A 114,188-nucleotide genomic window follows, 5' to 3' on the forward strand; every position below is an offset into this window, starting at 1 on the left:
GGTAACAAAAAAAAGCCCGGCAATTCCGGGCTTTTTTGTGCCTGCTCAATCGATTCGATGCAAACGTTAAATCGATTTTTGCTGCTTTTTCGCCTTTGCCGCCTTCTCAGCGCGCAGCCGACGCACCTCTTTTGGGTCAGCGAGCAACGGTCGATAGATTTCGACCCGCTCCCCCGCCTCCAAAACGCGCCCCTGAGGATTGCCGATGACCTTGCCGAACACGCCCAGCGGGCACTGCGCCAGATCCACTCCTACCAATCTGTGCGCAATACCCGACGCCTCAACCGCCGCCGAGGCCGTAGTCCCCACCGGCACTTCAACAGCAATCAACAGCTGAGACTCGGGCGTGGCATACACCACTTCGACTCGAATCATCGACTCAGCCATACAACTCTTTGGCACGCTGGCAAAACGCATCAACCAGCGTGTTCGCCGCCTGATTGAACAACGGCCCCAAGGTTGCACGCACGATTGAGCCTGAGTAATCGAACGACAGATCCAGACTGATCTTGCAGGCTTTCTCGTTCAGCGCCTTGAACGTCCAGACGCCGTGCAGTTGGCTGAACGGCCCTTCTTCAAGATTCATCTCGATGATCTGCCCGGGCGTCAGTGTGTTACGTGTCACGAAGTGCTGGCTCAACCCGCCCTTGGCGACCTCGACACGCGCGCGCATGCTGGTTTCACTGTGTTCAAGCACCGTCGTACCCGAGCACCACGGCAGAAATTCGGAGTACCGAGCCACATCGTTGACCAGGTCATACAGCGCCTTGGCCGGGTAGGGCAGCAGGGCCGAACGTTGAATATGCGTAGTCATGTCAGCGTTATTTCCAAAGCTGAGCGGCAAAGACAATCAGAATGCCGATCGGCGCCACGTAGCGCATCAAAAAGAACGTCAGAGCGAACAGGGCCGGACTGCGTACGGACAGCTCGTCACGCACCGCCTCACGCCCCATCACCCAACCTGCGAAAATCACAAAACACAATCCACCCAGCGGCAGCATGATCCGTGACGTGAAGAAATCGATCACGCCAAAGAAATCCAGCCCTGCCGTCGCACCCCATTGGTAGAGGTGGAACGCGCCGCCTTCGTTCACGAAAAACTTGGCCTGCTTCCAGATGTTGAACGAGAACACCGTTCCCAACCCAACGAACCAGCAGATGAACGACAGCCAGAATGTCACCCAGCCACGGCGCACCTTCGTGCGCTCTACCAGGTACGCAACCATCGGTTCCAGCAGCGAGATGGCTGAACTCCAGGCCGCCACCGCGACCAGAATGAAGAACACCACACCCATGACCGTGCCGAACGCCACGTTACCAAATGCGTAAGGCAAGGTGACAAACATCAGCCCTGGCCCCTCGCTCGGATTGAGACCTGCAGCGAACACAATCGGAAACAATGCCAGACCTGCCAGCAGCGAAACAAAGGTGTCCAGCAGCGCAACACCCACAACCGTGGCGCTGATCGAGGCCTCCTTGGTCATGTACGCGCCATAAATCATGATCGAGCCGACGCCGACGCTCAGCGAGAAGAAGGCATGCCCCATCGCGGGCAACAAGCCGTCCATGATCTGCTCGGGCTTGAAGTCGAACATGAAATGCAGGCCTTCCATGAAGTGCCCGGTGGTCAGGCTGTAACCCAGCAGAATCACCATCAACACGAACAACAGCGGCATCAGGATGCGCAGACTGCGTTCAAGGCCCGCGTTCACGCCCTTGGCAATGGTGATCGCCGACAGCAGCATGAAGAACGTATGCCAGCCCACCATGCGCCAAGGATCCGCGATCATCTCGCCGAAGAATGCACCGACACCATCCGGGGTCACCGCTTTGAAATCGCCTTTGCCGACATCAAGGATGTACTCCAGCGACCAACCGCCCACGACGCTATAAAAAGAAAGGATCAGCAGCGCGGTGATCATCCCCGCGAAGGCGCCCCAGGACCATTTCCCGGAGTGCCCCGCCTCGCGCGCCAGCACCTTGAGGGCATTGGCCGGACTCTGCCGCGCACGGCGGCCGATCAGTGTTTCGGCCATCATCACCGGAATGCCGATCAGCGCGATGCACGCCAGAAACACCAGAACGAAGGCACCGCCGCCGTACACGCCGACCATGTAAGGGAATTTCCATATACTGCCCAACCCCACGGCCGAGCCCGTGGCAGCCAGGATGAATACCCAGCGGCTAGCCCAGCTACCGTGAACCGAAACCTTGTCCGTCGACATCGTTGACACGCTCAACACCCAAAAAAGAGCGCGCATTGTCCGGGATTCACCCTGCGTGCTCAAGCACACAGGTCACGTCCTCTCCCCATAGCCGAGAGCACCATTGATCCCTATAATGCGTCGCCTATGGCCAAGCTCAAGAAACATCCCACAGGGACCATCGCGCAAAACAAAAAGGCGCGACACGATTACTTCATCGAACACAAGTTCGAGGCCGGTCTGGTCCTGTCCGGCTGGGAAGTAAAAAGCCTGCGTGCCAACAAGGTGCAGCTGGTGGACAGTTATGTGCTGCTCAAGGACGGTGAGGCCTGGCTCATGGGCAGCCATATCACACCGCTCACGACTGCCAGCACACACGTCATCGCTGACCCGACACGCACCCGTAAACTGCTGCTCAACAAGCGCGAGCTGGACAGGCTCAACGCATCGGTTGCGCAAAAAGGCTACACCGCTGTCGCCCTTTCCCTGTACTGGAAGGCGCACTTGATCAAGTGCGAAATCGCGTTGGGTAAAGGCAAGAAGGAATACGACAAGCGTGACACCGAGCGGGCGCGTGATTCCGATCGCGAACTGCAACGGGCCGTGCGTAACAAGGGTAAGGAAGACTGACGTCCTTCGAGCTCCTGGCGCGGCTTGCCTGACCAATGCGAGACACCTGTGGGAGCGAATTCATTCGCGATGCGGTTGTACATCCGACAGATATCCATCGGATATAACGCCCAATCGTCGGATCGCCGCCCGGAATGAATTCGCTCCCACAGTGGGTTCCAGCAAATCCTCTAAATCCCGTTGCGCCGCTCGGCGCGTGCCGTGCGCTGCACCTGCTGACGCACCTCTTCCAGCACTTCCTGCACATAGAGCAAATGACGGCTCGACACTTCTCGCGCATCGTCCGCCCGCCCCTCAATGATCGCCAGATACAACTCCCGATGCTGATTGATCAGCATGTCGCGGGTTTCTGCGCGCTGTTTGTACATCCCGCCAATGTTGGTCACGACGTTGCGCTTGAGCAGATCAAACAGGCCGCGAATGGTGTGCAGCAACACGGCGTTATGGCTGGCCTCGGCGATGGCGAGGTGGAAGTTCGCGTCCGCGGCGCCCTCTTCAGCACGGCTCACTTCGTCGACCCGGCTGTAGCAATCCTGCAACGCATCGAACGCTTCGCGCAGCCTTGTCCGGTCAACATCCGTTGCGCGGATGGCTGCGTAATAGGCGCATGAGGCTTCCAGCGTGTGCCGAAACTCCAACAAATCCCGTTGTGCTTCAGAGCTGCTTTCCAAAAGGTGAAGCAACGGGTCGCTGAACGTCGACCCCAGGTTTTCGACAACGTAATTGCCCCCGCCCTGACGGCTGACCAACAGCCCCTTGGCGGTCAGTTTTTGAATGGCTTCACGCAACGAAGGGCGCGACACGCCGAATTGCTCGGCAAGCGCGCGCTCGGCAGGCAGGCGCCCACCGGCTCGTAGCGTGCCTTCGAGAATCATTCGTTCGAGCTGCTCGACAATATCGTCAGACAAGCGGCGCTGACGCACCTGATCAAAGCCCATACCACATCACTCCACATCCCCTGCTGCCCACGCCTGACATAACAGCGGGGGCGCATATTCTCGCTGATTGTGATCAGACATTCACCCAGCAGATGTAGGACAAATCATCGTTTCAGGAAAAAACCGGGATAACTGCTACAAAAGTTTTAGAGTCACAAATTGACACACCAACACCAAGGCTTTTAACCTAGCGCCAAGACATTGTAAATTGGTATTACCAATTTAGCGATGCCGGTGATCCGTGGCTATCCCCACGACGCACCGCAAGCGCTTCGCGACGGCGGAACGTTTGAGCTGGTGAGCTGTGCGATTCGTTCGTCAGCGCCGGCAGGACGACAGACAAGCAGTTGTCGCTTGCAGGAGCCGCGCACGTAAGACATGGACACCGGGCCTAACCAAAAACAACTAGGGGCCTCCTACATGCAAACCTGGCAACAGTTCTACACACCCCTCGGCAGCCTGGGCCTTTCGGCGCTGGTTGCAGTCATTCCCATCGTGTTCTTTTTCGTGGCATTGGCCGTCTTCCGGCTGAAAGGACATGTTGCGGGGACCATTACCCTGTTGCTTGCCGTGCTGATCGCGATTTTCGCCTTCAACATGCCAGCGGACATGGCCATCGCCTCGGCGATTTACGGCTTCCTGTACGGCCTGTGGCCCATCGCGTGGATCATCATTGCGGCGGTCTTCCTCTACAAACTCACCGTCAAGAGCGGCCAGTTCGAGATCATCCGCAGCTCGGTCATGTCGATCACCGATGACCAGCGCTTGCAGGTGTTGCTGATCGGCTTCTGCTTCGGGGCATTCCTGGAAGGTGCGGCCGGCTTCGGTGCCCCTGTGGCCATTACTGCGGCGCTGCTGGTAGGCCTCGGGCTGAACCCGCTCTATGCAGCAGGCCTGTGCCTGATCGCCAACACCGCTCCGGTCGCATTCGGCGCACTGGGGATTCCGATCATCGTCGCGGGCCAGGTCTCGGGCATCGACGCGTTCAAGATCGGCGCCATGGCAGGGCGTCAATTGCCGGTTCTGTCGGTGTTCGTGCCGTTCTGGCTGATGTTCATGATGGACGGCGTGAAAGGCGTGAAGGAAACCTGGCCAGCGGCGCTGGTCGCAGGCGGCAGCTTCGCGATCACCCAGTACCTGACTTCCAACTTCATCGGCCCGGAATTGCCTGACATCACGTCAGCACTCGTCAGCCTCGTGGCCCTGACCTTCTTCCTGAAAGTCTGGCAGCCAGCGCGCGCGACCGACATGCAAGTCGCCAGCGCAGGCGGCGGTGCAGTGGTGATGGGCGGTGGGCCTGGCGGATTTGGTCAGCAGCGCACCACTCAGAAATCGCCGTACTCCACCGGCACCATCATCAAGGCCTGGTCGCCGTTCCTGATCCTGACCGTGATCGTGACGATCTGGACCCTGAAGCCCTTCAAGGCACTGTTTGCGGCAGGCGGGCCGCTGCAGGCGCTGACCATGAACTTCCCGGTTCCACACCTGGATCAACTGGTGATGAAAGCTGCTCCGATCGTCGCCAACCCGACTGCGATGCCAGCCGTTTACAAGTTTGACCTGCTGGCCGCTTCGGGCAGCGCCATTCTGGTCTCGGCCATTCTGGCGATGATCGTCCTGCGCATCGGCGTCAAAACTGGTCTGACCACTTTTAAAGAAACGCTGATCGAGTTGCGCTGGGCCATCGTCTCCATCGGTATGGTGCTGGCCTTTGCCTTCGTCATGAACTACTCGGGCATGTCCACCACCCTGGCGCTGGTACTGGCAGGGACGGGTGCAGCGTTCCCGTTCTTCTCGCCATTCCTCGGGTGGCTGGGCGTGTTCCTGACCGGTTCCGACACCTCGTCCAACGCGCTGTTCGGCTCGCTGCAAGCGACCACCGCGCACCAGGTCGGCGTGAGTGACGTGTTGATGGTGGCCGCCAACTCCAGCGGCGGTGTAACCGGCAAGATGATTTCCCCGCAATCGATCGCCGTTGCCTGCGCAGCGACCGGTCTGGTCGGCAAGGAATCGGACCTGTTCCGCTTCACCCTCAAGCACAGCATCTTCTTCGCCGCCATCGTCGGCTGCATCACCTACGCTCAGGCGTACTGGTTCACTGGCATGTTGGTTCACTAAAGAGACGAGCGCCGGGCGCCCTTGATGCGCGCCCGGTCGCTGATTCTGTTCTCCCAATACAGCAGCGAGACTCCATGATCATTTCCGCCTCCACCGACTACCGCGCTGCAGCGCAACGCAAGCTGCCGCCGTTCCTGTTCCATTATGCCGACGGCGGCGCTTACGCCGAACACACATTGCGTCACAACGTCTCGGACCTCGCCGGGATCGCCCTGCGCCAGCGGGTGCTGAAGAACATGTCCGAACTGAGCCTGCAAACCACGCTGTTCAACGAGACCCTGAGCATGCCCGTCGCGCTGGCCCCGGTCGGCTTGTGCGGCATGTACGCCCGCCGTGGCGAAGTGCAAGCCGCACGTGCAGCGGCTGCCAAAGGCATTCCGTTCACCCTGTCCACTGTTTCCGTTTGTTCCATCGAAGAAGTGGCCCCGGCCATCGACCGCCCGATGTGGTTCCAGCTTTATGTGCTAAAGGATCGCGGCTTCATGCGTAACGCCCTTGAGCGGGCCAAAGCCGCTGGGGTCAAGACGCTGGTGTTCACGGTCGACATGCCAGTGCCTGGCGCCCGCTACCGTGACCTGCACTCCGGCATGAGCGGCGCTAACGGTCCGACCCGCCGCGTGCTGCAAGCCATGACCCACCCACAATGGGCGTGGGACGTGGGCGTCAACGGTCGCCCTCACGATCTGGGCAATATCTCCGCTTACCGTGGCAACCCGACCGGCCTTGCCGATTACATTGGCTGGCTGGGCAACAACTTCGATCCGTCGATTTCTTGGAAGGATCTGGAGTGGATTCGCGACTTCTGGGACGGCCCGATGCTGATCAAAGGCATCCTCGACGCTGACGACGCCCGCGACGCCGTGAAATTCGGCGCCGACGGCATCGTTGTCTCCAACCATGGCGGCCGCCAGCTCGATGGCGTCCTGTCCAGCGCCCGTGCCCTGCCCGCCATCGCTGACGCCGTGAAAGGCGAGCTGAAAATTCTCGCCGACTCCGGCATTCGCAGCGGCCTGGACGTGGTGCGCATGATCGCCCTTGGCGCCGACACCGTGCTGATCGGCCGCGCCTTCATCTATGCCCTCGCCACCCACGGCGAAGCGGGCGTGAAGCACCTGCTCGACCTGTTCGAAAAAGAAATGCGCGTGGCGATGGTGCTGACCGGCGCCAAGTCCATCAGCGAGATCACCCGCGACTCGCTCGTCCGTGAATCGCTGATCCCGTAACACGCCTTTAACCATGCACGCGGCACGTCAGATGCCGCGGCAGATGAGGAACACCGCATGAGCCTCCCCGCCTCCTTTCTGGACGATGTGAAGCGCCTGATCCCCCCCGAACGGCGCTTCGACGACCCGCTGTCGACCCTGGCCTTCGGCACCGACGCCAGCTTTTATCGGCTGATTCCCAAACTGGTCATCCGCGTTGAATCCGAAGACGAAGTGGTCACGCTGCTCAAACTGGCTCAGGTCGATAAAGTGCCCGTGACCTTCCGTGCAGCGGGCACCAGCCTGTCGGGGCAGGCCATCAGCGACTCTGTTTTGCTGGTGCTCGGCGATAACTGGAATGGCCGCGAGATTCGCCGCGATGGCGAGCAGATCCGTCTGCAACCAGGGGTCATCGGCGCACAGGCCAATGCCTGGCTGGTGCCGTTCGGGCGCAAGATCGGACCTGACCCGGCCTCGATCAACGCCGCAAAAATCGGCGGCATCGTCGCCAACAACTCCAGCGGCATGTGCTGCGGCACGGCGCAGAACACCTATCACACGCTGGCAGGCATGCGCCTTGTACTGGCTGACGGCACGCGTCTGGACACCGAAGACGACGCCAGTGTCGCAGCCTTTCGCGCCAGCCACGGCAAGCTGCTTGAGCGTCTGGCTGAACTGGGCCGGGAAACCCGCGCGAACACCGAGCTGGCGGCAAGGATTCGCCACAAGTATCGACTGAAAAACACCACCGGCCTTTCGCTCAACGCCTTGGTGGACTTTGACGACCCCTTCGACATCCTCACCCATTTGCTGGTCGGCTCCGAGGGCACGCTGGGCTTCATCAGCGCAGTGACCTACGACACTGTCCCCGACCACCCGAACAAAGCCTCGGCGTTGATCGTCTTCCCTGACGTGGAAACTTGCTGCAACGCCGTCACCGTGCTCAAAACCCAGCCCGTTTCCGCCGTCGAACTGCTTGATCGCCGCAGCATGCGCTCGGTGCAAAACAAACCGGGTATGCCCGCGTTCGTCAAAGAACTCTCGGAAAGCGCCTGCGCGCTGCTGATCGAAACACGTGCGGCGACAAAAGCGTTGTTGCACGAACAACTGGCGCAAATCATGGCCTCGATCGCGCATTTCCCGGTGGAGAAACAGGTCGACTTCACCGAAGACCCCGGCGAAAACGCACGCCTTTGGGCCATCCGCAAAGACACCTTCCCCGCCGTTGGCGCCGTGCGTGAAACCGGCACCACGGTGATCATCGAAGACGTCACCTTTCCCGTCGAACAACTGGCCATTGGCGTGCGCCGCCTGATCGAGCTGTTCGACAAACACCACTACGACGAGGCGATCCTGTTTGGCCATGCGCTGGAGGGCAATCTGCATTTCGTCTTTACCCAGGGCTTCAACGACCCGCAGGAAATCGCTCGCTATTCGGCATTCATGGATGACGTCACGCAACTGGTGGCCGTGGAGTTCGGCGGCTCTCTCAAGGCCGAGCACGGCACCGGTCGCAACATGGCGCCCTTCGTCGAGCTGGAATGGGGCAGCGATGCCTATCAATTGATGTGGACGCTCAAGCGGCTGCTCGACCCCAACGGCATCCTCAACCCGAACGTGGTGCTGAGCGAAGACCCGGACATTCACCTCAAACACCTTAAGCCCATGCCCGCAGCCGACACGATTGTCGACAAATGCATCGAATGCGGCTTCTGCGAGCCGGTTTGCCCGTCAAAAGGCCTGACCCTCAGCCCGCGCCAGCGCATCGTCATGTGGCGTGACATTCAAGCGAAGAAGCGCGCAGGCACCGATACCACCGAGCTGGAGCGCGACTACCACTATCAAGGCATCGACACCTGCGCCGCGACCGGCCTTTGCGCGCAACGTTGCCCGGTGGGCATCAACACGGGCGAGTTGGTCAAAAAGCTCCGCGCCGAGCACGCCACTCACGGCAAAACAGCAGGCTGGTTGGCGCAGCATTTCACTGCCGCCTTGAAAGGCGCTCGCTTCACGTTGCATGCCGCCAACGGCGCACGCATGCTGCTCGGCGCGCCAAGGCTGGCGAAGCTTTCGGCGGCGCTGACCAAGGCATCATCAGGCCGCGTCCCACAGTGGACCCCGGCGATGCCACAGCCTGAAAATCCGATCCGCTTCACCCCGCCGGTCGAGGACCAACGCCCACGCGTCGTTTACCTCGCCGCCTGCGTGTCCCGGGTCATGGGGCCTGCGGCAGCCGATCACGAACAAATGTCGCTGATGGACAAAACCCGTGGCCTGCTAGAAAAAGCAGGCTATCAGGTGGTGTTCCCTGAAGATCAGGACAGCCTCTGCTGCGGCCAGCCCTTCGCCTCAAAAGGTTATGCGGAACACGCTGAAGAGAAGCGCCAACAGTTGCTGGCTGCACTGACCAAAGCCAGCCGCGGCGGCCTCGACCCGATCTACTGCGACACCAGCCCCTGCACCCTGCGCCTTGTTCAAGACCTCAAGGAAACGCGTCTCGACCTCTACGACCCCGTGCGCTTCATTCGCACCCATCTGCTGGACAAACTGGTCTTCACCCCACAACAAGAAGCCATCGCCGTTCACGTCACGTGCAGCACCCAACATCTGGGGGAAAGCCAGGCGCTGATCGAACTTGCCCGACTGTGCAGCGTCAACGTGGTCATCCCCGAAGGCATTCATTGCTGCGGGTTTGCCGGCGACAAAGGCTTTACCACCCCGGAACTCAACGCGCACTCGCTGCGCACCCTCAAAGACGCCGTGCAATATTGCAGCGAGGGCATCTCCACCAGCCGCACCTGTGAAATCGGCCTCACCCGCCACGGCGGCATTGACTACCACGGGCTGGTCTATCTCGTGGATCGCGTCACTCGCGCCAAAACCGTGTGATGCACACAAATGGGGCAACTTTCGCCCCATTTCTCTGTTACATCCTGCAATATGGCTTTTTCCCACCAGTTGCAAAATAAATAGAACCCCCGCGTTGACCCACAGTCCATCTCTTTAAGCGCCACACACGACTGGCGCTTATACCTCCATCTCGGAGAACGGCCCCGATTGAGCGGCCCTACCGAGTCAACAGGCTCAAGGAGATACACATGAAGCACACAGCACTGACTGGTCTGTTTCTTACCGCTGCACTGTTGGGTTCCCCGGTATTCGCTGCCGATGACCTGTGTGGCGCTAACCTGCAAACACTGAAGGATGCTCACACCTCGACGAGCACCAACTTGAGCGCAGACACTAAAGACGAACTGGAAAAAACTCTGACTGCAGCCACCGCTGCGCAAAAAGCCGGCGATGACAAGAAGTGCATCGAGCTCACCACCAAAGAGATCACCACTCTCAAAACGGGCGGCGACGGCTCTGACGGCGGTAACGCCAAGTAACTCGCTGCGGGCACTGCGGCCAGCCTTCGGGCTGGCCAAGCGACGCGGCTTGAGGCTTGGAGTCGACGTATCCCATTGATTCGGGTACACTCCGCCGCCTGACTGCCTGGAGCAGCAGAATTGGGGCCGATTAGGATTCGACGCCGGTGATGAAACTCTAGGGGCATGCCGACTTGGTAACAGAAGTCGTAAATCCACTGTTGCAACTTTCTATAGTTGCCAATGACGAAACCTACGGGGAACAAGCTCTCGCTGCGTAAGCGGCGCTAGCCTTCCTTCTGGTAGCTTCGGCTCCAGCAATCATCAGGGGATGCCTGTAAACCCGAAATGATTGTCATACAGAACAGGATCGCCGTGCAGTACGCTGTGGACGAATCGGCTAAAACTTACACAGCTCGCCCAAAGCACCCTGCCCGTCGGGTCGCTGAGGGTTAACTTAATAGACACGGCTAAGCATGTAGGCCCGAAAGCGGAGTACTGGCGGACGGGGGTTCAAATCCCCCCGGCTCCACCAAATGATCAAAAAAGACGTCCACGGACGTCTTTTTTTGTGCCCAACCAAACCCTCAAACCGGCGCAGGCGCATTCCCCGCGATCAATCCTGCCTCACGCAAGGAAGTCCAAAACGCCGCCGGAATCACCGCCCGCAACGCAGCCACATCCTCCGCAATCCTCCCGGGCCGACTCGCCCCCGGAATCACTGCCGCGACAGCCGGATTCGCCAGCGCAAACTGCAACGCTGCCGCTTTGACATCCACGCCATGCTCCTGAGCAATGCGCTTGATCCGCTGCACCTTGGCAACGATCTCCGGGCTCGCCTTCTGATATTCGAAATGTTCACCACCCGCCAGAATCCCGGAGCTGTACGGGCCGCCGACGACGATGTCGGTGTTGTGGGCTTTGGCTTCGGCCATCAACCGTTGCAGCGCGCGTTCGTGGTCGAGCAGGGTGTAGCGGCCTGCGAGGAGGAAACCGTCGGGTTTGGCTTCGTCGAGGCCAAGGGTGAGTTCGATGGGTTCGACGCGGTTGACGCCCAGGCCCCAGGCTTTGATCACGCCTTCGTCGCGCAGGCGGGTCAGGGCTTTGAAGGCGCCGGTGCGAGCCTGTTCGAAGTAGTGCAGCCATTGGTCGCCGTAAAAGTCTTGGGCGATGTCGTGAATCCAGACGATGTCGAGGCGGTCGGTTTTCAGGCGTTTGAGGCTGTCTTCGATGGAACGCAAAGTGGCGTCGGCGCTGTAGTCGTTGACGATTTTGTTGCGCAGGCCGTGTTCGAAGACGCCGCTTTTTTCGCCCAGGTCGCGGGCACTGTTGTCCAGTTCGTCCAGAATCACGCGACCGACCTTGGTGCTAAGGACGTAGGCGTCGCGGTTGTATGCTTGCAGCGCGTCGCCGAGGCGAATTTCTGAAAGGCCCGCGCCGTAGAAAGGTGCGGTGTCGAAGTAGCGAACGCCTGCGGCCCACGCTGCATGGACGGTTGCCGCCGCTTCATCCTCGGGGATATCGCGGAACATGTTGCCCAATGGGGCCGTGCCAAAGCCCAGGGTGCCGGGGAGTTTGTCTTTCAAGCTCATGGTGGTTTCTCCAGTTCGTCTGTGGGTCGTTGTTGCGACCGTTGAGCCGATTCTGGATTGCCACGCCGAGACCGTCCAAGACACAATAAGCAACACTTGAGACCTGAAGAGCATCGCCATGTTGGATCTGCGCCAGCTTCGCTATTTCGTTGTCGTCGCCGAGGAAGAACACGTCGGGCGTGCGGCTGAACGTCTGCACATTTCTCAGTCGCCGTTGAGTCGGCAGATCGCACAACTGGAAGAACGCCTTGGGCTGGTGCTGTTCGAGCGCAGCCAGCAGCGGATTCGTCTGACCACCGACGGTCGTACCTTTCTCACCGAAGCCCGTGCGCTGCTGACCCACGCCAATCGGTTGGAGTCATTGGGCAAGCGGCTTGGACGGGGTGAGGAAGGCGGGTTGTGCATCGGTTACATCGAGAACGCGATGCACGCCAACGTGCTGCCCAAAGCGTTGAGCGAGGTGCGGGCGATCAGGCCGGGTGTGCATGTTGCGCTGTACAACCTGAGTTCGGCGGATCAGTTGGAGGGCTTGCGTCAGCGCAGCCTGGACGTGGCGCTGGTCAGCGAGCCGCCCGCCGATGATGACCCGGATTTGACGTATCGGCAATTGCTGGAAGACCCGATGTTGCTGGCGCTGCCTGCGAATCATCCGTTGGTGAACCTTAAGCGGCTGACTCCGGCTGAATTGGAGGATCTGGACTGGATCGGCGTGAAATCCAGTCAGGGTCAGAATCATCACGATGATTTTGTCGCGGCGTGCATTCGGGCGGGATTTACGCCCCAGATTCGTCTGGAAGCTGCCGAACCCTACACGGCATTGGGACTGGTCGCGGCAGGATTGGGGATCGCGATGACTCAGAAAAGTCTCAATCAGGCCGCGCATCCGGGTGTGGTGTTTCGCGAACTGCCTTGGCTGACGTTCACCCTGCCGTTGTGGGCCGCGTGGCATCGCGTGACATTGAGGCCGCTGGTTGAAACGTTCCGGCTGATTCTCACAGGGCACGACACGGCGCTGTACACAGGCGCTTCCTCCAACGCACCGCAGACCCCAACAGCGCTTACCAACTGACTCTGACACCCAGAGTGCCGGTCAGGCTTTCGAGCGATTCGCTGTCCAGATTGGCGTCATAGCCCAGCGACAGGTACACGCCGACGCTGGGAGAGAGCCTGGCCATCAGGCCTGCGTCAACGTTCATCGATGAAGTCCGGTGTTCACTCTTGATCCGGTCGACGCCGTTGTAGGTCACGGTGTCCCGACCGCCAAAGGTGTGCCAGGCGTTGACGCGCACGTAGGGTTCCAGCGGGGTATCGCCGAACAGGTAGCGCCCGTTGAGCCTGACGCCCGCTCGCGCGGTCCAGTAGGGTTGGGCGTCGAACGCAACGTCTGAGATGCCGTCGTTCTGTTTATCGAGGTCGATGCGTTGGTGAATCACCTGAACCTGCGGCTCGACGCTCCAATGCTCGCTGACCGGCAAGGGATAGCCCCCTTCCAGCGACAGCGTGATCGCCCGCCCCTCGGTGTCGAGTTTGACGCCACGGTCCGAGCGATTGCTGCCGTTGAGACGAGTGCCCATGACGATGGCGTCGATGTAAGCGCCCTGTGAACCGATCAGCGTCCAGTAGCCACCCAAATGATCGCCTTCAAGCTTGAGGTGGCCGGAGTCTCGATGCTGAAAGCCCTCGGCGAAACCATCGACATCGCCTCGCAAACGGCTCTGTCCGACAAACAGGCCGATCCGTTGCGAGCCACCGAAATCGGTCGGTGCCGCGTAAAGGTCCTGGCCGATCTGGTAGCCCCGACTTGAACCCTCGAAGCGTGGCGACACCGTACCCGCCCAGCTTTTTCTCAAATCGCCGCCGTACACACGCGCCCATCCAGCAGGTATTCCACCGCCGTCCATCAACAGGCTCTGCTCACCTTGACGGTCGTGAAACGTCCCTAGCGCAGACTGGGTCATTCGTTGCGCAGCCGGAGTGATGACCGAGTACACCGGGACTTCAAGGCGATACAGCGGAATCGGCTCGGCCCCCGGTGTGGCGTCCGGCAGTGCGGGAGTCGTGGCGGCAGGTTCAGGGGAGTTGGCGGCCAACGCGGTTGATTGAACGGCCACAGGTGTCGCAGGCGCGACTGGCGTTGCGGTGGGCGGCTCCACGGGCGGCTCATCTGCGCTGATCACCGGAGCGGGCGCCGGTATTGGGGCCGGTGTGGCAGGCACCACGGGAGCAGGTACAGACAAGGGAACCGCCAACGCCCTTACCGCCACCACGGACGAGCGTAGATACCAGTTGTTCTCGGTCCCGGCGGTCACGCCGCCTTTGAACAGGTAATACTGATACGCGCCCGCCGAGACCGAGCCGTTGAGGGCGAACGCATCATTGCTGCTGGTCGCACCATTGAGCGCCTGAACCACTTCAATGCCGTTGGCCACCGTCAAGCCGCCGAGGCCACCCAGATTGCTCACGCTCAACTGTGTGCTGCCGCTGATCGTGCCTTGCGAAACGATCAGCCGATCACTTGAAGAGTTGTCATCTCCCAACACCGTTTGCAGCCGTAACTGGCCGTTGGCGCCCACGTAATTGCCATACACACTCAACGTATCGCCCGCTACGGTGCTGCCGGTGGTCATATCGATCACGCCCGCGTTGTTCAGGGTCGTCAACTGACCTGCGGAAAAAGGTCGGATCGAACCCTGGGTCGGTGCCAGCGTGCTGCTGTTGTCGATGTTGAACGTGCCCGTGCCACTGACAGCGTCGCCGAGGAAGAGATCGCCAGGCAGATCGAAATCGGATTGAGCGGTGAGGTCGACACGCTCCCAGCCAATGTATCGGCTGGGGGTTGAAGTGGTGGTGTTGACGAACGAGAGCGTGTCATTGCCCAATCCGCCGTCAAGTCTCGGAGTGGGGGTCAATAGCGTTTCGGTCAGGTGGGTCAGCCTCGCGGTGTCATCACCGTCCCCCATCAAGACCTGCGAGCGTAGTTGTCCACCGTTCGTCCAGTTGAAAACGTCGTTGCCCAGGCTCATCCGGATTTCACCGGAGACAACACCGCCGCTGAGGCTGAAGCTGTCGTTGCCGCCGCTGACGCTGATGTTGCCGCCGACACTGCCACCCGACATCGTAATGGTGTCCAGCCCCAACCCTGTCACCAGATTGCCAATGATCTGACCGCCCGACAGGTTGAAGACGTTGTTGTCCAGTTTCATATCGACGCGGCCGATGCTGCCTCCGGTCATGGTGGCAATGTCGCCGTCTTCGAAAGCGCCGACGATGGTTCCGCCGCTCATCGTGAACAGATCCCGTGAATCGCCCTGAGACAGCGACTGGATGGAGCCGCCTGTCATGCTGAACCGGTCAGGGCCACTGCCCTGCAATACTTGGCCTGTGACAGTGCCCGCCCCTATGATGATGACGTTATCGCCATCGCCCAGATCGACACCGCCCGCGATCGTGCCCGAGTTCATCAGTAACTGATTCGACCCCGCCCCCATGACGATATTGCCGGTGACAACGCCTGTTCCACCTGCCGGAAAAGTCAGCGTGTTATTCCCCAGCAAATCCGTCAAACCGGGGCTGGTCCCGCTGTCGCAGACATAGCTGTCATTGCCCGCACCTGCGATAAGCGTGCAAGCGGCCTTAATCTCCGTGACTGGCAATAACGACATGAATACGCAAGACGAACAGAGAATATTGCTGACGCTAGCCCGATTGGGCCGTTTCATCAGAAATACTCCTGCGGGTATTACCCGAAGCAGTGACTTCCCTTTTGTATACCGCTGCCAGTTCGAGCTTCTGACAACGAGTTTTTATTCCCTTTACTTTTTTCAGATAAGTTCACGCGCACTCATGCGTCAAGTTATCGTTGCCTGACAGACAGTTACTGTCGTCACGGCGGTCTCGTCAGGCCGCTGGGCGATTTTGACGCAGGGCACTGCCGTTGTGACAACGTTAACAAGGGCGTAGACTGCGCCTCATCTGGCTGTACCTTCCCATACTCATAATAGTTTGCTGACCGCATCCCGCCCGGGCGTCGAGCCTTGTGCGGTTTTTGTGCTGGTTGGCGTTTCGTATGGATGGCCGACCGCCACCGAATTCGTTTTCCCTTGAGGCTGATGTGTCCTTCATGAACACCCCCGATGCTCGCACTGGCAGTTGGCTCAGCGTGATCGCGCTGGCTCTCGCAGCCTTCATTTTCAACACCACTGAGTTCGTGCCAGTGGGGCTGCTCAGTGCCATTGGACACAGCTTCGACATGACCACTGCGCAAGTCGGCCTGATGCTGACGGTGTATGCGTGGATTGTGTCGCTGACCTCACTGCCGATGATGCTGATGACCCGCAACATCGAGCGGCGCAAGTTGCTGATGTTCGTGTTCATTCTGTTCGTCGCCAGCCACGTGATGTCGAGCATGGCATCCAGCTTCGGCATGTTGCTGGTCAGCCGCGTCGGTATCGCGCTGGCCCACGCGGTGTTCTGGTCGATTACCGCTTCCCTCGCCGTACGCGTCGCGCCTGCGGGCAAACAGGTCCAGGCCCTTGGACTGCTGGCCACCGGTACGTCGCTGGCGATGGTATTGGGCATCCCGCTGGGCCGCGTGCTCGGTGAAGCGCTGGGCTGGCGCATGACATTTCTGGCCATTGCGGGCACGGCGAGTGCCACCGTTTTGGTACTGATGAAATCGCTGCCGTTGTTGCCGAGCCAAAACTCCGGCTCGTTGCGCAGCCTGCCCATCCTGTTCAAACGCCCGGCACTGGTCTCGCTGTATGTGCTGACCGCTCTGGTGATTACCGCACAGTTCACGGCTTACAGCTACATCGAGCCTTTCGCACAGGCCGTAGGGAAAATGAGCGGTGACATGATCACCATTATCCTGTTGCTGTTTGGCGGTTCAGGCATCCTGGGCTCCATCGTGTTCAGTCGTTACAACAACCGTTACCCGCGCGGGCTGCTGATCGCTGCTATCGGCGCGCTGGCATTGTGTCTGGTGTTGTTGCTACCACTGTCGGGCAAGGCGTCGTGGATCGCGACGCTGAGCATCGTATGGGGCATGGCGATCATGTGCTTTGGCCTGGTCATGCAGGCCAAGGTGCTGGCCATGGCGCCGGATGCCACGGATGTCGCAATGTCGCTGCACTCGGGCATCTACAACATCGGCATCGGCGGCGGCGCATTGCTGGGCAGCATGGTGATCAGCCAGTTGGGCATCGCCAACGTGGGGCTGGTGGGCGGGCTGGTGGCGCTCAGTGGCTTGGCGCTGGCGTGCGTGGCGACGTATCGGTATGGAGAGTCCATCCGCGCCTGAGCCAAACCACCTATTCGACGCCAAGCCTGTGGGAGACGGCCGGGCGTCTCCCACAGTTTCTGCGTCGGACATGAGATTTAGGCTCGGTGCGATCCTTGGTGGCGAAAGCTGTTGATCAGGCAACATAGAATCTCCCACAACGCTCCTTCGTGGGTGAGTTCCGTGCCCCACCATCATTCATATCGATAGCCAACATTCCTGCGATTGCCTTCCGCTCACATTTCATGAGCGTACTATCGCTCTCACACCCAAACACGAACGAGGGCAGGAAAAATGGTTATTCATCTTCTGACTTGCTTGACGCTCGCAGCGCTCACCAGCTACGTCGTTGCCCTCAAACTGTTCGCGCTGGAACCCGTGGCTGCCACGGCGGACGAACAGGCTAATCGTGTGATGGCACGGACTCATTAAGTCCAAGTAGCTGACACTTATCAGCACCAAGTAACGTTCAACTTTCTGTTTAATGCGGAGCACTCGACATGACCCGAGACGTCACCCTGCACGTTAGTTTTCCCAACTTTGGTAATAACTACTACTCACAACATGTCGTCGTGCGCAAAAACCGTCACAGCCTGATCGAAGACAAACGTTTCGATGCCTTCATGATGCCGTCGGCGGAAAACCACTTCAGTAATGAGGTTGTGGGCTTCAACGATCAGTTCCGTTTTCTGACGGATGTGTTGGCCATGCATTTACTGGAAGTTGACGCTGCGCGACCTGCCCGCCAAGCGCGTCCTTCGGGGCAGTCGCGCGCTGTTTAACTCAATTTTTTTGAACTGAAGCTGCATTTTTTCGAATTTGCTTCACCGCTTCTTCCGCTTCACACTCCCTGTGCTTTGAGTTCGACGGGAGGTCGCCGCAACGACCTCCCTTTCGTCGTTCTGCCCTTTGAAAACTTCTGGCACTTGCCCCATTTGTGCGGGAGCTCGGCGGCCACCGGCGAGCTCCTTTTTTCACCCTGGAATTCTCGCGTGAAATCGCTTCTTCGCAGCTTCATCCCTCACTCACTCAACACGCATCCGGCTGAATGGTCGCGTTCTGCACTTGGCGCCTGCCTGGGCATTTTCGTCAGTGCGCTGTTGAGCCAGCAATGCTTTGGCCTGAATGTGACGCTACATTTGCTCGGTCCCATCGGTGCGTCGGCGGTGCTGCTGTTCGCGGTGTCGACTGGCGCTCTGGCGCAGCCGTGGCCGATCATCGGCAGTTATCTGATCTCTGCACTCGTGGCGCTGCTGTGCATCGAAGTCTTCGGCAATACCATCGCGGCGGCGGGCGTCGCGGTCTGCTCGGCAATGGTGATCATGTGCGTCTGCCGCTGCCTGCATCCGCCGGGTGCGGCCGTGGCGATCAGCATTATTACGTCGAAACATGAGTTGTCTGCGCTCGGTTTACAGGTACTGCTGCCGGTGATGCTCAACGCATCGGCGCTGCTGATCACGGCCCTGATCTACAACAACCTGACACAGATGCGCTACCCGCGCGCGCAGGCACCTTCTGCGCCGCCTCTAACGCCCATAGAAAGAGGCTTCAACAGTGCGGATCTGGACAAGGCGCTGGACGACGTCGGCGCGTTCATCGACGTGTCTCGCGAGGACCTGGAAATGATCCTGCTGCTGGCCGAAGCCAACGCCCAGCAGCGCATCCAGGCCTAGATCAGTGGGTCCCAGCGCTGCGACCAATCGCCATTTTCCCGAGCGATCTCACGCAACAACTCGAAGGCGTGTTGCAGGGTCGCTGAGGGATTGTCCCGCGAATAGACCAGATAGGTCGGATAGCTGAACTCGGGCGCCAATGGCACGCGCTCCATGATGCCGCGATCCAGGTAGGACTGAACCACTCGCGTACGAAAGTAACCGGCGCCGCCATTGTCCAGAATGTACTGCAAGGCGAACGGCCCGAGGTTGAAGGCTACAGCCGCCTTGGACTTTTCCGGCATCGCCGCGTCGTGCTGCTCACGAAATGCCGGTCCCCAATCGATATACACGTAGGGTTCGGGGTTGCCGACCACGCGCACCAGAATCAGCTTCTCTTCCAGCACCTCCTCCACCTGCAACGCGGGCCAGTACGCAGGCTGGTAGACGAGCGCCGCATCCAGAGCGCCGCGCTCGACATCCTTCATCAACACCCCGCCATCCTTGACCTCCGAATGCAGCGCGTAGTCGGGAATGGTGCTGCGGATTTCACGCACCCAACTGAGCATCAACGGGTTGCACAGACTCATTTCCGCGCCGATGCGCAGTACATGACGATAGCCGTCAGGCAAGGGCAACTCGCGGCGCGCTGCGTCCCAGGTCTGCACCAGTTGATTGGCGTACACCACGAACGCCTCGCCATCGGAGGTCAGCCTGGCTCCCGTGCGATTGCGGATGAACAGTGTGCAGTTCAGATGACTTTCCAGTTTCTGTACGCGAGCGGTGATCGCCGTCTGGGTGACGTGCAGCTTTTCAGCGGCGGCCATCAGGCTGCCCAGGCGGACGATTTCAAGAAAGGTTCGGGCGAGGTCAATGTCCATCGGTACGGCTCGGCTACAGGCGCGGGGATCGCCGCGCCATGGTAGCGCAGTGGCCTGCCGTTCAGCGGGAAAGCCTATGGGTTTTGAATTTATAGGTGGCGTCGCTCTGGCAGAAATCCGAAATCCGCTGTCTCATGCAGCAGGTTCGCACAGACCGTGAACCCCTTACCTACCTTCTGCGGAAAACAACATGAAACACGCCCTGCTCACCGGCCTGCTCCTGACTGCCTTCGCCCTGCCCTTCGCGGCGTCGGCCAACGATGACAACAGCCAGTGCCAGATGAATTTGAGCAAAGTTCGAGACGCCAAAGTCGCCAAACCTGACCTCAGCGATGCCGTCAAAAGCGACGTCGACACCACCGTCCACCGCGCCGAATCCGCGCTGGCGCGGCACAACGATGACGGTGCACGCGAGTGCGTGGCGTTGACGCAGCAGGCGTTGCAGAAGATTCAGAGCAACTGACGTAATCCGCAACACTGAAAGTTCACTGTGGAGCCGCCTTGGTGGCGAATGCGACGAGTCAGCCAGCACATCCTTAGCCGACACAACGCTTTCGCCACCAAGGCGGCTCCCACAATGATTGTGCACAGACTTACTTCAACACCAACAACCGATAAACCCCCGCCTCGCTTTCGATCCCGTGGGTGTCATGGGTGAACCCCGGGAATGACCGATCGAAGCTCTCCAGCGCCTTGAGATACGCCAGCAACGGCCCATCCGACGGCCCCGCATTTTCACCTGGCATCAACAGCGGAATCCCCGGCGGATAGGGTACGATCCCGGTCGCGGCAATGCGCCCCGCCGCCTCCTCCAAAGTCACCGATTCGACCTCGTTCTTGACCAGCTTTTCATACGCCTCAACCGGGCTGAATTCGGCCTTGGGCAGCGTGCCGAATGCCTGAGCCATGGCCGCCGTGGTTTTGGTTTTTTTCATGGCAGCGAAGATGTCCTGCGCCAGATCCTTCAACCCCATCCCCGCGTAGCGCTGCTGATTGGCCGTCAACAGATCAGGCAGGCACAGTTCCAGTTCGAGGTTGGTGTCGTAATCACGTTTGAAGTCCAGCAGCGCGTTGACCAACGTGCCCCACTTGCCCTTGGTAATGCCAATGGAAAACAGGAACAGGATGGTGAAGTCGGTGGTTTTCTCGACGACGATCCCCTGCCGCCCCAGGTACGCACTGAGCACGCACGCTGGAATGCCGAAGTCGAGCAGATTGCCGTCGTCGCCCATGCCGGGGCTGAGGATCGACACCTTGATCGGGTCGAGCATGCAATAGCCGTCTTCAATGTCGCCGAATCCGTGCCACACCTCGTTGGGGTGCAAGACCCAGCAATTGGGGTCGGATTTGAGCTTGGCGGGATCGACTTCATGGAACGGAATCGACGTTGCTCCCACCGGCACGGAGGGCGGCTGCCAGCACGAGAAAAACCAGTCGTCATGGCTGAGCATGTCGCTCTGCATGCGTGAAATGACCTGGCGAAACGCAATGGCCTCTTCGATGGATTCGTTGGTCAAGATGTGCCCGCTGGGGGCCTCCATCATCGCCGAGCTGACATCGCACGAGGCCATGATCGCGTAGTTGGGCGAGGTCGAGGCGTGCATCATGAACGACTCGTTGAAGCGCCCGTGAGGAATCGCATTGCGACCATTTCGCACATGAATCATCGAGGCCTGCGACAGCGCCGCGAGCAGCTTGTGGGTCGACTGCGTGGCGAACACGGTGGGCTTGGACGCGTCGTGATCGTCCGGGCTGCCGTGCATCGCGAAGCGGTCCTTGTACAACGGATTGAAGCGAGCGTAGCCGTACCAGGCTTCGTCGAAGTGCAGGCGATCGACACTCTGGCCGAGCAGCTCTTCGACCCGTGTCACGTTGTACGTCAGGCCATCGTAGGTCGAGTTGGTGACGATGGCGTGCACGGGCGTCGGGTCGATGTGGCTTTTGACCAGCGGGTTGTTGGCGATGGCGACTTTCACGCCTTCGGCACTCAGCGTCTGCGGCAGAATCGGGCCAATGATGCCGTAGCGGTTGCGGGTCGGCACCAGGTAGGTCGGAATCGCGCCCGAGAGCGTCATCGCATGCTCGGCGGACTTGTGGCAGTTACGGTCACACAGGGCGATCTGATCACGGGTCACGCTGGCCATCAGAATCACCCGGTTGGACATCGACGAGCCGTTGGTCACGTAATACGTGCGATGGGCGCCAAACACCTTCGCCGCGTAACGCTCGCCCTGCCCGATCGGACCGCTATGATCGAGCAGCGAACCCAGTTCACCCACCGAAATCGACAAATCCGAACGCAGCAGGTTTTCGCCGAAGAACTCATAGAAAGCGCGGCCCGCAGTGCTCTTCAGAAACGCAGTGCCTCCCGCGTGCCCCGGTGTATGCCATGAGTATTCATAGCTGCGGGCAAACTTGAGCAGCGCGCCGAACATGGGCGGCAACACGGCCTGACGATAACGCTCGATGGCCGCCATGATCCGCCCGCTGAGAAAACGGCTGGTGTCTTCGGGCAGCCAGATGAAGTCGTCAGCGTGCTGCATGACGATCAGCGGCACACTGGACGCGGTGCTGCGGTCGCTGATCAGGAACACCGGCACGCGGGTGTTGCGTTCACGTAAAGCCGTCAGCAGGTCGATGCATTCCTGATGGTCGGCGCTGTCGTCCATTTCCCAACTGAGCAGCACACACTGGATGGCCGGGTCGGTGCTCAGGATCGACTTGGCGTCGCTCAGGCTCTCGGACGTCAGCACGCTGATGGAACGCTCTTCGACATCGCTGATCAACTGGATCAACGCGCGACCGAACACGCTGCGTTTGTCGGGCTGCTTGCAGACCAGCAGTGCCAGCATGCCGAGCAGGTGTCTGTATTCCGTCATGATTGGATCTCCAGTGTGGCCGTCTTCAGGTTGTTCACAGGAACGGGTTCGCCCACGATGTGCTGCGCCGAAACGGTCTGGGTCGGCACGCTGTTATTCAGCGCTTCCAGTTTGATCAGACGTGTGTTCACGAAGCCGAACAGCGTGTAGCCGACGATGGTTGCCACACCGCCGAGCATCAGCGCCTGCGCGCCCGAGCTGTATAGCGCCAGGTAGCTGTAGGCCGCCGCGATCCACGCGACGATGTTGGTAAGGAGTGCCTTGTTGGGTGGGACGTTCGATACTTTTTGCAGCGTCATTAACGTGGCCATGGACAGGATGTACGGCACCAGATTGGTGACGACCGCGAGATTCACCAGCGTGTCGAACTGCTTGGCAAGGTCAGGGCTGATAGTCAGCAAGGCCATGGCAGTCTGCATCGCCAGCAGGATCAGCATGCTGATGATGGGCACGCCGTGCTTGTTGGCCTTGGCGAAAATCGGTAGGAAATACCCGGTGTCCGCCGAACTCTTGAACACCTGCGCCACCGTGAACTGCCAGCCCAGCAACGAGCCGATGCAGGCCAGCACCATCAGCCCCATGACAATGCTGCCGATCATGGGGTTGAACATTTTGGCAAAGACCAGACCGAACGGCGCAGTGGACGCGACCAATTCGGCGTTATCGACGATCCCGGCGATGACGTTGGTCGAGACGATGTAAATCACTGCCGCGCCCAGTGTTCCGCCGAGCACCGCAATCGGCACGTTCTTCTCGGGGTTTTCCACTGCATCGCCGTTGGCGCACGCCGACTCAAGTCCCAGAAACGCCCACAACGTGATCGCCACCGATGCGCCCGCGGCGTTGTACCAAGGCATGTCGTGCGGGTTCCAGCCTGCGGCGTAAACGCTGCTGTCGAACCAGAACCAGCCAATGGTCGACACCAGCACCACTGGCGCAATCACACCCCACACCGTCACCGAGCCGATTTTGCCGGTGATGCTTGCGCCACCGAAGTTGGCGAATGTGGTGATCCACAATAACGCGATGGTCGCCAGACCGACTTGCAACGACCCCAGTTTTATGTCGAACAACGTCTGGATATAACCCACGGCGGTAATACTGATCGCCACATTGGCAATCAATAACGACAGGCCGTAGGTGTAGTTGGTGATGTAGTTTCCGGATTTGCCAAAGGTGTATTCAGCATATCCACCCATACCACCGGTCTTGCGACTGAGCATGCCGCAGCGGGCGAACGCATAGGCCAGTGCCAGAGAGCCTGTGGCCGTGATCAACCAGGAAAGGATGGAAATACCGCCGACTTCGGCGAGTTTGGTAGGCAATAACACAATGCCGGATCCCAACATGTTGACGGCCGTCAACATAGTGAGTTGTCCCACGCTCATTTTCTTTGCGACTGACATTCCGTTGCCTCATGGGAAGAAATGAGAGGCTTTTAGCTATAGCAAAAGTTTCTCACTAAGCAAGAAAGTCAGACTTTATTAGTGAGTAGCCAAGAGCCACTTCTCTATTCAATCAGAATCGATTGAGTGGCTCAGATCGTTGTAATTGGAGGGCTACAGGGATGTGCTCATTAGTCGGCCAGGTTGTTTTTCAAACGCGCCATGACGTCCAGATCCGTACGTTCAAACCGCAGCGGCGTGGCGGAGATCCCGCCATGGGTCACCACCCACGTCTCACTGTCATCGAAATCCGGGCGCTCATGGCGGTCGATGTTCAGCCAGTAATAACCCTGCTCACGCATGTCGGTGCGCTGGGTGATGTTCAGGCCGTCCATGCGACCGATCCCCTGCCGAGTGATTTGCAGTGGCCCAGCGTCCTCTGGCTCGACGTCCGGAAAGTTGACGTTCAGACACACGTCACCCGCCCATTCCATCGTGATCAACCGACGAATCACGTCAGGTGCCAATGCCCGCGCGGTACCCCATTTCACCGCATCGCGGCGGGTGAAAAACTGGCTCAAGGCAATCGACGGAACGCCCAACAACAGGCCCGCCATCGCGGCACCCACCGTGCCGGAAAACATGGTCTCGACGCCCAGATTGGCGCCCTTGTTCACGCCAGACAGCAGCAGTTGGGGCGGCTTGTCCATCAACTGACGCACGCCCACGGCCACACAATCGGCCGGGGTGCCCGAAACGGAAAAGCGACGCTCGCCATATGACTTCACACGCAATGGATGATGCAGGCTCAGTGCATGGGAAATCCCGCTCTGGTCCTGGGCAGGCACGACGATCCAGACTTCATCGGCCAACTCCCGCGCGACAGCTTCCAGGACTTCCAGCCCCGGGGCATCGATGCCGTCGTCGTTGGTGATCAGGATCCTCTCGATTCGCGGGTTCGACATGCAGCTCTCCTTTTGGCAGGTGATAAAACTCAGAGGGAACACAGCCTCAAGTGCAGAGACGATTTCCATGTGGGAGGTTCTATGGTGGCTGGCCAGCCTTTTTCGCCACCAAGGCGGCTCCCACAGTGATTGCGTCGAATCCATATTTTTCGTTCAACGCCGAACCTGTGGGAGCTTGCTGGCGAAGACGGTTGGTCGGCCACCATAGAATCGGCTCTGGGAACCGAGGGCCTACGTACCCACGCAAAGTGTTTGGACACCAACTCAACTCAAACCAACAACGTAAACAGCGCAAACCCGGCATACCAGACGATCGCCGAACGAATCAGCAATTCCCACAGCACGTCCAGACTGTTCACACCTTCGGCGCCCACAACCGGCGCAGGCACTTCTCCTGCGACGCAACCGACACGGGTAATCAAATCCGAGGCACTGATGTTCCAGTTGAGCAGTTCACTGAGCATCACGCGGCTGACGGCCACAAAATTGCCCACCAGCGCGAAGCTCGCCGCCAGCAGCCGTACCGGCACCCAATCAAAGGCGTGACGCAGTTGCGTCGCGCGCTCGACCAGCGCTGGAGTCTTGCCCCGCTCGGCGGCCAGGGCGAGCAAACGATAAGCCAGCGCCGCCACCGGCCCGAGCACGAAATACCAGAAGATCACCGCGAAGAAGCCCTGATAGACCTGCCACAGCAAATACGTCTGCGCGCCGCCCAGCAACTGTTCTTCATTCTTAGCACGCACGCCCAGATCGCGTTCGGCTACCAGCGCAGCGGCTTCCTGATCGCCACGACGGCAAGCGTCACGGAACGACCCGAGATTGGCTTTGATGTCGCCACGGCCCAGGCTGTACATCAGCACCAAAAGGTGAATCGGCAATGCCAGCCAGCCGTAGGCCACCGACCCGACGATCACCAGAACCAGCGCCAGCACCAACAAGGGCAACAGCACGGTCAGGGTCAGAATCCACCATGGCCGCCTGGCCGTACGCGGGTTGGACTCAAGACGGCTCAGTTGCGCCAGCCACGGCCCGTCACGCTGAACTCGATGGCGCAGCGCAGAAAACTTTTCGATCCATACCGCCAACAACAACACCAGAAAACTCATTACCCACTCCTGGATTCAAACCTGTAACGCCGAACGAAAACGCGACCAGTCGAAGCATGGACCCGGATCGGTCTTGCGTCCTGGCGCAATATCGCTGTGCCCGCAAATGCGTTGCGTGGTGATCGCAGGCCATGCCGACTGTAGCTGGCGGGTCAAGGCAATCAGCGCGTCATATTGCGCGTCGGTAAACGGCTGATCGTCAGTGCCTTCCAGCTCGATGCCAATGGAAAAATCGTTGCACGTCTCTCGGCCTTCAAACCGCGATACGCCCGCATGCCAGGCGCGATCCAGACAAGAGACGAACTGCGTCAGCTCGCCATCGCGCTCGATCAGAAAATGCGCGGACACGCGCAACTCGGCGATGCCTTCAAAATAGGGATGTTCTGTGACGTCCAGCCGGTTCTGAAAGAACTGCTGAACCTTGCCAGTCTTGAATTGCGCGGGCGGCAGGCTGATGTTGTGAATCACCAGCAGAGAGATTTCCGCGTCGGGACGGGCATTGAAATTGGGTGAAGGGCAATGATGCGCACCGTGGCACCAGCCGGTGGCGGGGTCCAACTGCATGAAGGGTCCTTAAAACCGGGATCGACAGCGAGCAGTATGCCCGCGATGGGAAGGGATGTGGGCACAAATCCAAACGTTGGCCGCTCCCAAGGGGGGGTATCAGTGCAGGGGCGAACGCAGGGTTTTCACCCCTTGAGCTTGCGCAGGTTACCCAGCACCGACTCCAGCGCACGATCAAACAGCAGCGAATCATCCAGAACGCGAATCGTCCCGCGACGGAATTCGACGGCCAGGCCCATCCGGGTTTTCTCCAGCACTTTCATGCCGGTGCGATTGACGAACACGTAACGCCCGCTTGGCTCAACAATCGCCGCCAGCTTGCAACGCAGCTTGTGATCTTCGTCTTCCTGAATTTCGACCCAACTGCCCAGACGCAGCTTGTCGACCTGCAACAGACCTTCATCGTTCTCGGGCAGGTGCAGCGCAGGCTCGCTGAACACTTGCTCACCCGGCGCCACCAGCACGATCTCCTCGACCACCACGGTCATCGGCGGGCCATCGATCGGTTCCTCGGCGATGGGCCCCTGTTCCTCCGGTGTACGGGCAGCATGATTGAAGGCCTGCACATGCAACGCTTCGAGCTGGCTGAAAAACTCACTGGTGGCAAACGGATCGAACGCTGCGCTGCTCAGACCATCGCGCAACGACTTGAGCAGCCCTGGCACCAGCTCCAACAGACGCTGACGCGCCTCAGGCTCGTCGTGCGGTTCAACGCTCCAGATCAGGTCGTCCATCGCCTGCAAGCCGGCCGCCCACTCGCCGGACTGCTCGCCATGCTTGAGGCACGTCAACAGCAGCACCTTGCTCCAGGCTTCCTGCAACAGACGCACGACCACTTCGGGCAACGTCTTGCCACGCAAGCGATCGTTCAGTGCCTGTTGCACACGCTGACGCGCCAGCTCGGCCAGCGCCCGCCCCTCTTCCGCATCGCGCGTACGCTGTTCGAGCAATTCGCTGCGGCGGCGCTCCTCACCCGTGAATGCAAGAAAATCCACCAACAGTTCGGTGAAAATCGCCGGATCGTCGACGAAATCATGCAGCAGCCGCTGCACGATCTGATCGATACGGGTGTAAAGCGAATCACGCTGGCTGTCATCGCGCCCGCCCCACCCCAGCGCAGCGGACGCAATTTCATTGAGCAGCCGGCGCGCGGGATGACTGCCACGGCTGAAAAAGCTCTTATCGATGACCGCGACTTTCAGCATCGGAATCTGTAAACGACCGATCAGCGCCCGCAGCGAGTCCGGCAGGTTGCGATCGTCGAGAATGAACTCAAAGAGCATCGAAACCAGATTGATCACGTCTTCGTCCATCGTACCCACGGTGCGGAATTTTCCGCTGCGGGCGCTTACGCGACTGATCAGTTGTTCAAGTTGAGCGCGCAGGTCGAAATCTTCGGGCGTTTCCGCGCGAGGAACGTATTGCTGAAGATGGGAGAGCAAGCGCAGCAAATCCTGGCTGGAAATCGGCCGGGATTCGGTAGCGTTGTCAGGACGAGGCGTCAGGTTGCCCCGCACGAAGACCAGCAATTCCTGCAACGCCGAGAACACTTCCTGCACGCTTTTGTCGAGCTTCTCCGCCGCCTGCACCAACGCCGCACTTTCGGCGCGTTGGGCCTCTGTTGGCGGCACAGAGCTGGACAAGCGATCCGTCGAACGGCGCGAGGGTAGCACTTTCAAATCCGGCAACACTCCCGCCGCTATCAGCAGCAGGTTGGCCTCTTCATACAGATGGTCCGCATTGGTCAGCGCGTACTTTTCGAAAAGTTTGAGAATGATTAGCTTGACCTTGATCTCCACCCCCAGATTACGACCAGCCTGCAGAAAGAAATCACACAGCAAGGTCGGACCGAGAGGGTTGGTCTCGTCAGTCAAGGGTTGAGGAATCAGCTGATTGAGGCGCGCCGTCAGTTGGCCCAATGCAACGCCATCGCGGTTCATCACCTTGGTGACCATGGTGTCCACGGCCACAGTGCGCTCAAGGTCGTCATTGTGGACCAGCGAGAGTTTGTCGAAGGAAACGGGTTCAGAAAGGATCGGCTCGGCGAGCTCGTACTGGCCGAGGCGCAAAAAGGCCTCGAAGAATTTGTCCAGGAAGTTGCGTTCGATGCTCTTTCGCTTCAGACGCAAATCGCGCATGGCTTCGAAAAAGACGTTTTGCTCGGCGTTGTTTCGCGCCCGATCCGCCATTTCGAAGAGCGTGTCGTCGGCGTTGTCGAATAGGGTCTGAAGGCTTTCCTTGAGTTGCTGTGCAGCTTTGTCACGCACTTGAAGCAGAACGACCGGCAGCCGAGCGACAGGCGAGGACCCCGGCTGATCCGGCCCCGTCTTGCTCAAAGGCACCACTTTACTGTCGTTCTGCATCAAGGACTCCTTTCTTCAACCAACTCACGCAACAGCCACAGCTTAATGACAAACGCAGGCGGCGCCTGGGTTTGACCGGATTTTGAAGTTTTGTCCCTGGGGTATACGGCGATAACGTCAAGGCTATGACGTCAAATACAAGGCGCAGTATCTTGCAAATCCCGTCCGCCCGCCAGCAGACTCTTCGCCTTGATTGAAATAATAGAAGTGGGCGAAGCGGCACGTGCAGCGATAGACCGCGAAAATCCCGATCTGTCGCATCAAAGGCGAAAAAACCGACCAAGTGCAGCTGATTGCACCCGTTTGAATGAAAAGAGGCAGGTGGGTTGGTACAGGCGACTGCCTTATACTCCGGCCACTTAGTATGTGGAGTCCGATATGCCGAACCTACGTCTTGCCGCTCTGACCGCCGAAATCGAAGCCAACGTACGCCGTGCGTTGCTTGAAGACGTGGGCAGTGGCGACATCACTGCGCAACTGATCCCAGCCGAGCGTCTGGCCAAGGCCACCGTGATCTCCCGCGATGCTGCGGTGATAGCCGGGACTGCCTGGGTCGACAGCGTTTTTCGTCAACTGGACCAGCGCGTCGCAGTGCATTGGCAAGTCGCGGACGGCGACCGGGTCCAGCCCAATCAAGTGCTGTTCCACCTCGAAGGCCCGGCCCGCTCCCTGCTCACAGGTGAACGCAGCGCGCTTAACTTCCTGCAGATGCTTTCCGGCGTCGCCACCCGCTCACAGCACTACGCGGACATGGTCGCCGATACCCAGGTCAAACTGCTCGACACCCGCAAGACCCTCCCCGGCCTGCGACTGGCACAGAAATACGCGGTCACCTGCGGCGGCTGCCATAACCACCGTATCGGCCTGTACGACGCCTTTCTCATCAAGGAAAACCACATCGCAGCCTGCGGCGGCATCGCCGAAGCCATCACCGCCGCCCACAAAATCGCGCCCGGCAAACCGGTGGAAGTCGAAGTCGAGAGCCTCGATGAGCTCAAACAAGCCCTCGACGGCGGCGCTGACATCATCATGCTCGACGAACTGAGCCTCGACGACATGCGCGAAGCCGTCCGCCTCACCGCAGGCCGCGCCAAACTCGAAGCCAGTGGTGGTGTGACCGATGCGACATTACGCACGATTGCCGAAACTGGGGTGGATTACATCTCGATCGGCACGCTGACCAAGGATGTGAAGGCGGTGGATTTGTCGATGCGGCTGAGTATCTGAGCGTTCATTTGAGTGAGAAAAAGCCCGACTCATTTACAAGATCGGGCTTTTTACTTTCCTGCACCACTCAAACGAATAGCGAAATTAGACTCACTCATTTTTAAGCTCAATTCGCGCCATTCACCGGTAATCGCCGCTGATCGGACAATCGCCAGGCTGGATCCAAAACGTGAACCAGCGCACATTTTGATGTTTGTAGGATTTTTCTTACGAAAGATACACTCGCGGGCGCCGAGTCACCTGCATTGCATGGCGACTCTCGACACTTCATCAATTGTAGGGACACAACCATGAAAATCAGACTCCTTTGCCTGCTCGCCGTCACGCTCCTCGCCGGTTGCAGCACCATGGGAGGCGAAGACAAGTTCAGCGCCACCTACGTCAAGAACCACATCACCCCGCATCAAACGACTCAGAGCCAGGTTCAGGCAATCTACGGCGTTCCGGATGGCCAACACACTCACTCGGACGGTACTTACACTTGGACTTATGACAAATCCGGCAACCTGAGCGATGCATCCAGCCTGGCAGGCTACATCCCCGGCGCGGGCGCCGTTTCCAGTGCGCTCAACATGACCAGCTACGCCAACGGCGCCTCGAACGCTGCGTCCACCGCGTCCGGCAAGATGAACGGTGACACCGAGCACCACGGCAACAGTCTGACCATTTACTTCAACAAGAACAAAGTGGTGAACGACTGGAGCCTTTGAGGCCAGTTGGGCGACCTCTTTTAACGAAAAAGCCCGGTCGTGATGACCGGGCTTTTTGTTGTGCGTGGTGCCGAAAACAGGAATCGAACCTGCGACCTTCGCGTTACGAGTGCGCTGCTCTACCCATGAAGGAATGTAGCCCTGCCTAGCACCACGCTTGCGGCTCGATGCGCTTTACGCAAACACTTCCCGCCTCAGCCCGCAGGTCAAAACTGCGCAAAGGACCACTTCAGTCAAAATAGTCGCCCACGCAGCCCCTTCTACGCCAATGACCGGAATCAGGTAAAAATTCAGGATCACGTTAACCGTAAGCGCCAGTAAGAAGCTGATAGCAAGCAGCCGCTCATGCTGCGTGGCAATCGCATTCTGCTCCAAGACGTAATTTGGTAACGCGAAGACCAACGCCAGAAACAGCAACTGAATCAGCTTATGGGCGCCTTCGGCATAGACATTCCCAAAAAGTATTCCAACGACCCAAGGTCCAAAGTTCCACCCAACCACCGCCAGGGCGACGCCGATGAGCACGGCACCAAACACGGCGTTTCGGCTAAAACGGTTACCCGCTCTTGGCTGCATCGCCAACACTCTCATACGTCGAAACAACATCAACACAACCGGTGTCGCCAGCAGCATCAATCCGTCTTGGATACGCGTTGCAACGGCATAGTGACCAATCGCTGGAATTTCCCCCAAAAGGTTTCTCAAAATGATGATGTCGATCTGGTGATATAGGGCAGAGGCGAGACCCACTGCAAAAAAGCTCAATGAGCTGCGGTAGGCCCACACAGGGAATTTCCACTCGATGCTCACCAGCGTCGGAAAGTGCTTGTGATGCAACGCCAACGTCAGTAGCAAGCCTGCGCTCCAGGCAAGGAATACCACTGGTGGCGAGGGGCCGATCGTGAGTACCGCAACCAAAACAAACAGTGCACTGACAGTACGACTGCAAAAAAGAAACGCCGCATCACGCTCAAACTTTCCCGCCCCCTTGAACCACGATGACTGCCATTGCATCAACGTAATCGTCGCAAAACACAAGATGCCGGACATCAGCGACGGAGCGTCGACCCAGTTGTAAAAGACACCTGCGACAGCGGCAAACAGAACCGTTGTTAGAAGCAGGTGCAACAGCGCCACGGTAGGAAGCTGATCGCAATGCGATTGCAGATTTGCAGAAGGCGCAGCGCGCTCGCGCAGCAGTAGCGTATTGAAGCCGACATCCTGAGCCAGGACGAGAACGCTGGCCAGCACGTAGATGTAAGTGTAATGACCGAACGCGCTAGACCCCATGCTCCGCGCAAACAGCACGGAAAGCCCTAAAGAAACGGCCGCCGAGTACCCTGTCACACCCCACTGCATCATCAACGGCATAAAGCGCTTGAGCAGCGTCTGACGCTGCACCAGATCCATTACGGTTGGACCTGACGGGTGAAAAATTCGGGGACGGTCTGTACGCAGCTCAACGATGGCAGAAACATCAACCTAGAGAAAAAATCCACTCGACCTTCTTTTTTAACGGCTGAAAAAGATCGCAAGACCCTGGTGAACGAACGCGAGGACTTCACGCTTTCCGAGCTGAGAATTGCCGTCCATCGCGCTGGAGGAGAGATGGTGCCGAAAACAGGAATCGAACCTGCGACCTTCGCGTTACGAGTGCGCTGCTCTACCGACTGAGCTATTTCGGCGTTGGAACAGCAAGCTATCAGGACTGTCATTTTGCGGCAACTGCTACTGCGGCTTGGTGGCGATGACGCCCTGCTGCCAGAAGCGAGGTTGGTAATTACCACCAAAATCCCGACCGAACTGTTCGTTACGCGCCTCCAGATTCGGGAAGTCGCGAATCGCAACGTACCCCAAAAATCCAATGGCAAGGGCCATCGCGGTGCCCCACAGTTGCCGCCTCCATAGACCAAACGATGGCCGACCGATAGGCCACTCATGAATGCCCATGAGCCACCCGACTACAATGGACAGCCAGAGCTGAGAGTACGGCATGACGATCACGCCATCGACCATCGACTGCGTAAGCGCACCGACTAGGCTGGCAAACAGGCAGATGCGCAAAAGATCCACTCGCTCACTGGATGCGCTTTTTGTTCGAATGTGCCGAAAGACCGCCCACACACCGCGCAGCACTAGCCAGCCGACCAAAATGGTCGAAGGCAGGCCCCACTCGCTAGCCCACTGCAGGATTGCCTGATGCGGGTGAGCGGCGATCGGGTTGTGGATATTGGCGAAGTGCATCGGACCGAAGCCCAGAAGAGGCTTGGCCCTGATCATTTCCCACGCCTGAGACCAGAGCACGTCACGAGCGGACAGCGTGGTAGTTAAGCGCCCGGACGCGGAGTTGACGAGTTCGATCCCGAGAAAATCTGCCAGCACACTGAACAGTACCCAGTACAACACCAGTCCTGCAAAAGCAGCGATTACCTGCCAACGCAACCATCGAACGCCTTGCGGACCACACGCAAGCATCACAGCGCCCGCCACAGCCATCCCCAACCATGTGCCGCGCGTCCCGCCCACAATCGCAATCAGCCACCAGATACCCAGCAACGCAAGCACCCAGGCTTTGGTCGAACGGCGCAATCCCGGCAATAACAGGGGAACGGCCAGCAATGGGAGAGTGAATGTCTGAAACTGGCCGTAGAAACGTCGATTGGAGAAGCCTTCAACCAAAAGAGCGAGATCCAGCGTGCCATTGGAGGTCACAAACCCGGCCAATGTGGAAATCAAAAACTGCAACGTCTTGATCAGGCAAATGGCAAAAATGAAAGTGATCAAACCACCATCCAGAAAGACGCCATCCCCTCTTCTGAATTCCGCGACACTGCAACTAATCGCACAGCATGCAAGGGCCAGTGACACTTCGCACAGCGCCCAATCAGGCTTGTCGGAATAAAAGCTGGAAAAACCAGCAAGCATGACGATCAGACCGAACGCCCACGTGAACGTCCGAGAGAATGCAAGTCCCCCTGACTTGAACATCAGGCGACATAAGAAAATGACCGCAAGCCCTGCCACAGCGATCTGGTCTACTCGTTGCCAGTTATGCCCGTAGAAATACGGAACAACCACCGGTACCGCGGTGAGCAAAGCCAGGAACATCAATCCTGCGGATCTGGACGTTAATACCATCATGGAATATCTAAGCAATTGTGAAAAAAGGCGCTTGAAGCGCCTTTTTTCAAGAGAGATATGTGAATCAGGAACCGGTGCAAGCACTAGGTGCCGCGGCGGCAGGCGAGACGGTACATGCCCAAGTGATGCTCTGGCCGGTCGAGGTCGCCGTTGCAGTTGGAACGGATGGAGCTAGGGTAACACTAACGGTAGGGTTACTGCGGGTTGCGACCAATGTACCGCTCGTGCACGTTTGCCCAGTCCCCAGCGTCATGTTGTTGCAAAGTGCGGTACCCGTAAGTCCATTCGAAAAGTTCTCCGCCACACCCAATTTCGCCGAATCCAGCCCTGCCAGAAGTGCAGAGGCCTGCGCGCGCAAGGTGTAGTTTTGGTAAGCCGGAATGGCGACAGCGGCGAGAATACCGATGATCGCGACCACGATCATCAGTTCGATAAGGGTGAAGCCTTTTTGTGATTGCATAACGTACATCTCCGATCGTCAATTTGGTGCTGCTCGGTGAGCATAGACGCACACGCCGTGCCAATGTCGATGTGAGCAATTACAAGCCCGCTTGCAGATAAATGGCGTCGCAACGGCGTCAGCACACAGCAGAAAGTGACAAATATTGTCACTCGCTACCCGTTCATTTGGCAGCAAAGCCCGACTGCGCTATAAACCACACACTGTCTGTGTTCGGTGGTTTTGATGACTGATGTCGTGCTTACAGGTTTGGCCAAACAATTGGTGGTTGCCGAACTTTTGAATGAAAAAGCTGCTCAGCAGGCCCATCAACAGGCCCGTCGTGACAAGATTTCGCTGGTCAGTTATCTGGTGCAGAACAAGCTGGTCAAAAGCCTGACACTGGCTGAAATGGCCTCTGACCAGTTCGGACTCCCTTTTCTTGACCTCAACACACTGGACAAAGAAAGTCAGCCTAAAGGGCTGGTCAGCGAAAAGCTCGTTCGCCAACACTCGGCACTGCCGTTATGGCGTCGTGGCAACAAGCTGTTCATCGGGATATCTGATCCCACCAACCATCAGGCAATCACGGACATTCAGTTCAGCACCGGCCTCAACACCGAGGCGATTCTGGTTGAAGACGACAAACTGACGCTCGCCATCGACAAGCTGTTCGACGCTCACAGTGGCATGGGTGAGTTGGCAGACGTCGACCTTGGTCTTGAAATCGAAACGGTCGACGAGAGCAAAGAGACGTCCATTGGCGGGCAAGATGCCGACGATGCTCCCGTGGTCCGCTTCGTCAACAAGATGCTGATGGATGCCATTCGTCTGGGCTCCTCGGACTTGCACTTCGAACCCTATGAAAAAGTGTTTCGCGTGCGTCTGCGCACTGACGGCATTCTTCACGAAGTGGCCAAACCGCCCACTCAGTTGGCAGGGCGCATCGCCGCGCGGTTGAAGGTCATGTCCGGCCTGGACATCTCCGAACGCCGTAAACCTCAGGATGGCCGAATTAAACTTCGCATTTCCAAAAGCCGTGCTATCGACTTCCGGATCAACACGCTACCCACGCTGTGGGGCGAAAAGATCGTGATGCGGATTCTCGACCCGACCAGTGCCCAGATGGGCATTGACGCGCTGGGTTATGAGCCGGACCAGAAAGCCTTGTATCTGGACGCCTTGAGCAAGCCGCAAGGCATGATTCTGGTCACTGGTCCCACAGGCTCGGGTAAAACGGTGTCGCTGTACACGGGCCTGAATATTCTCAACACGCCGGACATCAATATTTCCACGGCGGAAGACCCGGTCGAAATCAACCTGGAGGGCATCAACCAGGTCAACGTCAACCCACGCCAGGGAATGGACTTCTCGCAGGCCTTGCGCGCGTTCCTGCGTCAGGACCCGGACGTCATCATGGTGGGTGAGATTCGAGACCTTGAAACCGCCGAAATTGCGATCAAGGCGTCACAGACCGGTCACATGGTGCTTTCAACACTGCATACCAACAGCGCGGCAGAAACCCTAACCCGACTCCACCACATGGGCGTCGCCGCCTTCAACATCGCGACGGCGATCAACCTGATCATTGCTCAGCGACTGGCTCGCAAGTTGTGCCCGCACTGCAAGAAAGAAGTCGACATTCCGAAAGAAACATTGATTGCCGAAGGTTTCCCGGAGTCGAAAATCGGCTCGTTCAAGCTTTACTCTGCTGTGGGATGCGATCAGTGCAACGCAGGCTATAAAGGCCGTGTGGGGATTTACGAGGTCGTAAAAAGTACGCCCGCGCTGGAGCGCGTCATTATGGAAGAAGGCAATTCCATCGAAATTTCCGAGCAAATGCGCAAGGACGGTTTCAACGACCTGCGCACCTCTGGCCTGCTCAAGGCCATGCAAGGCGTGACCAGCCTTGAGGAAATCAATCGGGTGACCAAGGATTAAGCATGGCGACCAAAGCAGTAAAAGTCAGCGTGTACGTTTGGGAGGGACTGGATAGAAAGGGCGCCAAGCAGACGGGAGAAATCAACGGTCACAACCCTGCTCTGGTGAAGGCGCAATTGCGCAAGCAAGGGATCAACCCGACCAAGGTCCGAAAAAAAGCCGTATCGATATTCGGCTCGGGCAAAAAAATCAAACCGCTGGATATTGCGTTTTTCAGCCGTCAGATGGCGACGATGATGAAAGCCGGGGTGCCACTCCTGCAGTCCTTCGACATCATCAGCGAAGGCTCCGCCAACCCGAACATGCGCAAACTGGTGGATGACATCAAGCAAGAGGTCGCTGCGGGCCACAGCTTTGCAACCGCTCTACGCCAGAAACCTCAATATTTCGACGACTTGTTCTGCAACCTCGTCGATGCCGGTGAACAAGCGGGTGCACTGGAGTCGCTGCTTGATCGCGTTGCGACTTACAAGGAAAAGACAGAGTCCTTGAAGTCGAAAATCAAGAAAGCCATGACCTACCCCATCGCAGTCGTGATCGTTGCGTTCATCGTAACGGGCATTTTGCTGATCAAGGTTGTCCCCCAGTTTCAGTCGGTATTTGCCGGCTTTGGCGCAAAACTCCCCGCATTCACGCTGATGGTGATTGGTCTTTCCGAGGCGGTGCAAAGTTATTGGTATATGTTTCTGCTAGCCGTCATTGCGGCGTTCTTCTCATTCCGGCGAGCCTATAAAAACTCAGCGAAGTTTCGTGATCAGGTAGACCGAGGGATGTTGAAGATTCCCGTTATTGGCCCTCTGCTCTACAAATCGGCTGTTGCCCGATATGCACGGACCCTCGCCACCACCTTCGCTGCGGGTGTGCCACTCGTCGATGCACTGGATTCAGTGGCAGGCGCGACCGGCAACGTCGTGTTCAGAAACGCGGTGCAAAAAGTCAAACAAGACGTCTCCACAGGCATGCAACTCAACTTCTCCATGCGCAGCACCGGCGTATTCCCGATGCTCGCCGTGCAAATGACCGCAATTGGCGAGGAGTCCGGTGCGCTCGATTCCATGCTCGACAAAGTGGCCACCTATTACGAAGAGGAAGTCGACAACATGGTCGACAGTCTCACATCGCTGATGGAACCCATGATCATGGCAGTCCTCGGCGTCATCGTCGGCGGTCTCGTCATCGCGATGTACCTCCCCATCTTCCAGCTCGGAAACGTCGTTTAACATGTCCCTCCCCGACTTCCTGGCCAGCTCCCCGCTGGCCTTCGTTTTCTGCGCCCTCGTTTTAGGCCTGCTCGTCGGCAGTTTCCTCAACGTGGTGATTCACCGTCTCCCGAAAATGATGCTGCGCGACTGGAAGATCCAGGCCCGAGAAGTGCTGGAACTCCCTCCCGAGCCGCAACCCGAAACCTTCAACCTGATCCTCCCCCACTCTCGCTGCCCGCACTGCTCCCATCAGATCCGTGCGTGGGAGAACATTCCGGTCATCAGTTACCTCGCGCTCAAAGGCAAGTGCTCAAGCTGCCAAGCCCCGATCCGCAAGCGTTACCCACTGGTCGAGCTGTCGTGTGGTCTGTTGTCGGCCTTCGTGGCCTGGCATTTCGGTTTCGGTTGGCAGGCAGGTGCGGTGTTGGTGTTGAGTTGGGGTCTGTTGTCGATGAGTCTGATCGACGCCGATCACCAGTTGTTGCCGGACGCAATCGTGTTGCCGCTGTTGTGGCTGGGGTTGATCGTCAATTCTTTCGGTCTGTTCGCGTCCTTGAGCGATGCCTTGTGGGGGGCGGTGGCGGGTTATCTGGTGCTGTGGTGTGTGTTTTGGCTGTTCAAGCTGATCACCGGCAAGGAAGGCATGGGGTATGGCGATTTCAAGCTGCTGGCGATGCTGGGGGCTTGGGGGGGCTGGCAGATTTTGCCGTTGACGATTTTGTTGTCGTCGATTGTCGGCGCGGTGTTGGGGCTGATTCTGTTGCGTTTGCGCAATGTGCAAACCAGCACGCCGATTCCGTTCGGGCCTTATCTGGCCATTGCGGGGTGGATCGCGTTGCTCTGGGGTGATCAAATAACGTCTTCGTATTTGCAGATCGCCGGTTTCCGATGACATCTTCCGTAACACAACCTTGGATTCTTGGCCTGACAGGCGGCATTGGCAGCGGCAAGAGTGCCGCCGCGCAGTGCTTCGTCGATTTGGGTATTCACCTGGTGGACGCCGATCAGGCGGCGCGTTGGGTGGTGGAGCCGGGACGCCCGGCGTTGGCCCAGATTGCCGAACACTTTGGTGACGAGGTGTTGCAGGCCGACGGGACGCTGAATCGTGCGGCATTGCGGGAGCTGATTTTCAAGGATCCGCAACAGCGGGTCTGGCTTGAAGGTCTGTTGCATCCGCTGATTCGCGAGGAGATCCGTCAATATCTGGCCCGCGCCGAATCGCCTTACGCGATTCTGGTTTCGCCGCTGTTGCTGGAGACGTCCCAGCATCAAATGGTGCAGCGTGTGCTGGTGATTGACGTGCCGGAAGCATTGCAAATCGAACGCACCGTGCTGCGTGACAAGACCAACGAGGAACAGGTCCGGGCGATTCTGAAAGCCCAGGCCAGCCGTGAGGAACGCGTGAGCCGTGCTGACGATGTGATCGTCAACGACCGCGATCCGGCCTGGCTGAAAAGCGAGGTCGAGCGGCTGCATCACTTTTATCTAACTTTGCGTGGAGGCCGATGATGAGCCAACCAGTGACCGTCAATTGCCCAACCTGCCAAGCCCCTGTGGAATGGACGCCTGAGAGCAGGTTTCGACCGTTCTGTTCGGACCGTTGCAAGCTGATCGATCTGGGCGCCTGGGCGTCGGAAGAACATGCGATTCCCGTCGCGCCGGATGCGGAGGATGAGTTGTTTTCAGGTGATTTCGAGCCGCGGCAGCATTGAGATTAGACGCGGAGCGTCGGCGGATGCGTTCCCACACGGAGCGTGGGAACGATCATCGACAAATCGAAAGTCACGTATCCCCATCATCCACCCAGGCATCGGACAGGTATCGCGCACGGTTGAAGGTGTCGAGCCATTCGGGGCAGAACACCACCAGCGCCGTGACGACCACGCCGTTGATAAACGCCTCGGGAAACATGATCAGCCAGAGGTAGCCGACGAAATCACCCAGCCATTCGGGCATGGCGAACAAGCCGTCGACCCACAGCAAGCTCATTGCCAATAGCAGACACGCCAGCGCCGTCAGCGCGGCCGCGAAAAAACCTGAGCAGAAGATGTAAGTGAAAGGGCTTCGCGGTTGAGCGCGTTCGACCAGCAGAAAACAACTTTCAGTCACCAGCACCGGCAACCCCACGAGCAGCAGGCCGTTGATGCCAAAGGGCGCGAGGTCCTGATGCCCCACGACCATCATCCCGATTTGAGCCAACAAGCCGCCAATGATCGCCAGCGGCCAGTTCAGCAGAAGGGTCACGGCGGTCATGCCGAGAAAGTGATAGGAAACGCCAGTGTCGAAATCCCGCCGCAACAGCCAGAGCAGGAACAACGCGAACACCGTGCCGAACAGCAGGTGCTGACGTCGGGTATCGGTGATCAATTCCAGCCAGGGGCTACGCCACAACGCCCAAAGAATCACGGGCACATAGATGAGCCAGCCAAGGGTCATGGTTTCAGGTGTGAGTACTTGTGCTCCTATCATGGCAGCGACCTCCTCCGTATCCGGATCAAGAGCAGCCTACACCTTCTGAAACAGTCTGCGCGTCGAACGCTATAACACCCGAAGGCGTGATTTTATTCACGCCTTCGGGTGTAAGAATGTGTGTCGTTGATGGAGGGATCAGCTCAGTTTGCGCTGTGGGGCACCGTGCACCATGGTGTAAGCGTAATCGACACCCATGCCATACGCGCCGCTGTGTTCCAGCACCAGTTGCATGACCGCTTCGTAGGTTTCCTTGTGCGCCCAGTCGCGCTGGAATTCGAGCAGCACTTGTTGCCAGGTCACAGGTACGGCACCGGCCTGAATCATGCGTTGGACCGACATGTCGTGAGCTTCTTTGGATGTGCCGCCCGAAGCGTCGGTGACGATGTACACCTCGTAGCCTTCAGCCAGTGCGTCCAGCGTCGGGAAGTTCAGGCAGACTTCAGTCCAGAGGGCCGCAATGATCAGCTTCTTGCGCCCGGTGGCTTTGACGGCCTCGACCAGTTTCTTGTCTTCCCAAGAGTTCATCGAGGTGCGCTCGATGGGCTGTTGATCCGGGTGCACGGCCAGCAATTCAGGCCAGATGTAACCACTGAAGCTTTCGGTTTCGACCGAGGTGTAGATGGTCGGCACGTTGAAGATTTTGGCGGCTTTGGCCAGACCCACGGTGTTGTTTTTCAGTGTCTGCCGATCGATCGATTGCACGCCGAAAGCCATCTGTGGCTGGTGATCGATCAGGATCAGAGCGGAGTTGGTTGGGTTCAGCAGTTCGCGGATAGACATGGCATGTTCCTTTTCGATTCGATAATGGTCGGTAATGGTTGGCCGCTCTAGCTCGGTGGTCTTGACCGGTTGAGCTGTTTGCTTGCTGGCTTGGGAGTAAATTTACGGACTAGGCGATCACGGAACAATCCCATAGAATCGAGACTCATTGTTTCCATATTAGGGACGTTAATGGACCGTATCGATTGCATGCGCGCATTTGTGGCCACTGTGGGGGCCAATGGCTTCGCCGCAGCGGCTCGCGCCCTCGATGTACCGCGCTCGAAAGTGAGCAAACAGATTCAGGCGCTGGAAGAGGCCATCGGCGTGCAATTGCTGCAACGCACCACGCGCAGCCTGCACCTGACCGAAGCGGGCGCCGAGTACTACGACGCCTGTCGTGATGTCATCGCCTCGCTGGATGAGGCCGAGCAACGCGCACGAACCGGGATGGGCGAGATTCGTGGCGTACTGCGGGTCAACGCCCCCATGTCGTTTGGCTTGAGTCGCCTGGGACCGCTGTTGCCGCTGTTCAACCAGCGGCACCCCAACGTCGAGTTGCAGGTGGTGCTCAGCGACCAGCAGGTCGACCCGGTCAAAGGCGGTTTTGACGTGACCATTCGTATCGCCAGCCTGCCAGACTCCTCGATGGTCGCCCGCTCGCTGGCTCCGGCGCCGCGCATCATGGTCGCCTCGCCCGAGTACCTGGCCAAACATGGCGTGCCCCAGTCCCCAAAAGATCTGTCGAACCACCAATTCCTCAGCTACGGCTACTTGCAGAGCGGTATCAGCCTGCAACTGTGCAACGGTAAGGAAACCCAGCGCGTGACGGTGAGCGGGCCACTGCACGCGAACAACGGCGACATTCTTGCGCAGGCCGCCGTATCGGGAATGGGCATCGCGCTGCTGCCCAATTTCATCATCGAACGCGCCGTTGCCGATGGCCGACTGGTGCCGGTGTTGTGCGAGTGGCAAGCGCCTGCGATTTCGGTGAACGCGGTGTATCCGTCGGCCCGTCGGGTGCCGTTGAAGACCCGCGCGTTCATTGATTTTCTGGTGGAAGAGCTGGCGTTGGGGTCGGCGGGGTTTTGACCCAGAGCTTGGCGGGACACAGTCTTGATTCCGGGTGAGGCCCGTAGGAGCGCGGCTTGTCCCGCGATCTGCCGGGAACCGGCAGCAAACGCGGCTGACGCGGTGTACCTGAGACGACGAATACGCCTGATTTTTCCGCCGCTGCGCGCTAGATCGCGGGAGAAGCCGCGCTCCTACGGACTTCGCCCAGAATCAAAAGCGAATCGAAGGCTTACGCCACCGCGCCCACCGGCTCACGCCCCTCCAGCACGGCCGCCAGACTCGCCAGCACCATTTCGCCCATACGCGTGCGGGTCTGTACGGTGGCGCTGGCGCGATGAGGCTGGAGCACCACGGTTTCCAGATCGAACAACTCAGCGGGCGCCCGCGGCTCATCGACGAACACATCCAGCCCGGCCCCCGCAATAGCACCTGATTGCAGCGCTGCGATCAGATCCGGCTCATTCACCAGGCTGCCCCGTGCCACGTTGATCAGATAGCCCTCTTGGCCCAGCGCTTCGAGCACTTGGGCGTTGATGATGCCCTTGGCCTTGTCGGCAGCGGCCGCGACGATCAATGCATCGCTCTGGCGAGCCAGCTCCACCAGATCGCTGACGAAGGTGTAGGGCACGTCGCTCATGGCGCTGAGGTCGGTGTAGCTGATCGGGCAACCGAACGCCGCTGCCCGCGTCGCCACAGCGCGCCCTACTCGGCCCAGACCGACGATGCCCACGCGCATGCCGCTGAACTGGCGAGCCAGAGGCAGCGGTGCCAGCGGCGTCGGGCTGGTCGCCCACTGCCCGGAGCGCACGAAGCGGTCGCCCGTGTTCAGCCCACGGCACGCCGAAATCAGCAAACCGATGGCCAGGTCAGCAACGTCTTCGGTCAACGCGCCAATCGTCGCCGTGACGCGAATGCCACGATCCCGGGCGTAGGCCAAGTCCACAGCATCGGTGCCGACACCATTGACCGCGATCACTTCAACGTTCGGCAATTGCTCCATCACTGCGCGAGTGATGCCGGTGTGCCCACCCGTCACCACACCACGAATGTTCGCGCCATGTTCAGCCAGATAAGCCGCTTTGTCGGCCTGCAAATAGTAGGGACGCACGGTGTAGCGCTCGTTGAGTTTGGCGCTGATTTCCGGGATCAGAATCGGGTTCAGTTGCAGGATTTCAGGTTTCATAAAAGTCTCGCTCGCATCGAATGCCCAAAGGGATCAACCACGGCCCACGAAAGGCATGTTGGTGGCCATGACGGTCATGTTCAGCACGTTGGCCGACAGCGGCAGCGCGGCGATGTAACGCACGGCATCGGCGATGTGTTTGACGTCGATCATCGGCTCCACCGCAATCGAGCCATTGGCCTGACGCACGCCTCGGGTCATGCGCTCCGAGAGCTCGGTCAGCGCGTTGCCGATGTCGATCTGGCTGCACGCGATATTGAACTCGCGACCGTCCAGCGCCAGGCTTTTGGTCAGCCCCAGAACGGCGTGTTTGCTGGCGGTGTACGGCGCGGTGAACGGGCGCGGCACGTGGGCAGAAATCGAGCCGTTGTTGATGATGCGGCCACCCTGTGGCGACTGTTTGCGCATCAGGCCAAACGCGCCACGGCTGCACAGAAAAACCCCGGTCACGTTGGTGTCGATGACTTTCAACCAGGTGTCGACAGGCAGCTCATCCATCGGCACGGCAGGCGCATTGACGCCTGCGTTGTTGAACACCACGTCGAGGCGGCCATACACCTCTTCGATGGTCGCGAACAGCCTGTCGACGCTGGCCGGATCGCGCACATCAGTTGAAACGGCCAAGGCTTCATGCCCCTGCTCCCGAGCTTGCGCGACGAACTCTTCAAGTGGCTCGATACGGCGACCGGTCACCACGACGTTGTAGCCGTCTTCCAGCAGGCCCAGTGCAACAGAGCGACCGATGCCGCTTCCTGCTCCGGTCACCAAGGCAATTTTCGAAGGGGTTTGCGTTGTCATTGTTGTTCTCCTGTGATGCGTTTCGAGGTGTCAGTCAGCGCGACGGCTGCCGACCCGGACTTCAAATTCGCCAATGCCGCTGATGCCGCCGTTGATCACGTCGCCTTCCTGCAAGGCGGCCACGCCGGGCGGTGTGCCGGTCATGATCAGATCGCCCGCCCGCAGGCTGACGGAATGAGAGAGCTGGCTGATCACTTCGCTGACTGACCAGATCTGGCTTTCCAGATCCGAACGCTGCCGTTCCACACCATTGACGCTGAGCCAGATCGCGCCCTGATTCGGATGCTTGCCAGCACTCGCAGGTTGAATCGGCGTGATCGGCGCCGAGCCGTCGAACGCTTTGGCAGGCTCCCAGGGATTGCCCACGGCCTTGGCGGCCATTTGCAGGTCGCGGCGAGTCAGATCCAGGCCTGCGGCATACCCCCAAACGTGCTCCAGCGCCTGTTCTTCGCTGATCTGGAAGCCGCCTTTGCCGATGGCGACTACCAGTTCGATCTCGTGGCAGAACTGCTCGGTCTGGGTCGGGAAGTCCAGTTCGCCTTGGGCATCGATCACCGAGGTCGCTGGCTTCATGAAGAACGCAGGCACTTCGCGCACACCGCTCTGCGGATCGCCCCAGTGGTAATTGCGCCCCAGACAAAACACGCGAGCGACGGGAAAACGCCCCTCGCTGCCACTGACCGGCAGGCTGGCAATACGGGTCGGTTCAAATACGAAGTTGCTCATGGATATTCCTTATGGCCCGGTCCGGATGGTTGTCTGCGGGCGATTGACCCTGAGACTACGGGATCAACACGCCACAAAGTTGGACAAAACCGTGTTCGCGCTGGACTAAAAAACTCAATGTGCGGGCAGAAAAAAGGCGCACTCACGTACGCCTTTGCCCACGACGGCAGAAGGTCACACACACATTCGAAACGCTTACTTGGCCTTGAGCTGAATGCGGTAAATGCGGCCCAGCAACAGCGAGTAAGACAGGGAGCCCATGCACGCCAGGCCACCAATGAACCAGAACGCCCACGCGAAACCACCTGATACGTGGAGGATCTGACCGATGACAATCGGCGTCACAATGCCGCCGATATTCGCGGCCAGACTGGTGATCCCGCCGGTCAGACCAATCAGCTCTTTCGGGGCGATTTCCGACACGGCCGCCCACGAAGCCGAAGCGATGCCTTGAGCGAAAAAGGCGATGGTCAGCAAGACGATGCACAGGGTGTTGGAGTCGGTGAAGTTCACCAGCATGATCGACATGCCCAAGGCTGATCCTACGACCAGCGGCAACTTGCGAGCGAACGACAGCGAGACGCCGCGACGAATCAGCCAGTCCGAAACAACGCCAGCCAGCAATACGCCCACCGTTGCACCAATGAACGGCAAGATCGCGAAAATGCCGACCTTTACCATGGTCAGGTGACGCTCTTCGATCAGGTACGTCGGAAACCAGGTCAGGAAGAAATACAGCACCGAGGTGTTGGCAAATTTGCCAATGCAGATGGCCCAGACCTGACGGTATTGGAACAACTCCGCGACTTGCGACCACTTGAACTTGTTCTTGTCCTGACTGTTTTTGACCAGACCGCCGCCAGCCTCAATGTACTCAAGCTCCTGCTTGCTCACCTTCTTGCAGCTCAGCGGATCGCGGTACAGATACAGCCAGGCGATGCCGAACACGATGCCGACGATGCCCGTGCTGTAGAACACGTGGCGCCAGTCATACGTGGTCGCCAGCCAAAGCAGCAAACCGGTGAACAAAGCGGTGCCCAGATACTGGCCGCATACGTAAATACTGCTGGCCAGGCCACGTTCCCGGGCAGGGAACCAGACCGTGACCGCTCGGCTGTTGGCCGGAAACGCAGGCGCTTCCATAGCACCGATGGCCAGACGCATGCCGAACAGCGAGGCGAACCCGCCGGCCAATCCTTGGCATACAGTGACCGCCGACCATGAGATCAGCGAAACGCCGTACGTCAGACGCGAACCCAAACGATCGGCGAGAAATCCGGCAGGCACCAGCGCAAAGGCGTAGGTCCAGGCGAATGCGGAAAAGATCAGGCCCATCTGGACTTTATCCAGACCCAGATCCTTGGCCATGAAGGGCGCGGCGATGGAGATGTTGACCCGATCCACATAGTTGATGATCGTCGCGATCAGCAACAGCGAAAGCATGAACCAGCGTCGATGAGACACGGGACGGGCGGGTGCAGCAGCCATGGGGGCGACCACAGCAGCCTGAATATCAGGATTGCTCGACATGAGAATTCCTCGTTGTTTTTATTGGAATCGAGTAATGAAGCGCACCTAAAAGTTATCGTACGACAGGTTTTAAACAAGACGCTGCTTAGAACGTTTTTGGATTTCAGGCCCTTGGCGTCAGTCTTTGTCCAAAAAATTCCTACGGCCGCCGAATGCCATAAAAAACCAAAAACATGCCCAAAATGCCTGATGTAGAGCGGTTAATTTTTCAACGCGACTGATCGTTTTTTTGGACAAAACAACTGGCATCGTCGAACAGAAAGGTTTTGAATCAAGTCATAGGACGACCGACAATAAAAACCAGACGAATGAGGATATTCACGATGGACTCTGCCACTCGCATTCCCACCTATGGCATGCAGCAACGCAGTGAGCGGCCGGATTTCTATATCCGTGGCAAGACCGAAGGGAAGCCTGAAACCGCGCCCCATCGTCATGAATATTTTCAGATCCAGATCAACTTGGGCGGCGACACCGTGCAGCACATCGGCGGCGTGGTGCGGCCCTTTCCGCGCAACACGCTGGCGTTCATTCTGCCGCACAAACTGCACCTGATCCCTCACCCGCCGGAAGGCAATTTCCTGCTGATCAACTTCGAACAAACGTTCCTGTTACCGCAGTTGCAATGCGACCCGCTTGACCTGGAAGACGTGCCTATTGCCCTGGCGCCGGAGCTGTCGCCATTCCGCTTTCAGGAGCATCTGGACTTCACCTTGAACGCACAGGATTTCGCCGAAATTCAGCGGTTGCTGGACCGCATGCGCACGCTGGATCAGAACCGCCAGTTCGGCACGCGGGAAATCCTCAAGGGGTGTTTGCTGCAATTGATCGGCATGATCTGTGAGCTGTATGCCGAGCCAATCAAGCTGATGGCCGATGACAACGCCGCCGAACGCAGCCGTCGGGATGCGTTGGCGCGGATGTCCGAATACGTGCGCAAGAACCTCAGCGACCCGGACCTGAGCCTGAAAAAAGCGGCGTCTGCGGCGTTTCTGTCGCCTAATTACCTGACCCATTGGCTGCGAAAGGAAGTGGGTAAAACCTTCAGTGAATTGGTGCTGGAAAGACGCATGCATTTGGCTCGCACGCTGCTGCTCAATGGCAACAAGCCTGTGGGAGAAGTGGCGAGGCTGTGTGGGTTTGCGGACGAAGCCTACTTCTCCAGACGCTTCCGCCACGCCCACGGCATGCCACCGGGGCAGTTCAGGAAGCAGCGGGATTTGTAGGCTGCTCTTTGTCGGAGTGAGCTTGCTCGCGATTGCGTCAATTCAGAAACGCATAAGGTGAATGACACGGCGCAATCGCGAGCAAGCTCACTCCTACAGGAATCCGTCTTCAACTTTATGTCCCGCCAGACGCCTCATCTTCACACCAGAGCGCTAAGCTCTCCCTCATGGATGATTCCGACTACCTGCGTCTGCTGACGATCCAGGCCGAGCAAGCCAATACGTTTCTGTCCAATGCGCGTAAATGGGAACGTGAGCGCTGGGTGTGCCAGCGCTTGCTGCAAGGCCTGAACATTTCGCATCGCACCGACGATTTCCTGCCCGCCGGGCAAGAGCCGCCGGACGTACTGTTTCGCGATGCGTGTTTTGAGGTGTTCTTCGTGCTCGACGAAGGCCGGCGCCTCAACGATGAGTGGCGCGAAGAATTGCAGCGCCGCCGCAGTGCGTTTTCCCTGAGTCAGTTGGTACGGCGCGAAGCCAAACCCAAGCGGATTCCCGCGTCTGAGCTATTGCGCCGCCTGGCACCGACGTTGCGCAAAAAGGCCCACAACTACAAGGAACGCGGGCTGGATTTGAGCGAGCTGGACATCATCGCGTTCGCCAGCCTCAAGCGCGAAGTGCTGGATCTGAACAGCCACTTCCCTCCCCCCACGGAATACCTGCGACAAGGCTGGCGTTCACTTTCATTGGTCGGGCCGACGTTCGCTCGCGTGCTGTTCGCACACCCCGATGCGCCGGATTTTCTACGCACCAACCTGGGCCGCAGTGTGGTCTTCGATGTCGGCATCAGCCTGTGATGGCGCAATTTCCGCGCGAATGTTACAAAGCGGCATTGTTCGTTGAAATCCGGTGTAACCCATGGCCGGAGTCTGTCGTCAACGAGGTTAACGCATCGCCGATCGCCGTCCGCTGACGTCGATCAATGTTCATGACGAGGCTTATATGACCAGCCGCCTGAACCCTGACGACCAGAAGCGTGTCGAAGAATACCTTCGCGCGCCCCAGCACCAAGTCGAGCGTCGGCCTTTTCGGCCCTGGCTGCTCCTTGTGCTGGTGTTGGGCGTGGTCATTGGACTGGGCCTGTTGAGCCGTTTACTGAGCTATCTGACGCTATGAGCTGCCTGGCGCTCGCTCGGATAGAGCCAAAAGAGAATTCCTTAAGCCTTATGAGATATCCCCATGACTCATCGTATCGTGATCGTCGGCGGAGGCGCTGGTGGTCTGGAGCTGGCTACCCGCCTGGGTAAAACCCTGGGCATGAAAGGCACGGCCAGCATCACGCTGGTAGACGCCAATCTGACCCACATCTGGAAACCGCTGCTGCACGAGGTGGCCGCCGGTTCGCTCAATTCCTATGAGGACGAGCTGAATTACGTGGCGCAGGCCAAGTGGAATCATTTCCAGTTCCAGTTGGGGCGCATGACCGGCCTTGATCGCGAAACCAGGCGCATCCAACTGGCCGCGACCTACGACGAACAAGGCACTGAGCTGGTCCCGGCGCGTACGCTGGATTACGACTCGCTGGTGATTTCCGTTGGCAGTACCACCAACGATTTCGGCACCAAGGGCGCAGCCGAGCACTGTCTGTTCCTCGACACCCGCAAGCAGGCCGAGCGCTTCCACCAGCAACTGCTCAATCGCTACCTGCGCGCCCACGCCAGTGAGTTAGCGGCCAATGAACAGATCAATGTGGCCATTGTTGGGGCGGGTGCAACGGGCGTCGAATTGGCAGCCGAGCTGCACAACGCGGCCCACGAACTGGCCGCTTACGGCCTGGGCCAGATCAAACCGGAAAACCTGCGCATCACGGTGATCGAAGCAGGCCCTCGCGTCTTGCCTGCCTTGCCTGAGCGCATCGGTGGGCCGGTACACACCACACTGGAAAAGCTCGGCGTGACCGTGCTGACCAACGCCGCCGTGAGCGAAGTGACCGCCGATGCGCTGGTGACGGCAGCCGGTCAGGTGATTCCGGCAACGCTGAAAGTCTGGGCCGCAGGCATTCGTGCTCCGGCGTTTCTGGACAACATCGACGGTCTGGAAACCAACCGCATCAATCAACTGCAAGTGCGCCCGACGCTGCAGACCACTCGCGATGACAACATCTTTGCTTTTGGCGACTGCGCCGCCTGCCCGCAAAAAGGCACTGACCGCAACGTCCCGCCTCGTGCTCAAGCGGCACACCAACAGGCCTCGCTGCTGGTCAAATCGCTGAAGCTACGTATCGAAGGCGGCGATCTGCCGGAGTACCAGTACAAGGATTACGGCTCGCTGATCTCGCTGTCGAAGTTCTCGGCAGTGGGCAACCTGATGGGTAACTTGACGGGCAGCGTGATGCTGGAAGGCTGGCTGGCGCGGATGTTCTACATCTCGCTGTACCGCATGCATCAGATGGCGCTGTACGGCACGTTCCGCACGTTGATGCTGATGCTGGGCAGCCGAATCGGGCGCGGGACAGAGCCTCGGATGAAGTTGCATTGATGGGATGATCCGCGTCAGTTTTCATCCTGACGCGATCATTGTGGGAGCCGGCTTGCTGGCGAAAGCAGTGTGCCATTCGACAATTCAATGAATGACACACCGCTTTCGCCAGCAAGCCGGCTCCTACGGCCTACGGCCAGAATCAAAAGCGATCGCCCGCTACGGCATCACCCGCCCTTTCCCCAAATGCTTGGCCTTGTACATCCAGCGGTCGGCCTCGCGCATCAACTCGTCTGACGCTTTGCCGGAGCCAGGCTCGTACATTGAAAACCCCACACTGGCATTGGTACGGATCACATCGCCCTTGATGATGATCGGCTCGGCAATGGCCGCCAGCAGTTTCTTCGCCACTTCCCGCGCCTCATCGGCGCCCGGAATGATGCCTTCCAGAATCACGATGAATTCGTCTCCCGCCAGCCGGACCAGGCTATCGGTACGACGCACACTGCTCTGTAACCGGGCAGAAATGCTACGCAACAGATCATCACCTGCGTCATGGCCGTAGGTATCGTTAATTCCTTTGAAACCATCCAGATCAATGAACATCAGCGCCATTTGCAGCGTGGAACGGTCAGCTCGCGCCTGCGCCATAGGCAGCAACGAATCCAGTGAACGCCGGTTGTAGAGGCCGGTCAGCGCATCGTGACGGGCCTCCTGCTCCAGTTCCTTGCGCGCCTGAATGTTCTGGATGATGGAGATGAAATACTCCAGATGCCCCTCTTCCGAAAGTTTTTTAGTGACACTCAAGTTGACCCAGACGGACTTGCCATCCTTGCGCACATACCGTTTTTCCATCTGATACCGGTCGATCCGGTTGTCGATCAATTGCTGCAGCAGTTCCATGTCGCTGTTCAGGTCATCGGGGTGGGTAATGTCCTGGAACGTCAGATGTTTCAACTCATCCGGCGTGTAATCGAGGATTTCGCACAACGCGGTATTAACGCTGATCCAGCCGCCGTCAGGCGCAACCAGCGCGATGCCCACAGAAGCCAGCTCGAACATCGAGCGATAACCCGCTTCACTGGCCTTGAACAACGCTTCTGAACGATTGCGCTGAAGCCGGGCCAGCATCAGGTTTTCACGCAATTGCACTTCGCGGCTGACGACATCGGCCAGATCGCGCAGGGTGTCGATCTCTTCCTGGGTCAACTGACGAGGACGTTCGTCGATGGCACACAGCGTGCCGACGGCGAAGCCTTTGCTGGTTCGAATGGGTACGCCTGCGTAAAAGCGAATGTGGGGCGCGCCCGTGACAAGCTGGTTATCACGAAAACGCTCGTCCTCAGCAGCGTCAGGCACCACCAGCGGAGAGGTTTGCAGGATGGCATGTGCGCAGAAGGCCATTTCTCTGGGCGTCTCGCTCGCCTCAAAGCCTGCCTTGGATTTGAACCACTGCCGGTCTTCATCGACCAATGAAACCAGCGCAATCGGTACGTCCAGCACCCGAGCCACCAGACGGGTGATCCGGTCGAGGGCGATTTCGGGGGGCGTGTCCAGAATGTCGAGCCCATGCAGCGCCTTCAGGCGCTCTTCTTCATACAACGGAATTGGCGCTTTCATATCTCGGCCGATCCTGAAAAGACCCTCTGGAGTCTATACCGGGTGTTGCGAATTCGCACAGCGCGAGGTCAACCCCCGATGGACGTCTGCTCCGCCGCCCGCTGGCGCAACAACGCAATGAATTGCGTGCGCTCGCGACTGGCGGACTCCCCACGCCTCGTCAATAAACCGAACGGCGCCATGCGTTCTTCGATCTTCACTGGCAACGCCTTGACCAGCCCCATTTTCAAGTAATCGCGCAAAGCCGATTCGGACAGCACCATGATCGCGTCGGTCAGTTGCACCAATTGCTGCATCGAATACACCGAGCTGCATTCGATGACGTCGGCAGGCGCAGGCAAAGAGCGCCGCTCCAGCGCCTGATCGAAAGCGATGCGGGCGGGGCTGCTTTCCGGTTGCAGAATCCACGGCCATTCGCTGACCAGCTCGGCCCAGTCCAGCGTACGCCGCGACGCCAGCGGATGGCCTTGATGAACCACCACCATCAATTGCTCGTTGCCCAAGGGTTCGAATGCGTAGTGCTCGTGATCAGTCGTAGCATTGCGCCGTGCGATGGCCAAGTCGATCCGGCCTTGCTCCAGCAACTGAATGATCTGATCGCTGGTGTCGCCCATGATGCGAAGGCGCAATTGCGGATTGAGGGCCTTGATCTCGGCGACGGCATTCATCACCAGATCAGGCGCAGCCCCCATGATCGTGCCGATCGCCAGATAGCCATAACCGCCTTGCTGACGCGCCTGTAAGTCGGCCGCACAACGATCCAGCCCGCTGAGGGCCGATTCAGCGAAGCGCAGCAACTCACGGCCCAATGCGGTGGGCCGCATCCCGCGTGGCAGGCGCTCGAACAACTCGCAACCGAACATGTCTTCGATCTCATGCAGCATGCGCGTCGCGGCAGGTTGCGACATGTGCATGTTCAGCGAGGCGCGATGCAGGTTCTGGCTGGAGCCGAGCACCACCAGCATTTGCAAATGCTTGTAACGCAGGCGGCTGAACAAGTGTTGAGGCGAGTGATCAGGCATGGCGAACGTCCGCATAACGATACCGTGAAGGTATCGATCCTAAGCTAAAAACGATTGGTCGCGCATCGCTCTGCGGCCTAGAGTCAGTGCCGTACGCAGTCAAATAATTCCAAAAAGGACACTGTCGTGAACACACTCCCTGCTGCCTTGCTGGCCAAGGTCTCTTGGCGTCTGCTGCCCTTCCTGCTGCTGATGTACATCATGGCGTTCCTGGATCGCGCCAACGTCGGCTTCGCCAGACAGGCGTTTCAAGTCGACACCGGCATCAGCGACGCGGCGTTCGCATTCGGCGCGGGCGTGTTCTTCGCCGGTTATGCGCTGCTGGAGGTGCCCAGCAACCTGATCATGCACCGCGTCGGCGCCAAGCTGTGGATGTGCCGGATCATGGTGACCTGGGGCCTGGTGTCCGCCGCCATGGTCTTTGCCCACAACGAAACCACCTTCTACGTGTTGCGCTTCTTGCTGGGCGTGGCCGAAGCCGGATTCTTCCCCGGCGTGATTCTCTACCTCACCTACTGGTTTCCCCACGCTGCGCGGGGCAAAGCCATGGGCTTTTTCTACTTCGGCGCGCCGCTGGCATTCATTTTCGGCAGCCCATTGTCGGGGCTGTTGCTGGAACTGGACGGCGTGCTCGGCAGCCACGGCTGGCAATGGCTGTTCGCTGTCGAAGGCTTGATGGCAAGCGTCGTGGGCATCTGGGCGTATTTCTATCTCGACAATCGCCCTGCCGATGCCCAATGGCTGAGCAGCGACGAACGCAAACAGTTGCAAGCCGTGCTCGATGCCGAGGACAGCCAGAAACAGGCTCACGGCAGTGTGCTCAAGGCCATGTGCCAACCGGCCGTGCTCTACCTGTGCGTGATTTACCTGCTGATTCAAGCCAGCGTCTATGGCGTGGTGTTTTACCTGCCGAGCCAGGTCGCGGGGTTGATGGGCAGCAAAGTGGGTTTCATGGTCGGGCTGGTCAGCGCCATCCCTTGGGTCTGCGCATTGCTCGCGGCTTGGCGCGTACCTGCGATTGCCGACCGCACCGGGCAGCGTCGCCTGGTGGCGGCGTTCACGCTGGTGGTGTCCGGCCTGGGCATTGCCGCTTCCGTCGCCTTCACCAGCCCGCTGCTGGCCATTCTCGCGCTGTGCTTCGCGGCCTCCGGGTTCATCGCCGTGCAACCGGTGTTCTGGACGTTCCCCGGCAGCTTCCTCGCAGGCAGCGCTGCGGCAGGGGCCATCGCGCTGATCAACTCGTTCGGCGCACTGGGCGGGTTCATCGCGCCGATTATCAAGAACTGGGCTGAAGGCGCCTTCCAGACGCCCACCGCCGGGCTGTATCTGCTCTCGGTGACGACGTTGATTGCCGCTGCTCTGATCATGGGCATCCGCGCGCCCAATCCGAGTGAAGCGAACAAGCTCGCCACGTTTCAACACTGATCCTCATTCATCGCAAATACAGGAGTCCTCCATGAGCACGCCAACCATCAAGCACGTCCGCGCTTTCGTTCTGCGGGGCGGCGGCGCCGATTATCACGATCAGGGCGACGGCCACTGGATCGACGACCACATCGCGACCCCCATGAGCAAATACCCCGAATACCGCCAGAGCCGCCGTAGCTTCGGCATCAACGTGCTCGGCACGCTGGTGGTGGAGATCGAGGACTCGGCAGGTAACGTCGGCTTTGCGGTAACCACCGGCGGCGAACCTGCCGCTTACATCGTCGAAAAGCATCTGGCGCGTTTTCTGGAAGGCGCGAAGGTCACCGACATCGAAAAAATCTGGGATCAGATGTACCTCTCGTCCCAGTATTACGGGCGCAAGGGCTTGGTCATCAACACGATTTCCGGCATCGACCTGGCGCTCTGGGATTTGCTCGGCAAGGTGCGCCAGGAGCCTGTTCATCAACTGCTGGGCGGTGCCGTGCGTGACGAATTGCAGTTCTATGCGACCGGCGCCCGCCCCGATCTGGCACAAAAAATGGGCTTCATTGGCGGCAAGCTGCCGCTGCATCACGGCCCGGCCGAAGGCGAAGAAGGTCTGCGCAAAAACCTCGAAGAACTGGCCGTGATGCGCGAGCGAGTGGGCAAGGATTTCTGGCTAATGCTCGATTGCTGGATGAGCCTGGACCTGAACTACGCCACCAAACTGGCCCATGGTGCCCAGGAGTTCGGCTTGAAATGGATCGAAGAGGCGCTCTCCCCCGATGACTACTGGGGCTACGCCGAGCTGCGCAAAAACTTGCCCAAAGGCATGCTGGTCACCACTGGCGAACACGAGGCCACGCGCTGGGGCTTTCGCATGCTGCTGGAAATGGGCTGCTGCGACATCATCCAGCCAGACGTGGGCTGGTGCGGCGGTATCACCGAACTGATCAAGATTTCCGCATTGGCCGATGCGCACAACGCGCTGGTCGTGCCCCATGGCTCGTCGGTCTACAGTTACCACTTCGTCGCCACGCGCACCAACAGCCCGTTCGCTGAATTCCTGATGATGGCGCCGAGAGCCGATGAGGTGGTGCCCATGTTCCACCCGCAATTGCTGGGTGAGCCGGTGCCAGAGAACGGCCGCATGCGTTTGTCTCGCCTGGATAAAGCGGGCTTTGGCGTGACGCTCAACCCCGAGTGCCAGTTGCATCGTCCGTACACGCATTGACAAGGAGCCCCTCATGAAAATGCCGCACAACGCCTTCAAGGCAGCACTGGCCAAGAACGAGCCGCAATACGGCATCTGGGCTGGCTTTGCTACAGGCTACGCCTCGGAAATCGTCGCAGGGCTGGGCTACGACTGGATGCTGATCGACGGCGAACATGCACCCAACACCGTGCCGAGCATTCTTGCGCAGCTTCAAGCGGTGATGCCCTACCCGACGGCCCCCATCGTCCGCGCGGTGACGGGTGACGCGGTGTTGATCAAGCAATTACTGGACATCGGTGTACAGACCTTGATGGTGCCGATGGTGGAAACCGCCGAACAGGCCCGCGCTCTCGTTCAGGCCATGCGTTACCCGCCCCGTGGGATTCGTGGCGTCGGTGGCGGGCTGACTCGCGCGACTCGCTGGGATGCCGTGCCGAATTACCTCAACACTGCGCACGACGAACTGTGCCTGATCGTTCAGGTGGAATCACGCCTGGGTGTGGAGAACGTCGAAGCCATTGCAGCCGTTGAAGGCGTCGATGCCGTGTTCATTGGGCCTGCTGACTTGTCCACAGGACTGGGCCACATCGGCAACCCGTCTCACCCCGAAGTGCAGAAACAGATTCGCCATGCCGTCGATGCAACGTTGGCCGCAGGTAAGGTCTGCGGCATTCTTGCTCCGGCGGAGGACGATGCGCGGCGCTACATGAGTTGGGGTTGTCAGTTTGTGGCGGTGGGGATCGACATCAGCTTGTTGCGCCAGGCGGCGGAGGAGAATCTGGCGCGGTATCGGGAATCGTCTGAGGCTCTCATTTCCTCGCAAACCTATTGAGCGCTGCAAAGCCTCTCTTGCAGGAGCCTGCTTGCTCGCAAATGCGGTAGCTCAGTCGACACCTGTTTATCTGACCCGACGCTTTCGCCAGCAAGCCGGCTCCCACTGCTCTGTGTCGGGCCATGAATTCAGGACCGACGCCCACGCTGTGGGAGCCAACTGGATAGTGAAAGCAACGTTCTGTCATAAAAACGTGCTGATTACTGTGATCCCATTAGGACATCACACCCCGATGTCGCTCGATCACAGGAAGTCATCCATGTTTCAGCTTTCCCGAATGGTGCTGGCCGCAGGCCTTGGCATCGCGCTCAATCTGTCTCTGATGAACAGCGCCATTGCCGCGCAGGAAGTCACCGGTGCCGGTTCCACCTTCATCTATCCGGTGCTCTACAAATGGGCCACTGATTACGACCAGAAAACCGGCGTCAAGGTGAACTACCAGAGCATCGGCTCCGGCGCGGGCGTGGCGCAGATCAAGGAAGGCGCCGTTGACTTCGGCGCCACTGACATGCCGATTAAATCGGGCGATCTTCAGACCTTGGGCCTACAGCAATTCCCGTCGGTGATTGGCGGCGTGGTGCCAGTGATCAACGTCGACTCGATCAAGCCTGGCACGATCAAGTTCAACGGCCCGGTGCTGGCGGACATCTACCTCGGCAAAATCAAGAAATGGAACGACCCGGCTCTGGTGGCGCTGAACCCCGGCCTGAAACTGCCGGACAGCAGCATCAACGTGGTCTATCGCTCGGACGATTCGGGTACGACCTTCAACTGGGCCAGTTACCTGTCCAAAGTCAGCCCGGAATGGCAAGGCAAGATTGGTGCAGGTACGTCGGTCAAGTGGCCGGTCGGTATCGGCAGCAAGGGGAGCGAGGGCGTGGCCTCCTACGTGAAGAAGATGCCGAATTCGATTGGTTACGTGGAGTACGCCTACATCAAGCAGCAGAACCTGAATTTCGGTCTGTTGCAGAACGCGGCAGGGAATTTCGTGGTGCCGAGCACCGAATCCTTCCAGGCGGCGGCCGCCACGGCAGACTGGAAAAACGCCAAGGACTTCGACCTGTCGATGCTCAACGCACCGGGTGAAAAGGCCTATCCGATCACCGCCGCGACGTTCATCGTTGTGTACAAACAGCCGAAAAACGCTGATCGTCAGAAAACCGTGCAGGACTTCTTCCGCTGGACACTGGAAAGCGGCCAGGAACACGCGCGCTCACTGGATTTCGCGCCGATTCCAACAGACCTGAAAAACTTGATCGAAGCCTCTTGGGGGGACGCGCCAAAGGCGCAGTAACCCCTCCTGCCAAGCGACGCTGCGCTCAGCGCCCCGATAGTCTGTCGAGCAACGCGCTCTTCTCTTCCAGCACCGCCGCACGACGGGCAATTTCAGCGCGTGCCGCTTCAATACGCGTTCGACCTGCATCCACCGCTGCATCGGGTGACTGGAACAGCGTGTCCGGCGCATACCATTTGCCTTTGGCCGAGCGCTCGTTCTGGCCATCGGCGGTCGGTCCCACCAGTTCAACTTCCAATACGACGAAGCTGCGGGTCAGCACCCAAGCGGTGTAAGGGTAAGTGCGGGCGTTCGTTACATTCGGCCTCATGGTTCCTTTCTCAAAGCATCGAGTGGCTGCCTATGATACCTAGCGCTGTATATTTTTTCATATAGCGACAACGCACAAGCGGCACGTACGGTGGTTTGCAGGGTGGATGGAGGGATAAACGAGAGGAAGGAAGTCGAAACGACGGGCGTCGAACGGTGGACGGTCAGAAACGAAAAAAGGCGCCCCGAAGGACGCCTTTTTGTGGGCTACCGCGCGATTGGCGCTGAAGCCGTATTTTCTACCCGGGAACTGCTGGGGCGAAAATGGTCGGGGTAAGGGGATTCGAACTCCTGACATCCTGCTCCCAAAGCAGGCGCGCTACCGGACTGCGCTATACCCCGATGAAACAGATGAAGCTAAACGGATGACGCAACTGGCGTCACTCCCTAAGATTCAACCCGATGAAGCCAGGTCAAAAATGGTGGGTCGTGTAGGATTCGAACCTACGACCAATTGGTTAAAAGCCAACTGCTCTACCAACTGAGCTAACGACCCAAATAATGGTCGGGGTAAGGGGATTCGAACTCCTGACATCCTGCTCCCAAAGCAGGCGCGCTACCGGACTGCGCTATACCCCGACGGTACTACTTCTGGAAATTGGCTCCGTGACCAGGACTCGAACCTGGGACCCAATGATTAACAGTCATTTGCTCTACCGACTGAGCTATCACGGAACATATTCAATTTCAGATGTAGCGTTTGACGCGCTTCAACACAGAAAAATTCAGTACTTCTTTGCAAGAGTGATCTTGCACCTACTGCCCTGAATCTACTGCATTTTCAGCCTCTTCGACCTGTCTGCATCGCTGCGTTCACGTCTCTGAGGCGCGCTATTCTACATTCCTAGAAACAGGTGTCAACCCTCTAAATTGCTTTTAAGACAATGATTTGCAACTTTTTTTCGAGGGAGCGTTTGAGACACCAAAAACCGGGCCTGTACATCCCGCGTCTGTAGCAGTCCGGCTTGCCGACGGTGGCGCACGTGAAATCGCCACCGTCGGCAAGCCGGACTGCTATAGGGTATGGTGTGACCCAGATATAAGAAAGGCGCTCCCTTCGGAGCGCCCTCTTGTGTCCTTCTATATAGAAGCAGCGAATCAGACGAACGCGATCTCGTCGTCCACCACCGTCCCCTTGATGCGGGTCCCCGGCATGAAGCTGCCCGACAGGATCAACTGAGCCAGCGGGTTTTCGATCCAGCGTTGAATCGCACGCTTCAATGGCCGTGCGCCGTACACCGGGTCGTAGCCGACCGCGATCAGTTTTTCCAACGCTTCTGGCGTCAGTTCCAGATTCAGATCCCGTTCGGCCAGACGCTGACGCAAGCGGCCCAACTGAATCTCGGTAATACCGGCAATCTGGTCGTGACCCAACGGCTCGAAGATCACCACTTCGTCGACCCGGTTGATGAACTCCGGACGGAAGTGCGAACCCACCGCATCCATTACCGCTGCACGCTGCGCTTCACGATCCCCCACCAGTTCCTGAATCCGCGCCGAACCCAGGTTGGACGTCATGACGATCACCGTGTTGCGGAAATCAACGGTGCGGCCATGGCTATCTGTCAGGCGACCATCCTCCAGCACTTGCAGCAGGATATTGAAAACATCCGGGTGTGCCTTCTCGACTTCGTCCAGCAGGATCACCGAATACGGCTTGCGACGCACGGCTTCGGTCAAATACCCGCCTTCTTCATACCCCACATAACCCGGTGGCGCGCCGATCAAACGAGCCACGGAATGCTTCTCCATGAACTCGGACATGTCGATGCGAACCATCGCCTCTTCGGTGTCGAACAGGAATTCGGCCAGCGCCTTGCACAGCTCGGTCTTACCCACACCGGTCGGGCCGAGGAACATGAACGAACCACTCGGGCGATTAGGGTCGGACAGCCCGGCACGGGAACGACGAACGGCGTTGGCCACGGCCACCACGGCTTCGTTCTGACCGATCACCCGCTCATGCAGCAGGCTTTCCATCTTCAGCAGCTTGTCGCGTTCGCCTTCTAGCATCTTCGACACCGGAATCCCGGTCCACTTGGAGACGACCTCGGCAATCTCTTCCTCGGTCACCTTGCTGCGCAACAACTGGTTCTCGGGCTTGCCGTGCTGATCGACCATCTGCAGGCTGCGTTCCAGATCGGGAATCACGCCGTACTGAAGTTCCGCCATGCGGTTGAGGTCGCCACGACGGCGCGCCGCTTCCAGTTCCTGACGGGACTGTTCAATCTTCTGCTGAATTTGTGCAGAACCCGTTACTTCGGCTTTTTCAGACGTCCAGACTTCTTCCAGATCGGCGTATTCACGCTCCAGCCGCACGATTTCTTCCTGGAGTTTTTCCAGCCGTTTCAGCGTCGCTTCGTCGTCTTCCTTTTTAAGCGCCTGAGATTCGACTTTCAGTTGGATCAGGCGACGCTCCAGACGATCGAGCACTTCGGGCTTGGAGTCGATTTCCATGCGAATGCGGCTGGCCGCTTCGTCGATCAGGTCGATGGCCTTGTCCGGCAACTGGCGGTCGGTGATGTAACGATGGCTAAGCTTGGCCGCCGCGATGATAGCGCCGTCGGTGATCGCCACTTTATGGTGAACCTCGTAGCGCTCCTTCAAGCCCCGCAGGATCGCGATGGTGTCTTCTTCGCTCGGTTCGTCGACCAACACTTTCTGGAAGCGCCGCTCAAGGGCCGCGTCCTTCTCTATATATTGGCGATACTCGTTCAGCGTCGTGGCACCGACGCAATGCAACTCGCCCCGCGCCAAAGCGGGCTTGAGCATGTTGCCTGCATCCATCGAGCCTTCGGCCTTGCCTGCGCCGACCATCGTGTGCAATTCGTCGATGAACAGGATGATCTGGCCTTCCTGCTTGGACAGCTCGTTGAGTACCGCTTTCAGGCGCTCTTCGAACTCGCCGCGGAATTTGGCACCAGCAATCAGCGCGCCCATGTCGAGAGACAACAGACGCTTGCCACGCAAGCCATCCGGCACTTCGCCATTAATAATGCGCTGGGCCAGGCCCTCGGCAATTGCGGTTTTACCCACACCGGGTTCGCCGATCAGCACCGGGTTGTTCTTGGTACGACGTTGCAGCACCTGAATGGTCCGGCGAATTTCGTCGTCGCGACCGATGACGGGGTCGAGCTTGCCTTCTTCGGCACGCCTGGTCAGGTCAACGGTGTACTTGTCCAACGCCTTGCGCGACTCTTCGGCGTTAGGATCATTCACGGCCTCGCCGCCACGCAGGTTACTGATGGCGTTTTCCAGCGCTTTCTTGCTGACGCCCTGGCCGAGCAACAGCTTGCCGAGTTTGCTGTTCTCGTCCATGGCCGCGAGCAGCACCAATTCACTGGAGATGAACTGATCGCCTTTTTGTTGAGCCAGACGGTCGGCCTGGTTGAGCAGGCGCGCCAGATCCTGCGACATGTTCACGTCGCCAGTCGGGTTTTGAATCTTGGGTAACTGGTCCAGCTCCTTGCTCAACGCCTTGCGCAGGCTGTTGATATCGAAGCCGACTTGCAACAACAGGGGTTTGATCGAACCGCCCTGCTGTTCAAGCAACGCCTGCATGAGGTGCGCAGGCTCGATGGCGGGATGGTCCATGCCCACCGCCAGGGATTGGGAATCAGATAAAGCGAGCTGTAATTTACTGGTTAAACGGTCAATACGCATTGGTCACCTTCCTAATGGGCAGGCCGGAGCAATGAACACACCTTAATAAAGAAAACCTGCCAGATAGCCCTTAGATGTGGCCGATTGCACAGGATTCAAGCGGTGAGTGCTTGACACAGATCAACATTAGCTGGCCGGGAAGAATTTGGTGGTCAGAGATTTCTGATCGTAGGAGCGCGCTTGCCCGCGATAGCGTTGTGTCAGCCATGAATGCGTTGCTGACGCAACGCTATCGCGGGCAAGCGCGCTCCTACAACCAGCAAATCGGATGAGTCAAACAGGCTCAATCCACACCAGCGACGCAAACCGCCCGGTGCGTGCGCCGCGACGATAGGAGAAAAAGCGCTCATCGTTGTAGGTCGACAAACCGCCGCCATACACGGCAGCCACGCCATGGGCGGCCAGGCGCAACCGCGCCAACTGGTAGATATCAGCCATGAACTTGCCGGGGTTGGCGCTCGGTACAAAGGCTTCGGCAGTTTCGGGATGGGTTGCCATAAAGGCTTCGCGAACTTCGGGACCCACTTCGAAGGCTTGCGGGCCGATGGCAGGGCCGAGCCAGACCAGAATGTCTGAGGGCGCGTCAGCAAAACTGTCGACTGCGGCCTCCAGCACACCCGCCGCCAGGCCACGCCAGCCCGCATGAGCCGCCGCGACTTGAGTCCCCTGCCGATTGCAGAACAGAGCAGGTAAGCAGTCGGCGGTCATGATCGTGCAGGCAACGCCCGGTGTTGTACTCCAACTGGCATCGGCCTGCATCACGTGGGCAGGCGTGGCTTGCACGACGTCGATGCCATGCACCTGCTTGAGCCACGCAGGCTGCACCTTCAATGATGCGGTCAGTTTCGAGCGGTTCTGCGCAACCGCTGCGGGATCATCATCGACATGATCGCCCAGATTGAACGTGTCGAACGGCGCGACGCTGACGCCGCCCGCGCGAGTGGTGACGCACGCTTTGATGCCAACTGGCGCAGGCCAGTCGGGAATCAGCCAGTCCGCCACGAACTCAATCATCCGATGAACGCCTCGCGATCCTGCTTGAGCAGCGACAGCAGCCAGACGAAATCGTCAGGCAATGGTGACTCCCAGCTCATGCGCTGACCGGTCGTCGGGTGATCCAGTTCAAGGAAACGCGCGTGCAGTGCCTGACGCGGGAAGTGCTTGAGCGACTCCACCATGGTCTGGCTGGCTGCCGGTGGGATACGGAAGCGGCCGCCGTACGCCGGATCCCCCACCAACGGGAAGTTGATATGCGCCATGTGCACTCGAATCTGGTGAGTACGGCCAGTTTCCAGCTTGACCCGCACGTGAGTGTGAGAGCGAAAACGCTCCAGCACACGATAATGGCTCACCGCCGGTTTACCGCCCTCCATCACGGCCATGCGCTGACGCTGCTGGCCGTGACGACCGATGGGCGCGTTGATCTTGCCCCCCGCCGTCACCACGCCGATCACGATGCACTCATAAATGCGGCTGACCGTACGCTTCTGCAGTTGCGCCACCAGTTGCGTCTGGGCCTGAATCGTCTTGGCGACGACCATCAGACCGGTGGTGTCCTTGTCCAGACGATGTACGATGCCCGCACGCGGCACATTGATGATGTCCGGCACATGGTGCAACAACGCATTGAGCAAGGTGCCATCGGCGTGACCCGCTGCGGGGTGAACCACCAGCCCGGCCGGTTTGTTGATGACCAGAATCTGGTCATCCTCGTAAACGATGTCCAGCTCGATGTCCTGCGCGACCCACTCGCCCTGCGCTTCCTGCTCGGCTTTCAGAACGAGCTCGGAGCCGCCGTGCACGATGTCACGCGGGCGCAGAACGCCACCGTCCACGGTCAGACGGCCGTCCTTGATCCAGGCGGAAAGGCGCGAGCGCGAGTGCTCGGCGAAGAGTTGGGCGGCGACCTGGTCGAGGCGTTGACCGCCCAATTCGGACGGCACCTCTGCGCGAAGTTCAATGATCTCAGACATGCTCAAACTAGGAGGTGGCACTGGCCTTTGGTTTCGGCTGTGCGCTTGTGGTTAAATACGGCGTCTTTTGTCCCGGGGGTTCCACGGGGCGCCCATCATAACAGGACGGTCCTGCGCAAGACAGCAGGCCGTTATAGGGACGCAAGCCGCCATGCAAGTGAAACACCTGCTGCTGATAGCCATCCTCGGACTTACCGCTGCCTGTTCTTCGAAGAAAGAAGTCATCGACGAAAACCTCAGTGAAGTCGAGCTGTACCAGCAGGCGCAGGCCGATCTGGACAACAACAGCTACAACAGCGCGACCGAGAAACTGAAGGCGCTGGAATCCCGCTACCCGTTCGGTCGCTATGCCGACCAGGCGCAGTTGGAGCTGATCTACGCCAACTACAAGAATGGCGAGCCTGAAGCGGCCAAGTCGGCTGCCGAGCGCTTCATTCGTCTGCACCCTCAGCATCCGAACGTCGACTACGCCTACTACCTGAAGGGTTTGACTTCGTTCGACCAAGACGTGGGCATCATCGCGCGCTTCCTGCCGCTGGATCAGACCAAGCGTGACCCGGGAGCTGCCCGCGACTCGTACAACGAGTTCGCCCAGCTCACCAGCCGCTACCCCAACAGCCGCTACGCACCAGACGCCAAGCAGCGCATGATTTACCTGCGCAACCTGCTGGCCGCCTACGAAATCCACGTTGCCGACTACTACCTGACCCGTCAGGCCTATGTCGCAGCAGTGAACCGTGGCCGCTATGTGGTGGAAAACTTCCAGGAAACCCCATCGGTTGGCGACGGCCTGGCCGTGATGGTCGAAGGCTATCAGCGTCTGCATCTGGACGACCTGGCCGACACCAGCCTGCAAGTGCTGAAAGCCAACTACCCGGATCACCCGCAACTGGCTGATGGCAAGTTCACCGCGCGCACGCCGGACCCGGACAACCGTTCGTGGCTGTCGAAAGCAACCCTGGGCCTGATCGAAAGCCGTCCGCCGCTGCCGCCGGGAGAAACCCGCGCCAACCAGGACGTGATCAAGCAGTACCAGGACGCCAAAGACGCCATCCCGGCCGACCTGCTGCCTGAGAACCAGAAAGAAGAAGAGAAGAACGCTGATGACGACGGCACCCCGAAAAGCCGCTCGATCTTCAGCTACATGACCTTCGGCCTGTTCGACTGATCACCGTCACAGCGCCAGCGTCAGACAGAAAGAGGTCCTACGGGACCTCTTTTTCATTTCTGACACCTTATAACGGCGTGCACGACTGTGCGCCTGCCAGCCCGTTGGCTACACTGCGGCATCTTCACTCACTAAGCTGACAAACATGATTCGCTTGATTATGTGGATCGCCCTCGTCATGGCGGCGATCTGGTTTTTCAAACGCTTGACCCAAGGCCCCGCTCCACGGCCCAAAACCACCCCGCGTGAAAATGACGCTGCGCCCATGGTTCGCTGCGCACACTGTGGCGTGCACGTTCCACAGGACCGCGCCTTGAGCCAAGGGCAGCAGTGGTACTGCACGGAAAGCCATCGCCTGCAGGGTCCCGCAACACGTGACCGCTGAAACCCTGTCGCTGGCGACCCCTCAGGCCCAGCGCATCCTGCGGTTGTATCATCTGTACCGTTTGAGCATCGGCATTCTGTTGGTGCTGCTGATTTCCAGCAGCCTGGATGCCGAATTGCTCGAACTGGCGGACATCGAACTGTTTCGCACCGGGTGCTGGCTGTATCTGGTGTTCAACATTCTGGTGGTCGTGCTCCTTGAACGCCCCAGTCATCAAGGCCAGCTCTTCACACTGGCGCTGGCCGATACCGTCATGCTCTGCGCCCTGTTTTATGCAGGCGGAGGTGCACCCAGCGGGCTGGGTAACCTGATCGCCGCCTCCGTGGCGATCAGCAACGTGCTGCTACGCAGGCGAACAGGCTTGCTGATCGCCGCCATTTCAGCCATTGGCATCATCTACCTGACGTTCTACATCAGTTACAACAAACCGGCTGCCGTTAACCATTTCGTTCAGGCCGGTTCATTGGGGGCGTTGTGTTTCGCCGCCGCGCTGTTGGTGCAAACGCTGGCCAGACGCTTGCAGGCCAGTGAAGACATCGCCGAACAGCGTGCCGCTGATGTCGACAACCTCGAAGAACTCAACGCCCTGATTCTGGAGCGCATGCGCACCGGGATTCTGGTACTGGACGCCGACCACAAGGTCTTGCTGGCCAATCGCAGTGCGTTGACCCTCCTGGGCCACGAGCGCCTGCTCGGTGAAGTCATTGACCTCTACTCCCCCCAACTGGTCGAGCGCCTGCGGCAATGGCAGATCAACTCTTCGATGGCGCCGCGCAGCATTACCACATCGACCATCGGCCCCGTACTACGCCCCGGCTTCATCGCCCTGACCCGAGGCAATCATCGCCACACGCTGGTATTTCTCGACGACCTTTCGCAAATATCCCAACAGGCCCAGCAACTCAAGCTCGCCGCGCTGGGCAGACTGACAGCGGGGATCGCCCATGAGATCCGCAACCCACTGGGTGCGATCAGCCACGCGGCCCAACTGCTGCACGAGTCCGAGGAACTGACCCAACCGGACCGACGTCTCAGTCAAATCATTCAAGATCAATCGCGACGGATGAATCTGGTGATCGAGAACGTCTTGCAGCTGTCCCGCCGACGTCAGACCGAACCTCACCTGCTCGACCTTCGGCAGTGGCTCGAACATTTCGTCAGCGACCTTCGCAGCACACTGCCTGCGGAGCAATCCGTGCATCTGGAGATCGGCTTCGGCACTCTGACCACACGCATGGATGCCGAACAATTGCAGCAAGTCATGACGAATCTGGTGCAGAACGGCCTACGCTACAGCGGTCAGTTGCATGAGCGCGCGCAGGTCTGGCTCCGGCTGTTTCATGACACGCACAGTGATTTGCCCAGCCTTGAGGTCATGGACGACGGCCCCGGCGTTGCGCCAGAGCACCTGACGAAGATTTTCGAACCTTTTTTCACCACTGAAAGCAAAGGAACGGGACTTGGCCTGTATCTTTCACGGGAGCTATGCGAAAGCAATCAGGCGAACCTGGATTACACACCACGGGAAGGTGGCGGTAGCTGCATGCGGATCACCTTTGCCCACCCGTTCAGATTGAGTTGAAGATGAACCCACGGCAAAAAATCCTGATCGTCGACGATGAACCCGACATTTGTGAGCTGCTGGAAATCACCCTGGGGCGCATGAAGCTCGATACGCGCAGCGCACGCAACGTCAAGGAAGCTCAGGACTGGTTGGCCCGCGAGCCTTTCGACCTGTGCCTGACCGACATGCGCCTGCCCGACGGCAACGGCCTGGAGTTGGTCCAGCACATCCAGAAGCGTCACCCCCAGGTGCCCGTGGCCATGATCACCGCCCACGGCAACCTGGACACCGCCATTCATGCGTTGAAGGCCGGTGCATTCGACTTTCTGACCAAGCCCGTAGACCTGAGCCGTTTGCGTGAATTGGTCGGCAGTGCGCTGCGGCTGCACCTATCGTCCTCCAACGAAAACAGCATCGACAACCGTTTGCTCGGCAACTCGCCGCCCATGCAGGCGTTGCGCAAGCAGATAGGCAAGCTCGCGCGCAGCCAGGCGCCGATCTATATCAGTGGTGAGTCCGGTAGCGGCAAGGAACTGGTGGCGCGTCTGATTCACGAACAGGGTCCGCGCGTCGACAAGCCATTCGTGCCGGTCAACTGCGGAGCGATTCCCACCGAACTGATGGAAAGCGAATTCTTCGGCCATCGCAAAGGCAGCTTTACGGGTGCGCACGAAGACAAGCCAGGCCTGTTTCAAGCGGCCAATGGCGGCACGTTGTTTCTGGATGAGGTTGCCGACCTGCCGCTGGCGATGCAGGTGAAATTGCTGCGGGCGATTCAGGAAAAATCCGTGCGCGCTGTCGGCGGTCAGCTGGAACAGGTGGTCGATGTACGCGTACTGTGCGCGACCCACAAAGACCTCAGCGTCGAAGTCGCCGCCGAACGCTTCCGCCAGGATCTGTATTACCGTCTCAACGTCATCGAGCTGCGCGTTCCGCCCCTGCGCGAACGTCGCGAAGACATCGAGGAAATCGCCAACAACGTCCTGCGTCGCTTGGCTGAAGGCACCAGCCAGCCTACTGCACGTCTCACCCCTCCTGCGCTGGCGGCACTGAAGGGTTACCGCTTCCCCGGCAATGTGCGGGAACTGGAGAACATGCTCGAACGGGCATACACCCTGTGCGAAAACGAGTTGATTAACGCCGATGAGCTGCGCTTGGCCGAATCCTCGACCACCCGCGAACAGAACAGCCCAAGCCTCGCGCAAATCGACAACCTAGAAGATTATCTGGAGAGCGTCGAGCGCAAACTGATCCTCCAGGCCCTCGAAGAAACCCGCTGGAACCGGACGGCTGCGGCGCAAAGGCTGAATCTGACGTTCAGGTCGATGCGGTATCGGTTGAAGAAGTTGGGGTTGGAGTAAGTGCCACACGCCCGGCGTTATGAAAGAGAGCGCTTCAAGACTTCCGGGTACCCATAGCAGTCCGACTTGCCGGCAGTGTCGTATTCACAAACTCCACCGATAAAAAGCCGAGCGGCTACCGTGGCCTCAACACCGTCTCCGACGGCGCATACGGCGCCGGATCGATGATCGGCGTACTCCCCGTCAACAAATCCGTCAGCAACTGGCATGACGCCGGGGCCAACACCAGACCATTGCGGAAATGCCCGCAATTCAACCACAGCCCGTCATGGCCGGGAACCTGGCCGATGAACGGAATGCCTTCCGGCGAGCCTGGGCGCAGGCCTGCCCAATGGCCCACCACTTCAGCGTCAGCCAACGCGGGAATCAGTTCGACCGCTGATGCTTTAAGACTCTCCAGCGCGTTATTGGTTGGGGTCTTGTCGTAGCCTTCGTGCTCGAGGGTGCTGCCGATCAGAATATGCCCGTCACGCCGGGGAATCGCGTAGCGGCCTTTGGCGAGGATCATGCTCGGCAGAAAGTCCGCTGCGCATTTGTACAAAATCATCTGCCCTTTGACGGGTTCTACAGGCAACTCAAGCCCGAGTTTGCGCAGCAAATCACCGCTCCACGCGCCCGCTGCGAGCACGACGCTGTCGCCGAGAATATCGCCCGCTGGCGTGCTGACACCGATGATTGCATCGCCATCGCGCACAAAATCGCTGACTTCGCATTGCTCGTGAATCGTTACGTTGGGCATCGCCATCAAGGCGGCCTTGAGCGACTTGACCAGGCGCGGATTACGCACGTTGGCGATGTCGGCCATGCGAATGGCCCGAGAATAACCGCCCCCCATGACAGGCACCGCGTCGTACGCGGCGGAAATATCCACCGACGACAACGGCCGGTTGAGCCGAGCCGCCCACTCCAGCGCTTGCTTCTCATCGTCGAGGTCCAGCCAATACAGACCGGTCTTGTGGACCTCCGGGTCAACGCCGGTCGCCTCGAACAAGCGCTCCGCCAGTTGTGGATAGAAATCCTGCGACCAGTGCGCCAGCGCGGTCACGGCCGGGCTGTAGCGCCACGGGTAGAGCGGCGAAACGATCCCGCCCCCCGCCCACGACGACTCCTGTCCAACGCCCGAACGGTCAAGCAGAACGACGCTCTGAACCTTTGGCGCAAGATTGAAGGCGGTCAACAGACCGATCACACCACCACCCACGATCACCACGTGTTGCCTGGACATGCAGAACTCGCTTACCCGTAAAAAACGACATGTCGGTTCGTGCGCTACTGGTCGCAGACCACCAACTCGACAAAGGCCAATAATCCGGACGATGCCGCTTGTCCAGTGAAATTCCCCGGACATCCACTACATCGCGACTTCGAACCTGAGTAGTATCACCATATTTCGAACGAAAAACGGAATTTCCTTGATGGATTTCAGCTCTGGTCTTACGCGCCCGATTTCGCGTCGCAGCTGGCAAGGTCCTCTTGGGGGCAATAGCGACGGATTTACCTTGATCGAATTGGTCGTGGCAGTTGTGATCGTCGGTATTTTTGCGGCAATGGCAGTACCGAGCTTTACGAACCTGATCCATCGGATGAATGTGCGGGCCGCGTCTGATGAGTTTTATGACTTGTTACAATATGCGCGGGGTGAGGCGGTGACGCGGGGCACCACCGTGAACATCAGTGCAGCAGCCGGTACAACCAATATCATCGTGAGACTGGGCTCCGGCGGAACCGGTGCCACGCTAAGGCAAGTCGGTTCCGCAGGTCTGCAAACCGGCATCACCATCACGGCAGGCGTCACCAGCGTGGACTTTTCGCCCACCGGAACCGCATCGGCGTCCGGCTGTTTTCAGGTGAGCTACACGAACGACTCAGGGGTCGCAACCCAATACATTGCGCTGCTCAGCAGCGGTCGCATCACCTCGCCCTCCACCACCAAACCGAGTGGATGCTGATGAACCTCGCCGCCCGTCACCGCAGCGCAGGCTTCAGCATGATCGAAGTGCTGGTCAGCATGATCATCATTGCAGTGGGAGTGCTGGGGATGGTCGCACTGCAGAGCAAGGCGATTCCCTACACACAGGATTCAGTGCAGCGTAATACCGCCATCATGCTGGTGGATGATCTGGTTGAGATCATTCGCAGCGCGCCCGCTGATTGTACGACGGCGAATTCTTGCCTGATCGGCCCCGGAACAAACTTCCCCGACACGCCGTCCAGTTGCATGCCAACACCCACAGCGCTCGCCGATCAGATCGGCTGCTGGAAAGCGAGGGCCATAGCGGCGCTGCCTGGTGTTACCGACGCCTTGATCTCAAGCACCTTCTATATCTGCAAGACCGCTACACCTGGAGTCACCACGTCTTGCACCACCTCCAGCACGACCAATGCCGAGCTCGAAATACAAGTGGCCTGGACCGTGAAGAGCGGCGCTGACTGCATGGCTGGCAGCACCTCGACGACTGCTGGCACTTGCACCTACAGGCTGAGGACCCGGATCAAATGAAATCAGCCCTGCACACCCGGCAGCGAGGTTTGTCGCTGATTGAGTTAATGGTGGCGATGCTCATCGGGCTGTTTCTGATCCTAGGTGTCACCCAGATTTTCATCAACAACCAGCGCACCTACCTGTTCCAGCAGGGGCAGATCGGCAATCAAGAGAACGGTCGTTTCGCTCTTGCGCTATTGAGTCAGGAACTGTTGAAAGCCGGGTACAGAAGCGACCCTAAAACCAACATTACGGCGGACACCTCGTTGAGTCCTTGCGTTTTCAACGCAGGGGCCGGCGTCGCGGCAATATCGGCCACCAACCTGTGCATCCAGTATCAGGCGACCAACAAGGCCGATGTCACCTGTCAGGGCACGGCACTGTCCGACGCCAACAAGAACGCCATCGTGACCCCTTACGGTCAGGTCAACCCCAAAGTCGTCGAGCGGATCTGGTTCGACTCCACAGCCAACTCGATCACTTGCACGACCAGCGCGGGCGGGCAACAACTGGTCACCGGGGTCAAGGACCTGCGCTTTGAATACGGCACAGGCCCTGGCAACGACAGCAAGACCGTCACGGCCTGGAGCGCCTCACCGAACGCGAGCAGCACCATCGCCGCGGTGCGTTACAACGTCCTGATGCAGAGTCCGAATGCGTCAACGATCAGGGACAACACAACACTGACATCGTCGGTATTGACCGACTGGAATAGCCGCTACGGCACCACTTACGGCACGACCGACGCCGACAAAGCCAGTATTTACCAGCTTGTGCAGGGGACCATCATGATCCGGAATCAGATGCAATGACACGGCCCGCCAGACACGCCCACGGCTTCGCGCCACGCGGGCAAACCGGTGCAACCCTGATCGTGGCGATCATCATGTTGCTGATCATCACGGTGCTGGCGCTGTCGAGCATGCGCGGCGTGTCGCTGGAGTCGCGCATAACGGGCAACCTGAAACAGCAGAAGACGCTGGTGAATGCGGCCGAGGCGGCGTTGCGCATGGGCGAGCTGAGCATCAGCCAGGCTCAGTGCAGCACGACGCCGTCGTATGCGCCCTGCATCCCGATTGCCAGTGTGACGGCGAATACGAACGCGGACACGCCACAGCTGTTCAACACCTCCAACTTCGCGGCCAACATCAATACCGTCGCAGCCAGTAGCTACGACGTTCGCGTGCAATGGTACGTCGTCGACCTGAAGCTGCTCGGCGGGCAAACCCAAAACAATTGCGCCTTGATGGCCCGGGACTGTGGCCGTCACTACTACGAAATCACGGCCTGCGCGATTGCCTCCAGTGACGCCAATGTGACGTGCAGCAACAACACCACACTTCAACGGACGATCCTGCGTACGGTGTACGCCATTTCCGACTCATGAGTGCCAGCCAAAAGCGACCGACATGAATAAGCCCAATACGCTCAGCCGTTTCATCGTTGCCCTGGCCTGCCTGCTGCCTTTATCCGCGGCCAACGCAGCCGTGAGCCAGGTCCCGGCGCAATTGCCGCTGTTCGTCAACAACTCGGTGCCGCCGCTGAACATGCTGGTGGTCGGGCGCGATCACAAACTGTTTTTCCCGGCCTACAACGACGCCTCCGATCTGGACGGCGACGGTACGATCGATATTCGCTACAAACCTTCGATTACCTATCTGGGCTATTTCGACTCCAACACCTGTTACACCTACGCCAGCGGCTACTTCTCAGCCGCCTCCGCTGCGACCAGCAAGAAGTGCAGCGGCCGCTGGAGTGGCGACTACCTGAACTACCTGACGACCTCACGGGCCGATGCTTTGCGCAAGGTGCTCTATGGGGGGTATCGCAGCACCGATACCACCAGCACGACGATTTTGGAGCGGGCGTATATCCCAACCGATGCCCATACGTGGGGTAAGGAGTACACCAGCCTCACCATCGACGGTTACAACCTGTCTGACTACACACCCTACGCCAACCCCAGCGCTGGCAACCGGACACTCTTCGCCAACAACACGCAAGTCTCTGCACCGTTACTTAGGGTACTGCCCAACATCGCCAACGTCAGGATTTTTGGCTGGGTGTCCCGTGAGTCGGTGCAGGGCGGCTCCACTGCCACGAACGTCTCGGGCGTTAACATCGCCGTGGTTCCCGACGACTACACCGTTCGCGTTCAGGCATGCAAAACGGGTTTCCTGGAAGCCAACTGCAAGCTGTATCCGAACGGGACGTACAAGCCGACTGGCATTCTTCACGACTTCGGTGAAGGCAATCAGATGTACTTCGGCTTGATGACTGGCACTTACCAGAACAACCTGCAGGGCGGCGTGATTCGCAAAGCGATCAGCAGCTTTGCCAACGAAATCGAAACCTCGACCGGGATTTTCGGTACCCAGAACTCACTTGGGGTTTACGTCAAAAGCGGCATTATCGGCACCCTCGATGGCCTGAAGTTGACCAACACCGGCTGTAGCAGTCAGGGCAACTCCATCACCAACGGTTCTTGCCAGTCGTGGGGCAACCCGCTGGCCGAAATGATGTTCGAAACGTTGCGCTACTTCAGTGGTGAAACGACCCCGACGGCTAGCTACGCATCTGGCGCTGGCGACACCGCGCTGGGCCTGAGCGGCCTGACCACCTGGAGCAACCCGTACTCCGCTACGCCAGATGCAAACGCCACTAACCCGACCTACCCAAGCTGCTCGAAGCCGTTCCAGACCCTGTTCAGCGACGTCAACCCAAGCTATGACTCTGACCTGCCCGGCAGTGCGTATACCACGGCTGCATCCCCTGCTGTCCCGACCGCACTGAGCGGTTACAGCTCACAGACCCAAGGGCAGCAAATCTGGAACACCGATGTCGGTGGTGGCAGCAAAAACATCAACATCGGCCAGACGCCATCGGTCAGCGACACCGCGCCGACCGCCAAGGTAGCCTCCAGCCTAGGCAACATACGTGGCCTGCCGGAAGAGTCGACCAAGCAAGGGACGTTCAATGCTGGCTCCGTCGCCTACTTCGCCAACACCAACCCGATCACGTCATTGGGCAGCCAGAAGGTTCAGACGTTCTCCATCGCCCTGTCGTCGACGCTGCCGCGCATTCAGATGCCCGTTGGCACCGGTACCATTACGCTGGTGCCCTTCGGCAAGGTGACCAACAACGATACCAACGAACAGCTCACCGGCTTCTACATCGACACCTTGGCCAACATGCCAGGGCAAACAGTCGATACCACCATTAACGGCGGCCGCCCCCAAGCCATCTTCCGCGTGGTCTACGACGACAGCGGCCAGGGCGGTGATTACGACATGGACGCCATCGTCCTGTACACCGTCTCGGTGATTGGTACAGGCGCGACGGCAACCCTTAGCGTGACCTCGGATACGCAATATTCCGTGGCAGGTTATGAATCGCACATGGGCTATACCATTTCAGGTACCACAGCAGACGGTATCTATCTGGAAGTCACCGGCGGCGGCAATGGCAACGTTCGTTATTCATTCGACACTCCAGGTACCCAGCTTCCGGGATCTTGCTCGGGCGTTACTTGCGCCCTGCTCCCCGGGATGAAATCTGGCAACACGGCCGTCAACGGGGGCACCTCGCACACGCGCACGTTCACGCCCTCCTCGACACGCTCGGTGACCAACCTCAACGACCCGCTGTGGTACGCCGCGAAATGGGGCGGGTTCGGCGACTCGACCAACACCAGTTCCAGTCTCCCAGTGACCGGCCAGTGGGACTCCAACACCAGCGGCACACCCAACAACTATTTCCTGGTGAGCAACGCCTCGACGTTGAAGGATCAACTGTCAGCCGCGTTCAACCAGATCCTGCAAACCAACAGCTCGGTCGCGACCCCTACCGTTTTGCCAGCCTTGGGCACAACCAGTACCAGCGCGACCTACCTGAACAGCCTGAACGTCGCAACGTGGAGCGGGGACCTGATCAAGACCACGACGACCTACACCTCCACCAACCTGACGGGCACCACGGTGCAAAACTGGTCAGCCTCGGCCCAAATGCCGACCTGGAATACTCGCAACATCCAGATGGCGACCCAAGCCGGTAATGCGCTACAGGCGTTCACGTACAGCAATCTCGCCAACCGAACTTACTCGGGCGTTGCACTACAGTCCACGCTGACCTCCGATCAGGTGGACTTCATTAAAGGCGACACCAGCAAAGCGACCTCAACATTCCGCCGACGCGCCTCATTGATCGGCGATTTGGTCGACTCGACACCTGCATTGGTGGAAGGGGCACTCTATGACTCCACCACTGCCGACACACTCAATGGTACCGCTGGCACCTATGCGGCGTTCCAGACCGCCCAAAGCGCACGCCGTGGTCAGGTCTATGTCGGCGCCAATGACGGCATGCTGCACGCATTCGACACCACCACAGGTGTCGAGAAGTTCGCCTTCATCCCGTCGGCGGTCATCGCCAACCTCGCCACGCTGACCAACAAGGACTACAACACCAACTCCTCGCTGCATCGGTACTACGTGGACAGCACGCCAGTCATCGGCGATGTCTACTTCTCCGGCGCCTGGCACACGATTCTGGTAGGCACGCTGGGTGCAGGTGGGCGTGAGGTGTTCGCGCTGGACATCACCAACCCCGACAGCATCACGCTGCTGTGGGAATTCACCTCACAAAATGACGTCGATCTGGGGTCTACGTTCTCGGTCCCGGTCATCTCCAGGCTGCATTCGGGAGAATGGGGTGTCATCTTCGGTAACGGCTATAACGGCAACAACGGCAACGCTTCGTTGTTCATCCTCAACGCCGCAACAGGCGCTAAGATCTCGAAGCTGACGACCTCCGTGGTGGGTAACAACGGCCTGTCGTCGCCTGTTGTGCTGGACGCCAACGCCGACGGCATTGCCGATTACGTGTATGCCGGTGACTTGCTGGGCAACCTGTGGCGCTTTGACCTGATCGGCTCTTCGCTGACGGCCAATGCTACCGCCAGCAATTACAAGGTCGCATTTGCCAACAAACCGCTGTATACCGCGACCGTCAGTGATACGGCAGGCTCGGCTGTTCAATCGATCACAGCGGCACCGGTTGTCCTGACTCACCCCACCGCAACGGGAACACTCGTCATCTTCGGCACCGGGCGTTATTTCACGTCGGCAGATAAAACCACGACCGACCTGCAGACGCTGTATGGCATCTGGGACAAACAAACGGCGGCGCAAACCGCTGCAACCACCCCTGTACTGGCCAGATCCAGCCTCCAGCAGCAGACAATCACCTCGCAGGTCAACAACGCTTCGTTCGGCACAGCAAGCAGCGACATTCGCTTGGTCAGCGCCAACACCGTGGACTGGACCACCAAATCCGGCTGGTACTTGAACCTCGCCGTTGGCACTACCCTGCTGGGAGAGCGGCTGGTCGACCCCATGACCCTGAGCGGCAGCGTGTTGTTCGCGTCGACGCGCATTCCTAGCACCGACGTGTGCAGCCCTGGCGTAACCGGCTGGCGTTATGGCCTGGACCCCAACACGGGCGGCAGAACCACCTTTACCGTCTTCAACCTGCGGCGCAACGGGACGATCTCCAGTGCCGACAACTACAACGACAACGTTGTCAGCGCCATGAGCATGAGCGGCGTCGGCACGGCCATCAGCTCCACAACCGGCATAAAGACCGCCACGTCGTCTACCGGCGACTCGATTGGTGTCAATACCGGCGCAGGCTTCGTTGGCCGTCAGACCTGGCGCTCCATTCCTTACCCATGAGGCTTTGATTGATGCGTAACGCAAAACACTCGCAGCGTGGTTTCACACTGATTGAATTGACGGTCACCGTCGCCATCATCGCGATCCTTGCGACCGTCGCCTATCCGGCTTACACCAAGTACGTATTGCGCGGATATCGCTCGGAAGGCCTCTCCATGCTCAATGACGCCGTGGCGAGGATGGAACGGTATTACGCGCAGAACAACAGCTACGCCAACGCGACGCTTCAGAGCATAGGTCTGTCGACCACAAGCGTTTCCTCGATCAACTCGGCAACCGGCCGATATACGCTCTCCCTGACGCCATCCCCAACCGCTACGACTTATACGGTGCTGGCCACCGCGGCGAACGCGCAGACGAGCGACGCTTGCGGCAACCTGAGCATTGATCAGGCCGGCAACAAGACGTCCTCAACCGGAGCAACAGACTGCTTCAAGTAACCCTCACCGCCCCCAACACCGCTGCACACTGGCATCCCCCGACATTCCCACGTTGTCGCGCCTGCCAGTGTGCTCCAGCACAAAGCGGCCACACTTGTCGGCACTCATCGCTCCCCCACTGATCGGGCTCGCCGTCAACACAAACGCTTGCTCTGAGCGTTCGGCCTCGATCACATAAAACGTATTCCCGCCCGACACCTCATGCTCCCGTGCAGGCGGACCCTGGGCGTCCGAATACTGCGCCACTCGCGAATAGAAGCGTTCCAGCCGGTGCCCCTCCTCGATCAGTAATGACGTGATTTCGGCGCGACGTACCTTGCGGGTGTGCTCGCTGTAAGCCGGGTAGGCGACGGTCGCCAGGATCGCCATGATCGCAATGGCAATCAGCAACTCGATCAATGTGAAACCTCGTCCTCTCATGGGTGCCCCTTCATAGGCGCTGACGCCACAGGATGCGTTTCTCATCGGTGTGAACGCTTTCCAGCACCGTCCTGGCAGTGCCCTGTAGGCCTATCGCTGTCACGCGATAAAGTTTGGGTGATTGCTCGGCATCACCGTCTTCGATCGCACCTGTCGATTCACCCAGGTACTGAATGCCCACAAAGCCGCTGGGGGTTGCCCGCCAGATCACACCAGAAGCCCCGCCCGTTCCCTCGGTAGACAAGGTCAATGCCTCCGGAGGGGGTAAACAGGTCGCCAGGCCAGTGCAGCGCTCCTGCGAAAAGCCAGGTGACGAAACGCGCGCTTCACCTGCGCGCAACGCGGCCTCTGCCGCCTGGAATGACGCGTCGCGGCGCGCTTGACTGCCCGCCATTCGTTCTTGAAGCGTGGCGTTCTGCATCGACGAGGTTGCAAGCAATGTCAGCAGCAAGAGGAACACCAGCCCCACCATCAACACAGCCCCGCGTTGCGCGTTCATCACTCGCTCCTCCTTAGCCCGCCCGATTGCGAATCGCCGCCACGATGTGAAACGTCTGCTCCCGAGTACGATCCGCTGGATCAAACAGCACCAGTGTCAGGCGCACACTGCGAATCAAGGCGGGATCAGGCTGTGAGGTGTAACGCGCAATGCCAACCCTGCTCCGAGAAGACGCGACGCCAAACAGCGCACTGAAATCCCGGACGTGGCTCAGCAGCGGCTGCCCGTCGAGAGTCAGCTCGTTACGCTGTGCATTGAAGCGATAAACGTGTTGTTGAATGGGCAGCGCGAACTCTCCCGCCATCAGCGAAGGCGCACGCCCTCGGGACCATGCCACGGCAGATGTAGTGCAATCGGTGTGGATGATCCATTCGTGCCACGTGTTGCCCACTTCCGTCGCAGCGCTGATCAACGTCAGCGAGCGCTGTCCGGCATCCCAACGCACAGGCGTATTGAACGCGTGGGCGAATCGCGCCCCCAGGCTTTCATCGCGAATGGCTCGCTGGCAGCCGAACACTCCAACCAGCCGTATTTCCTGAGCCATTCTGGAGAGAACAAAACGCGCGTCCTCCTGAAGCGCCGCCGAAGAAGCTTGACTCAGGTACGTGCTTTTCGAGTGGAGGAACATCTGCGTCAGTGCCAGCGATATCACCAGGCCGAGTACCAAGGCCAGCAAGGTTTCAACAAGACCGAATCCACCCGTCCGCTGTTTCATCGCTGCCCCTGCGGCCCAATCAGGCTGGTCAACGTCAATGTTTGCCGGGCTTGCGCCGCTTCGCCTTGAGCTCTGGCGTCACTCCACTCCAGGTTGACCGTTGCCTGACCGCCGACCATTTGAACAGACGCTTGCACGTTTTCGCCCACCGCACGTTTCAACTGGTCTGCAAAGTCGAACAGATCCTGATCGCGAGGAACGTCCGGATTACCTGCGGTCGGCGCCTGGTTCAAGGAACTGAGGGTGTAATGAGCCTCGGGATTGGCGCGCATGCGCTCCATCAGGTCGTGCGCAATGAAACTCACCTGGGTGCTGCGCATCGCGCTGTCGGTCTGCTTCAAGGCGCTGACCTGCAACAACGCCACGCCCAGCACACCGACGGCGAGCACCAGCAACGCCACCAACACCTCGATCAATGTCACGCCTGACTGCCCCGTACTCATCCGCCAACACCTCTGCGATGACTGTGCAGAGACATTGAAGACGACGCTGAGCGAGTCGCTTGAGCACTGTGTAACCGCAGCTTGCGGACATATCGGCTGACAATCGCACGTCTTGTCAGCCGGGCGCTTCGGGCGTTTGCTATGGCGCGGAAACTTCAGAGAAGTGAGCAAGCCATGCAAAAAGGACTGACGCTGATCGAGCTGCTCATGGGACTGGTCGTAATCGGCATCGTCGCCACACTCGCCGCCCCCGCCTTCCAATCACTGGTCGAATCCCAACGAAGACAGGACGCTGCTCAGCAGTTGGCCACAGGGCTACGACTGGCGCGCGTGGAGGCGATCCAGCGCGGTCAGCCAGTGATCATGCAAGCATCCAACGAGAACTGGAGTCAGGGCTGGGCGGTCTTCGTCGACACGAACCGTAACCAACTCAGGGATGAGGGGGACGTGGCACTCGCGGAGCGTGCCGGATATCCGAACGTGAAAGTCATAGGTAACGGCAGAGTCGCCAGCCGCGTCGGCTTTGACAGCGGCGGCAGGTTGCTCAATAACGCCAATGGCACGCTGGCGGTGTGTCTGAAGGACTCGCCCGCCAGCCACTTTCAGATCGCAATTGCCGTGACGGGCCGGGTGACATTGCGCAGTGACGGGTTCAACACCGATCCCTGCGCATGACCTCGGTTACTGAACCTGCTTGACCCGCAGCTCTTTGGGCATCGAAAAAGTGATGTTCTCTTCACGACCGGCCAGCTCATCAGCCCCGGTAGCGCCCCAGGCCTGCAATTGCTGAATCACACCTCGCACCAACACTTCAGGCGCCGAAGCCCCTGCGGTAATCCCAATGCGCTCGACGCCATCGAACCAACTGCGCTGCATGTCTTCGGCGCCATCAATCAGGTACGCCGGCGTCGCCATGCGCTCGGCCAGTTCGCGCAGACGATTGGAGTTGGAGCTGTTCGGGCTGCCCACCACCAGCACCACATCACACTCGTCAGCCAGTGTTTTCACCGCATCCTGACGGTTCTGGGTCGCGTAGCAGATGTCGTCCTTGCGCGGGCCGCCGATGGCCGGGAAGCGCGTGCGCAGTGCATCGATGACACGACTGGTGTCGTCCATCGACAGCGTGGTCTGGGTGACGAACGCCAGCTTCTCAGGATTACGCACCTGCAGATTGGCAACGTCTTCCTCGTCCTCGACCAGATAAATCGCCCCGCCATTACTGGCGTCGTACTGGCCCATGGTGCCTTCGACTTCCGGGTGCCCTTCGTGGCCGATGAGGATGCACTCACGGCCATCACGGCTGTAACGTGCCACTTCGATGTGCACCTTGGTCACCAGCGGACACGTGGCGTCGAACACCTTCAAGCCACGACCGGCGGCCTCGCTGCGAACGGCCTGAGAAACACCATGGGCACTGAAGATCACGATGACGTCGTCAGGCACCTGATCCAGCTCTTCGACGAAGATCGCGCCACGACTGCGCAGGTCCTCGACGACGAATTTGTTATGAACCACTTCATGGCGCACGTAGATCGGCGGGCCAAACACTTCCAGCGCGCGATTGACGATTTCGATCGCACGGTCCACCCCGGCGCAGAAGCCACGTGGGTTGGCGAGTTTGATTTGCATGATGTGCCTCGTGTCTACGCGCTATGAAACATAAAAACGAAAAGGCCCCGAACAGAGCCGGGGCCAGTCACTCTGCTAATACTCAGAGTGCTTTGACCTCAAAAATTTCCACTTCGAAGGTCAGCGTCTTGCCCGACAGCGGGTGGTTGAAATCAACCGTTACCTGATCGTCGTCAAACGCTTTCACTACGCCCGGCAGCTCGGTATTGGCCGCATCATTGAAGATCACCAGCAAGCCTTCGGCCAGTTCCATGTTCTGAAACTGCGAACGCGGCATGATCTGCACATTTTGCGGGTTTGGCTGACCGAATGCGTTTTCCGGTGGTACTTCAATCTTGCGCTTGTCACCTGCCTTGAGGCCGAAAATCATCGCCTCAAAGCCTGGCAACAAGTTGCCGTCGCCGACTTTGAAAGTCGCCGGGGCTTTGTCAAAGGTGCTATCGACCGTGTCGCCGTTTTCCAGGTGCAACGCGAAATGCAGAGTGACTTCCGTGTTCTGACCGATGCGTGTTTCTCGAGTGGCGTGTTCAGTCATGAACGGGCTCTCCGGTTTTCTTGCTCTTGAACATGTCCAGCGCAAGCATGATCGCACCGACAGTGATCGCACTGTCGGCAAAGTTGAAGGCTGGGAAGTACCAGCGAGTGTCCCAGTGCACCAGCACGAAGTCGATGACATGGCCAATGGCAATGCGGTCGTACAGGTTGCCCAATGCACCGCCCAGCACCAGCGCCAAGGCGATGGCCAGCCAAGTCTCGTTGCGCCCCAGACGTTTGAGCCAGACCACCAGCACCGCACTGACCACCACCGCGATCAGCGCAAACAGCCAACGCTGCCAGCCAGAGCTGTCAGCCAGGAAGCTGAAGGCAGCCCCGGTGTTGTAAGCCAGCGTCCAACTGAAATAACTGGGGATGACCACGATTTGCTGATACAGGCTCAGCGAGTTCTCGAAGTAATACTTGCTGGCCTGATCGATGATCAGGACCAGCACGCTCAACCACAGCCAGCTCAAACGGCCCATACGGCCAGCCGACGCATTAGGCATAGTGACGAACCTCACCGGCACCGCTGATGTTGTCGACGCAACGGCCGCAGATTTCCGGATGCTCGGCATTCACGCCAACATCCTCGCGGAAGTGCCAGCAACGGCCACACTTGGCATGCCCGGACTTGACCACTTTCAGTTTCAGACCCGCTACTTCGGTTACAACGGCATCCGCCGGTGCGCTGACGAACGGTGCAACGCTGGCTTTGGAGGTGATCAACACGAAGCGCAGCTCGTCGCCCAGCTTGCTCAGGTCGCTGGTCAGTTCGTCTTCGGCGTATAGGGTCACTTCGGCCTGCAGGTTGCCACCGATGGCTTTCGCCGTGCGCTGGTTCTCCAGTTCCTTGTTGACCGCAGCCTTGACGGCCATGACGCGATCCCAATAGGCACGGTCCAGTTCGAAGCCTTCCGGCAACTCGCTCAGGCCTTCATACCAGGTGTTCAGCATGACCGATTCGTTACGCTCACCCGGCATGTACTGCCACAGCTCGTCCGCCGTGAATGCCAGGATCGGTGCAATCCAGCGAACCAGTGCTTCGGAGATATGGAACAGCGCGGTCTGGCACGAACGGCGGGCCTTGCTGTTGGCGCCCGTGGTGTACTGGCGGTCCTTGATGATGTCCAGGTAGAAACCGCCCAGCTCCTGCACGCAGAAGTTGTGCACTTTCGAGTAGACGTTCCAGAAACGGTATTCGCTGTAATGCTCTTCCAGCTCACGTTGCAGCAGCAACGCACGGTCCACGGCCCAACGGTCCAGTGCCAGCATTTCATCGGCCGACAGACTGTCGGTGGCCGGGTTGAAGCCGCTCAGGTTGGAGAGCAGGAAACGCGCGGTATTACGAATGCGACGGTACGCGTCGGCGCTGCGCTGCAGGATGGTTTCCGAAACGGCCATCTCGCCGGAATAGTCGGTGGCCGAAACCCATAGACGCATGATATCGGCGCCCAAGGTGTCGTTGACCTTCTGCGGGGCGATGACGTTGCCAAGCGATTTGGACATCTTGCGGCCGTTCTCGTCCACCGTGAAGCCGTGGGTCAACAGCTCGCGGTACGGGGCGTTGCCATCGATGGCGCAACCGGTCAGCAACGACGAGTGGAACCAGCCTCGGTGCTGGTCGGAGCCTTCCAGGTATAGGTCGGCACGCGGGCCGGTCTGATGACCCATCGGGTGCGAACCGCGCAGGACGTGCCAATGCGTGGTGCCCGAATCGAACCAGACGTCCAGCGTGTCAGTGATCTTGTCGTACTGCGAGGCTTCATCGCCCAGCAACTCGGCTGCGTCCATCTTGAACCAGGCTTCGATGCCTTCCTTCTCGACGCGCTTGGCGACTTCTTCCATCAGCTCGACGGTACGCGGATGCAACTCGCCATCTTCCTTGTCCAGGAAGAACGGGATCGGCACGCCCCAGTTGCGCTGACGGGAAATGCACCAGTCAGGACGGTTGGCAATCATCGAATGCAGACGAGCCTGGCCCCAGGCCGGTACGAACTTGGTGTCTTCAATGGCTTTGACGGCGCGCTCACGCAGGGTATCGCCCGACGTCGGCTGCTTGTCCATGCCCACGAACCACTGCGCGGTGGCGCGGTAGATCAGCGGCGTCTTGTGGCGCCAGCAATGCATGTAGCTGTGGGAAATGGTTTCGGTGTGCAACAGCGCACCGACGTCCTGCAGCTTGTCGATGATGGCCGGGTTGGCTTTCCAGATGAACTGGCCGCCAAAGAACTCCAGCGACTGCGCATACACGCCGTTGCTCTGAACTGGGGTCAGGATGTCGTCGTTGACCATGCCGTAACGCTTGCAGGTCACGAAGTCGTCTTCACCGTAGGCCGGTGCAGAGTGAACCACGCCCGTGCCAGCGCCCAGCTCGACGTACTCGGCCAGATAGACCGGCGACAGACGGTCGTAGAACGGATGACGGAAGTTGACCAGCTCCAGCGCAGCGCCCGGTGCAGTGGCGACCACCGAACCTTCAAGGTTCCAGCGCTTCAGGCAGGCCTCAACCAGCTCTTCTGCCAGCACCAGCAGGCGCTCGCCGGTATCGACCAGCGCGTAGCTGATTTCAGGGTGAACATTGAGCGCCTGGTTGGCCGGAATGGTCCACGGGGTGGTGGTCCAGATCACGATGGCAGCCGGTTTGCTCAGGCTCGACAGCCCGAAGGCCGTCGCCAGCTTGTCGGCATCGGCAACAGGGAAAGCCACGTCGATGGTCGACGACTTCTTGTCCTGATATTCGACTTCCGCTTCAGCCAGCGCCGAGCCGCAATCGAAACACCAGTTAACAGGCTTCAGGCCCTTGAACACGAAACCGTTCTTGACCATTTCCGCCAGCGCGCGGATTTCTCCGGCTTCGTTAGCGAAATCCATGGTGCGGTACGGATTGGCCCAGTCGCCCAGCACACCCAGGCGAATGAACTCGGCTTTCTGGCCTTCGATCTGCTCGGCCGCGTAGGCACGGCACAGTTCACGAGTCTTGTCGGCAGGCAGGTTCTTGCCGTGGGTGACTTCGACCTTGTGCTCGATTGGCAGACCGTGGCAGTCCCAGCCCGGAACATACGGCGCATCGAAGCCCGCGAGGGTCTTCGAACGGACGATCATGTCCTTGAGGATCTTGTTGACCGCATGACCGATGTGAATATTGCCGTTGGCGTAGGGAGGACCGTCGTGCAAAACGAACTTTGGACGATCCTTGCCAATTTCGCGCAGCTTCTGGTACAGGCCAATGCTGTCCCAGCGCTGCAGAGTTTGCGGCTCGCGCTGGGGCAGGCCGGCCTTCATCGGGAAGGCGGTGTCCGGAAGATTAAGCGTGGCTTTATAGTCGGTCATTTCAGGCTCTAAATTAGCGGTTGACCATGCCCCAATGGGCACGGGCGGCAGCGACATCCGCATCGATCGCCGTCTTGAGCGCCTCAAGCGAGGCGAAACGCTGCTCATCACGCAGCTTTTGGTGGAAAACCACCGTCAGTCGCCGGCCATAGATATCACCGGCAAAATCCAGAAGATGTATTTCAAGGTGAGGGCGTCCATCCCCCGCCACGGTCGGCCGCACGCCAATATTGGCGACGCCCGGCCAGACCTTGCCGTCGACTTCGGCACTGACCAGATAAACGCCGCTCAGCGGCACGCGGCGCCGCTTGAGCTGCACGTTGGCCGTAGGCGTACCCAGTTGGCGGGCCAGTTTCTGGCCATGCAGCACGCGACCGGTGATTTCAAACGGACGCCCCAGCAGATGCTCGGCCAGGGAGAAATCACCGGCGGCCAGCGCATTCCGTACTTGGGTGCTGCTGACGCGCACGCCGTCAATTTCCACGGTTTGCGCAGCCTCGACACTGAAGCCCTTCTCTGCGCCGACCCGTTGCAGGAAATCGAAGTCGCCGATACGGTCACAACCAAACCGGAAGTCGTCCCCGACCTCCAGGTGTTTCACACCCAGACCGTCGATCAATACGGTATCGACGAACTCGGTGGCTCGCAGCTTGCTCAACTGCTGATTGAAGGTGAGACAGAGCACCAGATCGATGCCCTCCGCGGCCAGCAAATCGACTTTGTCTCGCAGGCGCGCCAGACGAGCCGGAGCGGTCTCGGGAGCGAAGAACTCTCGGGGTTGAGGCTCGAAAATCACCACACAGCTGGGCAGGCCCAACTCGACAGCGCGCTCGCGCAGTCGCGCCAGGATAGCCTGGTGACCACGGTGAACACCGTCGAAATTGCCAATGGTGGCGACGCAGCCCCGATGCTGGGGGCGCAGGTTGTGAAGACCTCGAACCAGCTGCATAACGCGCTTCTTGCTCATAAAGTGGCCGATTATAACCACACACTGACGCCAACGACAGGCGGCACACTCAGGCAAACCGCAACAATCGGCGTTAACCGTCAAAAACCGACGATTGATCCTACATGATCGCCTTGCGGGCGAAGTGCCGCAGACGGAAACCCAGCGCCAACAACGTCCCGAAATAGGCCACCACGCCCGCGACGACCAGCCCACCCAAACGAATGAATCGTTCGAGCATCTGCCCCTCGGACCAGGCCGGCATGACATGCATTAACCCCAACAGCACCGCCGACATGACAGCGACGGCAATGAACAACTTGAGCAGGAACATCGGCCAGCCTGCCTGCGGTTGATACAGGTTCTGCTTGCGCAACTGCCAGAACAGCAGCAGTGCATTCAGGCTCGCACCGACACTGATCGCCAGTGCCAGGCCGACATGGGCCAGGTGCACACCATAAACAAACAGCACGTTGAACAGTTGAGTCACTGTCAGCGTGAAGATCGCAATTTTTACCGGTGTGCGGATGTTCTGCTGGGCATAAAATCCTGGAGCCAGCACCTTGATAACGATGATGCCCAACAAACCGACTGCATAACCAATCAGGGCGCCTTGCGTTTTGACGGCGTCCATCGCGTCGAATTTTCCGTATTGGAACAGCGAAACCGTCAACGGCTCGGCCAGCAACCCCAATGCCAGCGTGCACGGCAGCACCAGTACGAAACACAGTCGCAGCCCCCAGTCGAGAATCCGCGAATACTCCTGACGGTCCTTGCTGGCGTACGTTTTGGAGAGAATCGGCAACAGAATCGTCCCCAACGCCACGCCCAGCACGCCCGACGGCAGCTCCATCAGGCGATCGGCGTAATACATCCATGACACCGATCCCGCCGCGAGAAAAGAGGCGAAAATCGTGTTGATGATCAGGGAAATCTGGCTGACCGACACACCGAGCATGGCGGGCAGCATCTGTTTCATCACCCGCCAGACACCTGTGTCCCGCAGATTCAGACGCGGCAGCACCAGCATGCCGATCCTTTTCAGATGCGGCAGTTGATACAGCAGTTGCAGCAGACCGCCCGCCAGCACCGCCCATCCTAGCGCCATGACCGGTGGGTGGAAGTACGGCGTGAGGAACAGCGCGAAAAAGATCATCGCCAGGTTCAGCAGGGTCGGCACGAACGCGGGCACCGAGAAACGGTTCCACGTATTGAGGATGGCCCCGGCCAGCGAGGACAGCGAGATCAGCAATATATAAGGAAAGGTCACCCGTAGCAGGTCGCTGGTGAGCTGAAACTTCTCGGGCGTGTCGGCGAAGCCCGGCGCCGTCGCCCAGATCACCCACGGCGCAAAAATAATGCCCAACACCGAAACCAGCGCCAGCGCCAGCGTCAGCAAACCGGTGACATACGCGACAAAGGTGCGGGTCGCTTCTTCCCCCTGCTGGCTTTTGTACTCCGCCAAAATGGGCACAAATGCCTGAGAAAAAGCGCCTTCGGCAAAAATCCGCCGCAGCAGGTTGGGCAATTTGAACGCGATAAAGAAGGCGTCAGTCGCCATGCCTGCGCCAAATGCCCGGGCAATGATGGTGTCGCGGATAAAACCCAGCACCCGCGAAAGCATGGTGATAGAGCTGACGGCGGCAAGCGATTTGAGGAGATTCATCTAAAGTGTGTGCGCCCGACCAAAGGAAGCGCCAAAGTGCGCTCCATTTATGCGATACTCCGCGCCGCAAAAAACAGCACTGAGCCAAAACCCGCGAGTTTACAGGTCATACGCCGGAAAGAAATCTCTCTGACGACATGCCATGACCACTTAGCGGAACGCATCATCCGCCCTTGACAAGCACTCAACTCATCGGCATGATTCGCGGCCTATTTTGTTAGCTATTTACCAAGTCTTTCGAGGAGCTCGACGGTGGCCAACTCACCTTCCGCCAAAAAACGTGCAAAACAGGCTGAGAAGCGTCGCAGCCACAACGCCAGCCTGCGTTCCATGGTTCGTACCTACATCAAAAACGTAGTCAAAGCCATCGACGCCAAAGACGCTGCCAAAGCGCAAGCTGCTTACGTTCTGGCTGTGCCAGTTATCGACCGTATGGCCGACAAAGGCATCATCCACAAGAACAAGGCCGCTCGTCATAAGAGCCGCCTGAACGGTCACGTCAAGGCTCTGAACCAAGCTGCAGCCTAAGCGACCGCTTAAATAAAAAACCGACCTCAGGGTCGGTTTTTTATTGCCCGTGATTTAAGCCGCACACAGACATTGTGGGAGCCAGCTTGCTGGCGAAAGCGACATATCAGTGCCATCTACTCACCTGAAGCACCGCCTTCGCCAGCAAGCCGGCTCCCACAATTGCATCCCACTTAACACTTTAGATCACGGCGCCGGTGCCCACGGCAAAATCGGAATCGCGGTCACCGCATTCTGCGGGCTACCCTCGATCAATCGATCGCTATAGACCAGATACACCAGCGTATTGCGCTTCTTGTCCAGGAAGCGCACCACCTGCATGGTCTTGAACACCAGCGACGTACGCTCCTTGAACACCTCATCGCCGTCCTTCAATTCACCCTTGAAATGGATCGGCCCAACCTGACGACAAGCAATCGAAGCCTCAGCGCGATCCTCTGCCAGACCCAGACCACCCTTCAACCCACCCGTCTTGGCGCGGGACAGGTAACACGTCACGCCATCCACCTTGGGATCGTCGAACGCCTCGACCACGATGCGATCATTAGGGCCGACAAACTTGAACACCGTCGACACCTGACCAATCTCTTCCGCCGACACCAGCAATGGCAGCATCAGCAGCGCACCCAACATCCCTTTCATGATTTTCATGGCGCCTTCCTTCAATAAACGACCTGACTCACACCAGAATCAAGTTATCGCGATGAACCAGCTCAGGCTCAGCCATATAACCCAATTCCTTGACGATGGCGTCAGACGGCTGACCAATGATCTTCTGCGCCTCCAGTGCACTGTAGTTACTCAGACCGCGTGCAATCTCGCGACCATCAGCCGCCACGCACACGACCATTTCGCCACGACGGAAACTGCCCTGAACAATTTTTACGCCGACCGGCAACAGGCTTTTGTTGCTTTCGGTCAGCGCCTTCACGGCACCGTCATCCAGCACCAACGTGCCGCGCGTCTGCAGATGCCCCGCCAACCACTGCTTGCGCGCCGCCAGCATGCCACGCTCAGGCGACAGCAGCGTCCCCAACTGCTCACCCGACTTGAGACGCGCTAGTACGCGCTCGATACGACCACCCACAATCACTGTGTGCGCGCCCGAACGCGCCGCCAGGCGCGCAGCGCGCAACTTGGTTTGCATACCGCCACGCCCCAGTGCACCACCCGTGCCGCCCGCCACAGCATCCAGCGCCGGATCATCGGCACGCGCCTCATAAATCAGCTGAGCTTCAGGGTTATTGCGCGGGTCGGCATCGAACATGCCGTCACGATCCGTCAGGATGACCAACAGATCAGCCTCGACCAGGTTCGCCACCAGCGCCGCCAGCGTGTCGTTGTCGCCAAAGCGAATTTCATCGGTGACCACGGTATCGTTTTCGTTGATCACCGGCACAACACCTAGCTCCACCAGCGTTCGCAGGGTGCTACGAGCGTTCAGGTAGCGCTTGCGGTCAGAAAGATCATCATGGGTCAGCAGAATCTGCGCCGTTTTACGGCCATGCTCACCAAAGCTCGATTCCCAGGCCTGCACCAGCCCCATCTGACCAATCGCCGCAGCGGCTTGAAGCTCATGCATCGCACTCGGTCGTGCAGCCCAGCCCAGGCGACTCATCCCGGCCGCTACCGCACCGGACGAAACCAGAACCAGCTCGACGCCTGCCTCGTGCAGCGCCACCATCTGCTCGACCCAAACACCCATCGCGTTGCGATCAAGACCCTTGCCGTCCGCCGTCAGCAGCGCACTTCCGATCTTCACAACCCAACGCTGGGCACCTGTCACCTTGCTCCGCATGATCTTTCAACCTTAAGCCAGAGAGTACAAATCCAAGATACTAAAACGCCGCTGATTCAGCGGCGTTGTAGTTTACTTCAGTCGATCACTCACGAACGTAAATGATTTCCGGACCATCTTCATCGTCCTCGAAATCATCATCCCAATCGTCGTCACCCATGTCATGCACGCTCTTCACGCCACTGCGGCGCAACGCACGCTTGTCATCCAGAGCCTGCAACTGGGCACGCGCCTCATCTTCGATGCGCTGATCCAGCTCGGCCAGTTCCTCGGCGTAAGCCGGGTCATTGGCCAGGCGATCAGCACGATCCTCCAGATAACGCATGATGTCGTGGCCCAGACGCTCAGTGCCCTGCTTGGCAATGGCCGAAATCACATAGACCGGCCCCTCCCAGTTCAGACGCTCAACGATTGCCTGCTTGATCGCTTCCTGATCTTCCTCAAGTACGGTGTCGCACTTGTTCAGCACCAACCAGCGATCGCGATCCGACAGCGCCGGGCTGAACTTGACCAGCTCATTGACGATGACCTCAGCCGCATCAGCCGGATCACTTTCGTCCAATGGCGCCATATCAACCAGGTGCAACAGCAGACGCGTACGCGCCAGGTGCTTAAGGAAGCGAATACCAAGACCCGCACCGTCCGAGGCGCCCTCAATCAGACCCGGAATGTCGGCGATGACGAAGCTTTTCCAGCGATCGACACTGACCACACCCAGATTCGGCACCAGGGTAGTGAACGGGTAGTCAGCGACTTTAGGCTTGGCAGCCGAAACCGAACGGATGAACGTACTCTTGCCAGCGTTCGGCAAGCCCAGCAGACCAACGTCCGCCAGCACCTTCATTTCCAGCTTCAGGTCGCGCTGCTCGCCCGGCTTGCCTGGCGTAGTCTGGCGCGGCGCGCGGTTGGTACTGGATTTGAAGCGGGTGTTGCCCAACCCGTGCCACCCACCCTGCACCACCATCAGGCGCTGACCGTCTTTGGTCAGGTCGCCGATAACTTCCTGAGTGCTCGAATCGATAACGGTCGTACCCACCGGCACACGCAGAACCAGGTCCTCACCTTTGCGACCGGTGCAATCGGTGCTGCCACCATTGGAACCGCGCTCGGCCTCGAAATGACGGGTGTAGCGGTAGTCGACCAGAGTGTTCAGGTTTTCATCGGCAACCATGAAAACCGAGCCACCATCACCACCATCGCCGCCGTTCGGGCCGCCATTCTCGATGAACTTTTCGCGACGGAAGCTCATGCAACCGTTGCCGCCGTCACCGGCCTTCACTCGAATGGATACTTCATCAACAAATTTCATAACGCACGCCTCCCGTCACAAAGACGAGCAAACAACATAAATTCATAAGGCTCTTGCAAAGATGAGCGTTGCGATACCGATCAAAAACCAGCGACTTCACACCACAACGGCCCACACAAACAGCTTTGCAAGAGACTCACCAAACCAGAGCTTCTACAAACGAAAAAGCCCTGTCACTGACAGGGCTTTTCCAGCTACGACGACATTATGCTGCGGCTTGAGCCTTGGGCACGATGCTGACATAGCGACGACCGAAGGCGCCTTTAACTTCGAACTTGATCACGCCTTCGACTTTAGCGAACAGGGTGTGATCCTTGCCCATGCCAACGCCGTAACCAGCGTGGAATTGGGTGCCGCGCTGACGCACGATGATGTTGCCTGGAACGATGACCTGGCCGCCATACATCTTCACGCCAAGGCGTTTGGCTTCTGAGTCGCGACCGTTGCGGGTACTACCACCAGCTTTTTTGTGTGCCATGAGTTCAATACTCCTATAAGGGTATCAGGCTGAAAATCAGGCCTGGATACCGGTGATTTTGATCTCGGTGAACCACTGGCGGTGGCCCATACGCTTCATGTGGTGCTTACGGCGACGGAACTTGATGATGCGGACTTTATCGTGACGACCTTGGGAGATCACTTCAGCCACAACGGTAGCACCGGCGACGACTGGAGCGCCGATATTGACGTCGTCACCGTTGGCAACCAGCAGAACGCGGTCGAAGGTAACGGTTTCGCCAGTAGCGACTTCCAGTTTTTCAATTTTCAGGTATTCACCTGGGGCGACTTTGTACTGCTTGCCACCAGTAACGATTACTGCGTACGACATGGTATATCTCCGAAAATCCTGCTCACCCAGCTCTTTATAGGAAGAGTGTCGGCTGGCATGGCTGCATGCGGCTGGAAAGGCTCATCATGCAATTGCGTAAGGCAGGTGCTGCCCAGGAAAGTTAGGGTGCGCGATTGTACGCAAGCCGCGACAGCCTTGCAAGCGGCGTTACGTCACGCCTTGACAGGGTGGGGTCTGCCACCTAGCATGCCGCGCAACCCTGTATGGAGCACGCCTCGCTGATGCAACCTCAAGCCTTCTATCGCGCTGTGGCAGACGACTTTACCGCCGTCGACCACATTATCAAGAAGCAGCTGACGTCGCGCGTGCCGCTGGTCTCGAAAATCGGCGATTACATCACCTCTGCCGGTGGCAAGCGTCTGCGCCCGTTGCTGGTATTGCTGTGCGGCAAAGCTCTGGGGAGCGGCGGCGACAACCTGCGCCTGCTGGCCGCCACCATTGAATTCCTGCACACCGCGACCCTGCTGCACGACGACGTCGTCGACATGTCGGGCATGCGCCGTGGCCGCTCCACCGCGAACGCCATGTGGGGCAACGCCCCGAGCGTGCTGGTCGGTGATTTCCTTTATTCCCGCTCCTTCGAAATGATGGTCGAACTGGGTTCGATGCCGGTGATGAAGATCCTGTCCCAGGCCACGCGCGTCATTGCCGAAGGCGAAGTGTTGCAACTGTCGAAGGTGCGTGACGCGAGCACTACCGAAGAAACCTATATGGAAGTGATTCGCGGCAAAACGGCGATGCTGTTCGAAGCCTCGACCCACAGCGCTGCCGCCCTTGCCGATGCCAACCCCGCTCAGCGCGAAGCGTTGCGCACGTTCGGTGACCACCTGGGCGTGGCTTTCCAGTTGGTCGATGACCTGCTCGACTATCGCGGCGACGCCGAGACCATGGGCAAGAACATCGGCGACGACCTGGCAGAAGGCAAACCAACCCTGCCATTGATCTACACCATGCGCGAAGGCACGCCCGAACAGGCTGCGTTGGTACGCAAGGCGATCCAGAAAGGTGGCCTGGAAGACCTCGACGCCATTCACGAAGCTGTCGAGCAATCCGGCTCGCTGGATTACACCGCCAAACTGGCCCGCGACTATGCAGCCCGCGCCATTGCCTGCCTAGACATCCTGCCCGCCAGCGAGTACCGCGATGCACTGATCGAGTTGAGCGAGTTCGCCGTAGCCCGCACACACTGATTCACGGCCCTCTTGGCCAACCGCCGATTTCAGCGACGCCTCTTGCTCGATGAGGGCGTCATGAAAATCCGGTGCCCGACACCACCAGGCATCGGATTTTTCAATTCACGCTGTTTGACCTTCGAACGACTCAGTCAGCCGCCTTCTCGATCTGGACACCTTTATTGCGTCAGACGATTGGCTGCGCCGCGCGGAACAACAGCACACACCCTTCACGTTTGAGCGTTACATCGCGAAAATGCTCGCGAAGGTGCGCCTCGAAGCCGACCTCGGTGTCTTCGCTATTCCCGAAAATCCCCTTCTTGTTGTAAACCGCCATCAATTTTCGACCAAAGCCGTTGTGCCCGGCGGAGTCCCCCAGGATCGTCGCACCGAACAGCACACCGCCCGGCTGGAGGTTGTGCTTCAAATTGGCGAAAATTGCCGCCTTTGCATTCATTGGACCGGGCAGGCAGTGAAGCAGGTAGAACAGGGAGATCGAGTCGAAACGCTCCTCCCCCGGAATCGGCTTGAAAACGTCGTGCTGGATCGTCCGGGTGCCAGGGCGGTTGATCCGCCGCTTGGCGGCCTCCAGGCTGCTGGGGTTGAGATCGAGCAAGGTGACCTGCGTTTGCGAAGACAATTGCGACTTGGCGAGGTAATAACCGGTCCCGACGCCGATATCCAGATGACGGGGCCGTACATTGGCGCGAAAGAAGGGCAAAAGTACCGATTGGGTTCTGCAACGCCAGGCAAAACGATTCGAAATGCCCAGCACCCAAGCGTCGTAAAGCGCCAGGGTCAGAGGTGAATAGACCGCCGCACCAGCGGCACTGCTGTCGGTCATGAGAAAAGCCTTGAAAAAATGGGCCAAGCGGCGATAAAACCGATGACCCACCTGTTTCGTCAAGGCTTTTTGTCTAACAAGCGTCACTCGACCTCAAATGCAGAGCGGTTTGCCAATCTATTGGCCCGCCTGCCCAGGCGCATCAACCCAAACGGAACCGCGAGGTGTTATCACTCAATGCGCGGCTGCCTTTGCTCAAGGTATCTGCTGCGTGATTGACCGCCCTTGCGCCATCGAGCAAGCGCCCAGCCGCTTGATCCACCTGCTGAATGTTGCCACTGACCTCATCGGCGGTGGCCGCCTGCTCCTCCACAGCGGTCGCGATCTGCGCCAGAGTGTCGGTCACCAACTGCACGGCGCTGGCAATTTCACCCAGACGTGCGCCCAACCCCGTGACCGACTGAGCATCAGTCACGGCTTGACCGCACGCAGCCTCCATCAAGCTCACCGCTTGGCTCACTGTTGAGCGCAGACTGTCGACCGTTCCGGCGATTTGTGCCGTCGACGCCTGAGTGCGCTGCGACAGGCTGCGCACCTCATCGGCTACCACGGCAAAACCACGCCCCTGCTCGCCCGCACGCGCCGCCTCGATCGCAGCGTTGAGTGCCAGCAAGTTGGTCTGCTCGGCGATTCCTCGAATGGTGTCCACCACGGATTGAATCTGCTGACCCTGCTCGCTGACTTTGCCCAATGCGTTGGCGGTGTCGGTCAGACGCTGGTTGAGTTGCTGAATGCTGGCGGTGGTGCGCTGACTGTCACGGCTGCTGTCTTCGGCGATGCGACGCGTCTGCTGGGCATTTCCGGAGGCCTCTTCGCAGCTCTTGGCGACCCCCATGGACGTGGCCGCCAATTGCGTGGCCGCCGCAGCGATCTGGCTGATCTGCTGCTGTTGGTCTTCGACTTCGTTGAGGGTGCTGCCCGATTGCGAATTGAGGGTCAGCACTGCCGAACCCAATTGCTGAGTTTCGTGATTGACGCCCAGCAAACTGGTGCGCAATTGCACCACCGCAACGTTCAATGCCGTGCTGATCGCCGCCAGTTCATCTCGCCCCTCCACTGCGACTTCGACGCACAGATTGCCATCGCGCAGAGACTCGGCAAGCGTTGTAATGCCTTTGGCGCTGCGACGAATCGAGGTTTGCAGACACATAAACAGGTACAACGCCGCCAGCGCCAGGACACTGAACACCGCAGCGACGGGGATGAACTGCTTGATGGCGCGGTCGTGGTAATAATCGAGACGACTGTCCAGCGAGTTCAGCGACTGGTTGCGCAACGCGGCCAAGGCGTCGAGGGTAGTGTCAACGCTGCGCTCGAAGGCCGTGGTGTCCAGTTTGATCGTGCCGCCAAAGACGCCGTCGTCCAGCACCTTCAATTCACTGTCCAGACGCTGGAGGCTGTCGTTGTATTGAGCCGTCCAGGTTTCCATCCCCGGATAGGCCTTGGCTTGCAGAGAGGCGCTCGCCTTGACCAGTTGATCCCGGGCATCGCCGATACGGCTGCGCAAATCACGCATCTGCAATCGACTTTGCAGCGAGAACTGACCGGAGGCGACAGAAGACTGCCCCACGCTGGCCATGCGCCCCACGCGCTCAATGAGGTCCGGGGTTTGCTGAGTGGCAATCTGCATCAGCAAATAGGTTTCAAGCCATGGATCGAGAATCAGCCCGTTGTCCATCGCGATCTGCTCACGCAGGCTTTGCAGCGCCGTCAGCGCAGAGGTGAAGCGATCATAGCCGTCTGGCCACCAGCCAATGGTGCGCAGGGACTCGGAATCCATGCCTTTGACGGTCGCTTGCAAGGCCTGATAGCGGGCCATCGTGTCCGGGCTGGCGGAGCGTGCCTTCAGTTCATCACCCAGTTTTGCCAGGGTCTGATTCAGTACGGGATTGGCGGCATCCAACGCAGCCATCGCTGCTTTTGCAGCCGGAGTCGGGTCATGAAGGATGTCGGCGGCCTTCCAACGGGCCGCAAGATTGCGCTGCGCGGTTAGTTGGGCGTCCAGCGCGTCAAGGGCCAGAAGCTGACGCACACCGGACTGCTCACCGGAAATCACCGCCAGCTTGCTGCGGTAGTCCTGTCCGATCATCCACAAGCTACCGGCCAGTGGCAGGATGAACAGGAAGAAAAGCACCTGAAACTTGCGTGCAAAACCAAAGCGTCCGAGCAGACGAATTCCTGGCGACAAAAGACTTTGCATGACCGACAACTCCTCACGGACAACCCACCACCGCCGCTTTTGACCGCAGGGCTGCTGCCTCACATTCTTACCGGCAAAATGCCATGTCTTTGTTTTAAAAACGACAACCGCCCGTCCCCTGTGTCGAAGACGCCATCGCGGTTTTCAGATGATGTGCGCGCAGACCTGCCAACACGCGCCTTTGCGGGAAGAAGCAAGAAACGGACCGATAGCACCAAGCCATCTAAACGGGCACGCTGTCAGAAATGGTGCAAATGAAGTGCACGAAAATGAGGCAAATCCACCCAGCCTGTGCAGTAAAACTGTCACCGAGGTGACGGTCATAAGGGCGTTGAATGCCAAAACAGGGGCTTAAACCCTAACCGCTTGATCATACGCATAAATTTTTCAAAGAGACGCTTGACACATCCCCCATCTCAGCGAATAATGCGCGCCACTTGGCTACATAGCTCAGTTGGTTAGAGCATAGCATTCATAATGCTGGGGTCCGGGGTTCAAGTCCCTGTGTAGCCACCAAGTACCTCAACAAAGCCCGCCTTGTGCGGGCTTTGTTGTTTCTGGCGATCCGGATTCTCAACGGCGCCGCTTAATACCCTGTCCTTATCCACGACATCACGCCATAGTGCTGTCCCTTTTTCGAGGTCGAGTTCATGCGATTCACACTTCCCGCACTGGTTCTGGGTCTTCTGGTTTCTCAAGGCGCGATGGCGGGTAGCGGCACCAACGCTGCATTGGGTGGCGGTCTGGGCGGCGCGCTGGGTAACGTTGTTGGCCAGCAGATGGGCGGCAGCAATGGCGCAGCCATCGGTGCGGGCCTGGCAGGTGCTGCTGGTGGTGCTGTGGCTGCGAAGAAAGGCAAGAAAACCCGTGCAGCCGTTGGTGGAGGCCTGGGCGGCGCTGCTGGTTCGATCATCGGTAACAAACTGGGCGGCAGCACTGGCAGCACCATCGGTGCAGGTCTGGGCGGCGCCGCGGGTGGTGCTCTGGGCGGTAAATAATTTACCCTCCCCTCGCGAGACGCTCCGGGGTGTCTCGCGATCCCCGTTAATGAAGCAATGGATGTTCAATGTCTGATTCCCATACCGACGTAGCAGTGCCTGCCCTCACCTCCAAGCAGGCTTACGAAGACGCCATCAATCTTTCACAGCATGTGCCGCAGGCGAAAACCATCAGCGAAATGGTCCTCGACGCCTTTCAGAGCGCCAAGGAAAGCGATCAGATTCGTGAACTGCGCGCCGCCATCCGTCAGGCCCATGACCGTTTCGATGACGATCAGGCCTACGAACTGATGGGTCAGCTCAAGCAACTGAAAGACGCCGAAGCCGCCGACATGGCCGCGCTGGAAGACCTCAGCAGCAAATTCCCGATCAGCCGGATTCTGTCCAGCTACAAGGACGACCCAAGCTTTCAGGAGCTGGTCTATAGCCTGGCCCTGAAGGTCCTGAACCAGACCCATCAGGCCGTCAGCAACCCGAGCGGTGGCAAGAGCAAGGCTGCGCGGGTCAAGAAAGAAGCCGAAGTGTTCGTGATCAGCAAGGACGGCGCCAGCGTCACCCTGCCACTGCGCACCCCACGCTCGAAAGCCAACGTTGACCGCGAAGCGTTCGAATTCCTGGGCTTCACCTTCGTTGGTGAAGGCGATGAAGCCGAGCTGCAAAGCGAGGTCTTTGTCGATAACGAAGGCAACGAACAACCTGCTACCCGCAAAAACATCGTGACTGCGATTGCGCAGCAGACCGCGTTTGAAGGGTTCAGCGCGGTTCAGCAGTAAGCTTTTTTCAAATGATGCATACCCTGTAGCAACACAGCTTGCCGGCGGCAGCGATTTCAAGGTCGCTACCGCAGGCAAGCCATGCTGCTACGGCGGCCTTTACCCTCGGCAAAAACTCATCCTCATCCCCCGCATACCAGCTATGCGCCCCACGCTATTCGCCACACTCCGCCGCTCTCACATACTCACGCCATGATGTCGCCGCCAACGCGCATCTATCCAGATTCCAATAACAACAGCGCAGCAGCGCGATGGAGTATCTATGTCGTGGTACGGCAGTATGGCGCCCAGCCAGAAGCGGACGTTCTGGGCGTGTTTCATGGGTTGGGCGCTGGACGCAATGGACGTCCAGCTATTCGCTTTCGTGATTCCTACCTTGCTCGCGGTCTGGGGCATGACCAAAGCCGAAGCCGGTGTCATCGGCACCTCAGCCTTGATCGCCTCGGCCATCGGCGGAGTGCTGGCAGGCTTGCTGGCTGATCGCATTGGGCGAGTGAAGGTCCTGAAACTGGCCATCCTCTGGTTCTCGCTGTTCACTGGCCTTTCGGCCTTCACTGATTCCTTTCATCAACTGTTGCTGACGCGCAGCCTGCAAGGCCTGGGCTTTGGCGGGGAATGGGCGGCGGGAGCTGTACTGATCGGCGAAGTGGTCGACAAGCGCATTCGCGGTCGCGCTGTGGGTTCGGTTCAAGCGGGCTGGCCGGTGGGTTATGCCCTCGCGGCGCTGGCGTATTGGGTGATATTCAACCTGCTGCCTGAACACACGGCCTGGCGCGTGCTGTTTCTGATCGGGCTGCTGCCAGGCTTTCTGGTGCTATGGATGCGCCGCAACATCGCTGAATCCGAAGCCTTCGAAGCCGCTGCGCAATACCGGGAAAAGACGTCGCTGTGGGCCAACTTCGCGCTCATCTTCTCACCGAAAGTCTTCCCGCTGACCGCCATGGCCTCGCTGATGGCCGCAGGCGCACTGGGCGGCAATTACACGATTCTGACCTGGCTGGTGACGTATCTGAGGGAAACCCAGGGCCTGACCGTCAGCATGACCACGCTGTATCTGGCGGTGAACATCTTCGGCTCGTTCTGCGGCTATGTCGGCATGGCCTACCTGAGCGACTACCTGGGCCGCCGCAAAACCTTCGCCCTGTCCGCTGCTGGTGCAACGGTGACCGTTCTGGTCTACACCCAACTGCACCTGCCGATGTGGAGCCTGTTGCTGCTGGGCTTTCCGCTGGGCCTGTTTCAATCCGGCATCGTCTCGGGGATGGGCGCCTGCTTCACCGAGCTGTTCCCGGCGCAGATTCGCGGCACCGCCGGTGGCTTTTCCTACAATTTTGGTCGCGGTATCGGAGCCTTGGTGCCTGCCGGAGTCGGCCTGAGCAGCGCCTCATTCGGGCTGGCGGCGTCGATTGGCGTATGGGCCGCGTGCTCGTACGTGCTGGTCTTCCTCGTCGCCCTCGTTCTACCGGAAACCCGTAACAAGGAACTCGAAATCCATGTCTGATTCCAACCCAACCCGCAACGGCGGCCAGATTCTGGTCGAGGCCCTGATCCGCAACGCGGTCGACACTATTTATTGCGTGCCAGGTGAAAGCTACCTGCCCGTCCTCGACGCGCTGCATGATGCGGCGAGCATTCGCACCATCGTCACCCGCCACGAAGGAGCCGCCTCGAACATGGCCGATGCCTACGGCAAGCTGACCGGGCGTCCCGGCATTTGCTTCGTCACGCGAGGTCCTGGCGCCACCCATGCGAGCAACGGCGTGCACACGGCCAGGCAGGATTCGACGCCGATGATCCTGTTCGTCGGCCAGATCGAGAGCAGCTTCAAGGGCCGCGAAGCGTTTCAGGAAGTGGACTACGTGCAAATGTTCGGTGGTCTGGCGAAGTGGGCGGTGGAAATCGACAGCATCGAGCGCATTCCTGAAATCGTCAGCAAGGCGTTCAGCATTGCGCTGTCGGGCCGCCCAGGGCCTGTGGTCGTCGCACTGCCGGAAGAGGTCCTGTTCGGTTCGGCTGACGTGGCCGACGCAGAAGCAGTCCGTGTCGCTCACGCGGCGCCCGACGCGGCAACGCTCGCTGAATTGCAGGGGCTGCTGGCCGCTGCAACAAGACCGCTGGTGATCGTCGGCGGCACAGGATGGGACGCGGACTCAACCCAGGCGCTCAAGCGCTTCGTGCACGCCAACCATCTGCCGGTGGCGGCTTCGTTCCGCCGTCAGGATCTGTTCGACAACCGCGACCCGCACTACGTCGGCCAACTCGGGCTGGGCACATCGCCGAAGCTGCTGGACCGGGTCAAGCACAGCGACCTGCTGCTGGTCATCGGCTCGCGCCTGAGCGAAACCGTGTCTCAGGGCTACACGCTGATCGAAAGCCCGACCCCGAAACAGCCGATGATTCATGTGCATCCCGACCCACAGGAGCTGAACCGGGTTTACCGTTCACAACTGCCGATTCTGTCGTCACTCGGCGCATTTGCCCACACCGTCGCCGCCCTTGAGCCGGTGGCCAGCGACGCGTGGAAAAGCTGGACGGATGCCGCCCGCGCTGACTATCTGGGGCACTCAACCCCACCGCTGCCTCACCCGCAACTGGTCGGCGTGGACATGGGCGCAGTGGTCGCTCACCTTAACGAGGTGTTGCCCGATGACGCCGTCATTACCAATGGCGCAGGCAATTACACGGTCTGGGTGCATCGTTTTTATCGCTACCGGCAACCGGCCACGGAACTGGCCCCCACCAACGGTGCGATGGGCTACGGGCTGCCAGCCTCCATTGCCGCGAAACTGCACGCACCACAAAAAACAGTGGTCTGCTTCGCTGGCGATGGCTGTTTCATGATGTACCCTCAGGAACTGGCCACGGCACTGCAATACAACGCGCCGATAGTGGTCATCGTGGTGAACAACGGCATGCTGGCGACCATCCGCATGCACCAGGAGCGCGAATACCCGGGCCGCGTCTCGGCCACTGATCTGGCCAACCCGGACTTCATCGCACTCGCCCAATCCTTTGGCGCCCATGCCGAGCGGGTCGAGCGCAGCGAAGATTTCCCCGCCGCCTTCCAGCGTGCCCAGCACGCAGGCGTGGCGGCATTGATCGAGCTGCGCGTCGACCCTCGGCAGATCACGCCCCAGGCCCGTCTCGATTAACAGGTGATGAACACATGCAGATTCTGGGTGAAACGATCATAGGTCAACGTGCGGTACGCGGTCTGGCGGGCGAAGTGTTTGCCATCGCTGCCGCCACAGGTGAGCCGCTGACGCCGGCGTTCGGCGCCAGCACGCTGGAAGACGTCAATGAGGCCTGCGAACTGGCTGAAGCCGCGTTCGACCCTTATCGGCAGCTGGACGACGAACACCGCGCACGCTTTCTCGACGCCATTGCTCAGGGCCTGCTGGACTTGGGCGACACGCTGATCGACCGCGTTCATCTGGAAAGCGGGCTGCCCAAGCCGAGGCTGGAAGGCGAACGGTTGCGCACCGTCAATCAGCTCAAGCTGTTCGCCAGCCTGTTACGTGACGGCCGCTGGCACGGCGCCGTGGTCGATACCGCGCAGCCGGATCGCCAACCGCTGCCTCGTGCCGATCTGCGCCAGCGGCGGATCGGCGTAGGACCGGTAGCCGTGTTCGGCGCCAGCAACTTCCCCTTGGCGTTTTCTGTGGCGGGCGGTGATACCGCCTCGGCGTTGGCGGCGGGCTGCCCGGTCATCGTCAAGGCTCACCCTGCGCACTTGGGCACCAGCGAACTGGTGGCGCGCGTGATTCAGAAAGCCGCCCGCGAGACCGGCATGCCGGAAGGCGTGTTTTCGATGCTGATCGACAAGGACATCACCGTCGGTCAGGCGCTGGTCAGTCATCCGCGGATTCAGGCCGTGGGCTTCACCGGCTCTCGTCGTGGCGGCCTGGCGTTGGTCGCGGCGGCTCAAGCGCGCCCGGTTCCGATTCCGGTGTACGCCGAGATGAGCAGCATCAACCCCGGCTTTCTGCTTCCGGCCGCGCTGTCGGCCCGAGCCGAAACGATTGCCAACGGCTTTGCCGATTCGCTGGTGGTGGGCGCCGGGCAGTTCTGCACCAATCCCGGCATCTTGCTGGCACTGGAAAGCGACGATCTTGAAGTCTTCGTTCGAGCAGCTGCCAAGGCACTTTCCGACAAGACACCAACCACGATGCTGACGCCGAACATCTACGGTGCCTACTGCAATGGGCTGAACAATCTGCACAAGGCTGAAGGCGTGACGCTGGTGGCCGAAGGCCGTGAAGCCGACGGACCTTACAAAGCGCGAGCAGCGTTCTTCCGCACCGACTCTAAAACTTTCCTCGCCAACCCGGCGCTGGAAGACGAAAACTTTGGCCCCAGTGCACTGCTCATCGTGTGTCAGAACGTAGCGGATCTTCAAAAGGTGGCCGCGAAATTCGATGGCCAGTTGACCGTTACCCTGCACTACGATGACGGCGATAAAGCCATCGCCCAAGCACTGCTGCCAATCCTGGAACGCAAGGCCGGACGCATCCTCTTCAACGACTTCCCGACCGGTGTCGAGGTGAGCTATTCGATGGTCCACGGCGGGCCATTTCCGGCGACGTCCGACAGCCGCAGTACGTCGGTCGGCGCCACCGCCATCGACCGATTCCTGCGTCCGATCTGTTACCAGAGCGTGCCGGATTCTCTGCTGCCGCCCGCCTTGCAGCAGAGCAACCCGCTGAAAACCTGGCGTCTGGTCAACGGCCAATTGATCAAGGATTGATCAGCGTCGCCCCTGGCCATGTGCCCTGCTCGACCATGTCAGCGGCACGTTGACGAATGATCTGCGTCACCGCCCACAAACCGTCGGCGGTGACGCGGTTCTTCGGCCAGACAATCGCCACTGTACGGCGAATTTCAGGGTCCCTCAGCCGGTAGCTTTTCAGTCGCCCCGCCTTCACCTCCTCCACCACCGCTGCTTCCGGCAATACCGTGCAGCCGCAATTTTCCAACACCAGACGCTTGGTAATGGAAATCGAACCGTCGCACTCCAACGCAACGTTCGCTGAGAAGCCGTAACGGTTGGCCAACGACTCCACCATCATGCGCAAACCGTGATGGGTGCTGGGCAGAATGAGCGGAATGTCACCCAGATCGCGCACGGCAATCGTGTCGCCGTCGAGCGGGTAATGGGCGGGCGTGATGAGTTGCACCCCCTCACTGAGCAGCGGGTCGAACTGCAACGCGCCGGGATGCTCGGGCAGATAGAGAATTGCGATATCCACCGCGCCATCGCTCAGGCGATTGAGAATGTCGGCTGCCAAACCTTCGATGAAATGCACTTGGGTCAGCGGATAGCGCGCTTTCAACGCGTGCCCGAGACTGCCGAACAGAATACGCGCGATAGTGGGTTGCGCGGCGATGCACAACTTGGCCGGGCCTTGCTCGGCGCTGTCACGCATCGCCCTTTCGGCCTCGATCAGCGTGTCGTTCAGGGTGTTGGCGAATCCCAACAACTGCTGACCTCGCTCGGTCAATGACACACCACGCCCACTGCGGTGAAACAGCCGCACGCCCAACTCGGCCTCCAGTAACCCGACTCTGCGGCTGACCGTGGATTGGTCCGCGCCCAACTCCATCGCTGCGCGCGAGATGCTGCCGTTTTTCGCCACTTGGGCGAAGAGCGCAAGGTCGTCTGAGTTCATTGAGGCTCCCGGTATAAAGGAGTGGTTTAAGGATACGGAGAATTTATCCGATAACTTTCGTTATTGCGGCACCGGATTGCAGCACCTTCCTACAACGCTATCGGCAGTGCTTTACAGAAGTGCCCCACTCGTTTGCATAAAATGCTTGGCGCCCCACCCTGAAAACGCCACCAGCGCCATGAAGGAAGACTGAAAGGAAAGGCACATGCTCAGCAGCGAAGCAGTCGCAAATTACTTCATTCAGAAGTCGTTCGAAAAAGGCGTGGATGTCACGCCCATGAAGCTGATCAAACTGGTGTATATCGCCCATGGCTGGCATCGCGGCTACTTCTCCGAAAGCCTCATCGGCGATGCGGTGCAAGCGTGGAAATATGGCCCCGTAATCCCCGAGCTGTACCGCAAGATCAAGCATCATCGGCGAAATCCTATCGACGCAAGCATTCCTGGCTACGGCATCGCAGGGGATGCAAACAATCCCGTTCCTCATCTGCGCACGTTGGAGCTACTCGACAAGGTCTGGAACATCCATGGCAAGCATGACGGGCTCCAGCTCTCGGCACTGACCCACCAACCCGACACTCCGTGGGACCGTACCTGGCGCCTGGCCGGAGGCGATCAGTATCAAGGGGCAATCATCCCCAATGAGTGGATCGACCAGCACTACAAAGAAAAAATCGAGGCCAGCAAGGCCAATGCCTGACAGTACCGATGACTTGCAAGCAATTGGATCTGCGGACGAAACCTGCTTTTCCACCACATCGCTGAACAAAGCCTACGAAGAAGAAAAAGCACTTGAAGACCCAACGGCCAAAGTCAGAAAGGAAGTCCACGCGCTCACGATCCACGCTCTGCGTTTTGGAGCGGCATTGCTGGCAGCCTTGGTCATCGTCCGGTTCTGGCACATGGCCGGACCGCCCGAATTGCTCGGCCAGCCCACGCGCTGGCTGACTGAAAGCGAACTCCAGTCAATGGACAACATGCTGTTCAGCAGCGCGTTTGGCGGCCTGATACTGGGCTACCTGCGCCAGACATTGAAGCCCTCGTGAAGCATCGATACAGACGATCAGCGCTCCAATACCTTGCCGACGATCTCATCCCCAATCACCAGAAAATGCCCGCCCGCCACGTGGTGCAACGTGCGCAGTTGATCATGCCCATCAAAATGCCAATGGCCATCCGAGAACACGCGCTCATCCGCCCATGCTGCAACCACTTCGCCAATGAAAAGATCGTACTGATTCTGGTTGTGCGGCTCGGGCATCAAGCGGCACTCGAGCCATGCGGCGCAGCCTTCGAGTAACGGCGCATCGACGACATCACCCGCAAACGTCTGAAGGCCGTACGCCTTGAACTTGTCCAGTTCGCGCTCTTGAGAAATCTCCAAGCCCGACGTCGAGCCAACGGTTTCGACGATATCCACCTGGCTAACCGTGGGCACGTTGATCACGAACGTGCCGGAGCCTTCCAGCAGTTGGCGCGTCCAGACGGATTTATCCAGCACCACCGTGACTTTCGGCGGCTGGAAATCAAGAGGCATCGCCCATGCGGCAGCCATGATGTTGCGCTTTCCATCATGAGCGGCGCTGACGAGCACGGTCGGGCCATGGTTAAGCAGGCGATAGCATTTGGAAAGGGGGACAGAACGACGATGAGCAGCGGACATGGGAACGATCCTGAGCGGAGAAGTCTTTGTCCGGAAATTACAGGGTTTGTCGGAACGGGAAAACATCAGCGCCCCGGAAACCCTCAATCTGTCGCAATCCTGAACCGGCGATAAATAGCCCTTCCCTCTTTCCTGAAAATAGTGATGTAATACTATAACAAAACATTTCAGGCATTCGCTCTCGTGAAACCCGCTCCTCGACGTTCCCCGAACATCGCGACCTCCGCCCTCGCCCAATCCGCAGGCAAACGGGTGCTGATCGCTTTGGCTGTGCTCGCGCTTCTGTGGATTGGCATCGCGTGGGCGGTGGCCATTCCATGAGCGCGGCCATCGATCTGCATGACCTGACCGTGACCTACGAGCGTCGCCCGGCGGTGCATCACGTCAGTGGCCGGTTTGCCGCAGGCAGCCTGACCGCCATTGTCGGGCCCAATGGTGCGGGTAAATCAACCCTGATCAAAGCCATCGCGGGCACCTTGAAACCCGCCGTCGGTCGTGTTGATCGAGGCAGCCTCGCCACCCGCCACATCGGCTATCTGCCGCAGGCCGCCGAGATCGACCGCAGCTTCCCGTTGAGCGTGGCCGACACCGTCATGATGGGCGCCTGGCGCAGCATTGGCGCCTTCCGTGGCGCCACACGCAAACACGCCGAACAAGCGCGAGAAGCCTTGTTGGCGGTGGGGCTGGAAGGCTTTGAGCAACGCAGTATCAGCTCATTGTCGTCCGGGCAATTTCAGCGCGTGCTGTTCGCCCGCCTGCTGCTGCAAGACGCTTCGGTCATCCTCCTTGATGAGCCCTTCACGGCCATCGACGCCCGCACGACTCGCGACTTGCTCAAGTTGATCAGCGACTGGCACGGCCAGGGTCGCACGGTCATCGCGGTGCTGCACGACATCGAACAGGTGCGCCAGCATTTCCCGAGCACCTTGCTGTTGGCCCGGGAAACCATCGCTTGGGGCAATACCGCCGACATCCTTCACGCCGACAACCTGCGCCGCGCCAAGAACATGGCCGAGCACTGGAGCCCTGACGCGCAATCCTGTGCGATCGACGAGGAGGAATCGCTGTGACGCTCTACTCGCTGTTGATCCAACCCTTCATCGAATTCGGCTTCATGCGCCGTGCCCTGATCGGGTGCCTGGCATTGGGCATTGGGTCAGGCCCGGTAGGCGTGTTGCTGATGCTACGGCGCATGAGCCTCGTCGGCGATGCCATGAGCCACGCCGTACTGCCGGGTGCCGCCGTGGGCTTTCTATTCGCGGGCCTGTCGCTGCCCGCCATGGGCTTTGGCGGCTTGATCGCCGGGCTCGCCGTGGCCCTGCTCTCAGGACTGGTGAGCCGTTTTACCACGCTGAAAGAGGATGCCAGCTTCGCCAGTTTCTACCTGACTTCGCTGGCGGCAGGCGTGCTGATCGTGTCGTTGCACGGCTCCAACGTTGACCTGCTGCATGTGCTGTTCGGGACGATTCTAGCCATCGACGATCAAGCGATTTTCATGGTCGGCGCCATCGCCTCGTTCACGCTGATTCTGCTGGCCCTGATCTTCCGCCCACTGATTCTGGAATGCTTCGACCCCGGTTTTCTGCGTGCCGTCGGTGGTCGTGGCTCGCTCTATCACGTGCTGTTTCTGTTGATGGTGGTGCTCAATCTGGTCGCCGGTTTCCAGGCCCTCGGCACCTTGATGGCCGTCGGGATGATGATGCTGCCTGCCACCGTCGCACGTTTCTGGTCGACCTCTCTGACCGGCATGATCGTGATTTCCACCGTGGTTGCCACGCTGTCGGGCTTCATCGGCCTGATCGTGTCCTACCACGCCAGCGTCGCCTCCGGTCCGGCCATCGTCCTGACCGCCAGCGCGTTTTACCTGTTCTCACTGTTCTTTGGACGCAGCGGTTTCTTGCGCCGCCTGTTTCCGAGGGTTCACCTGTCCGGCTGATCGTTCGCTTACCTCAAGGAAAACACCATGAAACGTTTGACGCTTCTGACCGCCGCACTGGCGTTGTCGGGCCTGGCCAACTTCGCCCAGGCAAAAACCCTGGAAACCGTTGCATCGTTCACCGTCATCGCCGACATGGTGCACAACGTGGGCGGTGATCACGTCCACGTCACCTCGCTGATCGGCCCCAATGGCGACCCGCACGTCTACGAGCCGACGCCCAACGACGCGCAGGCACTGAAAAAAGCCGATGTGGTCTTCGTCAGCGGCCTGCATCTTGAGGGCTGGCTGGACCGGCTGATCACCGCTTCAGGCTACAAAGGCGAACCGGTGGTGCTGTCCAACGGCATCATGACCCGCAGCATGGAAGAAGACGGCGAGAAGATCACTGACCCGCACGCGTGGAACAGCGCGGTGAACGGCATCGTTTACGTGAGAAACATCATCAAGGCCTTACAGAAAGCAGACCCGGGCAACGCCGCCGATTACAAAGCCAACGGTGAGAAATACATCGCTCAATTGCAGGACATGGACGCCTACGCTCGCGCCCAGATCAACGCCATCCCTGCCCCGCAACGCAAGGTGCTGACGTCCCACGATGCATTCGGCTATTTCGGTGATGCCTATGGCGTGACCTTCCTGTCACCGCTGGGCTTTTCCACCGAAACCGAAGCCTCGGCGGCTGACGTTGGCAAACTGATCAATCAGATCAAACAGGAACACGTCAGCGCCTACTTTTTCGAAAACTCCAGCGACCCGCGCCTGGTGCAACAGATCGCCAAAGCCAGCGGCGCGCACCCTGGCGGCGAGCTGTATGTGGAATCACTGTCCCCGGCCAACGGCCCGGCTGCGACCTACGTGAAAATGTTTCGCTACAACGTGGACAAGATGACGGCGGCGATGAAGGGTAAGTAAAAACTTTTCTACAATCGTGCACTCTTCCCTGTGGGAGCGAATTCATTCGCGATGGCGTCTGCACCCGCGACATCAACGTCGACTGACACTCCGCTTTCGCGAATGAATTCGCTCCCACAGGATCCCGCGTTTGCTGTGCGACAGTGGCGTCCTTGATATCGCCGCCGCCGGCAAGCCGGACCGCTACAGAGGACCTCATAGGATCAGATATTCCAAGACGCCTCGGCGTCCACCTCAATGCCATACCGCTCAATTACCCGAGCCGCCAATCCCGCGTCGACAAATCCCTGCCGAACCAACGCCGTCACCGCCGCCAGCACGATGTGATACCGATCCACTTCAAAAAAACTGCGCAGCATCGCCCGCGTATCACTGCGGCCAAAACCATCGGTCCCCAACACTGTGTAATCGCTCGTCACGTACGAGCCAATCAACTGCGGCAGCGCCCGCACGTAATCAGAAACGGCCACCACCGGCGCCCCCGCTGGCAAGCACGCATCTAGATGACTGCGGCGTTGAACATCCCCGGGATGCAGGCGGTTCCAACGCTCCACTTCACGCGAGTCTCGCGCCAGCTCGGTAAAACTGGTCACACTCCAGACCTCGCTTTCGATCTGCCAGTCCTGCGCCAGCAACTCGGCGGCGGCAATCGCCTCACGCAAAATCGTGCCCGAACCGAGCAAGCGCACGTTGCCTCTCGCGCCTTCGACGCGTTGTTCGCCAAAACGATACATCCCGCGAATGATCGACGCTTCAACACCTTCCGGCAGCGACGGCTGTGCATAACTTTCATTCATCAACGTCACGTAGTAGAACTCGTCGACATCATGCTCCAGCATTTGCCGCATGCCGTGATCGAGAATGACGGCAAACTCGCCCGCAAACGCCGGGTCGTAGGCGCGGCAGTTGGGTACGGTCGACGCCATCAAATGGCTTGAACCGTCCTGATGCTGCAAGCCCTCACCGCCCAGCGTCGTGCGGCCTGCCGTTGCCCCCAGTAGAAAACCTCGGGCGCGCTGATCCGCTGCCGCCCAGATCAAATCGCCGATGCGCTGAAAACCGAACATCGAGTAATAGATGTAGAACGGCAACATGCGCAGGCCATGGGCTGAATAGCTGGTCGCCGCCGCCACCCAGGAACTGATCGCACCCGCCTCGCTGATGCCTTCTTCGAGAATCTGCCCGTTGGTGGCTTCGCGGTAGCTGAGAATCGAACCGATGTCCTCGGGTTCGTAACGCTGGCCGACGCTGGAGTAAATGCCGATCTGCTTGAACAGGCTGGCCATGCCAAAGGTGCGCGCCTCGTCTGCGACAATCGGGACGATACGCGGGGAAAGAGCCTTGTCTTTGAGCAGGTTACCCAGCATGCGCACAAACGCCATGGTGGTGGACATGTCCTTGCCGTCAGCGTGGGTCGCGAAGCGCGCATAGTCGTCCCGAGAAGGCACAGCCACTGTTTGCGCAGCATTGCGACGGCTCGGCACCGAGCCGCCCAATGCCTCACGCCGTTGTTGCAGATAACGCATTTCCGGACTGTGCGCGTCGGGCTTGAGAAAGCTCAGGTGCTCTGCCTCATCGTCCGTCAGTGGCAGGTGGAAGCGATCGCGGAAATCGAGCAAGGCCTCGCGATCGAGCTTCTTCTGCTGATGCGTCGTCATCTTGCCCTGCCCCGCTTCGCCCATGCCAAAACCCTTTTTGGTCTGGGCGAGGATGACCGTTGGCCGTCCTTTGTGCCGCATCGCTGCATGGTAGGCGGAGAAGATTTTCAGCACGTCGTGGCCGCCCCGTTTGAGCCGGTCGATCTGTTCGTCGCTCAAACCTTCGGCCAGCTTTCTCAGCGACGCGTTTTGCCCGAAAAAATGCTCGCGATTGAAGTGCCCGTCCTTGGCCGCGAATGTCTGGAACTGGCCGTCGACCGTTTGTGACAACGCTCGCACCAACGCCCCATCGTGATCACGGGCGAACAACGCGTCCCAATCGGAACCCCAGACCAGCTTGATCACGTTCCAGCCTGCGCCGCTGAACAGCGCCTCCAGCTCATCAATGATCCGACCATTGCCGCGGACCGGGCCATCGAGCCTTTGCAAGTTGCAATTGACCACCCACGTCAGGTTGTCCAAGCCTTCCCGCGCCGCCAGGGTCAGCGCCGACATGCTTTCCGGCTCGTCCATTTCCCCATCGCCGAACACGCCCCAGACATGCCGCGTCGCGGTGTCCTGCAAACCGCGATGTTGCAAATAGCGCATGAACCGCGCCTGATAAATCGAGCTGATCGGGCCGATGCCCATCGACCCTGTGGGAAATTGCCAGAATTCGGGCATCAACCAAGGATGTGGATAACTCGACAGCCCGCGCGCACCCGCCTTGGGGCCTCCGATTTCCTGCCGGTAATGCGCCAGATCCTGCTCACTCAAACGCCCTTCGAGAAACGCTCGCGCGTATATGCCTGGCGCTGAATGAGGCTGATAAAAAACCAGATCGCCGCCCTGACCGCCCCGAAAAAAATGATTGAAGCCGACTTCGAACAGGTCGGCAGCACTGGCATAGCTGGCGATATGTCCGCCCAGTTCGCCATATGCCTGATTGGCCCGCACGACCATGGCCAGCGCATTCCAGCGCATGACCGACGCCAGACGTTCCTCAATGGCCAGATCGCCCGGAAAGGCGGGCTGTTGTTCGACGGCAATGCTGTTGATATACGGCGTGCCATGGCTCGGTTGCCAGCCAATCGACGGCTCCCGCCCCATGGCGGCCAGCATATCGAGAATCTCGCGAGCCCGCTCAGGGCCGGCGTTGTCCACCAGCGACGTCAGCGCTTCCTGCCACTCGGTCATCTCCACCTGATCGTCATGGTTTTGCGCAGCCACGGCTGCGGGAATACGGATATCGAAATGGCTCATAGACACCTCCGGTTGATTGAGGAAAAGTCTATGCTTCAACACGCAGATTTAATGACCGAACTGCGTACGCAGATGGCTCGCTTGCAGCACAAAAAACTCTAAAAACGAAAAGTGGAAGCACGATGAACTTCGACAGCATCGACCTGAAAATCCTCCGCGAACTTCAACGGGACAGCAGCCTGTCCAACGTCGAACTGGCCAAGCGCGTTCACCTGTCGCCCTCGCCATGCCTGGCGCGAGTCAAGGCACTGGAAGCGTCGGGTTGCATTCGCGAGTACGTTGCGCTGCTCGCCCCTGAGCATCTGGGGCTGCGCCTGAACGTGTTCATTTCCATCAGCCTGAAGGAGCAGAGCCGCGAAGCGCTGCAGAATTTCGAGCGGCGCGTGTGCGAATGCGAAGAAGTGATGGAGTGCTATTTGATGACCGGTGACGCCGACTATCTACTGCGCGTGGTCATGGCCGACATGCAGGCGCTGGAACACTTCATCATCGAACGCCTCTCACCGATGCCCGAAGTCGAGAAAATCCGTTCGAGCCTGTCGCTCAAACAGGTGCGCTACAAGACCGCGCTGCCGCTGAAGTCATGACGTTGAACCTCTCACTTCACGAACCTGCCACGAGCTTGAAGGTCAATCTTCTATGCTGAAACCGGTCGACAGCCTGTATCGAAAGGACTCCCGATGAGCACCCTCTCCTTCTCACCGTTCCAGGATCTCGCCGACAAGCTGATCCCCCACACCGTGGCCGAGCGGACCGATGGCTCTCACGACCTGTCGCACCTTCACCGAGTGTGGAAAAACGTCTGCGCGATCCGCAACAAGGAAGGTGGCGACCATCAGATTCTGCTGGCCGCCACACTGCTGCACGATTGTGTGGCCGTGGAAAAGAACTCCCCGTTCCGCTCCAGTGCCTCCCGTCTGGCCGCCGCCAAAGCGTCGGAGTTGCTGGCCGAAATGGGCTGGGACGAAGAACGCATCGACGCCGTCGCCCATGCCATCGAATCCCACAGTTATTCGGCAGACATCACACCGACGAGTCTGGAAGCGAAAATCCTGCAAGACGCCGACCGCCTCGACGCCCTCGGCATGATCGGCGTCGCGCGCCTGTTCTACGTTTCAGGGCGCATGGGCAGCCACCTTTACGAGCCGACCGACCCACAGGCGAAAAACCGCACGTTGGACGACAAACGCTACGCGGCCGATCATTTCACCACCAAACTTTTCATCCTCGCCGAAGGCTTCAAGACCCAAACCGGGAAGCAAATGGCGCAGATCAGGCATGAGCGAGCGCAGCGTTTTTTGCGGGAGTTTATGGAGGAGGTCGGGGTTGACGTCGAGTGACCGCTCGTCGCCAAACTGCCGTTAAACCACAACAAATCTGAAATATTTCCTCTCGATGTCATAAAGACATCACGGAACGTCTCTATAACCAAGTCTCCGATGACTTCGTCGATGAGATTTGTGCTGTGAAAAGGTTATTGCGTGGGTTGTTCCGTCCTTCGTCCAGGCCGATGTTCTTGCGCCGCTTCCGAATTACTCAGCGTCTGGTGCTGTGTTTCGGCATCACCGCGTCGCTGCTGATGGCCCTTGGCGTTTTCTGTCTGCTGCAAATGCAGAGCATTCGAGATCAGGGTGAGGCGGTGCAAAGTGGGGCGCTGCCGAGCATTGCCATGGCCGACGCAATCGCCATTGACCTGATCAAGCTGCGCGGCGAAAGCGCGCGTCTGATTGCCAATGCCGATGACCCTAGCGCTGCAGTGACCAGCAAGATCAACGTGGAGCAGTTGAAGAACGAAGTGGAAAAAGGCTTCAGCGATTACCTTGCCCACGCCACCGACAGCACCGAACGCGACTCCATCAAGGCGTTGCAGGACGCGTACAACGCTTTCATGCCGGGACTGCATGACGAAATTGCCCTGATCGAGCAGAACAAACTCAATGACGCGCGCATGCTGCTCAACACCACGCTGAGCATGCAGGGCGATTTGATGGACATGCAAGTGCAACTGTTGCGCGAGCTGAACAAGCAGAGCGCGGCAGCAGCCGTCGAAGGCGCCGGGAGCCGTTTCCAGCAGACGCGCATCATTGCCGTCAGCGCGATTGTCGTGGCGTTGGTCCTGACCTTGATGCTGGCCTGGCGTTTGAGCGTGAGCATCATCCGCCCGTTGCGCCAGTCGCTACAGATCGCCAGCACCATTGCCGAGGGCGACTTGAGCCCGCAACCCATTCCCGAGGGTACGGACGAAACCGCACAACTGCTGAAAATGCTGGGCCAGATGCGCGGCAATCTGCACGGCACCATCGACCAGATCTACGCGGCGGCCAGCCAGTTGAGCCAGTCCGTCCAGGAAATGGGCGCGATTGCCGAGGCCAGCGCGAAGAACCTGCAAATGCAGAACGACGAAATCGAACAGGCTGCCGTGGCCGTCAACCAGATGAGCCAGGCGGCCGTCGAAGTCGCCGACAACGCCAGCAACACCTCCACCGAATCCAAGGCCTCGAACGAAGCCGCTGCCGAGGGCCGCATGCGCCTGACCGGCACCATCGATTCGATCAAGGAACTGACCGACAACGTGCTCGACTCCTCCCATCAGGCCGATGGCCTGGCTGAGCGCACGTTGAGCATCAGCAAAATCCTCGAAGTGATTCGCGCCATCGCCAACCAGACCAACCTGCTGGCGTTGAACGCCGCCATTGAAGCCGCGCGTGCAGGCGAAGCCGGCCGTGGATTTGCCGTGGTGGCCGACGAGGTTCGCTCACTGGCTCAACGCACCAGCGCCTCGACCACCGAGATCGAAAGCCTGATCAACGATGTGCAAAAGAGCACCCAAGACACCGCCGAGACTCTGCGCGTGACTGCCGCTCAGGCCAGTCAAACACTGGAACAGGCCGCTGCGACCAGCCAGGCGCTGACCGTAATCATCAGTTCCACCTCGACCATCAGCGACCGCAATATGCTAATCGCCAGCGCCGCCGAACAGCAGGCGCAAGTGGCCAACGAAGTGGATCGCAACCTGAGCAGCATCCGCGACCTGTCAACGCAATCGGCCTCCGGCGCGCAGCAAACGACAGTGGCGAGCAACGCGCTGGCGATGTTAGCGACGGACCTGAATTCGATGGTGCAGCGATTTGTGCTGTGACGCGCTCGGAAAACTTTCTCGTACGGATTCCCAGTCACGTCCTTGTGTTTCATTATCGAAACACGCCCGCTCAGACGGGCGCCCACGCCAACAAGGACATGAGCATGAAGAAAACCGCTGCATTGAGCGCCACCCTCGCTGCACTCACGCTGAGCCTCTACGCCCACGCTGACGTCGACGTCAAACTGGGCAGCAAGGAGCGCGTCACCCGCCTTTTCGCTTATCCCAACAACTGCAACGTCATTTGCTTTCGCGACTGGTCGCTGGAAAAAACGGTCGAGCATTACCTGACGCAAAGCGTGCAGCGCGACGGCTACACGAGCGCCACCGTCCACGTGGTCAACGACACCAACGAGCTTCACGCGAAAATAAGCGGCGTACCGGACGACTATGGCAAACCCCTGACCCAGTTACTGGACGCAGGTGAAAAGGCTTATGACGGCGCGAAAAAGCTCAATGCTGACGGTAAATTTGCCTACAACTGGTACCTCTTCCTGCCACTGGGGATGGCCCTGGAAAATCGCAAAAGCGTCGAACTGCTGCATTTCCCGCCAGATTATTCGCTGACTCAGGCACAGGACTACTTGCGCTCCGCGACCACCGACCGCTGGGCCGCGCTGTTAACCGACAACGGCATTGCGGCTGACCAGACGCCCGCGTTCCAGACCATCATCGACATCGCCCCGATCGCCGCTCCGGCCAACGCAGGCAAGGATCTGGAAGGCGTCTATGGCTATTTCAACGACTACCAGACGACGATGGTCAAGGAAGTCAGCCTGAGCGCCAAGGGCACCTCACTGCCGATGGTGGCATTTGGTGCGCCAGTGCGCAGTTGGTTGAAAGAGCAATACAAAGTCGAAGTGCCCGTTT

Annotated in this window: 102 protein-coding genes, 6 tRNA genes, 1 other RNA gene and 1 pseudogene (1 of these 110 running past the window's edge); 56 read left to right on the top strand and 54 right to left on the bottom strand. The window is 59.1% G+C overall.

Annotated features, from left to right (window positions below; translation table 11 throughout):
* Positions 1–66: 66 nt before the first annotated feature.
* The 3 genes from ACI2KB_RS26495 to ACI2KB_RS26505 are packed head-to-tail and all read right to left on the bottom strand — an operon-like array spanning position 67 to position 2,225.
* The gene (locus tag ACI2KB_RS26495) at positions 67–387 is read right to left on the bottom strand and encodes an RnfH family protein (protein ID WP_404639600.1); all 321 of its coding nucleotides are present in this window, start codon (positions 385–387) and stop codon (positions 67–69) included.
* A complete protein-coding gene (locus tag ACI2KB_RS26500) occupies positions 380–814 on the bottom strand; it encodes a type II toxin-antitoxin system RatA family toxin (RefSeq protein ID WP_404639602.1) in 435 nt (144 codons plus the stop codon). The genes ACI2KB_RS26495 and ACI2KB_RS26500 overlap by 8 nt, the downstream gene beginning before the upstream one ends.
* 7 nt (positions 815–821) lie before the next feature.
* Entirely contained in the window at positions 822–2,225 is a 1,404-nt protein-coding gene (locus tag ACI2KB_RS26505; RefSeq protein ID WP_404639604.1) for a sodium-dependent transporter, read from the bottom strand.
* 126 nt (positions 2,226–2,351) lie between these two features.
* Here ACI2KB_RS26505 and smpB point away from each other — a divergent pair, with 126 nt between their 5' ends.
* Entirely contained in the window at positions 2,352–2,834 is a 483-nt protein-coding gene (smpB, locus tag ACI2KB_RS26510; protein WP_404639606.1) for an SsrA-binding protein SmpB, read from the top strand.
* Positions 2,835–3,004: 170 nt separating this feature from the next.
* Here the strand turns inward: smpB and ACI2KB_RS26515 are convergent, their stop codons facing one another.
* Positions 3,005–3,772 carry a GntR family transcriptional regulator gene (locus tag ACI2KB_RS26515; protein ID WP_404639608.1) on the bottom strand — a complete coding sequence of 256 codons (768 nt, stop codon included), beginning with the start codon at positions 3,770–3,772 and terminating at the stop codon, positions 3,005–3,007.
* A gap of 420 nt (positions 3,773–4,192) precedes the next feature.
* Here ACI2KB_RS26515 and ACI2KB_RS26520 point away from each other — a divergent pair, with 420 nt between their 5' ends.
* The 5 genes from ACI2KB_RS26520 (at position 4,193) to ssrA (ending at position 10,995) form a co-directional block, all read left to right on the top strand.
* Positions 4,193–5,890 (top strand): lactate permease LctP family transporter, encoded by a 1,698-nt coding sequence (locus ACI2KB_RS26520; protein WP_404639610.1) that lies wholly within the window; start codon positions 4,193–4,195, stop codon positions 5,888–5,890.
* A gap of 74 nt (positions 5,891–5,964) precedes the next feature.
* On the top strand, positions 5,965–7,113 hold the full coding sequence (gene lldD, locus ACI2KB_RS26525) for an FMN-dependent L-lactate dehydrogenase LldD (RefSeq protein ID WP_404639612.1): 1,149 nt from the start codon (positions 5,965–5,967) through the stop codon (positions 7,111–7,113).
* A 57-nt stretch (positions 7,114–7,170) separates the two neighbouring features.
* Positions 7,171–9,981: an FAD-binding and (Fe-S)-binding domain-containing protein gene (locus ACI2KB_RS26530; RefSeq protein WP_404639614.1), complete on the top strand. Its 2,811-nt coding sequence runs from the start codon at positions 7,171–7,173 to the stop codon at positions 9,979–9,981.
* Positions 9,982–10,190: 209 nt separating this feature from the next.
* Positions 10,191–10,481: a hypothetical protein gene (locus tag ACI2KB_RS26535; protein WP_404639616.1), complete on the top strand. Its 291-nt coding sequence runs from the start codon at positions 10,191–10,193 to the stop codon at positions 10,479–10,481.
* Between the two features lie 122 nt (positions 10,482–10,603).
* Positions 10,604–10,995: a transfer-messenger RNA gene (gene ssrA / locus ACI2KB_RS26540) on the top strand.
* Positions 10,996–11,047: 52 nt separating this feature from the next.
* Here ssrA and ACI2KB_RS26545 read toward each other — a convergent pair.
* Complete coding sequence (locus ACI2KB_RS26545; protein WP_404639618.1) at positions 11,048–12,052, bottom strand: aldo/keto reductase; 1,005 nt, start codon at positions 12,050–12,052, stop codon at positions 11,048–11,050.
* Between the two features lie 118 nt (positions 12,053–12,170).
* Between ACI2KB_RS26545 and ACI2KB_RS26550 the strand changes: the two genes are divergently transcribed.
* Positions 12,171–13,121: a LysR substrate-binding domain-containing protein gene (locus ACI2KB_RS26550; protein ID WP_404639620.1), complete on the top strand. Its 951-nt coding sequence runs from the start codon at positions 12,171–12,173 to the stop codon at positions 13,119–13,121.
* Here ACI2KB_RS26550 and ACI2KB_RS26555 read toward each other — a convergent pair.
* Positions 13,111–15,771 carry an autotransporter outer membrane beta-barrel domain-containing protein gene (locus ACI2KB_RS26555; RefSeq protein WP_404639622.1) on the bottom strand — a complete coding sequence of 887 codons (2,661 nt, stop codon included), beginning with the start codon at positions 15,769–15,771 and terminating at the stop codon, positions 13,111–13,113. The two genes, ACI2KB_RS26550 and ACI2KB_RS26555, sit on opposite strands and share 11 nt — an antisense overlap.
* Positions 15,772–16,172: 401 nt before the next feature.
* Here ACI2KB_RS26555 and ACI2KB_RS26560 point away from each other — a divergent pair, with 401 nt between their 5' ends.
* The 3 genes from ACI2KB_RS26560 (at position 16,173) to ACI2KB_RS26570 (ending at position 19,003) form a co-directional block, all read left to right on the top strand.
* Positions 16,173–17,351 (top strand): sugar transporter, encoded by a 1,179-nt coding sequence (locus tag ACI2KB_RS26560; RefSeq protein WP_404639624.1) that lies wholly within the window; start codon positions 16,173–16,175, stop codon positions 17,349–17,351.
* A 479-nt stretch (positions 17,352–17,830) separates the two neighbouring features.
* On the top strand, positions 17,831–18,112 hold the full coding sequence (locus ACI2KB_RS26565) for a hypothetical protein (protein ID WP_404639626.1): 282 nt from the start codon (positions 17,831–17,833) through the stop codon (positions 18,110–18,112).
* 210 nt (positions 18,113–18,322) lie between these two features.
* Entirely contained in the window at positions 18,323–19,003 is a 681-nt protein-coding gene (locus ACI2KB_RS26570) for an HPP family protein (protein WP_404639628.1), read from the top strand.
* On the opposite strand, the gene ACI2KB_RS26575 is transcribed toward ACI2KB_RS26570, so the two are convergent.
* Positions 19,000–19,863, bottom strand: a complete 864-nt coding sequence (locus tag ACI2KB_RS26575) for a LysR family transcriptional regulator (protein WP_404639630.1) — start codon at positions 19,861–19,863, stop codon at positions 19,000–19,002. The two genes, ACI2KB_RS26570 and ACI2KB_RS26575, sit on opposite strands and share 4 nt — an antisense overlap.
* Before the next feature lie 190 nt (positions 19,864–20,053).
* On the opposite strand from ACI2KB_RS26575, the gene ACI2KB_RS26580 reads away from it, so the two are divergent.
* Positions 20,054–20,326 (top strand): hypothetical protein, encoded by a 273-nt coding sequence (locus tag ACI2KB_RS26580; RefSeq protein WP_404639632.1) that lies wholly within the window; start codon positions 20,054–20,056, stop codon positions 20,324–20,326.
* 130 nt (positions 20,327–20,456) lie between these two features.
* On the opposite strand, the gene ACI2KB_RS26585 is transcribed toward ACI2KB_RS26580, so the two are convergent.
* From ACI2KB_RS26585 to ACI2KB_RS26610, 6 genes are all read right to left on the bottom strand, one after another.
* Positions 20,457–22,742: an Orn/Lys/Arg decarboxylase N-terminal domain-containing protein gene (locus tag ACI2KB_RS26585; RefSeq protein ID WP_404639634.1), complete on the bottom strand. Its 2,286-nt coding sequence runs from the start codon at positions 22,740–22,742 to the stop codon at positions 20,457–20,459.
* Positions 22,739–24,148, bottom strand: coding sequence for a putrescine-ornithine antiporter (gene potE / locus ACI2KB_RS26590; RefSeq protein ID WP_404639636.1), 1,410 nt, complete (start codon positions 24,146–24,148; stop codon positions 22,739–22,741). Before potE ends, ACI2KB_RS26585 begins: the two co-directional genes overlap by 4 nt.
* Before the next feature lie 170 nt (positions 24,149–24,318).
* Complete coding sequence (gene surE, locus ACI2KB_RS26595; RefSeq protein WP_404639638.1) at positions 24,319–25,092, bottom strand: 5'/3'-nucleotidase SurE; 774 nt, start codon at positions 25,090–25,092, stop codon at positions 24,319–24,321.
* Between the two features lie 269 nt (positions 25,093–25,361).
* Positions 25,362–26,198, bottom strand: a complete 837-nt coding sequence (gene ampE / locus ACI2KB_RS26600; protein WP_404639640.1) for a regulatory signaling modulator protein AmpE — start codon at positions 26,196–26,198, stop codon at positions 25,362–25,364.
* 15 nt (positions 26,199–26,213) lie between these two features.
* Positions 26,214–26,762 (bottom strand): 1,6-anhydro-N-acetylmuramyl-L-alanine amidase AmpD, encoded by a 549-nt coding sequence (gene ampD, locus ACI2KB_RS26605; protein ID WP_404639642.1) that lies wholly within the window; start codon positions 26,760–26,762, stop codon positions 26,214–26,216.
* A 125-nt stretch (positions 26,763–26,887) separates the two neighbouring features.
* Positions 26,888–29,125 carry a DUF1631 domain-containing protein gene (locus ACI2KB_RS26610; protein WP_404639644.1) on the bottom strand — a complete coding sequence of 746 codons (2,238 nt, stop codon included), beginning with the start codon at positions 29,123–29,125 and terminating at the stop codon, positions 26,888–26,890.
* A 378-nt stretch (positions 29,126–29,503) separates the two neighbouring features.
* Here ACI2KB_RS26610 and nadC point away from each other — a divergent pair, with 378 nt between their 5' ends.
* Both nadC and ACI2KB_RS26620 read left to right on the top strand, forming a co-directional pair.
* On the top strand, positions 29,504–30,352 hold the full coding sequence (nadC, locus tag ACI2KB_RS26615; RefSeq protein ID WP_404639646.1) for a carboxylating nicotinate-nucleotide diphosphorylase: 849 nt from the start codon (positions 29,504–29,506) through the stop codon (positions 30,350–30,352).
* A 290-nt stretch (positions 30,353–30,642) separates the two neighbouring features.
* Positions 30,643–31,062: a hypothetical protein gene (locus tag ACI2KB_RS26620; protein ID WP_404639648.1), complete on the top strand. Its 420-nt coding sequence runs from the start codon at positions 30,643–30,645 to the stop codon at positions 31,060–31,062.
* Between the two features lie 174 nt (positions 31,063–31,236).
* Here the strand turns inward: ACI2KB_RS26620 and ACI2KB_RS26625 are convergent, their stop codons facing one another.
* The 4 genes from ACI2KB_RS26625 to ACI2KB_RS26640 form a co-directional block, all read right to left on the bottom strand.
* Entirely contained in the window at positions 31,237–32,472 is a 1,236-nt protein-coding gene (locus ACI2KB_RS26625) for a lipopolysaccharide biosynthesis protein (protein WP_404639650.1), read from the bottom strand.
* Positions 32,473–32,671: 199 nt separating this feature from the next.
* A tRNA-Thr gene (locus tag ACI2KB_RS26630) sits at positions 32,672–32,747 on the bottom strand.
* A gap of 43 nt (positions 32,748–32,790) precedes the next feature.
* Positions 32,791–34,086 (bottom strand): O-antigen ligase family protein, encoded by a 1,296-nt coding sequence (locus ACI2KB_RS26635; RefSeq protein ID WP_404639803.1) that lies wholly within the window; start codon positions 34,084–34,086, stop codon positions 32,791–32,793.
* A 181-nt stretch (positions 34,087–34,267) separates the two neighbouring features.
* Complete coding sequence (locus ACI2KB_RS26640) at positions 34,268–34,663, bottom strand: prepilin-type N-terminal cleavage/methylation domain-containing protein (RefSeq protein ID WP_404639652.1); 396 nt, start codon at positions 34,661–34,663, stop codon at positions 34,268–34,270.
* Between the two features lie 225 nt (positions 34,664–34,888).
* Here ACI2KB_RS26640 and pilB point away from each other — a divergent pair, with 225 nt between their 5' ends.
* The 5 genes from pilB to yacG are packed head-to-tail and all read left to right on the top strand — an operon-like array spanning position 34,889 to position 39,497.
* On the top strand, positions 34,889–36,583 hold the full coding sequence (pilB, locus tag ACI2KB_RS26645; protein ID WP_404639654.1) for a type IV-A pilus assembly ATPase PilB: 1,695 nt from the start codon (positions 34,889–34,891) through the stop codon (positions 36,581–36,583).
* Positions 36,584–36,585: 2 nt separating this feature from the next.
* Positions 36,586–37,803: a type II secretion system F family protein gene (locus ACI2KB_RS26650; protein WP_404639656.1), complete on the top strand. Its 1,218-nt coding sequence runs from the start codon at positions 36,586–36,588 to the stop codon at positions 37,801–37,803.
* 1 nt (position 37,804) lies between these two features.
* A complete protein-coding gene (locus ACI2KB_RS26655; protein WP_404639658.1) occupies positions 37,805–38,677 on the top strand; it encodes a prepilin peptidase in 873 nt (290 codons plus the stop codon).
* On the top strand, positions 38,674–39,294 hold the full coding sequence (gene coaE, locus ACI2KB_RS26660) for a dephospho-CoA kinase (protein WP_404639660.1): 621 nt from the start codon (positions 38,674–38,676) through the stop codon (positions 39,292–39,294). The genes ACI2KB_RS26655 and coaE overlap by 4 nt, the downstream gene beginning before the upstream one ends.
* Complete coding sequence (gene yacG, locus ACI2KB_RS26665) at positions 39,294–39,497, top strand: DNA gyrase inhibitor YacG (RefSeq protein ID WP_404639662.1); 204 nt, start codon at positions 39,294–39,296, stop codon at positions 39,495–39,497. Before coaE ends, yacG begins: the two co-directional genes overlap by 1 nt.
* A gap of 70 nt (positions 39,498–39,567) precedes the next feature.
* Here the strand turns inward: yacG and ACI2KB_RS26670 are convergent, their stop codons facing one another.
* Together ACI2KB_RS26670 and ACI2KB_RS26675 are read right to left on the bottom strand one after the other, a co-directional pair.
* On the bottom strand, positions 39,568–40,254 hold the full coding sequence (locus ACI2KB_RS26670) for an energy-coupling factor ABC transporter permease (protein WP_404639664.1): 687 nt from the start codon (positions 40,252–40,254) through the stop codon (positions 39,568–39,570).
* A 138-nt stretch (positions 40,255–40,392) separates the two neighbouring features.
* Positions 40,393–41,037: a hydrolase gene (locus tag ACI2KB_RS26675; RefSeq protein WP_404639666.1), complete on the bottom strand. Its 645-nt coding sequence runs from the start codon at positions 41,035–41,037 to the stop codon at positions 40,393–40,395.
* 171 nt (positions 41,038–41,208) lie between these two features.
* On the opposite strand from ACI2KB_RS26675, the gene ACI2KB_RS26680 reads away from it, so the two are divergent.
* Positions 41,209–42,108 (top strand): LysR substrate-binding domain-containing protein, encoded by a 900-nt coding sequence (locus ACI2KB_RS26680; RefSeq protein ID WP_404639668.1) that lies wholly within the window; start codon positions 41,209–41,211, stop codon positions 42,106–42,108.
* A gap of 211 nt (positions 42,109–42,319) precedes the next feature.
* On the opposite strand, the gene ACI2KB_RS26685 is transcribed toward ACI2KB_RS26680, so the two are convergent.
* From ACI2KB_RS26685 to ACI2KB_RS26700, 4 genes are all read right to left on the bottom strand, one after another.
* Complete coding sequence (locus ACI2KB_RS26685) at positions 42,320–43,273, bottom strand: 2-hydroxyacid dehydrogenase (protein ID WP_404639670.1); 954 nt, start codon at positions 43,271–43,273, stop codon at positions 42,320–42,322.
* A 33-nt stretch (positions 43,274–43,306) separates the two neighbouring features.
* Entirely contained in the window at positions 43,307–44,071 is a 765-nt protein-coding gene (locus tag ACI2KB_RS26690) for an SDR family oxidoreductase (protein ID WP_404639672.1), read from the bottom strand.
* Between the two features lie 30 nt (positions 44,072–44,101).
* Positions 44,102–44,803 (bottom strand): fumarylacetoacetate hydrolase family protein, encoded by a 702-nt coding sequence (locus ACI2KB_RS26695; protein WP_404639805.1) that lies wholly within the window; start codon positions 44,801–44,803, stop codon positions 44,102–44,104.
* A 189-nt stretch (positions 44,804–44,992) separates the two neighbouring features.
* Positions 44,993–46,327 (bottom strand): MFS transporter, encoded by a 1,335-nt coding sequence (locus tag ACI2KB_RS26700; protein ID WP_404639674.1) that lies wholly within the window; start codon positions 46,325–46,327, stop codon positions 44,993–44,995.
* Between the two features lie 323 nt (positions 46,328–46,650).
* Between ACI2KB_RS26700 and ACI2KB_RS26705 the strand changes: the two genes are divergently transcribed.
* The 4 genes from ACI2KB_RS26705 (at position 46,651) to ACI2KB_RS26720 (ending at position 50,031) form a co-directional block, all read left to right on the top strand.
* Positions 46,651–47,553, top strand: coding sequence for a helix-turn-helix transcriptional regulator (locus ACI2KB_RS26705; protein ID WP_404639676.1), 903 nt, complete (start codon positions 46,651–46,653; stop codon positions 47,551–47,553).
* A gap of 167 nt (positions 47,554–47,720) precedes the next feature.
* Positions 47,721–48,350: a DUF1780 domain-containing protein gene (locus tag ACI2KB_RS26710; RefSeq protein ID WP_404639678.1), complete on the top strand. Its 630-nt coding sequence runs from the start codon at positions 47,721–47,723 to the stop codon at positions 48,348–48,350.
* 145 nt (positions 48,351–48,495) lie between these two features.
* Positions 48,496–48,669 (top strand): DUF3094 family protein, encoded by a 174-nt coding sequence (locus ACI2KB_RS26715; RefSeq protein WP_404639680.1) that lies wholly within the window; start codon positions 48,496–48,498, stop codon positions 48,667–48,669.
* Positions 48,670–48,732: 63 nt separating this feature from the next.
* Positions 48,733–50,031 (top strand): NAD(P)/FAD-dependent oxidoreductase, encoded by a 1,299-nt coding sequence (locus ACI2KB_RS26720; protein WP_404639682.1) that lies wholly within the window; start codon positions 48,733–48,735, stop codon positions 50,029–50,031.
* Between the two features lie 159 nt (positions 50,032–50,190).
* Here ACI2KB_RS26720 and ACI2KB_RS26725 read toward each other — a convergent pair whose 3' ends face one another.
* Positions 50,191–51,591, bottom strand: a complete 1,401-nt coding sequence (locus ACI2KB_RS26725; RefSeq protein ID WP_404639684.1) for a diguanylate cyclase domain-containing protein — start codon at positions 51,589–51,591, stop codon at positions 50,191–50,193.
* A 68-nt stretch (positions 51,592–51,659) separates the two neighbouring features.
* The gene (locus tag ACI2KB_RS26730) at positions 51,660–52,613 is read right to left on the bottom strand and encodes a LysR family transcriptional regulator (protein ID WP_404639686.1); all 954 of its coding nucleotides are present in this window, start codon (positions 52,611–52,613) and stop codon (positions 51,660–51,662) included.
* 126 nt (positions 52,614–52,739) lie between these two features.
* Between ACI2KB_RS26730 and ACI2KB_RS26735 the strand changes: the two genes are divergently transcribed.
* From ACI2KB_RS26735 to pstS, 4 genes are all read left to right on the top strand, one after another.
* Positions 52,740–54,038, top strand: a complete 1,299-nt coding sequence (locus ACI2KB_RS26735) for an MFS transporter (RefSeq protein ID WP_404639688.1) — start codon at positions 52,740–52,742, stop codon at positions 54,036–54,038.
* A 31-nt stretch (positions 54,039–54,069) separates the two neighbouring features.
* Complete coding sequence (gene rhmD / locus ACI2KB_RS26740) at positions 54,070–55,254, top strand: L-rhamnonate dehydratase (RefSeq protein WP_404639690.1); 1,185 nt, start codon at positions 54,070–54,072, stop codon at positions 55,252–55,254.
* Positions 55,255–55,267: 13 nt separating this feature from the next.
* The gene (locus ACI2KB_RS26745) at positions 55,268–56,068 is read left to right on the top strand and encodes an aldolase/citrate lyase family protein (RefSeq protein ID WP_404639692.1); all 801 of its coding nucleotides are present in this window, start codon (positions 55,268–55,270) and stop codon (positions 56,066–56,068) included.
* Positions 56,069–56,327: 259 nt separating this feature from the next.
* A complete protein-coding gene (gene pstS, locus ACI2KB_RS26750) occupies positions 56,328–57,362 on the top strand; it encodes a phosphate ABC transporter substrate-binding protein PstS (RefSeq protein ID WP_404639694.1) in 1,035 nt (344 codons plus the stop codon).
* A gap of 25 nt (positions 57,363–57,387) precedes the next feature.
* Here pstS and ACI2KB_RS26755 read toward each other — a convergent pair whose 3' ends face one another.
* From ACI2KB_RS26755 to rluD, 8 genes are all read right to left on the bottom strand, one after another.
* Entirely contained in the window at positions 57,388–57,672 is a 285-nt protein-coding gene (locus tag ACI2KB_RS26755; protein WP_404639696.1) for a hypothetical protein, read from the bottom strand.
* Between the two features lie 264 nt (positions 57,673–57,936).
* Positions 57,937–58,013: transfer RNA gene (locus tag ACI2KB_RS26760), tRNA-Pro, on the bottom strand.
* Between the two features lie 78 nt (positions 58,014–58,091).
* A tRNA-Lys gene (locus ACI2KB_RS26765) sits at positions 58,092–58,167 on the bottom strand.
* A gap of 6 nt (positions 58,168–58,173) precedes the next feature.
* Positions 58,174–58,250 (bottom strand) — tRNA-Pro (locus ACI2KB_RS26770).
* Positions 58,251–58,270: 20 nt separating this feature from the next.
* Positions 58,271–58,346: transfer RNA gene (locus tag ACI2KB_RS26775), tRNA-Asn, on the bottom strand.
* Positions 58,347–58,769: 423 nt separating this feature from the next.
* Complete coding sequence (clpB, locus tag ACI2KB_RS26780; RefSeq protein WP_404639698.1) at positions 58,770–61,334, bottom strand: ATP-dependent chaperone ClpB; 2,565 nt, start codon at positions 61,332–61,334, stop codon at positions 58,770–58,772.
* Between the two features lie 273 nt (positions 61,335–61,607).
* Positions 61,608–62,336 carry a peptidoglycan editing factor PgeF gene (gene pgeF, locus ACI2KB_RS26785; RefSeq protein ID WP_404639807.1) on the bottom strand — a complete coding sequence of 243 codons (729 nt, stop codon included), beginning with the start codon at positions 62,334–62,336 and terminating at the stop codon, positions 61,608–61,610.
* A gap of 8 nt (positions 62,337–62,344) precedes the next feature.
* The gene (rluD, locus tag ACI2KB_RS26790) at positions 62,345–63,307 is read right to left on the bottom strand and encodes a 23S rRNA pseudouridine(1911/1915/1917) synthase RluD (protein ID WP_404639700.1); all 963 of its coding nucleotides are present in this window, start codon (positions 63,305–63,307) and stop codon (positions 62,345–62,347) included.
* A 151-nt stretch (positions 63,308–63,458) separates the two neighbouring features.
* Here rluD and ACI2KB_RS26795 point away from each other — a divergent pair, with 151 nt between their 5' ends.
* The 4 genes from ACI2KB_RS26795 (at position 63,459) to ACI2KB_RS26810 (ending at position 67,785) form a co-directional block, all read left to right on the top strand.
* Positions 63,459–64,475, top strand: a complete 1,017-nt coding sequence (locus ACI2KB_RS26795) for an outer membrane protein assembly factor BamD (protein ID WP_404639702.1) — start codon at positions 63,459–63,461, stop codon at positions 64,473–64,475.
* 145 nt (positions 64,476–64,620) lie between these two features.
* Positions 64,621–64,860 (top strand): PP0621 family protein, encoded by a 240-nt coding sequence (locus ACI2KB_RS26800; RefSeq protein ID WP_404639704.1) that lies wholly within the window; start codon positions 64,621–64,623, stop codon positions 64,858–64,860.
* On the top strand, positions 64,850–66,442 hold the full coding sequence (locus ACI2KB_RS26805; protein WP_404639706.1) for a sensor histidine kinase: 1,593 nt from the start codon (positions 64,850–64,852) through the stop codon (positions 66,440–66,442). Before ACI2KB_RS26800 ends, ACI2KB_RS26805 begins: the two co-directional genes overlap by 11 nt.
* A gap of 2 nt (positions 66,443–66,444) precedes the next feature.
* A complete protein-coding gene (locus ACI2KB_RS26810) occupies positions 66,445–67,785 on the top strand; it encodes a sigma-54-dependent transcriptional regulator (RefSeq protein ID WP_404639708.1) in 1,341 nt (446 codons plus the stop codon).
* Positions 67,786–67,900: 115 nt separating this feature from the next.
* Here ACI2KB_RS26810 and thiO read toward each other — a convergent pair whose 3' ends face one another.
* On the bottom strand, positions 67,901–69,010 hold the full coding sequence (gene thiO, locus ACI2KB_RS26815; RefSeq protein ID WP_404639710.1) for a glycine oxidase ThiO: 1,110 nt from the start codon (positions 69,008–69,010) through the stop codon (positions 67,901–67,903).
* A 190-nt stretch (positions 69,011–69,200) separates the two neighbouring features.
* On the opposite strand from thiO, the gene ACI2KB_RS26820 reads away from it, so the two are divergent.
* The 6 genes from ACI2KB_RS26820 to ACI2KB_RS26845 are packed head-to-tail and all read left to right on the top strand — an operon-like array spanning position 69,201 to position 76,439.
* A complete protein-coding gene (locus ACI2KB_RS26820; protein ID WP_404639712.1) occupies positions 69,201–69,734 on the top strand; it encodes a GspH/FimT family pseudopilin in 534 nt (177 codons plus the stop codon).
* The gene (pilV, locus tag ACI2KB_RS26825; protein WP_404639714.1) at positions 69,734–70,285 is read left to right on the top strand and encodes a type IV pilus modification protein PilV; all 552 of its coding nucleotides are present in this window, start codon (positions 69,734–69,736) and stop codon (positions 70,283–70,285) included. The genes ACI2KB_RS26820 and pilV (ACI2KB_RS26825) overlap by 1 nt, the downstream gene beginning before the upstream one ends.
* Entirely contained in the window at positions 70,282–71,079 is a 798-nt protein-coding gene (locus ACI2KB_RS26830) for a PilW family protein (RefSeq protein WP_404639716.1), read from the top strand. Before pilV (ACI2KB_RS26825) ends, ACI2KB_RS26830 begins: the two co-directional genes overlap by 4 nt.
* Positions 71,076–71,654 carry a PilX N-terminal domain-containing pilus assembly protein gene (locus ACI2KB_RS26835; RefSeq protein ID WP_404639718.1) on the top strand — a complete coding sequence of 193 codons (579 nt, stop codon included), beginning with the start codon at positions 71,076–71,078 and terminating at the stop codon, positions 71,652–71,654. The genes ACI2KB_RS26830 and ACI2KB_RS26835 overlap by 4 nt, the downstream gene beginning before the upstream one ends.
* A gap of 22 nt (positions 71,655–71,676) precedes the next feature.
* The gene (locus ACI2KB_RS26840; RefSeq protein ID WP_404639720.1) at positions 71,677–75,999 is read left to right on the top strand and encodes a pilus assembly protein; all 4,323 of its coding nucleotides are present in this window, start codon (positions 71,677–71,679) and stop codon (positions 75,997–75,999) included.
* Between the two features lie 11 nt (positions 76,000–76,010).
* Positions 76,011–76,439 (top strand): type IV pilin protein, encoded by a 429-nt coding sequence (locus tag ACI2KB_RS26845; protein WP_404639722.1) that lies wholly within the window; start codon positions 76,011–76,013, stop codon positions 76,437–76,439.
* A gap of 3 nt (positions 76,440–76,442) precedes the next feature.
* On the opposite strand, the gene ACI2KB_RS26850 is transcribed toward ACI2KB_RS26845, so the two are convergent.
* From ACI2KB_RS26850 to pilV (ACI2KB_RS26865), 4 genes are read right to left on the bottom strand one after another with little or no spacing between them, the layout of a single operon-like run.
* Positions 76,443–76,859, bottom strand: coding sequence for a type IV pilin protein (locus ACI2KB_RS26850; RefSeq protein ID WP_404639724.1), 417 nt, complete (start codon positions 76,857–76,859; stop codon positions 76,443–76,445).
* Between the two features lie 10 nt (positions 76,860–76,869).
* Complete coding sequence (locus ACI2KB_RS26855; protein WP_404639726.1) at positions 76,870–77,358, bottom strand: PilX N-terminal domain-containing pilus assembly protein; 489 nt, start codon at positions 77,356–77,358, stop codon at positions 76,870–76,872.
* Between the two features lie 13 nt (positions 77,359–77,371).
* Complete coding sequence (locus ACI2KB_RS26860; RefSeq protein ID WP_404639728.1) at positions 77,372–78,073, bottom strand: PilW family protein; 702 nt, start codon at positions 78,071–78,073, stop codon at positions 77,372–77,374.
* Complete coding sequence (pilV, locus tag ACI2KB_RS26865) at positions 78,070–78,516, bottom strand: type IV pilus modification protein PilV (protein WP_404639730.1); 447 nt, start codon at positions 78,514–78,516, stop codon at positions 78,070–78,072. Before pilV (ACI2KB_RS26865) ends, ACI2KB_RS26860 begins: the two co-directional genes overlap by 4 nt.
* A gap of 174 nt (positions 78,517–78,690) precedes the next feature.
* Between pilV (ACI2KB_RS26865) and ACI2KB_RS26870 the strand changes: the two genes are divergently transcribed.
* The gene (locus tag ACI2KB_RS26870) at positions 78,691–79,191 is read left to right on the top strand and encodes a GspH/FimT family pseudopilin (RefSeq protein ID WP_404639732.1); all 501 of its coding nucleotides are present in this window, start codon (positions 78,691–78,693) and stop codon (positions 79,189–79,191) included.
* Between the two features lie 6 nt (positions 79,192–79,197).
* Here the strand turns inward: ACI2KB_RS26870 and ispH are convergent, their stop codons facing one another.
* From ispH to murJ, 6 genes are all read right to left on the bottom strand, one after another.
* Complete coding sequence (ispH, locus tag ACI2KB_RS26875) at positions 79,198–80,145, bottom strand: 4-hydroxy-3-methylbut-2-enyl diphosphate reductase (protein WP_404639734.1); 948 nt, start codon at positions 80,143–80,145, stop codon at positions 79,198–79,200.
* Between the two features lie 82 nt (positions 80,146–80,227).
* A complete protein-coding gene (fkpB, locus tag ACI2KB_RS26880; protein ID WP_404639736.1) occupies positions 80,228–80,680 on the bottom strand; it encodes an FKBP-type peptidyl-prolyl cis-trans isomerase in 453 nt (150 codons plus the stop codon).
* Positions 80,673–81,188 carry a signal peptidase II gene (gene lspA / locus ACI2KB_RS26885; RefSeq protein WP_404639738.1) on the bottom strand — a complete coding sequence of 172 codons (516 nt, stop codon included), beginning with the start codon at positions 81,186–81,188 and terminating at the stop codon, positions 80,673–80,675. Before lspA ends, fkpB begins: the two co-directional genes overlap by 8 nt.
* Positions 81,181–84,012, bottom strand: coding sequence for an isoleucine--tRNA ligase (gene ileS, locus ACI2KB_RS26890; protein WP_404639740.1), 2,832 nt, complete (start codon positions 84,010–84,012; stop codon positions 81,181–81,183). Before ileS ends, lspA begins: the two co-directional genes overlap by 8 nt.
* A 13-nt stretch (positions 84,013–84,025) precedes the next feature.
* Complete coding sequence (gene ribF, locus ACI2KB_RS26895; RefSeq protein WP_404639742.1) at positions 84,026–84,961, bottom strand: bifunctional riboflavin kinase/FAD synthetase; 936 nt, start codon at positions 84,959–84,961, stop codon at positions 84,026–84,028.
* A gap of 118 nt (positions 84,962–85,079) precedes the next feature.
* Positions 85,080–86,624 carry a murein biosynthesis integral membrane protein MurJ gene (murJ, locus tag ACI2KB_RS26900; RefSeq protein ID WP_404639744.1) on the bottom strand — a complete coding sequence of 515 codons (1,545 nt, stop codon included), beginning with the start codon at positions 86,622–86,624 and terminating at the stop codon, positions 85,080–85,082.
* A gap of 252 nt (positions 86,625–86,876) precedes the next feature.
* On the opposite strand from murJ, the gene rpsT reads away from it, so the two are divergent.
* Positions 86,877–87,152, top strand: a complete 276-nt coding sequence (gene rpsT, locus ACI2KB_RS26905) for a 30S ribosomal protein S20 (protein WP_108237862.1) — start codon at positions 86,877–86,879, stop codon at positions 87,150–87,152.
* Between the two features lie 186 nt (positions 87,153–87,338).
* On the opposite strand, the gene ACI2KB_RS26910 is transcribed toward rpsT, so the two are convergent.
* The 5 genes from ACI2KB_RS26910 to rplU form a co-directional block, all read right to left on the bottom strand.
* A complete protein-coding gene (locus tag ACI2KB_RS26910) occupies positions 87,339–87,803 on the bottom strand; it encodes a CreA family protein (protein WP_404639746.1) in 465 nt (154 codons plus the stop codon).
* Between the two features lie 28 nt (positions 87,804–87,831).
* Positions 87,832–88,950, bottom strand: a complete 1,119-nt coding sequence (gene proB / locus ACI2KB_RS26915; protein WP_404639748.1) for a glutamate 5-kinase — start codon at positions 88,948–88,950, stop codon at positions 87,832–87,834.
* 85 nt (positions 88,951–89,035) lie between these two features.
* Entirely contained in the window at positions 89,036–90,259 is a 1,224-nt protein-coding gene (gene cgtA / locus ACI2KB_RS26920; protein ID WP_404639750.1) for an Obg family GTPase CgtA, read from the bottom strand.
* A gap of 205 nt (positions 90,260–90,464) precedes the next feature.
* Complete coding sequence (gene rpmA, locus ACI2KB_RS26925; RefSeq protein ID WP_093464730.1) at positions 90,465–90,737, bottom strand: 50S ribosomal protein L27; 273 nt, start codon at positions 90,735–90,737, stop codon at positions 90,465–90,467.
* A 36-nt stretch (positions 90,738–90,773) separates the two neighbouring features.
* Complete coding sequence (gene rplU / locus ACI2KB_RS26930; RefSeq protein ID WP_093464734.1) at positions 90,774–91,088, bottom strand: 50S ribosomal protein L21; 315 nt, start codon at positions 91,086–91,088, stop codon at positions 90,774–90,776.
* A 242-nt stretch (positions 91,089–91,330) separates the two neighbouring features.
* Between rplU and ACI2KB_RS26935 the strand changes: the two genes are divergently transcribed.
* A complete protein-coding gene (locus ACI2KB_RS26935; RefSeq protein ID WP_404639753.1) occupies positions 91,331–92,299 on the top strand; it encodes a polyprenyl synthetase family protein in 969 nt (322 codons plus the stop codon).
* 169 nt (positions 92,300–92,468) lie between these two features.
* Here ACI2KB_RS26935 and ACI2KB_RS26940 read toward each other — a convergent pair whose 3' ends face one another.
* Together ACI2KB_RS26940 and ACI2KB_RS26945 are read right to left on the bottom strand one after the other, a co-directional pair.
* On the bottom strand, positions 92,469–93,125 hold the full coding sequence (locus tag ACI2KB_RS26940) for a class I SAM-dependent methyltransferase (RefSeq protein WP_404639755.1): 657 nt from the start codon (positions 93,123–93,125) through the stop codon (positions 92,469–92,471).
* Positions 93,126–93,267: 142 nt separating this feature from the next.
* Positions 93,268–95,325, bottom strand: coding sequence for a methyl-accepting chemotaxis protein (locus ACI2KB_RS26945; RefSeq protein WP_404639757.1), 2,058 nt, complete (start codon positions 95,323–95,325; stop codon positions 93,268–93,270).
* 439 nt (positions 95,326–95,764) lie between these two features.
* Between ACI2KB_RS26945 and ACI2KB_RS26950 the strand changes: the two genes are divergently transcribed.
* From ACI2KB_RS26950 to ACI2KB_RS26975, 6 genes are all read left to right on the top strand, one after another.
* Positions 95,765–95,841 (top strand) — tRNA-Met (locus tag ACI2KB_RS26950).
* 134 nt (positions 95,842–95,975) lie between these two features.
* The gene (locus tag ACI2KB_RS26955; protein ID WP_404639759.1) at positions 95,976–96,323 is read left to right on the top strand and encodes a bacteriocin; all 348 of its coding nucleotides are present in this window, start codon (positions 95,976–95,978) and stop codon (positions 96,321–96,323) included.
* 68 nt (positions 96,324–96,391) lie between these two features.
* Positions 96,392–97,096 (top strand): hypothetical protein, encoded by a 705-nt coding sequence (locus tag ACI2KB_RS26960; RefSeq protein WP_404639761.1) that lies wholly within the window; start codon positions 96,392–96,394, stop codon positions 97,094–97,096.
* Positions 97,097–97,358: 262 nt separating this feature from the next.
* The gene (locus tag ACI2KB_RS26965; protein ID WP_404639763.1) at positions 97,359–98,597 is read left to right on the top strand and encodes an MFS transporter; all 1,239 of its coding nucleotides are present in this window, start codon (positions 97,359–97,361) and stop codon (positions 98,595–98,597) included.
* On the top strand, positions 98,590–100,248 hold the full coding sequence (locus ACI2KB_RS26970) for a thiamine pyrophosphate-binding protein (RefSeq protein ID WP_404639765.1): 1,659 nt from the start codon (positions 98,590–98,592) through the stop codon (positions 100,246–100,248). Before ACI2KB_RS26965 ends, ACI2KB_RS26970 begins: the two co-directional genes overlap by 8 nt.
* A gap of 14 nt (positions 100,249–100,262) precedes the next feature.
* The gene (locus ACI2KB_RS26975; RefSeq protein ID WP_404639767.1) at positions 100,263–101,843 is read left to right on the top strand and encodes an aldehyde dehydrogenase (NADP(+)); all 1,581 of its coding nucleotides are present in this window, start codon (positions 100,263–100,265) and stop codon (positions 101,841–101,843) included.
* On the opposite strand, the gene ACI2KB_RS26980 is transcribed toward ACI2KB_RS26975, so the two are convergent.
* Positions 101,833–102,765 (bottom strand): LysR family transcriptional regulator, encoded by a 933-nt coding sequence (locus ACI2KB_RS26980; RefSeq protein WP_404639769.1) that lies wholly within the window; start codon positions 102,763–102,765, stop codon positions 101,833–101,835. The two genes, ACI2KB_RS26975 and ACI2KB_RS26980, sit on opposite strands and share 11 nt — an antisense overlap.
* A gap of 205 nt (positions 102,766–102,970) precedes the next feature.
* Here ACI2KB_RS26980 and ACI2KB_RS26985 point away from each other — a divergent pair, with 205 nt between their 5' ends.
* The gene (locus ACI2KB_RS26985) at positions 102,971–103,465 is read left to right on the top strand and encodes a Panacea domain-containing protein (RefSeq protein WP_404639771.1); all 495 of its coding nucleotides are present in this window, start codon (positions 102,971–102,973) and stop codon (positions 103,463–103,465) included.
* Positions 103,458–103,811, top strand: a complete 354-nt coding sequence (locus ACI2KB_RS26990; protein WP_404639773.1) for a hypothetical protein — start codon at positions 103,458–103,460, stop codon at positions 103,809–103,811. Before ACI2KB_RS26985 ends, ACI2KB_RS26990 begins: the two co-directional genes overlap by 8 nt.
* 17 nt (positions 103,812–103,828) lie before the next feature.
* Here the strand turns inward: ACI2KB_RS26990 and ACI2KB_RS26995 are convergent, their stop codons facing one another.
* Entirely contained in the window at positions 103,829–104,428 is a 600-nt protein-coding gene (locus tag ACI2KB_RS26995) for a flavin reductase family protein (RefSeq protein ID WP_404639775.1), read from the bottom strand.
* A gap of 317 nt (positions 104,429–104,745) precedes the next feature.
* Between ACI2KB_RS26995 and aztA the strand changes: the two genes are divergently transcribed.
* From aztA to ACI2KB_RS27010, 3 genes are read left to right on the top strand one after another with little or no spacing between them, the layout of a single operon-like run.
* The gene (aztA, locus tag ACI2KB_RS27000) at positions 104,746–105,498 is read left to right on the top strand and encodes a zinc ABC transporter ATP-binding protein AztA (RefSeq protein ID WP_404639777.1); all 753 of its coding nucleotides are present in this window, start codon (positions 104,746–104,748) and stop codon (positions 105,496–105,498) included.
* A complete protein-coding gene (locus ACI2KB_RS27005; RefSeq protein ID WP_404639779.1) occupies positions 105,495–106,364 on the top strand; it encodes a metal ABC transporter permease in 870 nt (289 codons plus the stop codon). Before aztA ends, ACI2KB_RS27005 begins: the two co-directional genes overlap by 4 nt.
* Before the next feature lie 27 nt (positions 106,365–106,391).
* The gene (locus tag ACI2KB_RS27010; RefSeq protein ID WP_404639781.1) at positions 106,392–107,279 is read left to right on the top strand and encodes a metal ABC transporter substrate-binding protein; all 888 of its coding nucleotides are present in this window, start codon (positions 106,392–106,394) and stop codon (positions 107,277–107,279) included.
* A 203-nt stretch (positions 107,280–107,482) separates the two neighbouring features.
* Here the strand turns inward: ACI2KB_RS27010 and mdeB are convergent, their stop codons facing one another.
* Positions 107,483–110,179: an alpha-ketoglutarate dehydrogenase gene (gene mdeB, locus ACI2KB_RS27015; RefSeq protein WP_404639783.1), complete on the bottom strand. Its 2,697-nt coding sequence runs from the start codon at positions 110,177–110,179 to the stop codon at positions 107,483–107,485.
* 122 nt (positions 110,180–110,301) lie between these two features.
* On the opposite strand from mdeB, the gene ACI2KB_RS27020 reads away from it, so the two are divergent.
* From ACI2KB_RS27020 to ACI2KB_RS27040, 5 genes and pseudogenes are all read left to right on the top strand, one after another.
* Positions 110,302–110,766, top strand: a complete 465-nt coding sequence (locus tag ACI2KB_RS27020) for an Lrp/AsnC family transcriptional regulator (RefSeq protein ID WP_404639785.1) — start codon at positions 110,302–110,304, stop codon at positions 110,764–110,766.
* Between the two features lie 93 nt (positions 110,767–110,859).
* Complete coding sequence (locus ACI2KB_RS27025; RefSeq protein ID WP_404639787.1) at positions 110,860–111,519, top strand: HD domain-containing protein; 660 nt, start codon at positions 110,860–110,862, stop codon at positions 111,517–111,519.
* 170 nt (positions 111,520–111,689) lie between these two features.
* A pseudogene (locus ACI2KB_RS27030) lies at positions 111,690–112,460 on the top strand (MCP four helix bundle domain-containing protein); the annotation flags it as partial.
* A 108-nt stretch (positions 112,461–112,568) separates the two neighbouring features.
* Entirely contained in the window at positions 112,569–113,318 is a 750-nt protein-coding gene (locus tag ACI2KB_RS27035; RefSeq protein WP_404639809.1) for a methyl-accepting chemotaxis protein, read from the top strand.
* A 104-nt stretch (positions 113,319–113,422) separates the two neighbouring features.
* Positions 113,423–114,188 carry the 5' portion of a hypothetical protein gene (locus ACI2KB_RS27040; protein WP_404639789.1) on the top strand. Its footprint extends 404 nt past the window's final position, so 766 of the gene's 1,170 nt are visible here — the first part of the coding sequence; it begins with the start codon at positions 113,423–113,425; the stop codon falls past the right edge of the window.

Origin of the sequence: Pseudomonas sp. NPDC088444 (assembly GCF_044900175.1) — a bacterium.
Classification (GTDB): Bacteria; Pseudomonadota; Gammaproteobacteria; order Pseudomonadales; family Pseudomonadaceae; genus Aquipseudomonas.

What these genes read in the sequence shown, in the direction of transcription:
- ACI2KB_RS26710 (WP_404639678.1), top strand. Translation starts at nt 47,721, where the DNA reads ATGGATGATTCCGACTACCTGCGTCTGCTGACGATCCAGGCCGAGCAA.
- ACI2KB_RS26850 (WP_404639724.1), bottom strand. Translation starts at nt 76,859, where the DNA reads ATGAGAGGACGAGGTTTCACATTGATCGAGTTGCTGATTGCCATTGCG.
- ACI2KB_RS26940 (WP_404639755.1), bottom strand. Translation starts at nt 93,125, where the DNA reads ATGACCGACAGCAGTGCCGCTGGTGCGGCGGTCTATTCACCTCTGACC.
- ACI2KB_RS26550 (WP_404639620.1), top strand. Translation starts at nt 12,171, where the DNA reads ATGTTGGATCTGCGCCAGCTTCGCTATTTCGTTGTCGTCGCCGAGGAA.
- ACI2KB_RS27010 (WP_404639781.1), top strand. Translation starts at nt 106,392, where the DNA reads ATGAAACGTTTGACGCTTCTGACCGCCGCACTGGCGTTGTCGGGCCTG.
- ACI2KB_RS26975 (WP_404639767.1), top strand. Translation starts at nt 100,263, where the DNA reads ATGCAGATTCTGGGTGAAACGATCATAGGTCAACGTGCGGTACGCGGT.
- ACI2KB_RS26555 (WP_404639622.1), bottom strand. Translation starts at nt 15,771, where the DNA reads ATGAAACGGCCCAATCGGGCTAGCGTCAGCAATATTCTCTGTTCGTCT.
- ACI2KB_RS26675 (WP_404639666.1), bottom strand. Translation starts at nt 41,037, where the DNA reads ATGTCTATCCGCGAACTGCTGAACCCAACCAACTCCGCTCTGATCCTG.
- ACI2KB_RS26855 (WP_404639726.1), bottom strand. Translation starts at nt 77,358, where the DNA reads ATGAACGCGCAACGCGGGGCTGTGTTGATGGTGGGGCTGGTGTTCCTC.
- lspA (WP_404639738.1), bottom strand. Translation starts at nt 81,188, where the DNA reads ATGCCTAATGCGTCGGCTGGCCGTATGGGCCGTTTGAGCTGGCTGTGG.
- ACI2KB_RS26640 (WP_404639652.1), bottom strand. Translation starts at nt 34,663, where the DNA reads ATGCAATCACAAAAAGGCTTCACCCTTATCGAACTGATGATCGTGGTC.
- ACI2KB_RS26620 (WP_404639648.1), top strand. Translation starts at nt 30,643, where the DNA reads ATGAAAATCAGACTCCTTTGCCTGCTCGCCGTCACGCTCCTCGCCGGT.
- ACI2KB_RS26585 (WP_404639634.1), bottom strand. Translation starts at nt 22,742, where the DNA reads ATGACGGAATACAGACACCTGCTCGGCATGCTGGCACTGCTGGTCTGC.
- ACI2KB_RS26965 (WP_404639763.1), top strand. Translation starts at nt 97,359, where the DNA reads ATGTCGTGGTACGGCAGTATGGCGCCCAGCCAGAAGCGGACGTTCTGG.
- smpB (WP_404639606.1), top strand. Translation starts at nt 2,352, where the DNA reads ATGGCCAAGCTCAAGAAACATCCCACAGGGACCATCGCGCAAAACAAA.
- ACI2KB_RS26720 (WP_404639682.1), top strand. Translation starts at nt 48,733, where the DNA reads ATGACTCATCGTATCGTGATCGTCGGCGGAGGCGCTGGTGGTCTGGAG.
- ACI2KB_RS26980 (WP_404639769.1), bottom strand. Translation starts at nt 102,765, where the DNA reads ATGAACTCAGACGACCTTGCGCTCTTCGCCCAAGTGGCGAAAAACGGC.
- clpB (WP_404639698.1), bottom strand. Translation starts at nt 61,334, where the DNA reads ATGCGTATTGACCGTTTAACCAGTAAATTACAGCTCGCTTTATCTGAT.
- ACI2KB_RS26835 (WP_404639718.1), top strand. Translation starts at nt 71,076, where the DNA reads ATGACACGGCCCGCCAGACACGCCCACGGCTTCGCGCCACGCGGGCAA.
- rluD (WP_404639700.1), bottom strand. Translation starts at nt 63,307, where the DNA reads ATGTCTGAGATCATTGAACTTCGCGCAGAGGTGCCGTCCGAATTGGGC.
- ACI2KB_RS26705 (WP_404639676.1), top strand. Translation starts at nt 46,651, where the DNA reads ATGGACTCTGCCACTCGCATTCCCACCTATGGCATGCAGCAACGCAGT.
- pilB (WP_404639654.1), top strand. Translation starts at nt 34,889, where the DNA reads ATGACTGATGTCGTGCTTACAGGTTTGGCCAAACAATTGGTGGTTGCC.
- fkpB (WP_404639736.1), bottom strand. Translation starts at nt 80,680, where the DNA reads ATGACTGAACACGCCACTCGAGAAACACGCATCGGTCAGAACACGGAA.
- ACI2KB_RS26730 (WP_404639686.1), bottom strand. Translation starts at nt 52,613, where the DNA reads ATGCCTGATCACTCGCCTCAACACTTGTTCAGCCGCCTGCGTTACAAG.
- aztA (WP_404639777.1), top strand. Translation starts at nt 104,746, where the DNA reads ATGAGCGCGGCCATCGATCTGCATGACCTGACCGTGACCTACGAGCGT.
- pilV (WP_404639730.1), bottom strand. Translation starts at nt 78,516, where the DNA reads ATGAGTACGGGGCAGTCAGGCGTGACATTGATCGAGGTGTTGGTGGCG.
- ampE (WP_404639640.1), bottom strand. Translation starts at nt 26,198, where the DNA reads ATGAGTTTTCTGGTGTTGTTGTTGGCGGTATGGATCGAAAAGTTTTCT.
- ACI2KB_RS26700 (WP_404639674.1), bottom strand. Translation starts at nt 46,327, where the DNA reads ATGTCGAGCAATCCTGATATTCAGGCTGCTGTGGTCGCCCCCATGGCT.
- ACI2KB_RS26935 (WP_404639753.1), top strand. Translation starts at nt 91,331, where the DNA reads ATGCAACCTCAAGCCTTCTATCGCGCTGTGGCAGACGACTTTACCGCC.
- ACI2KB_RS26995 (WP_404639775.1), bottom strand. Translation starts at nt 104,428, where the DNA reads ATGTCCGCTGCTCATCGTCGTTCTGTCCCCCTTTCCAAATGCTATCGC.
- ACI2KB_RS26685 (WP_404639670.1), bottom strand. Translation starts at nt 43,273, where the DNA reads ATGAAACCTGAAATCCTGCAACTGAACCCGATTCTGATCCCGGAAATC.
- proB (WP_404639748.1), bottom strand. Translation starts at nt 88,950, where the DNA reads ATGCGGAGCAAGGTGACAGGTGCCCAGCGTTGGGTTGTGAAGATCGGA.
- ACI2KB_RS26845 (WP_404639722.1), top strand. Translation starts at nt 76,011, where the DNA reads ATGCGTAACGCAAAACACTCGCAGCGTGGTTTCACACTGATTGAATTG.
- surE (WP_404639638.1), bottom strand. Translation starts at nt 25,092, where the DNA reads ATGTCGAACCCGCGAATCGAGAGGATCCTGATCACCAACGACGACGGC.
- ACI2KB_RS26985 (WP_404639771.1), top strand. Translation starts at nt 102,971, where the DNA reads ATGCTCAGCAGCGAAGCAGTCGCAAATTACTTCATTCAGAAGTCGTTC.
- ACI2KB_RS26820 (WP_404639712.1), top strand. Translation starts at nt 69,201, where the DNA reads ATGGATTTCAGCTCTGGTCTTACGCGCCCGATTTCGCGTCGCAGCTGG.
- ACI2KB_RS26795 (WP_404639702.1), top strand. Translation starts at nt 63,459, where the DNA reads ATGCAAGTGAAACACCTGCTGCTGATAGCCATCCTCGGACTTACCGCT.
- ACI2KB_RS26715 (WP_404639680.1), top strand. Translation starts at nt 48,496, where the DNA reads ATGACCAGCCGCCTGAACCCTGACGACCAGAAGCGTGTCGAAGAATAC.
- rplU (WP_093464734.1), bottom strand. Translation starts at nt 91,088, where the DNA reads ATGTCGTACGCAGTAATCGTTACTGGTGGCAAGCAGTACAAAGTCGCC.
- ACI2KB_RS26755 (WP_404639696.1), bottom strand. Translation starts at nt 57,672, where the DNA reads ATGAGGCCGAATGTAACGAACGCCCGCACTTACCCTTACACCGCTTGG.
- ACI2KB_RS27025 (WP_404639787.1), top strand. Translation starts at nt 110,860, where the DNA reads ATGAGCACCCTCTCCTTCTCACCGTTCCAGGATCTCGCCGACAAGCTG.
- ACI2KB_RS26680 (WP_404639668.1), top strand. Translation starts at nt 41,209, where the DNA reads ATGGACCGTATCGATTGCATGCGCGCATTTGTGGCCACTGTGGGGGCC.
- mdeB (WP_404639783.1), bottom strand. Translation starts at nt 110,179, where the DNA reads ATGAGCCATTTCGATATCCGTATTCCCGCAGCCGTGGCTGCGCAAAAC.
- ACI2KB_RS26500 (WP_404639602.1), bottom strand. Translation starts at nt 814, where the DNA reads ATGACTACGCATATTCAACGTTCGGCCCTGCTGCCCTACCCGGCCAAG.
- rhmD (WP_404639690.1), top strand. Translation starts at nt 54,070, where the DNA reads ATGAGCACGCCAACCATCAAGCACGTCCGCGCTTTCGTTCTGCGGGGC.
- ileS (WP_404639740.1), bottom strand. Translation starts at nt 84,012, where the DNA reads ATGACCGACTATAAAGCCACGCTTAATCTTCCGGACACCGCCTTCCCG.
- ACI2KB_RS26505 (WP_404639604.1), bottom strand. Translation starts at nt 2,225, where the DNA reads ATGTCGACGGACAAGGTTTCGGTTCACGGTAGCTGGGCTAGCCGCTGG.
- ACI2KB_RS26670 (WP_404639664.1), bottom strand. Translation starts at nt 40,254, where the DNA reads ATGATAGGAGCACAAGTACTCACACCTGAAACCATGACCCTTGGCTGG.
- ACI2KB_RS26575 (WP_404639630.1), bottom strand. Translation starts at nt 19,863, where the DNA reads ATGGACATTGACCTCGCCCGAACCTTTCTTGAAATCGTCCGCCTGGGC.
- ACI2KB_RS26955 (WP_404639759.1), top strand. Translation starts at nt 95,976, where the DNA reads ATGCGATTCACACTTCCCGCACTGGTTCTGGGTCTTCTGGTTTCTCAA.
- ACI2KB_RS26515 (WP_404639608.1), bottom strand. Translation starts at nt 3,772, where the DNA reads ATGGGCTTTGATCAGGTGCGTCAGCGCCGCTTGTCTGACGATATTGTC.
- ACI2KB_RS26520 (WP_404639610.1), top strand. Translation starts at nt 4,193, where the DNA reads ATGCAAACCTGGCAACAGTTCTACACACCCCTCGGCAGCCTGGGCCTT.
- murJ (WP_404639744.1), bottom strand. Translation starts at nt 86,624, where the DNA reads ATGAATCTCCTCAAATCGCTTGCCGCCGTCAGCTCTATCACCATGCTT.
- ACI2KB_RS26725 (WP_404639684.1), bottom strand. Translation starts at nt 51,591, where the DNA reads ATGAAAGCGCCAATTCCGTTGTATGAAGAAGAGCGCCTGAAGGCGCTG.
- pilV (WP_404639714.1), top strand. Translation starts at nt 69,734, where the DNA reads ATGAACCTCGCCGCCCGTCACCGCAGCGCAGGCTTCAGCATGATCGAA.
- ACI2KB_RS27020 (WP_404639785.1), top strand. Translation starts at nt 110,302, where the DNA reads ATGAACTTCGACAGCATCGACCTGAAAATCCTCCGCGAACTTCAACGG.
- nadC (WP_404639646.1), top strand. Translation starts at nt 29,504, where the DNA reads ATGCCGAACCTACGTCTTGCCGCTCTGACCGCCGAAATCGAAGCCAAC.
- ACI2KB_RS26535 (WP_404639616.1), top strand. Translation starts at nt 10,191, where the DNA reads ATGAAGCACACAGCACTGACTGGTCTGTTTCTTACCGCTGCACTGTTG.
- ACI2KB_RS26530 (WP_404639614.1), top strand. Translation starts at nt 7,171, where the DNA reads ATGAGCCTCCCCGCCTCCTTTCTGGACGATGTGAAGCGCCTGATCCCC.
- ACI2KB_RS26690 (WP_404639672.1), bottom strand. Translation starts at nt 44,071, where the DNA reads ATGACAACGCAAACCCCTTCGAAAATTGCCTTGGTGACCGGAGCAGGA.
- ACI2KB_RS26545 (WP_404639618.1), bottom strand. Translation starts at nt 12,052, where the DNA reads ATGAGCTTGAAAGACAAACTCCCCGGCACCCTGGGCTTTGGCACGGCC.
- thiO (WP_404639710.1), bottom strand. Translation starts at nt 69,010, where the DNA reads ATGTCCAGGCAACACGTGGTGATCGTGGGTGGTGGTGTGATCGGTCTG.
- yacG (WP_404639662.1), top strand. Translation starts at nt 39,294, where the DNA reads ATGAGCCAACCAGTGACCGTCAATTGCCCAACCTGCCAAGCCCCTGTG.
- ACI2KB_RS26870 (WP_404639732.1), top strand. Translation starts at nt 78,691, where the DNA reads ATGCAAAAAGGACTGACGCTGATCGAGCTGCTCATGGGACTGGTCGTA.
- ACI2KB_RS26610 (WP_404639644.1), bottom strand. Translation starts at nt 29,125, where the DNA reads ATGCAGAACGACAGTAAAGTGGTGCCTTTGAGCAAGACGGGGCCGGAT.
- ACI2KB_RS26990 (WP_404639773.1), top strand. Translation starts at nt 103,458, where the DNA reads ATGCCTGACAGTACCGATGACTTGCAAGCAATTGGATCTGCGGACGAA.
- ACI2KB_RS26745 (WP_404639692.1), top strand. Translation starts at nt 55,268, where the DNA reads ATGAAAATGCCGCACAACGCCTTCAAGGCAGCACTGGCCAAGAACGAG.
- ribF (WP_404639742.1), bottom strand. Translation starts at nt 84,961, where the DNA reads ATGCAGCTGGTTCGAGGTCTTCACAACCTGCGCCCCCAGCATCGGGGC.
- potE (WP_404639636.1), bottom strand. Translation starts at nt 24,148, where the DNA reads ATGTCAGTCGCAAAGAAAATGAGCGTGGGACAACTCACTATGTTGACG.
- lldD (WP_404639612.1), top strand. Translation starts at nt 5,965, where the DNA reads ATGATCATTTCCGCCTCCACCGACTACCGCGCTGCAGCGCAACGCAAG.
- ACI2KB_RS26580 (WP_404639632.1), top strand. Translation starts at nt 20,054, where the DNA reads ATGAAACACGCCCTGCTCACCGGCCTGCTCCTGACTGCCTTCGCCCTG.
- ACI2KB_RS26800 (WP_404639704.1), top strand. Translation starts at nt 64,621, where the DNA reads ATGATTCGCTTGATTATGTGGATCGCCCTCGTCATGGCGGCGATCTGG.
- ACI2KB_RS26565 (WP_404639626.1), top strand. Translation starts at nt 17,831, where the DNA reads ATGACCCGAGACGTCACCCTGCACGTTAGTTTTCCCAACTTTGGTAAT.
- rpmA (WP_093464730.1), bottom strand. Translation starts at nt 90,737, where the DNA reads ATGGCACACAAAAAAGCTGGTGGTAGTACCCGCAACGGTCGCGACTCA.
- ACI2KB_RS26655 (WP_404639658.1), top strand. Translation starts at nt 37,805, where the DNA reads ATGTCCCTCCCCGACTTCCTGGCCAGCTCCCCGCTGGCCTTCGTTTTC.
- ACI2KB_RS26860 (WP_404639728.1), bottom strand. Translation starts at nt 78,073, where the DNA reads ATGAAACAGCGGACGGGTGGATTCGGTCTTGTTGAAACCTTGCTGGCC.
- ACI2KB_RS26945 (WP_404639757.1), bottom strand. Translation starts at nt 95,325, where the DNA reads ATGCAAAGTCTTTTGTCGCCAGGAATTCGTCTGCTCGGACGCTTTGGT.
- ACI2KB_RS26560 (WP_404639624.1), top strand. Translation starts at nt 16,173, where the DNA reads ATGAACACCCCCGATGCTCGCACTGGCAGTTGGCTCAGCGTGATCGCG.
- cgtA (WP_404639750.1), bottom strand. Translation starts at nt 90,259, where the DNA reads ATGAAATTTGTTGATGAAGTATCCATTCGAGTGAAGGCCGGTGACGGC.
- ampD (WP_404639642.1), bottom strand. Translation starts at nt 26,762, where the DNA reads ATGCAGTTGGACCCCGCCACCGGCTGGTGCCACGGTGCGCATCATTGC.
- ACI2KB_RS26970 (WP_404639765.1), top strand. Translation starts at nt 98,590, where the DNA reads ATGTCTGATTCCAACCCAACCCGCAACGGCGGCCAGATTCTGGTCGAG.
- ACI2KB_RS26840 (WP_404639720.1), top strand. Translation starts at nt 71,677, where the DNA reads ATGAATAAGCCCAATACGCTCAGCCGTTTCATCGTTGCCCTGGCCTGC.
- ACI2KB_RS26960 (WP_404639761.1), top strand. Translation starts at nt 96,392, where the DNA reads ATGTCTGATTCCCATACCGACGTAGCAGTGCCTGCCCTCACCTCCAAG.
- ACI2KB_RS26810 (WP_404639708.1), top strand. Translation starts at nt 66,445, where the DNA reads ATGAACCCACGGCAAAAAATCCTGATCGTCGACGATGAACCCGACATT.
- coaE (WP_404639660.1), top strand. Translation starts at nt 38,674, where the DNA reads ATGACATCTTCCGTAACACAACCTTGGATTCTTGGCCTGACAGGCGGC.
- ACI2KB_RS26830 (WP_404639716.1), top strand. Translation starts at nt 70,282, where the DNA reads ATGAAATCAGCCCTGCACACCCGGCAGCGAGGTTTGTCGCTGATTGAG.
- ACI2KB_RS26910 (WP_404639746.1), bottom strand. Translation starts at nt 87,803, where the DNA reads ATGAAAATCATGAAAGGGATGTTGGGTGCGCTGCTGATGCTGCCATTG.
- ispH (WP_404639734.1), bottom strand. Translation starts at nt 80,145, where the DNA reads ATGCAAATCAAACTCGCCAACCCACGTGGCTTCTGCGCCGGGGTGGAC.
- ACI2KB_RS27035 (WP_404639809.1), top strand. Translation starts at nt 112,569, where the DNA reads ATGCAGAACGACGAAATCGAACAGGCTGCCGTGGCCGTCAACCAGATG.
- ACI2KB_RS26650 (WP_404639656.1), top strand. Translation starts at nt 36,586, where the DNA reads ATGGCGACCAAAGCAGTAAAAGTCAGCGTGTACGTTTGGGAGGGACTG.
- ACI2KB_RS26495 (WP_404639600.1), bottom strand. Translation starts at nt 387, where the DNA reads ATGGCTGAGTCGATGATTCGAGTCGAAGTGGTGTATGCCACGCCCGAG.
- pstS (WP_404639694.1), top strand. Translation starts at nt 56,328, where the DNA reads ATGTTTCAGCTTTCCCGAATGGTGCTGGCCGCAGGCCTTGGCATCGCG.
- ACI2KB_RS26625 (WP_404639650.1), bottom strand. Translation starts at nt 32,472, where the DNA reads ATGGATCTGGTGCAGCGTCAGACGCTGCTCAAGCGCTTTATGCCGTTG.